Genomic DNA, 111,354 nt, shown 5'->3' with positions numbered 1-111,354 from the left:
TTCATCACCGGCTCGACGGCGAAGGCCACGCAGGACCTGGCGCCGTCCCGCACCATCGTGATCGCGGTGCTGGCGCTGGGCCTGGTCGCCGGGCTGGCGCTGACGGTCCCGCGCGTCCGCCGGGTGGTGGCCTCGCGGCTGCGGAGCATGTTCTCCGGCGTGGTGCCCCGCCTAGTGGACGTCCTGCAGTCCCCGACGAAGCTGTTCACCGGGATCGGCGGCAGCCTGCTGCTGACGCTGGCGTTCGTCCTGTGCCTGGACGCGTCGATCCGCTCGTTCGGCGGGTCGCTGCCCTGGACGACGGTGGTGCTGGTGTTCCTCACCGCGAACGCGGTCGGGTCCGCGGCGCCGACGCCGGGCGGTCTGGGGGCCGTCGAGGGCGCCCTCACCCTGGCGCTGACGATCTCCGGGCTGTCCGCGGAGACCGCGACGTCCGCGGTGCTGCTCTACCGGCTCTTCACGCTGTGGCTGCCCGTGCTGCCGGGCTGGGGGGCGTTCGCCTTCCTCCAGCGCAAGGAGGCGCTCTGAGCGTCAGCCGGTCCGGCGCGCGCGGCGCCGGTTGGCGAGCTCATCGTGGGGGTGCTCGATAGGGTCCGCGGCGGCGCGTTCGCCGGGGAGCTGCGCGAGGCTCCCCTCCACCTCCTGCCACACCCGGCCCAGCGCTATGCCGAACACGCCCTGCCCGCCCTGCAGCAGGTCGACGACCTCGTCAGCGGACGTGCACTCGTAGACGCTGACGCCGTCGCTCATCAACGTGATCTGCGCGAGGTCCTGGACGCCGCGGTCCCGCAGGTGGGTCACGGCCGTCCGGATCTGCTGCAGCGACACGCCCGTGTCCAGCAGCCGCTTCACGACCTTCAGCACGAGGATGTCGCGGAAGCTGTACAGCCGCTGGCTGCCCGATCCCTGCGCCGCGCGCACGCTCGGTTCCACGAGTTTCGTGCGCGCCCAGTAGTCGAGCTGCCGGTAGGTGATCCCCGCCGCGGCGCACGCCGTCGGGCCCCGGTAGCCGACATCCTCCGGCGGCGCGGACACCTGCGTGTCGAAGAGCAGCCCCTGCTCTCCGGCACGGCGGGACGCCACGTGCCTGTCGGGGGTCGCCTTGCCCTCGCCGCTGCTCACCGCCACGCGGACCTCCGGCTTCTATCATCCCGTGGCGGTTCGTCAAGGGGGTTTGACGAATTACACCACGGGTGTTCCACCAGCACGGTAGGTGCCGGTCAGGGTGTGGTCAACGTTCATCGTCGGCGCGTCGCATGCCCGGATGAACCGGCTTCACGTGGGCAAACTGCGCACCTCCGCCACCCACCGACTCCTACCCCGAAGCACGGCCCCCAAAAACCGCCAGGTCCAGGACGATGCGGCATTTATCACTGCCCTTCACCACACCTACCCACCCCGCACCAAGCCCCCGTCCGCCCCGCCCCACGAACCACCAAACAGTCACGCACAGTAATCGAGTCGCCTCTCAGGAAACCTCCCTGACCACCACAAACCCACCAGCTCCCCGTCCGACCACATTCCCCTCACCAACCCGCCCAACGCCCATCCCCCACAAGCAACACCCGCAGCACCCACGTGACCAACACCACACGACGCCACTCCCAGAACCGCAGCAGAAATTTCTCGGCAGCGAGCCCACCCCACACCCCCGCAGAAAGACCCCAGGGGCCCTCCCCGGCGCCGGACACAACGACGGAGTCTGACGAACGAGACCTACCCCCGCCACACCCCGCCCTAGTCATGGGCGAAGCCCGCAGCGGAGGTCCCGGGGGGCGCCTAGGTGGGCACAAACGACGAGGGGCGTGGGGAGCAAGCTTCGCTTGCGAGCGCGGATTGCCCAACCGGAGGGAGCTAGCCGGCTCGGCCGAAGTCCTCGGGGGAGATCGTGTCGAGGAACTCGCGGAACTTCTCGACCTCGTCCTCCTGCTCGTCGGGGATGGCGACGCCGGCCTCTTCGAGGACGTCCTCGCTGGCGAAGATCGTGGCGCCGGTGCGCAGGGCCAGGGCGATGGAGTCGGACGGGCGGGCGCTGACCTCGACGCCGTTGGAGAAGATCAGGTCGGCGAAGAAGATGCCCTCGCGCAGGGCGGTGATGTTGACGGTGCGGAGCTGGACGCTGAGGGCGTCCAGGACGTCGCGGAACAGGTCGTGGGTGAGCGGCCGCGCGGGCAGCACCCCCTGCTGGGCGAAGGCGATCGCCGTCGCCTCGACCGCCCCGATCCAGATGGGCAGGTAGCGATCGCCCTCCGTCTCCTTCAACAGGACGATCGGCTGATTGGAGGGCATCTCGACCCGGACGCCGACGACCTCCATCTGCTTCACTGCGGCTCCCTGCTGGTTCTCGCTGTCTCGATCACCACGTGCAGCGGATCGATTCCTGACCGAACCATGTAGCCAACGTACACCCAGGCCCGGACAGCTCGTCGCGCCGCGGGTGCGGGAAAATCCTCCGCGGCGCCCATGATCAGTGGTCGAGGCTTTCGCGCAGACCCGCGCTGACCAGGGCGGCGTGGAGCCGGACCGACAGCGCGGCGATCGCGTGGGCGGTCTCGGCGGCCTCCTCGTGGGCGCCGCGGCTGCGGCGGCGCAGCTGCGGCGTGACCATCTGCTCGATCAGGCCGACCTGGCGGTCGGCGGCGGCCTTCACGGCGCGCAGGTGCCGGACCTCGAAGCCGAACTCGCAGAGCTCGGCGGCGACCCGGCAGATGCCGAGGGCCTCGCCCTCGTAGTACGCGCCGGTGCGGTGGACGAGCCCGTACTCCTCCAGGCGGGCGAGGAGCGCCTCGTCGATGCCGGCGCCGTCGAGGAGCTGGCGGCGGGTGAGGCGGACGGCGGGGTCGGCCGCCGTGGTGTCGGCGGCCACGAGGGTGCGGGGGCGCCGGCCCGCGTCGCGGTCCCCGAGCGGCGGGACGTTCTCGCCGCGGTCGCTGGCCTCCAGATGCCGCCTGATCACGCGCAGCGGCATGTAGTGGTCGCGCTGCGCGGTCAGGACGAAGCGGAGCCGCTCCACGTCGGCGGAGCCGAACTTGCGGTAGCCGGCGGGGCTGCGCTCCGGCTCGACCAGGCCCTCGGACTCCAGGAACCTGATCTTGGAGATGGTGATGTCGGGGAACTCGGGCCGCAGCAGCCCGAGCACGTCCCCGATCGTCATCTGGGACCGGGCCGGCTCCGCGTTCAACGCCTCTCCCGTCAGCCGTGCGCCGGGTTGGTCAGGAACACCAGCCGGAACTTGCCGATCTGCACCTCGTCGCCGCCGGACAGGCCGGCCTGGTCGATCCGCTGCCGGTTGACGTAGGTGCCGTTGAGGCTGCCGACGTCGCGGACGGAGAAGGTGCCGCCCTGGCGGGCGAACTCGGCGTGCCGCCGGGACACGGTGACGTCGTCCAGGAAGATGTCGCTCTCGGGGTGCCGCCCCGCGGACGTGCGGTCCTTGTCGAGCAGGAAGCGGCTGCCCGCGTTCGGCCCGCGCTTGACGACGAGCAGCGCGGTGCCCGGGGGCAGCGCCTCCATCGCCATCTGGTCGGGGCCGGCCTGCTCCTCGGCACCGGTGTCGGTGTCCAGGGCCTCGAACCCGCCGATGGAGATCGTGGACGTGGACTCGCCGGGCGACTCGCGGTACGGCGGTGGCGCGGCCGGACTCCGGGTCAGCGGAGTGCCGCAGTTCGAGCAGAAGCGGGCATCATCCGGGTTGGCGTGACCGCACTGCGTGCAGTAGACGCTCGGCATCGATCGGCTCGGCCTCCTACCATCGGCGTGCCGCACGCGGACGCCCCGCCGCAGCGGGAGCCGCCTGCGCCACGCGCATCCTTCACCCAACCCATGCCGGGGACCCGCCCCCGACCACGGTCCAACTCACCGCCCCGCTCACGCGACGGTCGCCGCAACTTACGCGGCTATCACCCGAGGGGTCAACCGGGACGGTGAACCGACCGCACCAAACTACATTCGTCGATGATCGCAGGTCTACGCCGCCGCGCGGACCGCCGCCATCGCGACGCTTGAGCGGGCCGCCCGGTCCCCCCGTTCGTTCCCTCTAGGGAGACCGTACCGCGCCGACGGCCACTTTCGCGCGCGGGGTGATCAGGACGGTGGCTCCGGCCCCCTGCAGCGTCCGCACGAGGCCCCCCGGGATGTTGAGCGCGGTGGCCATCGTGTGGGGGTCGCCGATGGCCAGGAACCGGTAGGGGGCGGTGAGGAGCCGCCCGTCGACCTGGACGCCGCCCCGGTCGTCCAGGAAGTAGGTGTCGACCCCGACGCGGACGTCGTTGATCTGGACGACCTCGGCGCCGGCGTCGCGCAACTCCTGCAGCGCGTCCAGCAGGTTGACCGCCCTGACGCGGCCCGCCGGGTCCTGGATCAGCAGCTCGATGCCGGGCCCCTCGGCCGGGAGCGTCCCGGCGAGGATGCCGTAGGACGTCGCCCGCTCGCGGGCCTCCTCCAGCGCGGTCCCGCCCTCGGCGTCGCGCTCCAGCCGGGCCTTGGTGGCCTCCAGGTCGCCGAGGTCGGTCCGCAGCCGGTCGGACCGCTGACCCAGATCGGCCAGGATCTCGACGAGGTCGTCCTGCCGGGCGGTGGCGAAGGCCGTGTCCCGCCGCGTCGAGCGGACCTGCGCGACGACCGCGAAGCCGAGCACGAGGCACAGCAGCCCGGCGGCGAGGCGGCGGGCACGGGGCCGCAGCGGGCCGCGCGGGCCCCGCGGCGCCCGCTCTTCGCGGCGCTCGTCCCGGCGCTCGTCCGGGTGGTCGCCGGTCATGCGCCGAACAGCTTCCGCCGGATGCCGGCCGCGTTGGCGAAGATCCGGATGCCGAGCACGACCACGACGCCGGTGGACAGCTGCGAGCCGACGCCGAGCTGGTCGCCGAGGAGGACGATCAGCGCGGCGATGAGGGTGTTGCCGACGAAGGAGACCACGAAGACCCGCTCGTCGAAGATCCCCTCCAGCCGGGCCCGGACGCCGCCGACCATGGCGTCGAGCGCGGCCACGATCGCGATCGGCAGGTAGGGCTGCAGCCACAGCGGCACGTCCGGCTGCAGGACGAGGCCGAGCGCCACCCCGATGACGAGCCCGATCAGCGCGATCATCCCCGGGCCACCTCCTCCCCGCTCACTGGCCGTCCTCCGGGCGGGGGCCGGCGTACCGCGGCCGGACCGTGCCCGCCGCGGGCAGCCGCGCCGCGGCCGTGCCGCGGACGCCGTAGCGGATCCCGAACCGCGTGTGCAGCGCGGCGAGCCGCCGGTCGGCGGCCGAGCCCGCGAACGCGTCCCGCAGGCGGTCCGGGTCGCCCAGCGCCGTGACCTCGTAGGGGCCGGTCAGCGGCCGGTAGTCGACCAGGATCGCCTCGCCGGCCGTGCGGATCGCGGTGGTCGGCGCGAGCCGCCTGCCGTTGACGCCGATCGCGGCGGCGCCCGCCGCCCAGAGCCCGTTGACCAGCACCTGGAGGTCCTGATCATAGACCCGGCCGGCGTCGGCGGGGGGCCGCCGCGCACCGGGCGCGCCGGGGCCGGGGCGCGGGGCGTCGGCGAGCGTGACGACGATCCCGGCGCCGGCGGCGGGCAGCGCGGCCGCGGCGGCGCCGGCCCGGGCCAGCCGCCGCCGGACGCGGCGCCCCTCGTCGCTGCGGGCGAGCGCGGCGGCGCGGCGCCGCTCGGTGTCGGCCCGGACCCGGTCGAGGCGGCGCTGCAGGGCGTCGGTCTCGGCGGTGCGGGCGCGGATCTCCCCCACCAGCCGGGACCGCCGCTCGGCCGCGCCGGGCTCGCCGCGGCGCACCTGCGCGCCGGCGACGGCGACGAGCGTCCCGGCGAGGACGAGGACCAGCAGCACGCCCGCGCCGCGCAGCGGCCCCCGCCGGGGCGGGCGGGGGCCGCCGGCGGCGCGCCGGGCGGCGGCCTCGGCGTAGCCGTGGTCGAGGAGCTTTCCGGCGATGAGGTCGGCGAGGAGCGACATGGAGGCGTCGGGCCGCCGGCCGCCGGGGACGTCGCGTCGTGCGGTCACCGCCCCATCATGGCAAGGGTCGGCGGGCCGCGGCGGGCGGGTCAGGCGGCGGCGGGCCGGTAGAGGCCGATGTGGACGGCGAGCCCGGCGAGCGCCGAGCCCATCAGGTAGCGCTGGACGCGCCGCCAGCCGGGGCGGCGGGCGAGGAAGCCCGCGATGCCGCCGGCGCCGAGCACGATGAGGCCGTTCACGGTGATCGCGATGGTGATCTGGACGAGGCCGAGCAGCATGATCTGGAGGGCGATGTTCCCGCGCGCCGGGTCGGCGAACTGCGGCAGCAGCGACACGTACAGGATCGCGATCTTCGGGTTGAGCAGGTTGGTGACGAGGCCCATGGTGAACAGCCGGCGCGGCGGGTCGGCGGGCAGCTCGCGGGGCGCGAACACGGCCGTGCCGCCGGGCCGCACCGCCTGCCAGGCGAGCCAGAGCAGGTAGGCCGCCCCGCCGATCTTGATCGCGGTGTAGAGGGCGGGGACGAGCGTGAAGACGGCGGTGAGCCCGGCGGTGGCGGCGGCGACGTAGAGCACGAAGCCGGCGGCGACGCCGCCGAGCGAGACGAGCCCGGCGCGGCGGCCCTGCGTCACCGTCCGCGACACCAGGTAGATCATGTTCGGTCCCGGGGTCAGCACGAGCCCGAGGGCGAAGGCGGCGACGGCCGCGGCGGCGGTGAGCGAGATCATTGCACCGATATTAGATCCGGACATTTCTCAGTACAATATGGTGAATTGATCTCGGTGCAATGTTGGGGGGCAGCCGTGGAGGACTTCCGCCGGGTCGCCGACGAGGTGGCCGCCGACATCGCGGCGGGGCGGCTGCGGCCGGGCGACCGGCTGCCCCCGCAGCGGGCCTTCGCCCGGCGGCGCGGCATCGCGGCCTCCACGGCGGGCCGCGTGTACCGGGAGCTCGGGCGGCGCGGCCTCGTGGCCGGCGAGGTCGGGCGCGGCACGTTCGTGCGCGCCGCGGCGCGTCCGGCCGACCCCGCGCTGGCCGAGCCGGCGGGCGCCCGCGTCGATCTGGAGCTGAACTACCCGCTGGTCCCCGAGCAGGGCCCGCTGCTGGCGGCCGGGCTGGAGCGGCTGATGCGCCGGGACGTCCTGGACGAGGCGCTCGGCCCGGTGGGCGTCGCGGGGACCGCCGCCGCCCGGGAGGCCGCCGCCGCGCTGCTCGCGACGCCCGCGCTGGCGCCGGACCCGTCCCGCGTGCTGTTCGCGGGGAGCGGGCGGCAGGCGATCGCGGGGGCCGTGGCGGCGCTCGTCCCGCCCGGCGGGCGGCTGGCCGTGGAGGCGCTGACCTATCCGGTGGTGAAGGGAATCGCGGCCCGGCTCGGCGTCACGCTCGTCCCGGTCGCGGCCGACGAGCACGGGCTGCGGCCCGACGCGCTCGCCGCCGCGCACCGGGCGGCGCCGCTCGGCGCGCTCTACGTCCAGCCGACCCTGCACAACCCGTGCGGGACGACGATGCCCGCGGAGCGCCGCGCCGACCTCGCCGCCGTCCTGGAGCGGCTCGGGCTCCCGGCGGTCGAGGACCGCGTGTGGGCGTTCCTCGACGCGGACGAGTCGGAGCCGCTGGCGGCGCTGGCACCGGAGCGCACCGTGCCGGTCGACAGCCTGTCCAAGCGTCTCGCCCCGGGCGTGAGCGTCGGTTTCGCCGTGCCGCCCGCCCCGCTCGCCGGACGGGTCGCGGCGGCGCTGCGCTCGGGCGCGTGGGGGCCGGCGCGGTTCGCGCTGGAGGCGGCGACCGGCTGGATCACCGACGGGACGGTCGCGGCGGTGACCCGCGCCAAGCGCGCGGACGCCGCGGCCCGCGCCGCGCTCGCCGCCGAGCGCCTCGCGGGCGCCGCCCCCGCCGGGCCGCCCGCCTACTTCCGCTGGTGGGACCTGCCGCCGCGGTGGCGGGCGGAGACGTTCGTGGCGGCGGCCGCGCGGCGCGGGATCGCCGTCACCCCGGCCGCGGCCTTCGTCGTGGGGACGGGCGCGGCGCCCCGCGCGGTCCGCGTCGGCCTCGCGTCGCCGCCCCTGGACGCCCTGGCGCGCGCGCTGGACGTCCTGGCCGAGATCGCCGCCGGAAGCCCCGACGACATGCCTGTGGACTGACGCGCCCTAGGGACGCGCCGTCAGGAGCCCGCGCGTTCGACGACCGCGGCCCACTCCTCCAGGAGCGCCTGGGCGGCGTCGGCGTCGGGCCCCTCGGCCCACAGGTGGGTGACCGCCTCCGCCGGGTCGGGCAGGACGAGGACCCAGCGGCCGTCGTCCTCGACCACGCGGACGCCGTCGGTGGTGTCGATGGTGCGGTCGCCGGCGGCCTCCACGACGTGCCGCATCACGCTGCCCTTGGCCGCCCACGGGGTCGGGACGGAGCGGCGCAGCAGATGCGCGTCGGGGATGCGGCGGTCGATCTGGGAGAGCGTCAGCCGCGTCCGGGCGACGAGCCCGACGAGGCGGACGAACGCCGCGATCCCGTCGACGGTGCCGCTGAACTCGGGCATCAGGAACCCGCCCCGGCCGTCGCCCGCGAAGATCACGCTGGGCTGCGCGGCGGCCTTGGTGAGGACGTCCTGGGACGTGGACGTCCACTCGACCTGCACGCCGTGGAACCGGCAGACCTGCTCGGCGACCCGCGTCGTCGTCACCGGCAGCGCCACCTTGCCGCCGCGCCGCTCGGCCGCGACCAGGTCGAGCATCACCAGCAGGGCCCGGTCGTCGCCGACCAGCTCGCCGTTCTCGTCCACCAGGGAGATCCGCTCCCCCACCGGGTCGAACCGGACGCCGAACGCGGCCCGCGACGACGACACCAGCTCGCCGAGCCGCTCCAGGTCGCGCATCCGCTCGGCGAGCGTCTCGGTCGGGTTCGCCTCGTCCAGCCCGGCGTTGCGGGTGAGGACCTCCACGCCGACCTTGCCGAGCAGGTTCGGCAGCACGAGCGAGGCGACGCCGCCCGCGCAGTCCAGGACGATCTTCAGCCCGGCCTCGCGGACGCCGCGGATGTCGACGCGGCGCAGCAGGTCGCGGGTGTAGGTCTCCACGACGCGCGGCGGGTAGGTGAGCTCGGCGATCTCGCCGGGGAACGCCCGGCGGTACTCCTGGCGGCCGAAGACACGCTCCAGCTTGCGCTGCGCCGCCTGGGACAGGTCGGCGCCGCCCGCGTCGAGGAACAGGATGTCGACGCCCTGCGGGTCGCCGAGGGTGGTGCGGATGTAGATGCCGCCGACGGCGTCCTCGCGGCCGGTCTCGAACCGGGCGACGGTCAGCGGCGTCGCCTCCAGGTCGTTGACGTTGATGGCGCTGGCGGTCAGCGCGCTGTTGACGGCGCGCTTGAGGGTGCGGGCGGCGCGGGAGACGTCGCGTCCGGTGACGACCGTGGTGCCCTTCTTGAGGGTGGTCGCGTAGGCGCTGGCGAGCCGCACCGCCAGCTCGGGCGTGATCTCCACGTTGACGAGCCCGGACACGCCGCGCGGCCCGAACAGGTTGCGCTGGCCGCGCGACTCCCAGATCACGCTGGTGTTGACGACGGCGCCGGCCTCGATGGTCTTGAAGGGGTAGACCTTCACGCCGCTGGAGACGTACGCCTCGGCCTCGATGACGCACTCGTCCCCGATGACCGCGCCCTCCTCGACGCGGGCGCCGGCCATGATGTCGGTGTTCTTGCCGACGACGCAGCCGCGCAGGTTCGTGGACGGCGCGACGAACACGTTGTCGTGGACGACGGCCCGGTGCAGGAACGCGCCCTCCTTCACCACGACGTTGCTGCCGAGCACGGTGTACTCGCGCAGCTCGACGCCGGCCTCGACCTTGGCGTAGTCGCCGATGTAGAGCGGGCCCTTGAGGACGGCCTCGGCGTCCACCTCGGCGCCCTCGGCGACCCAGACGCCCGGGGACATCTCGAAGCCGTCCAGCTCGATCCCGACCTGGCCCGAGAGCATGTCGGCCTGGGCCTTGAGGTAGCTCTCGTGGGTGCCGACGTCCTCCCAGTAGCAGTCGGCCACGTACCCGAACAGCCGGGCGCCCTCGGCGAGGAGCTTGGGGAACACGTCGCCGGACCAGTCGACGGACTCCCCCTCGGCGACGTGTTCGAGGACCTCCGGCTCCATCACGTAGATGCCGGTGTTGACGGTGTCGGAGAACACCTGGCCCCAGGTGGGCTTCTCCAGGAACCGCTGCACGCGGCCCTCGTCGTCGACGATGATGATGCCGAATTCGAGGGGGTTGGGGACCCGCTTCAGGCCGATCGTGACGAGCGCGTCGTTCTCCTTGTGGAACCGCACCATGTCGGTGAGGTCGATGTCGGTGAGCGCGTCCCCGGAGATGACGAGGAACCGGTCGTCGCGCAGCGCCTCCTCGGCGTTCTTGACGCTGCCGGCGGTGCCGAGCGGGATCTCCTCCGTCGCGTAGCTCAGCGACATGCCGAGCTCCTCGCCGTCGCCGAAGTAGTTGCGGATCAGCGCGGCCAGGAACTGCACGGTGACGACGGTCTCGGTGAACCCGTGCCGCTTCAGCAGCCGGAGCACGTGCTCCATGATCGGCCGGTTGACGAGCGGAAGCAGCGGCTTGGGCTGGTTGGCGGTCATCGGACGCAGCCGCGTCCCCTCGCCTCCCGCCATCACGACGGCCTTCATCGGGGGGTCTCAGCTCCCTTCTGGTCGCCGGCCGCCGGTTCCGCCCCCGGCCCGGCCCCGTCCGGCCCGGGGCCCGGCCCCGGTTCCGCACCCGGGGACGGGGGCGCGGCGCGGCCGGCCAGCACCAGTTGCCGCGTCTGCGCCCAGTAGAGGACGGCGGCCCACCAGTACAGGCCCGTCCCCCAGATGGCGAAGGACCATCCGGCGACCTTCGCCGCCGTCCCCGCGCCGCCGTCGTGGTCGCCCAGCAGCAGCAGCGGGAACGCGTACAGCAGGCACATGGTGCCCGCCTTGCCGATGAAATGGACGGGCAGCGTGCCGCCGTACCCGAGCCGCCGGATGATCGGCGCGATCGGCAGGATCGCGAACTCCCGCGCGACCAGCACGATCACCAGCCAGAGCGGGATGATGTCGCGGATGGTCAGCCCGACGAGCGTGGCGAGGATGTAGAGCCGGTCGGCGGCCGGGTCGAGCACCATCCCGAGCTTGCTCGTCTGGTTCAGCGCCCGCGCCAGCTTGCCGTCCAGCCAGTCGGACAGGCCGGCGAACACCAGCACGCCGAGCGCCCACCAGTCCGCCTCGACGAGGACGAGCCACAGGAACAGCGGGACGCCCACCAGCCGCGCCATGCTGAGGACGTTGGGCACCGTGAATATCCGGTCCTGCGGGGCCTCTCGCACTGTGCTCACCGACGCGTTCGCCTCCCCTGGTCCCCTTGATCCTGACCCTACCGGTAAGGGGTTGAAAGCCCCCGATGGCGTCCGGCCCCTGAACCGAGGGTGCCCGCCGGCGGCACCGTTCCGGCACCGGCCGGCCGAGTCGGGAGGTTCCCGGCGGACGGGTCGAGCGGGGCGAAGCCCCCGCCGCGGCGCCCGCCCGGCCCGGCGCCGGTCACCGCGGGCTGACCGCGTCGGCCAGCGGAAGGACCGCCGTGACCACGAACCCGCCGCGCTCCCCCGGACCCGCGTCGAGCGTGCCGCCGACGCTGCGCGCCCGCTCGATCATCCCGAGGATCCCGAAGCCGTCCGGCGCGGCCCCGGAGGGCCCGCGGCCGTCGTCGGCGACCCGGACGAGGAGCCCGCCGGCGTCCCGCTCCAGGGTCACCGTGGCGCGCTTCGCGGCGGCGTGCTTGACAATGTTGGTCAGGGCCTCCTGGACGATCCGGTACGCGGCGACGCCGACCTCCGGCGGCAGCCCGGCCGCGAGGCCGCCGTCCGACAGCTCCACGTCGATCCCGCCGGCGCGCGCGGCCCGCACGAGGTCGGCGATGCCGTCCGGTCCGGGCAGCGCCCCGGACGAGCCGACGTCGGTGCCGCGCAGGACCTGCAGGGTGCCGCGCAGCTCGGTGCGGGCGTCGCGGCAGGTGGCCGCGATCGAGCCGAGCGCGTCGGCCAGCTCCGCCCGGTCGAGCGGCCGGTCGCCGCGCACGAGGTGGGCCGCCGCGCCCGCCTGCACGCCGATCAGCGTGATGCTGTGCGCGAGGAGGTCGTGCAGGTCGCGGGCGATCCGCAGCCGCTCCTCGGCGACCCGCCGCCGCGCCTCCTCCTCGCGGGTGCGCTCGGCCCGCTCGGCCCGCTCGGTGATGGTCGCGAGCCGCGCGCGGTGCACCCGCCACACCTGGACGGCGATCACCACCGACACCACGGCCTCGATGACCGCGACCTGCTCGCGGACCGAGCTGCCGCCCGCCCGCATCGCCATCCCGATCACGCACACGGCCAGCAGGAACGCCACGACGCTGAGGACGACCCGCACCCGGCGCCCGAGGACCGCGTAGGCGAACAGCGCGATCACCTCGGCGGGCACGAGCGCGTGGTGCTGGTACTGGGCCAGGTGGTAGGGCAGCACGAGCACGACCAGGGCCACCAGCCCCGGCGCCGGCCACCGCCTGATCACCGCGAGCGGCGCGTGCGCCGCGACCAGCAGCAGCGCGCCGACGGCGTCCAGCTCCCGGACGCCGGGCCACGCCACCGCGGCGGCGGCCGCGACCCCCGCCAGCACCGCCGCGAGCACGGCGTCCGAGACCGTCGCGTTCACCCGGGGCAGCGTCACCACCCGTCCATCTTCCCCGACCTCCGCGATCAGCGCACACCGCCCCTGGCGGGGGCTATGCGCCCGCTTCCCGGGCGAGGATCGGCTTGACGTCCAGGATCGGGGTGCCGTCCAGGGCCTCCAGGTCGCGGACGCGCACGCGGTCGCCCTCCACCTCCAGGATCTCCACGGGGTGGAGCCCGATCGGGTTGGGGCGGTCCGGGGACCGGGTGGCGAACACGCCGCGCATCGGGGTGGACGGGTCGTCGCGCGGGTGCACGCGCAGGACGTCGCGGGGCGACAGGTGCAGCCAGGTCAGCACGAAGACCCGGTCGCCCGGGCGGAGGCCGTCCAGCGCCGGGAGCACGGCCGGCTCGAAGACCAGCCACGCCTCGGGCGCGCCCTCGGTGCCCTGCTTGGGGGCCGACGCCCGGTCCGTCAGCGTGGACGAGACGCGGCCGACCGGGGTGAGCGCGAACTCCTGGTGAGAGTCGATCATGCCCCGATCCTCCCAGGCGTCGCGCGGGCGCGTTCTACCCCGGCCCGGCCGGTTGCGGCAACGGGGGCGGTCCGGGTTAGCGTCGGGGGCGACAGATCGCGGGGGTCCGGCGAACCGGGCTGAGATAGCGGCTGAGACGGCCGCTGACCGCATGAACCTGACCGGGTAATGCCGGCGTAGGGAGAGATCGAGTCGTCATGACACAACGTGTGGTTCCAGCCGCCCGCAAGACCTACCTGCAGGGCTCGCGCCCGGACGTGCGGGTCCCGATGCGGGAGGTGCCGCTCACCAACGGCGACGTCGTCGTCCTGTACGACACGTCCGGGCCGTACACCGATCCGGAGCAGCGGACGGACGTCCGCCGGGGCCTGCCCGCGCTGCGGGAGCCGTGGATCGCCGAGCGCGGCGACACCGCCCCGTACGAGGGGCGGGCGGTGCGGCCGGAGGACGACGGGCGGAAGGCGGCGCCCGTCCGGGAGGACGTCCTGCCGCGGCGGCCGCGGCGCGCGACCGGCGGCGCGGTGACGCAGCGCGCGTACGCGGCGCGCGGCGAGATCACGCCGGAGATGGAGTTCGCCGCCCTGCGGGAGGGGGTGCGGCCGGAGTTCGTCCGGGACGAGCTGGCGGCCGGGCGGGCGGTGCTGCCCGCGAACGTCAACCACCCGGAGGCCGAGCCGATGGTCATCGGCCGGAACTTCCTGGTGAAGGTGAACGCCAACATCGGCAACTCGGCGGTGGCGTCGTCGATCGAGGACGAGGTCGAGAAGATGACGTGGGCGACCCGGTGGGGCGCCGACACGGTCATGGACCTGTCGACCGGGCGGGACATCCACACCACGCGGGAGTGGATCCTGCGGAACTCGCCGGTCCCGGTCGGGACCGTCCCGCTGTACCAGGCGGTCGAGAAGGTCGGCGGAGACCCGGCGGAGCTGACCTGGGAGGTCTTCCGGGACACGGTGGTCGAGCAGGCCGAGCAGGGCGTCGACTACATGACCGTGCACGCCGGGGTGCTGCTGCGGTACGTGCCGCTGACGGCGCGCCGCAAGACCGGGATCGTGTCCCGAGGGGGCTCGATCATGGCGGCGTGGTGCCTGGCGCACCACGAGGAGAACTTCCTCTACACCCGCTTCCGCGAGCTGTGCGAGATCTTCGCCGCCTACGACGTCACCTGGTCGCTCGGGGACGGGCTGCGCCCCGGCTCCATCGCCGACGCCAACGACGAGGCGCAGTTCGCCGAGCTGCGCACCCAGGGCGAGCTGACGAGGATCGCGGCCGAGTACGGCAACCAGGTGATGAACGAGGGGCCGGGCCACGTCCCGATGCACAAGATCAAGGAGAACGTGGACCGGCAGCAGGAGTGGTGCGACGGCGCGCCGTTCTACACGCTCGGGCCGCTGACCACCGACATCGCGCCCGGCTACGACCACATCACCTCGGCGATCGGCGCCGCGATGATCGGCTGGCACGGCACGGCGATGCTCTGCTACGTCACCCCGAAGGAGCACCTCGGGCTGCCGGACCGCGAGGACGTCAAGGCCGGCGTCATCGCCTACAAGATCGCGGCGCACGCCGCCGACCTGGCCAAGGGGCATCCGGGCGCGCAGGCGTGGGACGACGCGCTGTCGGACGCGCGGTTCGACTTCCGCTGGGAGGACCAGTTCAACCTCTCGCTCGACCCGGACACCGCCCGCGCGTTCCACGACGCGACGCTGCCGGCGGCGCCGGCGAAGACCGCGCACTTCTGCTCGATGTGCGGCCCGCATTTCTGCTCGATGAAGATCACCCGGGACGTCCGGCGGTACGCCGACGAGCGCGGGCTGGACGGCGAGGCCGCGCTCGAAGCGGGACTGCGCGAGAAGGCGGCGGAGTTCCGGGCCGCCGGCGGGCGGGTGCAGCTGCCCCTGTCGCCCGGCCCGTCCTGATGTAAGCGCAGGTCGGCGCGGGCCCGGCGCGGACCGTTCCGCGGCGGGCCCGCGCATCCCGGCGGGGCCCGGGGTGCGCGGCGCGGCTAGTATCAAGGGACCGTTCCAAAGCCGCGGATCCCCCCGAATCGCCGCAGGCCCGTCCCCGCCGGGAAAGGACCGACCACTCACGTGACCAGCGACGACACGCCGAAGGCCCCCGCGCGCGCGATGCGCGCCGACGTGCGCCGCAACCGGGCGCGGCTGCTCGCCGCGGCCCGCGAGATCTTCCAGCGCGACGGGGCCGGGGCGTCCCTGGAGGCCGTCGCCCGGCAGGCCGGCGTCGGCATCGGGACGCTCTACCGCCACTTCCCCACCCGCCAGCACCTGCTGGAGGCGCTGCTCGCCGACGGCTACGCGGAACTGGCCGCGAAGGCCCGCGAGCTCCTGGCCGACCCCGCGCCCGGCGAGGCGCTGCTGACCTGGCTGCGCGCGTTCGCCGCGCAGGTGGCGGCGTACCAGGGGCTGGCCGCCGCGGCCGTCGCGTCGCTGCGGGACGAGGTGACGTTGCGGAACGAGATCGCACAGCGGGACGAGATCGCACAGCGGAACGAGAGCACGCTGCGGGACGAGCACTCGGAGCCGGTGCCCTCGCGGCGGGCGATGTGCGAGGCGGCAGAGGCGCTGTTCGCCCGCGCGCAGCGGGCCGGGGAGGCGCCACCGGAGGCGGTGTTCGCCGACGTCCTGTGGCTGACCGGCGCCATCGCGGCGGTCACCGAGCGGGAGCCGGAGGCCGCCGGGCGGCTGCTGTCGCTCGCCGCCGCCGGCATGGTGCCCGGCCGGACGTAGCCGCTTCGCCGGTCAGCTCGTCTCCGGGACGGGCAGGATCCGGCGCGGCCCGCGCGGAGCGCCGCTCCATCTGCGCCATTCGCGCGGGTAGCCGACCGACACCTCGATGTGCGGGATTCCGCCGGTCCAGATCGTCCGGGGGATGTGCAGGTGCCCGTACACGACGGACACGGCGCCGAACCTGGTGTGCCAGTCGGCGGTGCGCTCGGTGCCGCACCACTGCGCGAACTCCGGGTACCACAGGACGCGGGTGGGCTCGCGGACGAGCGGCCAGTGGTTGACGAGCACGGTCCGCGTCCCCGGTTCCAGGGCCGCGAGGCGCTGCTCGGTGTAGGCGATCCGCGCGTCGCACCAGGCGTCCCGCGTGGGGTGCGGGTCGGGGTGCAGGTAGACCTCGTCGGTGCACACGACGCCCGCCTCGTGGGCGATCTCGAGCGCCTCCTCCTTGGTGGACGCACCGTCCGGCCGGAACGTGTAGTCGTAGAAGAGGAACAGCGGCGCGATCGTCACGGGCCCGCCCTCGCCGTCCCAGACCGGGTACGGGTCCTCGGGGGTGAGCACGCCGAGGCCGCGGCACATGTCGACGATGCGCCGGTAGCGGGCCTCGCCGCGCAGCTGTACCGGGTCGTCCTTGACCGTCCACAGCTCGTGGTTGCCGGGGACCCAGAGCACGGCGGCGTACCGCTCGCGCAGCGTGCGGAGCGTCCACTCGACGTCGGCGAACCGCTCGGCGACGTCGCCGGCGACGATCAGCCAGTCGTCCGCGGACCCGGGCCGCAGCCCGTCGACGAACGCGCGGTTCTCGGGGAATCCCACATGCAGGTCGCTGATCGCGAAGACGCCGTCCATCCAGAGATCGTAGGCCCCGGGCGGGCGCCGCGCCGGGGCCCGCTCCCGCCGGCGAGGACGTGACGCCGGGGCCGCGGGGTGCTTGCATGGCGTGATCTCCGTCTCACGAGCCACCGAGGAGTCCGCATGCGACGACCGCTCACGGCCCTGCTCACCGGCGCGGCCGCCGCCGCCCTGCTGTGGTCCGTGCCGGGGGCGGCGGCCGCCCGCCCCGTCTCCGGGCCGTCCGCCCCCGGACCGCTGTACGCGCAGGTCGAGGACCGCGACACCCGCCTCCAGTTGCAGGTCCTCGGACGGCCGGACGGCAAGGACATGCTGTACCGCATCTCCGGCCACGTGTACGCCGACGTGCCGGGCGACGCCCTGGCGCCGCGCCTGCGGCACGGGACGCGGCTGTTCGGGTTCGAGGGCTACAACATCCGGCGCCTCTACCGCGAGCCCGGCACGAACAAGCTGTACCAGCTGAGCCGCGAGGTCGTCTTCTACACCGATCCGCAGGACCCGGCGAAGGTGCTGAGGGAATGGCGCAACCCGCTCGACGGGAGGACGTACCCGCTGGTGCCGGTGAACAACGACGACGTCGACTTCGGGCCGTTCCCCATCACGCCGCAGTTCCGGCTCGGCCCGCTCAAGGACGTCGGGCGCAACCTCGCCCAGGTCTCCGACATCCCGCCGCGCACCGACATCAAGGCCCTGACCGGCGACGACTTCGGCCTTCCCGGCGGCGTCTACACCGCCTGGGAGATGTTCGACTTCTACATCGGGAAGCGGGAGGCGGCGCGGCGGGCGCACGGCGTCCCGAAGGGGGCGATGGAGGTGGTGAACAGCTGGACGCGGTCCAGCCCGTTCGCCCCGTCGATGTGCGTCCCGGAGAAGGACGCCCGCGCCCGGCTCCTCTTCCACGCCCGGAGCTGGACCCTGGACTCGTGGGACGACCTGGAGCCCTGGCTCAAGGCCGAGGTCGAGCGCGACTACCCCCTCTATAAGAAGGCCCCTAACGCGCCAGCACCTTCGGAGACCTCGTGGACGTCCTTCTACCGCAAGCAACTCCAGAACGGCGCCCTCACATGGGCCGAATGGTGCGCGCGGAACGGCAGGTAAGAAACGGCGAAGCGGCCCGCGTCCCCTTCCGCAGGGGCGCGGGCCGCTTCCGCGTTCAGCTGCCTAAGGGTCAGTTGTTCTTGCCCCAGTAGTAGACGCCCAGGCTCATCGCGAGCACGCTCGCCCAGCTGAACACGGCGCGGACGGTGTTCCAGGCGGTCCAGCGGCCGGAGTAGTCCGACCAGAGCTTCGCCGCCTCGGCCATGTCCTTCGGGATCGCGGCGGCGTCCAGGTCGTTGTTCATCGGGATGTTCACGGCGAAGCTCGGGACGAGCGCGCCCACGAAGTAGACGCCCGCCGCGACGAAGAACAGGATCGCCGCCGACTTCTGGTCCAGCGTGAGCAGCAGCACGCCCGCCGCGGCGGCCAGCACCGGGACCAGCAGGAACATCGCCACGAACACCGGGTTCTGGATCTTCTGGTTGATGCCCTGCATCGCGTCGATCGCCGAGCCCGGCCGCGCCGCGTTCAGGCCGGGCATCACGCCGGTCGAGAAGCCGAAGAACGTCCCGGCCATGCCGGCCGCCATGATGAGGGAGAGCGTCACCGAGACGCCCGCGAGTGCGGATTTCATCGTCGTGCCACCTTCGGGTCAGAGGGTCCAGATGCCGCTGTCCGCGGTCTCCCGCGCGTAGTCGGCGAAGTCGCGGGGGGCGCGGCCGAGCGCCCGCCGGACGCCGTCCGCGGGACGGGCGTTGCGGCCGTCCAGGACGGTGGTGAACAGGTACGTGAGGAAGCCGATGACGTCGTCGGGCAGGCCGTGCTCCTTGAGGGCCGCCGCGTAGTCGTCCGCGCTCACCGGGACGAAGGCGATCTCCCGCCCGGCCGCGCGGCCGATCTCCGCGACGGCCTCGGCGAAGGTGAGCGCGCGGGGGCCGGTCACCTCGTAGACCTCGCCCGCGTGGCCGTCCCGGGTGAGCGCCGCGACGGCCACGTCCGCGATGTCGCCGGCGTCCACGAACGGCTCCGGCACCTCGCCCGCCGGGAGGACGACCTCGCCGGCGCGGACGGGGTCGAGGAGGTAGTCCTCGCTGAAGTTCTGCGCGAACCAGCTCGCCCGCACGACCGTCCACTCCAGGCCCGACGCCCGGACGATCCGCTCGCACTCGGCCGCCTCGGGCTCGCCCCGGCCGGACAGCAGGACCACCCGCCGTACGCCCGCCGCCACCGCCTGCGCCGTGAACGCGGCGATGGCCTCCGGCGCGCCGGGGGCCGCCAGGTCCGGGTAGTAGGACAGGTACACCTTCTCGACGTCCCGCAGCACGGGCGCCCAGGTCGCCTCGTCCGCCCAGTCGAAGGCGGGCGAGGCCGCCCGCGAGCCCATCCGGACCGGGACGTCCAGGGCCTCCAGCCGCTCCACCACGCGCCGGCCGGTCTTGCCGGTGCCGCCGAGGACGAGGGTCAGGCCGTTTTCGATCTCCGTGTTCGTCATGCCCTCAAGTCAACCGGCGGGTGCCTTCGGCCACCATCGTTGAGAAGCTCGCCCGCATACGCGAGCGTCTAGGCTGGCCGCCATGGACGCGCTCACCGACCTGCTCGACGGCCCGCGCGCCCGCGGCGCGTTCATGCTGCGGGCGACCCTCGACCCGCCCTGGTCGGTCCGCATCCAGGACGAGGCGCCGCTGACGCTGCTGTCCATGGTCAGGGACGACGCGTGGCTGATCCCCGACGAGGGCGAGCCGCAGCGCGTCGGCCCCGGCGACATGGTCGTCTTCCGGGGGCCCGACCACTACACGGTGAGCGACGACCCGGCCACCGAGCCGCAGATCGTCATCCACCCCGGGCAGCGCTGCACCACCCCCGACGGCACGAGCCTGTCGGAGGCCATGGACCTCGGCGTCCGCGCCTGGGGCAACGACCCGGCCGGGACGTCGGTGATGCTGATCGGCACCTACCAGATGCGCGGCGCCGTCACCGGGCGGCTGCTGTCCGCGCTGCCGCCGATCGCGGTGGTGCGCGGCGACACCTGGAAGTCGCCGCTCGTCGACGTGCTGGGCGAGGAGATCGGCCGGGACGAGCCCGGGCAGGAGATCGTCCTCGACCGGCTCCTCGACCTGCTGCTGATCGCGACGCTGCGGGCCTGGTTCTCCCGGCCGGACGCGCAGGCCCCCGGCTGGTACCGGGCTCACGGCGACCCCGTCGCCGGCCCCGCGCTGCGGCTGCTGCACGACGACCTGTCGCACCCGTGGACGGTCGCCGACCTCGCCGCCCGGGTCGGCGTGTCCCGGGCCGCGCTCGCGCAGCGGTTCGCGAAGCTGATCGGCGAGCCGCCGATGGCGTACCTGACCGGGATCCGGCTGGCGCAGGCCGCCGACCTGCTGCGGGAGAGCGACGCGACGCTGGACTCCATCGCGCGCCAGGTCGGCTACGGCACCGCGTTCGCGCTGAGCACCGCGTTCAAGCGCGAGCACGGCGTCAGCCCGCAGGAGTACCGCGCAGGCGCCGCCTGACCGCCCCGCCCCGCCGGCCGGCCGGGCGGGCGGGGCGGTCAGTGCTCCTTGCGCAGGGTGGGCTCGGCGCGGACGGGCGAGTCGTCGGCCGCGTCCGGGATGAACGGGACGACGAACGCGTACTCGGCCAGCACCGACTCCGGCACCTCCCCCGACTCGCCGAACGCGGCGATCTCCCCCCAGCACGGCGAGCCGAGCGAGCCGCTGCGGTGCCGCACCGACAGCCCGGCGCACAGGTTGGCGAACCGCAGCCGCTCGGCGAGCGGCAGCCCGGCGAGGGTGGCGAACACGAACCCGGCGGCGAACACGTCGCCGGCGCCGGTCGGGTCGAGGGCCTCCACCGGCAGCGCGCCGACCTCGGCCCGCTCGCCCGTCGCCGAGTCGATCGCGATGGCGCCGTCGCCGCCGCGCTTGACCACGACCACCGGGACCCGCTCGGCGAGCGCGGCGGCCGCGTCCGCCGGGGTGGCGGTGCGGGTGTAGGCCATCGCCTCGGCCGCGTTCGGCAGGAACACGTCGACGTGGGCGAGGCGGTCGAGGACTTCGGCGGGCCAGGCGCCGGTCTGGTCCCAGCCGAGGTCGCCGAAGACCAGCGCGCCCCGGGCGCGCATCCCGGCCGCCCACGGCGGCACCGGGCGGTCGACGTCGACGAAGCAGGCCCGCGCGTCCGGCGGCGGGCCGCCGAGGTCGTCCAGCGGGGCGGGGACGGGCTTGGCGAACGTCACCATGCTGCGGTCGGAGTCGTAGGCCATCGACACGGTGACGGGCGTCGACCAGCCCCGCACGCGGCGCGACAGCCCGAGGTCGACGCCCTCCTGCTCGGCGAGGGTCCGCCACAGGTAGGCGCCGAACATGTCGTCGCCGAACGGCGCCGCCAGCCCGACCCGCAGGCCGAGCCGGCTCATCGCGACCGCGATGTTGGCGACCCCGCCGGGCGCCGAGCCGAGCCCGTCGGTGACGATCTCGGTGCCCGGCGGCGGCAGCCCCGGCAGCCCGGTGAAGATCATGTCCATGAAGACCTGGCCGGACAGGAACACGTCCAGGCCGGGGCCGCCCCCGCCGGCGCGCAGCCGCTCCCCCGCCGGCTCCCGCTCCGCGCAGGGGTCGGCGAGGGACGGCTCGGGCGCCCGGCCCGGCGCGGTCTGCTGAGTCACCGCGGTCTGCTGAGTCACGAGGCCCCCCGTGGCGAGGCGTGGGCTTGGTCCCCCGGACCCTAGCCCCCGCCTCCGACATCGACTGCTACTCCGGAACGTACAACCGGATGTCGTCCACCTGCGCCTTCCCCTCGTAGAAGTTCATGTGCGGGTCGCCGATCATGAACCGGTCCGGGTAGGCGGACCCGGCGGGCCAGGTGCCCCGGTCGACGAGCGTGCCGCCCGGTCCCGTCCAGGTCCAGTCGGCGTCGAACCGGCCGTCGTACTCCTCCGGCCGCTGGTTGTAGTGCCAGATCGGCTCGCCGTCCTGGACGAACGCGCGGGTGTACCGGTAGGTGGCGCGGCCGACGTGCGCGAAGACGCCCGACATCTCCATCGTGTAGGCGCCGTCGCGGCGCTCGATCGCGAACGTGTAGGGCTCCTGCGGCAGCAGCTCGGGCTGGAGGTCGACGGTGGAGACGATCGCGCCGGCCTTGCGGTGCCCGCACTCGCTGTCCATCAGGTACTCGGTGCCGGGCATCGCCGCGTACCGGCGGTCGTCGGTCATGAAGATCGCGTTGACGCCGTTGCCCGTCCCGGCGGAGTAGGGCTCGTACTGGCCGGTGGCGGGGTTGCAGTACAGCAGCCCCTTCCCGGTGTACTTGTAGCGGTTGTAGCCGTCCATGGCCACCTTCCTGTGGCCGTGGACGAAGACGTTGTTGTGCGGGGCCACCTGCCGGTAGTCCATGATCGACATGTAGTAGAAGCCGTTGGAGTCGGTGCGGACGTCGGCCCACTCGCACTCCGGCCGGGAGAAGTCGCCGCCCGACGCCCACGGGAAGTTGGTCTTGCAGCCCTCGGGCGAGTAGCCGTTGATCCGCCCGTCCGGGTAGTCCCACAGGCCGTTGCGCTGCCCGCCGAAGTCCAGGCCGCGCAGCGTCATCTCGACGCGGTACTCGGCGGGCAGGTCGCGGGTGGAGCGGATGACGACGCCCGCCTGGTGCGCCGGCTCGTCGATGCGGGCGACGCCCTTGCCGGACGTGAGCGTCGGCGGCCGGTCCGGGCGCCCGTCGCCGTCGGCGTCCCGCGCGGCGAGCTCTGCGGTGAGCCAGCCGCGCCGGCCGAACGTGAACGACTGCCGGTAGGTCTTCATCTTCGCGAGCTGCTGCCGGAAGGCGGGGCCGCCGACGGTGTCGAAGTAGGCGCCATCGTTGTCGTACATGTCGACGTTGTAGGGGCTGGACGGGCCGTCGCCGTCGGGCCGCCACGGCGCCTTCGCGCTGTCCAGGTGCCGGTTGAACGGTTCGGCGGCGACCAGCCGCCACCCGTCGCGGGCGGCGGGCGGGCCGGTGCCGGGGCCGCCGGCGGCGTGCGCCGGCGCCGTGCAGAGGGCCGCGGGCAGGACCAGGGGCAGCGCCATCGCCAGGGCGCCGCGTGCGAGTTTCCTCATGGCGACGACCGTCGCACGGGCCGCCCGGCGGCGACCAGGGCAAACATCGCCAAAGTGGTATTGACCAGTCACCACAATCGGACATACGGTGTGCAACGACAGGAACAACGTCAAGAGGAGGTGAACGGCGTGCCATCCGCCGGTGAATCCCGCTCCGGGAGCACGAAACGGCAGGCGGTGCGCCGGGAACTGCTGGCGATGCTGGACGGCCTGGACGTGGGGGACGCCCTCCCGTCCGAGCGCCGGCTCGCCGCGGACCTCGGCGTCTCGCGGCCGACGCTGCGGCAGGCCATCGACGGCCTGGTCGCCGAGGGCCTCCTCGACCGGCGGCACGGGAGCGGCACCTACGTGGCCGAACCCCGGATCGCGGTGTCGCTGACCATGACCTCCTTCACCGAGGACATGATCAGGCGCGGGATGAAGCCGGGCGGGCGGGTCCTGTCGTTCCGCACCGAGACGGCGGGGGCGCGGATCGGCAGGCGGCTCGCCCTCTCCCCCGAGGAAGAGGTATTTACCATTCGCCGGCTCCGGCTGGCCGACGAGGCGCCCATGGCGATCGAGACCCTCTACATGCCGCGGTCGCTCATGCCCGGGCTGCGCAGGCACGACCTGGAGGGGCGGTCGTTCTACGACCTGCTGCGCGGCGCCGGCATCGTGATCGCCTCGGGCACCGAGACGATCGAGCCGACCGTCACCACCGCCGAGGAGGCCGCCGAGCTCGGAGTGCCGGTGCACATGCCGGCGTTCCTGTTCGAGCGGATCACCCGGGACGCCGACGGGCGGCCCCTGGAGTACGTGCGGTCCCTGTACCGCGGCGACCGCTACCGCCTGGAACTGGACCTGCGACCACCGAACCACTGACCAACCGGACGACCGTCCAGCGCGCTGACGGGGGCGACAGCGCACCACCACCCCCCGGGAAGTGAGGCGACTTCACCATGGACGTCATCAAGGACATCCTCACCTTCCTGGCCGACAACGTGTTCGGCCAGGTGCCCATCCTCATCGGTCTCATCACGCTGATCGGGCTGATCCTCCAGCGCAAGCGCTTCGAGGACGTCTTCGCGGGCGCGCTGCGCGCCACCATCGGCGTCGTCATCCTGTTCATCGGCGTGGAGGTGTTCACCGGCGGCCTGACGAGCTTCCAGACCGTCCTCGCCAGCGCGATGGACACCACGCCGCCGAAGGCAGACAACACCCTCGCCGACTTCCTCACCAAGCAGGGCGGCACGGTCGCGCTGGTCATCACGGTCGCGTTCCTCGTGCACGTGCTGGTCGTCCGGCTGTTCCCGGCGGCCCGCTACCTGTACCTGACCGGGCACCTGATGTTCTGGATCAGCACGGTGACGGTCGCCTCGCTGGTGACGATCGCGCCGGACGCCGACCAGCTCACGCTGGTGCTGTGCGGCGCCGGGTTCGTCGCCGCCTACTGGACGCTGCAGCCGCTGTGGATGCGGCCGCTGATGCGCCGCGTCATGCCCGACGACCGGTTCGGGTTCGCGCACACCAGCTCGCTCGCGTGCCTGATCACCGGGTACGCCGCACGGCCGCTCGGCAGCCGCGAGAAGCACGACACCGAGAAGCTGAAGCTGCCCCGCCAGCTGTCGTTCTTCAAGGACGTCAACGTCAGCACCGCGCTGATCATCACGGTGATCATGCTGGTGGGCGTCGCGCTCGCCGACGACGGCGTGGTGGCCAAGGCCGCCGCCGAGATGGACGAGAAGCTGTCCCCGTGGGTGTGGGCGGTCCTGGTCGGCCTCCGGTTCGCGGGCGGCATCGCGATCCTGCTGTTCGGCGTGCGGATGTTCCTCGGCGAGATCGTCCCGGCGTTCAAGGGGTTCAGCGACCGGGTCATCCCCGGCACCCGTCCCGCGCTGGACGCGCCGACCGTGTTCCCCGTCGCGCCGACCGCCGTCATGGTCGGGTTCGTCTCGTCCACCGTCGTGTTCCTGGTCTGCCTCGGCGTGTTCGCCGGCGCCGGCTGGTTCACCCTCGCCCCGCCCATGATCATGCTGTTCTTCGTGGGCGGCGCCGCCGCGCTGTTCGGCAACGTGGTGGCGGGCTGGCGCGGCGCGGTGCTGGGCGGTGTGATCTCCGGGCTCGTCCTCGCGGTCGGGCAGGCCGTCACCTGGGGCCTGTACGAGAAGACCGCGCCGGAGCTCGCCACCCTCGCCGACCCCGACTGGTACGCGATCGCGTGGCTGCTGAAGGCCGTGGAACCGGTCGCCGGCGGGAACGCGGTCTGGGCGGTGCCCGCCGTCGCGCTCGCCGCGATGGTCGCGTCCCTGCTGCTGCTCGGCCGGGCCGAGAAGCGGCGGGCCGGCGCCGCGGACGGGGACGCCGCGCCCGAGGACACGGCCCCGGCGCGGGCCTGACCGAACCGACTAGAGAGCCGATCGAGAGAGAAGGACCGAGATGGCACTGGACCGGCAACTGGAGATCCTCGCGGTCTGCGGCGTCGGCATGGGCTCCAGCCTGATGCTCAAGATGACCGCCGAGGACGCGCTGCGGTCGCTCGGCGTCGAGGCGCGGGTGGAGAACACCGACGTGTCCACGGCGCGCGGGATGTCGCCCGACGTGGTGATCGGCCAGGGCATGCACACGAGCGAGATCGCCGACCTCGCGCCCGTCGTGATCACCGTCAGCGACTTCCTCGACAAGGAGGGACTCGAAGCGCAGCTCAGGGAGCGCCTCACCGAGCAGGGATGGCTCTCATGACGGTCGTCACAGCCACGGACGGCGTCGAGGCGGCCGACTGGCGGGAGGCCGTCCGCAAGGCGGCCTCCGCGCTGGTCGACGCGGGCGCGGCGGGCGAGGGCTACCCGGACGCGTGCGTCCGCGTGGTGGAGGAGAACGGCCCGTACATCGTGCTGACCAAGGGCCTGGCGCTCGTCCACGCCCGCCCCGAGGAGGGCGGGCTGGCGGTCGGCGTCGGCGCGACCCGGCTGGCGTCGCCGGTCGAGTTCGGCCATCCTGACAACGACCCGGTCGACCTGCTGCTCGCCTTCTGCACGCCCGACCCCGACGCGCACGTCGGCGTCCTCGCCGGGCTGGCGCGCGCGCTGTCGGGCGGCCTGGCCGACCGGCTCCGCGCCGCGTCCGGCCAGGAGGACCTGGCCCGCATCCTGAAGGAGGCCGTGCCCGATGCCTGAAGCCACCCGGACGCAGCTCCCCGACCGGGTGCGGACCCTGCTGGACGACCTCGACGAGACGTCGGGCAAGGCGATCGACGCCGCGGCGGCGCTGCTCCTGGAGTCGGTCGAGGCCGACGGGATCGTGCACGTCGCCGGGGCGGGGCACTCCCTCGCCATGGTGTTCGAGACGTTCTACCGGGCGGGCGGCCTCGCCGCCGTCCGCCCGGTCTGGGACCCCGGCGTGTTCCCGCTCGACGACGCGCTGCGCAGCACCCGCGTCGAGCGGGAGGCCGGGGTGGGGCGCGCCGTGGCCGCCGCGGCGGCGCCCGCCCCGCCGGACGTGGCGGTGGTGTTCTCCACCAGCGGCCGCAACCCCTACCCCGTCGAGGTGGCTGCGGAGTGCCGGGCGCGGGGCGTGCCGGTCGTCGCGGTGACCTCGGCGCGGGCCGCGCGGGGCGCGGCGGCGCGGACGGCGACGGCGCTGGCCGACCACGCCGACATCGTGCTGGACACCTGCGTCCCGCCCGGCGACGTGCTGCATCCGGCGGCGGCGCCGCGCACCGCGGCGGCCTCCACGATCCTCGCCGCGTACGCGTGGGCGCGGGTGCTGGCCGCGCTGGACGACCTCGCGGCGGCGCGCGGCGCGGAGCTGCCCCGCTGGACGAGCGCGAACGTCCCCGGCGGCGACGAGGTGAACGCCGCGCTGCTCGCGCGCTACCGGCACCGCGTCCCCGAGCTGACGGGGGATGAACACCCGTAAACCTGGGCACTTCCTGCGGCGTTTCGCATATGGCCCGGCTCGCTCCCTATGACATGATGCGTGGCTACCATCGGACAGAACGAGGAGCGAGATGACGACACGACCGACCGAGGACGACCTTCTTGCGCTGTTCACTCGCGCGGACCTCGGCGGCGACCAGAAGCTCGACCTGATGGAGTTCACGCTCGTCCTGGACGAGCTGGGCCTCGCCTGGACGCGCGCCGAGACGCAGGACAGGTTCGAGCGGGCGGACGGCAACCTCGACGGGTTCATCTCCTACGAGGAGTTCCGCGCGATCATGAAGTCCCAGGGCTGGGCCGAGGGGCCGCTGCCGGGCGCCCGCGCCTGACCGGCGGCTGAACGGAACGGGGCCCGCCGGCATGTCCGGCGGGCCCCTTTGGCGTTCGCGGCGCGCGGGTCAGACGCGGCGGCCGCGCAGCTCCCGGTACCGGCGCACCAGCGCGGCCGTGGACGGGTCGGGCGCCTGCGCGGGCGGCTCGGCCGAGGTGAGCGCGGGCGCGAGGTCCATCGCCATGACCTTGCCGAGCTCGACGCCCCACTGGTCGAAGGAGTCGATGCCCCAGATCGTCCCCTCGACGAACACGATGTGCTCGTAGAGCGCGACGAGGGACCCGAGGGTCTTCGGGGTGAGCTTGGGCACCAGGATCGTGCTGGTCGGCCGGTTGCCCGGCATGACCTTGTGCGGGACGACCGCGGCGGGCGTCCCCTCGGCGGCGATCTCCTCGGCGGTCTTGCCGAACGCGAGCGCCGACGTCTGCGCCAGCATGTTCGCGGTCAGCAGGTCGTGCATGCCCGCGGGCCCGTCGACGGCGGGGTCCTCGAAGGGCTCGGCGAAGCCGATGAAGTCGGCGGGGACGAGCCGGGTGCCCTGGTGCAGCAGCTGGTAGAAGGCGTGCTGGCCGTTGGTGCCGGGCTCGCCCCAGAAGATCTCGCCGGTCTGCGCGACGACGGGCGCGCCGTCGGCCCGCACCGACTTGCCGTTGGACTCCATCGTGAGCTGCTGGAGGTAGGCGGGGAAGCGGGCCAGCCGCTGGCTGTAGGGCAGCACGGCGCGGGTCTGCGCGCCGAAGAAGTCGGTGTACCAGACGCCGAGCAGGCCCATCAGCACCGGCATGTTCGCCTCGAACGGCGCGGCGCGGAAGTGCTCGTCGATCTCGCGGAACCCGGCGAGCATCTCGCGGAACGCCTCGCCGCCGATCGCGATCATCAGGGACAGGCCGATGGCGCCGTCGAAGGAGTACCGGCCGCCGACCCAGTCCCAGAAGCCGAACATGTTGGCGGTGTCGATGCCGAACTCGGCGACCCGCTCGGCGTTGGTGGACACGGCGACGAAGTGCCGGGACACGGCCCCGGCGTCGCCGAGCCGGTCGACGAGCCACCGCCGCGCGACCTTGGCGTTGGTGAGGGTCTCCAGCGTCCCGAACGTCTTGGAGCTGATGACGAAGAGGGTCTGCTCGGGGTCGAGGCCCGCGAGCTTCCCGACGATGTCGGCGGGGTCGATGTTGGAGACGAACCGGCAGGAGACGCCCGCGTCGGCGAAGTCGTGCAGGGCCTCGTAGGCCATGGCGGGGCCGAGGTCGGAGCCGCCGATGCCGATGTTGACGACGGTCGTGATCCGCTTGCCGGTGAACCCGGTCCACTCACCGGAGCGGACGCGCCCGGCGAAGTCGGCCATCTTGTCCAGGACGGCGTGCACGTCGCCGGCGACGTCCTGGCCGTCCACGGTGAGGGCCTCGCCGGGCGGGAGCCGCAGCGCGGTGTGCAGGACGGCGCGGTCCTCGCTGACGTTGATGTGCTCCCCGGTGAACATCGCCTCGATCCGGGCGCGCAGCCCGGCCCGCTCGGCGAGCGCGACGAGCAGCCCCACCGTCTCGCTCGTGGCGCGGTGCTTGGAGTAGTCCAGGTGGAGGTCCCCCGCGGTCACCGTCATGCGGTCGACGCGCCCCGGATCGTCCGCGAACAGGTCGCGCAGGTGCCGCCCGGCGAGCGCGGCGTGGTGCTCGGCCAGCGCGGACCACTCGGGCGACTCGGTGATATCTGCCATTGCCTCTCTCATCTCCTCGCGGGGCGGGCGCCGATCCCCCTGGGCGCCGTCCCCACGGCGATCATAGGTCGACCGCGCGTGACCGTATCAGGGTCGTCCCCCGCCGCGCAGGGGACGGCCCCGGATGCCGGCGGGCGCCCCGCCGCCGAGTAGGGTCGCGCCACGGCGCCGGTCCCCCCACGAGGAGCACGATGAGCGACGGCATCACGCGGATGTTCGAGCTGGCCCCGCTCGGCGGGGACGCCTTCCTCGCCACCTCGCCGTCGGTGGGGCGGCCGCGGCTGTTCGGCGGGCAGGTCGCCGGGCAGAGCCTGCGCGCCGCGTGCCTGACCGCGGACGGCCGCCCGCCGCACTCCCTGCACGCCTACTTCATCCGCCCGGGGACGCCGGACGAGCCGCTGCGCTTCGACGTGGCCCGGACCCGCGACGGCCGCTCGTTCTCGACCCGGCACGTCACCGCGAGCCAGGGCGGCAAGCCGATCCTGGAGCTGATCGCCTCTTTCCACGCCCCGGAGGACGGGTTCGACTGGCAGCTCCCCGGGCCGCGGGGCGTGCCCGCGCCGGAGGGGCTGCCCGAGCCGGTGCTGCCGTCGTTCTTCAAGCACCCGGTCGGCTTCGACATCCGGGTGGTGGACCCGCCCGCCGACGGCGAGTTCCCGATGCCGCACCCGTTCTGGATCCGGGCGTCCGGCCCGGTCGGCGACGACCCGGCGCTGCACGCGTGCCTGATCGCCTACCTGTCGGACATGGCGGTGGTGAGCAGCGCCCGCGCGCCCGGTTCGCCGCGGCGGCTCGCCACGGCCGTCACCCTGGACCACGCGATGTGGTTCCACCGCCCGCCGCGGGTGGACCAGTGGCTGCTGTACTCGGTGGACCCGGTCACCAACCACGGCGCCCGCGGCCTCGCGCGGGGCACGCTCCACACCATGGACGGAACGCTCCTGGTCTCGGTGGCCCAGGAGGCGCTGCTGCGCCCGGAGTCCTGACCGGCGTCAGGCGTCGGCGGCGGCGAGGGCCGGGACGGGCTGCGCGGCGGGGGCCGGGGCGGGGGCGGCCGCGCGGGCGCGGCGCAGGCGGGCCAGGCCGTAGGCGGCGGCCAGCGCGGCGGCGAGGCTGACGGCCCCGGCGAGGACCAGCGCGGTGCGCGGGCCGAGGGTGTCGCAGAGCGCGCCGAGGGCCGGGCCGCCGAACGCGCCGGACGCGGCGCCGACCATGCCCTGCGCGGCGATCACGCGGCCGCGCAGCCCGCCGGGGCTGTCCAGCTGGACGCGGGTGGCGACGGTGGTGTCGAACACGACAGCGCAGGCCGCGATCGGCAGCATGGCGGCGCCGAACAGCAGCAGGTCCGGGGCGCCGCCGCTCAGCATCTGCCCGGTGCCGCACAGCGCCGCGGCGACCAGCAGCAGCCGGAGCGGGAGGCGGGTGCGGGAGGCGGCGTAGACGCCGCCGAGGACGGTGCCGACCGCGAACGCCACCGACAGGGCGCCGTACCCGGCGGCGCCCGCGCCGAGCGGCCCCTGGCTCATCGCGGCCATGGTGACCTGGTAGTTGCGGCCGAGGCTGCCGAGCACGAACGCCAGCCCGAACATGATCAGCAGCCGGGGCGAGGCGAGCACGTAGCGGAAGCCCGCGACGATGCCGCGCTCCCCCGGCCCGGCGGGCGGCAGCCGGTGCAGCTCGCCGCCGCGCATCAGGGCGATGGCCGCGAGGACGCCGAGGAAGCTCACCGCGTTCACCGCGAACGCGCCCGGCACCCCGGCGAGCGGGATCACGATCCCGGCGAGGCTCATCCCGAGGATGCGGCCGCCGGAGCTCAGCACCGAGCCGAGCGCGAGGCCGTTGGACAGGTCCTCCTGCCCGACCACCTCGGCGCCGAACCGGCCGAGCGCGGGCGAGGTCAGCGCGGTCGCGACGCCGGACACCAGCGTGATCGCGTACAGCCCGCCGGTGCCGCTCGGGTCCCCCGCCGCGATCACCGCGAGCAGGGCCGACAGCACCGCCTGGACCACCTGGCCCGCCGCCACGACGTACCGGGCGGGCAGCCGGTCGGCGATCACCCCGCCCCACGGCCCGATCAGCATCGTGGGCAGGGCCTGCAGGACGAGGCCGAGCCCGACGCTGGTCGCCGAGCCGGTGATCGACAGGATGAGCCAGTTCAGCGCCAGGACCTGCATCCACGTGCCGGTGATCGAGACGAAGTCCGCCACGGCCCACAGCCGGTAGTTGTGGTGGCGCAGCGAGCGCAGCATCACCGGGATAGCCAAGGTCTTCTCCCCCTAAAGGTCACACCAAGTGACCTTCAACGCCGGGTATGCGGGAGGCGTTCCAAACCTGCGAAGTGTGCGAGATACATCACGTTTCCGCAGGTGAGCGCAGGGAAGTCGGGCGTCCCGCCGGATCCCCCGGCGCGCCGGGGCTAGGCTCGCCTTCGGCCGCCGGCGGGCGGGAAGATCACGAACGGAGTGGGACCGGGTGAGCGAGCGGGCGTTCTGGGTGGGCACGTACACCGGCGAGGCGGGCGCCGGCGCCGGGATCTACCGGGTGGCGCGGCGCTCCGACGGGACGCTCCGGGCGCCGGAGCTCGCGGCCGGGGCGGTGAGCCCGTCCTACCTGGCGGCGCATCCCGGGAAGGGCGTCCTCTACGCCGTGCGCGAGGAGGACGAGGGCGGCGTCGCCGCGTACGCGGTCGGCGGCGGGCGGCTGCGGGAGATCGGCCGGCGGCCCGCGGGTGCGCTCCCGTGCCACCTGTCCGTGACGCCGGACGGCGGCCGCCTGGTCGCCGCCGACTACGGGTCCGGGACGGTCCGGGCCTACCCGCTGGCGGGCGACGGCGGCTTCGCCGGGGACGCCGCCGTGGCGGAGGGGCACGGCGCCGGGCCCCGCGCCGACCGGCAGGAGGGGCCGCACGCCCACATGTCCGCGCACGCCCCGGACGGGACCGTGCTCACGACCGACCTCGGCGCCGACCTCGTCCGCTCGTTCCGGATCGAGGGCGGCGCGCTGCGGCTCACCGGGGAGACGCCGCTGCCGGCCGGGTACGGGCCGCGGCACCTGGCCGTCCACCCGGGCGGGTACGTGCACGTGCTGACCGAGCTGGCCGCGGCCGTGCTCGTGCTGCGGCCGGTGGACGGGTACACGCGGCTGGAGGTGGTCGCGGAGTCGCCCGCGACGGCCGGTCCGGCGGGCGGCACGGCCCAGGGCGCGGCGATCAAGCTCGGGGACGGCGGCCGGTACGTCTACACCTCCATGCGGGGCACGGATGTGGTGACGGCGCACCGGGTGCTGGACGGCGGCGCGGCGCTCGCGCCGGTCGCGGACGTCCCGTCGGGCGGGCACTGGCCCCGCGACCTGCACGTGGACGGCGAGTGGATGCACGTGGCGAACGAGCGCGGCGGCACGATCTCGACCTTCCGCATCGGCGGCGACGGCGTCCCGGCGCCGGCCGGGGCGCCCCTCGGCGTCCCCTCGCCCGTATGCGTGATCCCCGCCTGACGGGCGTTTCCCGGGAGGCCCCACGGGCACGTGCCGGTCAATAGACCGGACGATCCAGGAGCATCCCGACATGACGACGATCGCGACGACCAACCCGGCGACGGGCGAGGTCGAGAAGACCTTCGAGGCGTTCACCGACGCGGAGGTCGACCGCCGCATCGCGCGCGCGGCGGAGACCTTCGCCTCGTACCGCAACACCCCGCTGGAGCGGCGCGCGGAGTGGATGAACGCGGCGGCGGACATCCTCGACCGGGAGTCCGAGCAGATCGGCGCCATGCTGACGACCGAGATGGGCAAGACGCTGAAGGCGGCCGGGGCGGAGGCGCAGAAGTGCGCGAAGGCGTGCCGGTACTACGCGGAGCACGCGGCGGAGTTCCTCGCCGACCGGCGGCCCGCCGCGCCGGGCGACGTCGGCGCGTCCGACGCCTACGTCCGCTACCAGCCGCTCGGCCCGGTACTGGCGGTCATGCCGTGGAACTTCCCGCTCTGGCAGGTGATCAGGTTCGCGGCGCCGGGCCTGATGGCGGGGAACGTGGGGCTGCTGAAGCACTCCTCGAACGTCCCGCAGACGGCGCTGTTCCTGGAGGACCTGTTCCGCCGCGCCGGGTTCCCCGAGGGCGCGTTCCAGACGCTGCTGATCGGCTCGGCGAAGGTCGAGCGGGTGCTGCGCGACCCGCGGGTGAAGGCCGCGACGCTGACCGGCAGCGAGCCCGCCGGCCGGTCGGTCGCCGCGATCGCCGGGGACGAGGTCAAGCCGAGCGTGCTGGAGCTCGGCGGCAGCGACCCGTTCCTGGTGATGCCGTCCGCCGACATCGAGGCCGCGGCGCGCACGGCGGCGGAGTCGCGGTGCCTCAACAACGGGCAGAGCTGCATCTCGGCGAAGCGGTTCATCGTCGACATCGGCTGCGCCGACGAGTTCGAGCGGCTGTTCGTGGAGCACATGCGCGCGCAGAAGGTCGGCGACCCGATGGACGACTCCACCGACGTCGGCCCGCTCGTCAGCGAGCAGGGCCGCGCCGACGTGGAGGAACTCGTCGCGGACGCGGTGGAGAAGGGCGCGACGGTGCTGTGCGGCGGGCGGCGGCCCGAGGGGCCGGGCTGGTTCTACCCGCCGACCGTGATCGGCGGGGTGACGCCCGAGATGCGGATGTACCACGAGGAGGTCTTCGGGCCGGTCGCGTCGCTGTTCCGGGTCCGCGGGGTGTCGGAGGCGGTGGAGGTCGCGAACGCGACGGGCTTCGGGCTCGGCTCGAACGCCTGGACCCGCGACGACACCGAGCGGGAGCGGTTCGTCCGCGAGCTGGACGCCGGGCAAGTGTTCGTCAACGGCAAGACGACGTCGTACCCGGAGCTGCCGTTCGGCGGGGTGAAGCGGTCCGGCTACGGCCGGGAGCTGTCGGCGGACGGCCTGCGCGCGTTCTGCAACGCCAAGACCGTCTGGGTCGGCTGACCCGGCGTCACAGCTCCACGTGCCGGCCCACGCCGGCCTCGCGGGCGCGTTCGACGATCACCGAGGCGGCGGCCGTGTCCTGCACGCCGATGCCGACGCTGTTGTAGAAGACGGTGTCGGCGGCGTCCTCCCGGCCGGGGGCCAGACCCGCGACGATGGGCCCGAGCGGCCGCACCTCCTCCGGGCTCAGGTGCCCGGCGCGGACGGCGGCCACGACGGGGCCGGCGTGGTCGAGCGCGGTCGGCACGTCGTCCACCACGACGGCCGCGGCGCGGGTGAGGACGGCGTCGTCGACCTCCGCCCGGTCCGGCGCGAACGACCCGACGCTCAGCACCGTGCAGCCGGGATCGAGCCACGCGCCGAGCACGACCGGCTCGGCGCTGGTGGTGGCGGTGACGACGATCTGCGCGCCCTCCACCGCCTCCCTCACGGACGCCGCCCGCTCGACCGGCGCGCCCAGCTCGTCCGCCAGCTCGGCGGCGACGGTGCAGGTGTCGGGATGGCGGCAGGCCACGGCCGTCCGGGCGATCGGGCGGACCGCCGCCATCGCGCGGACGTGCGCGCGGCCCTGGACGCCGCAGCCCGCCACCGCGAGCCGGGACGCGTCCGGCACCGCGAGGTGGTCGGCGGCCACCGCGCTCGCCGCCGCCGTCCGCAGCGTCGTGACGGCCTCGCCCTCGATGATCGCGACGGGCCGGCCGTCGACCGGGTCCTGCACGGTCACGAGCGCGGCGACGGTCGGCAGCCCGCGCGCCGCGTTGCCGGGGTGCACGCTGCCGAACTTGGCGACGGCGCCGGTGCCGGGCAGCCGGGACACGTAGCAGAACGCGACGTCGCCGTCCGGGCCGTCCAGCAGCAGGCGGGGCGCGAGCCGCGCCTCCCTGCGGCCGAGCGCGCCGAACGCGGCCCGCTGCGAGGCGATCGCCGCCGGGAGGTCGAAGACGGCGCGCACGTCGGCGGCGGACAGCAGCAGGACATCGGCCATGGGGTGATCTTCGCGAGCCCGCCGCCGCGCTGTCGAGGGCGGAAGGGCAAGCGGTTCTTATCGATCACTACATGAGATCGCATGCTCGGCCGACTCGACGGCCGTCCCGCGACGTTCCACGCTTTCAGCATCCCGCACCGCGAGCGACGGAGAGGCGCCGATGACCCCACTGACACCGCGGGACCGCCGCCGGTTCCGCCTGCTCGCCGCCGCCGGCGCCGGCCTGCTGCTGGCCCCGCTCGCCGCGGCGTGCGGGTCGGACGACCCCGGCGGGTCCGGGCCCATCAAGATCGGCGTCCCGGCTCCGCTGAGCGGGGACTCCGCCTCCGCCGGGCAGGACATCCTCGCCGCCGCCAAGGTCGCCGCGGCCGAGATCAACAAGGCCGGCGGGGTGGACGGCCGGACGATCGAGATCGTCGAGGCCGACGACCAGTGCAGCGCCCAGCAGGGCGCGCAGGCCGCGCAGAAGCTGCTGAACAGCGGGGTCGTCGCGGTCGCCGGCGGGTACTGCTCGGGCGCCGCGGTGCCGGCGATCCCGATCTACGGGCGGCGGAGCGTCCCGTTCGTGATGGACGCCTCCACCAACCCGTCCCTCACCGACTCCGGCAAGGGCAAGGTGTTCCGCACCTGCGGGCGCGACGACAACCAGGGCACCGTCGCCGCGAAGTTCATGACCGGCGAGCTGCGCGCGCGCCGGATCGCGCTGCTGCACGACAACACCACCTACGCCAAGGGCCTCGCGGACGCGGCGGCGAACTCGGTGAAGCAGCTCGGGGGGCAGGTCGTCTACGCGGACGCGCTGCAGCCCGGCCAGTCCGACTACAGCCCCGTCCTCACCAAGATCGCCTCGACGCGGCCGGACGTGCTGTACTTCACCGGCTACTTCGCCGAGGCGGGGCTGCTGATGAAGCAGCGCCGGCAGCTCGGGCTGAAGTTCACGCTGATGGGCGGGGACGCCACGACCGACTCGACCGTCCTGAAGACGGCGGGCCGGGCCTCCGCCGGCTACATCGCCACGACCGCGCCGCTGGCCAAGGACCTGCCCGCCGCCGGGAAGTTCGTGTCCGCCTACAAGGCCGCGAACGGCGCCGACCCCGGGCCGTTCTCGGTGTACGAGTACGACGCGGTCAAGGTCGTCGCGAAGGCCATCGACGACGCCGGGTCGACCAAGGGCGCGGACATCACCGCCGCCCTCCACAAGATCAAGGACTTCCCCGGCATCACCGGCCCCATCACCTTCGACGACAAGGGCGACCGGACCGACCCGCTCTACATCACCGTCCGCGTCGACGACGGCGCGTTCACCGCCTACAAGAAGCTCGACAAGAGCGGCGCCACCTGGGTGGACGCCAAGACCTCGTGACGAGACCCCTGCCATGAGCGAGTTCGTCCAGTACCTGGTGAACGGGCTGACGATCGGGGCGTTCCTCGCGCTGATCGCGCTCGGCTACTCGATGATCTACGGGGTGGTCCGGCTGATCAACTTCGCGCACGGCGACGTGTTCATGATCGGCGCGTTCGCCGGGTTCGGGACGCTGACCACGCTCGGGGTGACCGGCGGGATGGCGCTGCCCGCCGTGCTCGCCGCCGTCGCGGTCGGCGCACTGACCACGGGCGTCGTCGGCACCGGGATCGCCAGGGCCGCCTACGTCCCGCTGCTGTCGTCGCCGCGGCTGGCGCTGCTGATCTCCGCGATCGGGGTGTCGCTGGCGCTGGAGGAGGGCGTCAAGGTGCTGACCCACGCCCGGTTCAAGTCCTACCCGAACGCGCTGGACGGCGGGCAGATCCTCAGCGGCGCCGTCCGCGTCACCTACGGCCAGCTCGCCCTCGTCGTGCTGTCGGTCGTGCTGATGGCGGCGCTGTGGATGTTCGTCACGCGGACCGTGACCGGGACGGCGATGCGCGCACTCGCGATGGACCGCGACGCCGCCCGGCTCCAGGGCATCAACGTCGAGCGGCTGATCCTCGCCACGTTCTTCGTCGGCTCGCTGCTCGCCGGCGCGGCGGGCGTCATGTACGGGCTCTACTACGTGCAGATCAGCTTCGGGATGGGCTTCCTCATCGGGCTGCGCGCGTTCACCGCCGCCGTGCTCGGCGGCATCGGGAACCTGCCGGGGACGATGGTCGCGGGCGTGGCGATCGGGCTCGTCCAGTCGTTCTCCGCCGGGTACGTCTCGTCCCGCTGGACGGACGTCATCATCTTCGGCCTGCTCATCGCGGTGCTGGCGCTGAGACCGACCGGCCTGTTCGGCGAGCGCGTCGTGGAGCGCGCATGAGGCGGCGCGCGGGCGCGGAGGCGGCGGCCCGGTACGGCGGCTGGGCCCGGTACGGCGGCTGGCCGCTGCTGATCGTGCTGGCGCTCGCCGCCGGGCAGGTCCTTGACGACTACGCGCTGACCGTCGCCGGCACGATCCTCATCTACGCGATCCTCGGCCTCGGGATCAACATCGTCGTCGGGTACGCGGGGCTGCTCGACCTCGGGTTCGCGGCGTTCTTCGCGATCGGCGCCTACACGGCCGGGCTGCTGATGCTGAAGCTCGAATGGGACTTCTGGCTGACGCTGCCCGCCGCGATCGCCGCCGCCGCGATCGCCGGCGTGGTGATCGGGTATCCGACGCTGCGGCTGCGCAGCGACTACCTCGCGATCGTCACGCTCGGCTTCGGCGAGATCATCCGGATCACCGTGGTGAACCTGGAGGTCACCGGCGGCCCGAACGGGCTGACCGGCATCCCGCCGGTGGCGGTCGGCGGCCGGGAGATCGTCCTGCCGCAGGACTTCTTCTACCTGGCCCTCGCGTTCTTCGCCGTGGTGCTGGCCGCGACGGCGCTGCTGGCGCGGACGCGGCTGGCGTTCGCGTGGCGGGCGATCCGGGCCGACGACACCGCCGCCGAGGCGGTCGGCGTCCCGGCCCGGCGGGTGAAGCTGCTCGCCTACGTGCTCGGCGCCATGACCGGGGCCGTGGCGGGCCCGCTGAACGCCGCGCAGCTCGGCACCGTGGACCCGTCCAGCTTCACGTTCCTCACCTCGCTGATGATCCTGCTCGTGGTGATCATCGGCGGGATGGGCAGCCGGCCCGGTGTCATGGTCGGCGCGGTCGTGATCGTCGCGCTGCCGGAGGTGCTGCGGACCGTCCAGGAGTACCGGGGGCTGTTCTTCGCGCTGCTGCTCATCGTGATCGTGATCCTGCGCCCGCAGGGCGTGTGGCCGTACCGGCCGCGCCGGCTCCGGCTCCCGGCGGAGGCGGGCCCGGCGCCGGAGGCGCCGTCCGCCGCCGGGACGCTGCTGGAGGTGGACGGCCTGACCCGGGCGTTCGGCGGCGTCACGGCGGTGGAGGGGCTCGCGCTCCGCGCGGACGCCGGGCAGGTGGTGAGCGTGATCGGCCCGAACGGCGCGGGCAAGACGACGGCGTTCAACTGCATCACCGGGATGATCCGGCCGTCCGCCGGGTCCGTGGTGCTGGCCGGGCGGAGCGTGCGGGGCCTGGCCCCGCACCGGGTCGCCGCCGCCGGGCTCGCCCGCACGTTCCAGAGCATCCGGCTGTTCGAGGAGATGACGGTCGCGGAGAACGTCCTCATCGGCCGGTTCGCCCGCGACCGCGGCCTGCTGCACCCGCCGTCGCGCGCCGACCTGGAGGCGGTGCGGCGCTGCCTGGACTTCACCGGCCTGCTGGACGTCGCCGACCGCCCGGCGGGCGGGCTCCCCTACGGCGGCCGGCGCCGGCTGGAGATCGCGCGGGCCCTCGCCGCCGAGCCCCGCGTCCTGCTGCTGGACGAGCCCGCGGCGGGCGCGAACCCGACCGAGAAGCGGGCGCTGATGGAGCTGATCGCCCGCATCGGCGCGCTCGGCACGGCGGTGGTGCTGATCGAGCACGACGTCGCGCTGGTCATGTCGATCTCCGACCGGGTGACGGTGCTGGAGCACGGCCGGGCCATCGCCGCCGGACCGCCCGGCGAGATCCGCGCGGACCCCCGGGTCATCGCCGCCTACCTCGGCGTCCCGGACGACCCGGAGACCGACCTCGTCACGGAGGTGCTGCGATGACGCTCCTGCGGGTGAGCGGCCTGCACAGCCGGTACGGGGCGGTGGAGGCGCTGGCGGGCGTCTCGTTCGAGGTCGGCGAGGGCGAGATCGTCGCGCTGCTCGGCAGCAACGGCGCCGGGAAGACCACCGCGCTGCGGACGGTCACGGGCCTGCACCGGGCCCGGTCGGGGCGCGTCGAGTTCGGCGGGCGCGACGTCACCAGGCTCGCCGCGCACCGGATCGTCGCGGCCGGGCTCGGGCACGTCCCGGAGGGCCGGCGGGTGTTCCCGGCGCTGAACGTCGCGGAGAACCTGCTGCTCGGCGGCTACCTGCGGCGCCGCGACCGGGCGGCGGTCGCGGCCCGCCGCGAGGAGGTGTACGCGATGTTCCCGCGCCTCGGCGAGCGGCGCGGGCAGCTCGCCGGGCTGCTGTCGGGCGGCGAGCAGCAGATGCTCGCGATCGGCCGGGCGCTGATGCTGCGGCCCCGGCTGCTGGCGCTGGACGAGCCGACGATGGGGCTGGCGCCGCAGACGGCGCAGCAGGTGCTGCGGGTCGTCCGGGACATCCGCGACCAGGGCACCACGATCCTGATCGTGGAGCAGAACGCGCACCAGACGCTGCGGCTCGCCGACCGCGCCTACGTCCTGGAGACCGGCCGGATCGTGCTCGACGGCCCGGCCTCGACGCTGGCGCGGGACGACCGGGTGAAGGCCGCCTACCTCGGCGGCGACCCGGTCATCGAGCCGACCTGACGAGGGCCTCGGCCGCGTCCTCGATCGCCTGCTCCGACAGCAGGACGTGGGCCGCGGCGCCGCCCAGCGGGATGAAGCTGTCCTCGCTCGCGACCCTGGCCGCGCGCCCCTCGAACCCGGCGTCGGCGAGCGCCGCGAGGACGCCCTCGGAGACGCCGCCGGTGCGGCGCGTCTCGTCCGCGACCAGGACGGCTCCGGTGGCGCGCGCCTCGCGGAGCAGGTCCGCGACGGGCAGCGGGGCCAGCCACCGCAGGTCGAGCACCCGGCACGCCACGCCCCGGGCCGCGAGGCGCCGCGCGGCCCGCAGGCTCATCCGGACGCCGTTGGCGAACGTGGCGATGGTGAGGTCGCGGCCGTCCCCGTAGGTGCGGGCGCGGCCGAGCGGGACCGTCCCGCCGGCGGGGGCGAGCCAGCCGCCGTCGCCGTCCTCGTGCAGGTCGCGGACGTGGTAGAGCGCGATCGGCTCCAGCACCGCGCACACCCGGCCGTCCCGCTCGGCGGCGTCCGCGCAGGCGCGCAGCATCCCGGCGGCGTCGTCGGGCCGGGCGGGCGAGGCGATCACGAGGCCGGGGACGTCGCGGAGCGCGGCGACCGCGTTGTCGTTGTGGAAGTGGCCGCCGAACCCCTTCTGGTAGGCGTAGCCGGCGATCCGCACGACCATCGGGTTGCGGTACCGCCCGGACGAGAAGAACGGCAGCGTCGCCGCTTCGCCGCGGAGCTGGTCGGCGGCGTTGTGCAGGTAGGCGAGGTACTGGATCTCCGGGACCGGCAGCATCCCGGCGAGCCCGAAGCCGAGCGCGAGGCCGAGGACCGACTGCTCGTCGAGGATCGTGTCGAACACCCGGGCCGCTCCCGCCCGCTTCATGAGCCCGCGCGTGACGCCGTAGACGCCGCCTTTGCGCGCGACGTCCTCGCCGAAGACGACCAGGCCCGGCCGCTCGTCCAGCAGCGCGGCGAGCGTCCGGTTGATCGCCTGCGCCACCGTCACCGGCTCCCCCACCGCAGGCCGCTCACTCTGGGAGGGGCCGGCGGTTCGGAGCGGCGCCATCACTTCGGCGGCGGACGAGAGGCGGGGCGCGTCGGCGGCCTTCTCCGCCAAGGCCATGACCTCGGCGCGCTTGGCCTCGTAAAGGTCGATGATCCCGGCGGGCGTCGCCGCCCCCAGGTCGACGAGGAGCCGCGCGGTCGCCAGGAGGGGGTCGCGGTCGAGGTCGGCGGCCAGTTCGGCGGGCGTCCGGTAGGACGACTCGACGTCGGACCCGGCGTGGCCCATCAGCCGGACGGTGCGCAGGTGCAGGAACGCCGGACGGCGGTGCTCGCGCACGTACGCGGCGGCCTCGGCGGAGACGGCGAAGGCGTCGGCGAGGTCGCAGCCGTCGGCGTGGAAGTAGGCGAGGCCGGGGCGCGAGCCGTAGGCGGCGTGGATCCAGCCGGGAGCCGTGCGGACGCTGATGCCGAGGCCGTTGTCCTCGCAGACGAGGAGGAGCGGCAGCGGCAGCCCCTGGAACGCGCAGTTCACGGCCGCGTTGACGGCGCCCGCGGCGGTGGAGTGGTTGGCGGACGCGTCCCCGAAGCTGCACACGACGACGGCGTCGCGCGGCCACGGCGTCCCGAGGCCGAGGCGCGCGGCGCGTTCGACCGCGAATGCCAGGCCGAGCGCGCGCGGGAGGTGCGAGGCGATCGTGGACGTCTGCGGGATGACGTTCAGCGGGCGGCTGCCGAACACCTTGTGCCGTCCGCCGGCGATGGGCTCCTCGGCGGCGGCGACCATGCCGAGGAGCACGTCCCAGAGCGGAGTCTGGCCGGGGACCTGGCGTGCCCGCTCCAGGAAGAACGCGCCGGACCGGTAGTGCAGCAGCGCCGGGTCGCCGGGGCGGAGCGCGGCGGCGACGGCGGCGTTGCCCTCGTGGCCGGACGAGCCGATCGTGTAGAAGCCGCTGCCCCGCGCCTGGAGCCACCGGGCCGCCAGGTCCAGGTGGCGGCTGCCGAGCTGGGCGTCGAACAGCTCCAGGCACCGCGCGCCGCTCAGCGGGCCGGGCGCGGCGGGCGCCCCGGACGGCGCCAGGGACGCGGCCGCCTCCAGGAAGTGCGCGTCGGCGGGTTCGGGCATGCGTCGAGCATCGGCCCGGACGGCCCGCGATCCCAGGCCCGCGAGCCCGCGAAGCGGTTGGGACTTGGCCAAGGATCGCTTACCGCGCCCGCCCGGCGAGAGGCTCAGCCGGGCTTGGCCTCGCGGTAAGGAAGCCGCGCTCTGCCCGATCTTGGCGCGGCGCGGCGGCCCGTTCACGCTGGGACCGTGCTCTCCTCCGTCATCGGCGGCGCCCGGATCCCGGCGGGCCCGCGCGTGTACCGCTCCACCGACCCGTCCCGCACGTCCGAGACGGTCGCCGAGGTGTCCCTGGCGGACGCGGCCGACCTCGTGCGCGCCTGCCGCGCCGCCCGCGCCGCGCAGGACGCCTGGCGGGACGTGCCGCCGCCCGTCCGCGGGCAGGCCGTCGCCGCGCTCGGCCGGCTGGTCGAGGCCAACAAGGCGGCGCTGGCCCGCGTCGTCGTCCGCGAGGTCGGCAAGCCGTACGCCGAGGCCCTCGGCGAGGTCCAGGAGATCGCCGACACCTGCGCGTTCTTCCTCGGCGAGGGGCGGCGGCTGTACGGGCAGACCGTCCCGTCGGAGATGCCGGACAAGCAGCTGTTCACGTTCCGCGACCCGGTCGGCGTCGTCGCCGTGATAACGGCAGGGAACTTCCCGGTCGCGGTGCCGTCCTGGTACATCGTCCCGGCGCTGCTGTGCGGGAACACCGTCGTGTGGAAGCCCGCGGAGTACGCGGCGGCGTGCGCCGAGGCGTTCTCCGCGCTGCTCGCGCACGCCGGGCTCCCGGACGGCGTCCTCAACGTCGTGTACGCCGACGGCCCCGGGACGTTCGCCGGGCTGGAGCAGGCGCTGGGCGAGGGGCTCGTCGGCAAGGTCGGCTTCACCGGCTCCACGGAGGTCGGGTCGCGGATCGGGGAGCTGTGCGGGCGCCACCTCCAGACGCCGTGCCTGGAGCTCGGCGGCAAGAACCCGATGGTCGTCACCGAGGACGCGGACCTCCCGCTCGCCGTCGAGGGCGCGCTGTTCTCCGGGTTCGGGACGGCGGGGCAGCGGTGCACGTCCCTCGGCACGGCGATCGTCCACGAGTCGGTGCACGGCGAGTTCGTCCGGCTGCTGGACGCGGCGGTGCGGGCCGCGACCGTCGGCGACCCGGCGGGCGACGTGCTGTACGGGCCGCTGATCAGCGAGCGGTTCGCCGACGGGTTCGAGAAGACCCTCGGCTGGATCGGGCCACACCACACCCTGTACGGCTCGACCGGCACCGGGCGGATCACGGCGGCGAACCCGCGCGCGGGCTTCACCGGCGACGCAGCCGCCGGCCTGTACTACCACCCGGTGGTGGTGGACGGGGTCGGCCCCGGCGACGAGCTGTTCCTGAACGAGACCTTCGGCCCGATCGTCGGCGTGGCGTCCTACCGCACGCTCGACGAGGCGATCGAGCTGGCGAACGCGCCCGGCTACGGGCTGTCCGCGTCCATCTACACGACCGACCCGGCGAAGGTGTTCGCGTACCGGCGGCGGATCTCGGCCGGGATGGTGAGCGTCAACAACTCCACGTCCGGCGCCGAGGCGCACCTGCCGTTCGGCGGGAACGGGCGCTCGGGCAACGGCAGCCGCCAGTCCGGCGCCTGGGTGCTGGACCAGTTCACCCGCTGGCAGTCGATGAACTGGGACTACTCGGGACGGCTGCAGAAGGCGCAGATGGACGTCGTGGAGATCGAGCCCGACCTCGGGTTCCGGCTCTAGGGGCGCGCGTGGAGACCGAAGCGGAGGTCGTCGTCATCGGCGGCGGCGTGATGGGGACGAGCATCGCGTTCCACCTCGCCGAGGCGGGCGTCCGCGGTGTGGTGCTCGTGGAACGGGACGAGCTGGGCTCGGGTTCGACGTGCAAGGCGGCGGGCGGGGTGCGGGCGCAGTTCTCCGACGAGGTCAACGTCCGGCTCGGCGCGCGCAGCCTGGAGGCGTTCGCCCGGTTCGGCGAACGCCCCGGCCAGGAGATCGACCTGCACCGGGTCGGGTACCTGTTCCTGCTGTCGCGGCCGGAGGACGTCGCGTCGTTCGAGCGCGGCGTCGCCCTCCAGAACGGGCTGGGCGTGCCCAGCCGCATGATCCCGGTCGCGGAGGCCCGCCGGCTGTCCCCGCTGATCAGCGCGGACGGGCTGCTGGCCGCCGCGTTCTCCCCCGACGACGGGCACTGCACGCCCGAGTCGGTCGTGCTCGGCTACGCCACCGGCGCGCGGCGGCACGGCGCGGCGATCCGCACGCACTGCGAGGTCCTCGGCATCGAGGCGGACGGCGGCGAGGTCACGGCGGTCGAGACGTCGCGGGGCCGCATCGCGACGTCCGCGGTCGTCTGCGCGGCCGGGCCCTGGTCGGCGGCGGTCGGCGCGATGGCGGGCGTCGCGCTGCCGGTGGAGCCGCTGCGGCGGCAGATCGTGTTCACCGAGCCGATGCCCGGCCTGCCGCGCCCGGTGCCGATGACGATCGACTTCGCCACCTCGTTCTACTTCCACGCCGAGGGCGCGGGGCTGATGCTCGGGATGTCGGACCCGGAGGAGACGCCGGGGTTCCGGCTCGGCCGCTCCGACGCGTGGCTGCCCCGGCTCACCGCGGCGATCGGCGCCCGCGCGCCCCGGCTCCTCGACGTCGGGCTGACCGGCGGCTGGGCGGGCCTCTACGAGGTCACCCCCGACCACAACGCGCTCATCGGCGAGGACGAGCACGTGTCCCGGTTCCTGTACGCGACGGGCTTCTCCGGCCACGGGTTCCTCCAGGGGCCGGCGGTCGGCGAGGTCGTCCGCGACCTGTACCTCGGCCGCGCGCCCTTCACCGACGTCTCCCCCCTGCACGCCGCGCGGTTCGCCGGCGACGCCCTCCGCCCGGAGGCCAACCGTGTCTGACGTGCTCGCGCTGATGGACGAATGGGGCCCCGAACGCGTCGTGTGCGTGTCCGACACCCGCACCGGGATGCGGGGCGTCCTCGTCATCGACAACACCGCCCGCGGGATGGGCAAGGGCGGCATGCGGATGAGTCCGGCGGTGACGGTCGCCGAAATCGCGCGGCTGGCGCGCGTCATGACCTACAAGTGGGCGGGCGCCGACCTGTTCTTCGGCGGCGCGAAGGCCGGGATCATGGCCGACCCGGCGGCGCGCGACCGGGAGGCGGTGCTGCGGTCGTTCGTCCGCGCGCTGGCGCGGGAGATCCCGAGCCGGTACGTGGCGGGGCTCGACATGGGGCTCACCGAGCGGGACGCGGCGGTCGTCCAGGACGAGCTGGGCGACCGGGGCGCGGCCGTCGGCACCCCGCACGCCCTCGGCGGGATGCCCTACGACGAGCTCGGCGTCACCGGCTTCGGGGTCGCGGAGGCCGCCGACGCCGCCGCCCGGCACGCCGGGACGCCGCTGCGCGGCGCCCGCGCCGTGGTGCAGGGCTTCGGCGCCGTCGGGCACGCGGCGGCCAAGCGGCTGGACGAGCTGGGCGCGGCCGTCGTCGCGGTCTCGACGGTGCACGGCGCCCTGCACGACCCCGACGGCCTCGACGTCGGCCGGCTCCTGGCCCTGCGGGCGGAGGCGGGCGACGCGGCGGTGAAGGAGTACGGCGGCGGCCGGCTCCTGGACGTCGGCGCCGAGCTCCGCCTGCCCGCCGACGTCCTCGTCCCGGCCGCGCTGCAGGACGTCATCGACGCGCGCACCGCTGCGGACGTCCGGGCGAAGATCGTGGTGGAGGGCGCGAACCTGCCCACCGGCCCGGCCGCGCAGCGGGTCCTCGCCGCGCGCGGGATCACCGTCGTGCCCGACTTCGTGGCGAACGCGGGCGGCGTCGTCGCGGCCGGGTTCGCGATGGACGCCCGGTACTCGGCGTTCCGCCCCGACCCCGGCGCGGTGTTCGCGGCGGTGTCGGCGAAGATGCGGGAGAACACCGCGAAGGTGCTCGCCGCCGCGCACGCGCACGGCACGACCACGCACGAGGCGGCGGTCGCGCTCGCGCAGGAGCGGGTCCGGGCCGCGATGGAGCTCAAGGGCCGGTGGCCCCGCTGATCTCCGCCTCGACGGAGCGGGCGACCTCGGTGAGGCCGCGCATGGCGTCCTTGACCAGCGGGTTGGTGTTGCTGGAGCGGCGCAGCACCGTCACGTGCCGGCGCGGGGCGCGGCGGCTGAGCCGCAGCATCCGCAGCCCCGGCGCGGGCACGCACCCGAGCGCCGGGACGAGCGCGATGCCGAGGCCGCAGCCGACGAGCCCGCACACCACCGCGTAGTCGTTGCTGCGGAAGGCGATGTTGGGGGTGAACCCGGCGGTGCCGCACAGCCGCAGCAGCGCCCGCGCGCCGAAGCTGTCCGGTCGGCTCGCGATCCACGTCTCCGACCGCAGGTCCCGCAGCCGGACGGTCCGGCCGCCGGCGAGGGGGTGGTCGCCGGGCATGCACAGCACGAGGTTCTCGTCCATCACCGGGGTCTCCACGACCTGGTCGGGCCAGGTGCGCGGGAGCAGGTCGTACCGGTAGACGAGCTGGAGGTCGAGGTCGCCGTCGAGCAGTTCGGGCAGCAGCTCGTCCGGTTCGCCCTCCGACAGGGTGATCTCGATGCCGGGCCGGACGCGGGACAGCTCCGCCAGCACCCGCGGCAGGATGCGGGCGCTGGCGGTCGGGAAGCTGCCGAGCTGCAGCGCGCCGCGCTCGCCGCTGGCGACGGTGCGCAGCTCGCGCTCCAGCGTGGCGAGCGCCGACAGCACGTCGTTGCCCTTGCTGACCAGCAGGAACGCCGCGCTGGTCGGCCGGACGCTGCGGGCCCGGCGCTCGAACAGCACCAGGCCGCAGGCCCGCTCCAGCGCGGCGACCTGCTGGGACACGGCGGACGCGGTGTAGCCGAGGTTTCGGGCGGCGTCCGCGAAGGACCCGGTGCGGACGACCTCGCGCACCGTCTGGATGTGCAGGGGACTGATCATGGGCGCACCCCGTTCAGCTCCGTGTGAGCGTCGCCCCCGCCGACTCCTCCGGACCGTGTTATCCCCCTGGGGGGCGGCCCCCAGACCCCCGATGGTGACCGACCGCCGCCTTCCGCTCCGCCGGCGCTCCGTTCCAGGCGCCGGTCAGTCGTGTTTGGGCCTCTTGGCCACCAGTGTGAGCACGTCGTACTTGGCGACCGAGGCGCCCTCCTGGTTGGTGACGTCGGTGTCCCAGCGGACCTCGCCGTACTCTGCGCCCTCGCGCGGGCTGATCTGCTTGGCGGTGAGGGTGACGGTCAGCTCGTCGCCCGGTTTGACGGGGGTGAGGAAGCGCAGCCGCTCCAGGCCGTAGTTGGCGAGGACGGGGCCAGGCGCCGGCTCCACGAACAGCCCGGCCGCGAACGACACGACGAGGTAGCCGTGCGCGACCCGGCCGCCGAAGAACGGGTTCGCCTTCGCGGCCTCCTCGTCGGTGTGGGCGTAGAAGGTGTCGCCGGTGAACTCGGCGAAGTGCTCGACGTCGTCGAGGGTGACGGTGCGGGGGCCGCCGACGGCGGTGTCGCCGACGCGCAGGTCCTCCAGGTACTTGCGGAACGGGTGCTCGTCGGTGACGGTGCGGTCGGTGCCGGGGACCCAGCGCCCGGTGATCGAGGTGAGCATCGCCGGGCCGGACTGGAGCGCGGTGCGCCGCATGTGGTGCACGACCCCGCGGATCCCGCCCAGCTCCTCGCCGCCTCCGGCGCGGCCGGGGCCGCCGTGGACGAGCGGCGGCAGCGGCGACCCGTGCCCGGTGGACTCCTTCGCGTCCTCGGCGTTCAGCACGAGCAGCCGCCCGTGCCAGGGCGCGAGGCCGAGGACGACGTCCCGGGCGAACTCCGCGTCGGCGGTGACCACCGACCCGGCGAGGCTGCCGCGGCCGCGCGCCGCCAGCTCGACCGCCGCCTCGGCGCCCTCGTACGGCAGCAGGGTGCTGACCGGCCCGAACGCCTCCACCTCGTGCGGCTCGGCGCGGCCGGTGTCGTCGGCGCGCAGCAGCACCGGGGACAGGAACGCGCCGCGCTCGGCGTCGGCGCCGACGACGTCGACGTGCTCCGGGTCGCCGAAGACGGTGCGGCCGGCGTCCATGAGGGCCTTCAGGGACCGCCGCACCTCCTCGCGCTGGTCGAGGGTGGCGAGGGCGCCCATCCGCACGTCCGGGTCGGCCGGGTTCCCGACCGTGACCTTCGCGAGCCGGTCGCGGACGGCCTCGGCCACGTCGTCGATGAGCGCGGCGGGGACGAGCGCGCGCCGGATGGCCGTGCACTTCTGGCCCGCCTTCACCGTCATCTCGGTGACGAGCTGGTCGGCGAACAGGTCGAACTCCCGGGTGCCGGGCGCCGCGTCCGGTCCGAGGATCGAGCAGTTCAGCGAGTCGGCCTCGGCGGTGAACCGCACCGAGTTGCCGACGATCGCGGGGTGGGTGCGCAGCAGCCGCGCGGTGGCGGCCGACCCGGTGAACGCGACGAGGTCCTGCTCGGTGAGGTGGTCGAGGAGGTCGCGCGGGGCGCCGCAGACCAGCTGCACCGCGCCCTCCGGCAGGATGCCGGACTCCACGACCAGCTCGATCAGCCGGGCGGTCAGGTAGGCGGTCTGGCTCGCCGGCTTGACCAGGCTCGGCACCCCGGCGAGGAACGCCGGCGCGAGCTTCTCCAGCGGCCCCCACACCGGGAAGTTGAAGGCGTTGATCTGCACCGCGACGCCGCGCGACGGGGTGCACAGGTGCTGGCCGACGAACGTGCCGCCCTTGCCGAGCGGTTCGACGTCGCCCTCGATCAGCACCTTGTCGTTCGGCAGCTCGCGTTTGCCCCGGCTGGCGTAGGCGAACAGGACGCCGATGCCGCCGTCCACGTCGAACCTCGCGTCGTTCAAGGTGGCGCCCGTCCGGGCCGACAGCCCGTAAAGCTCCTCGCGGTGCTCGCGAAGATGGGACGCCAGCGCCTTCAGCAGGGCGGCGCGCTGGTGGAAGGTCAGCTCCCTCAGCACCGGGCCGCCGACCGCCCGCCCGTACTCCAGCGCGGCGCCCATGTCGACGCCCGCCGACGAGATCCGGGCGACCTCCTCGCCCGTGACGGCGTCGTGCAGCGGCGCCCCCTCGTCCTCCGGAGCACGCCATGAACCCGACACATAACTGCGCAGCACGACCACCGGGACCTCCTCGTCCATATCTCTGAGTCTTCTTGCCACCTACGAGCCTCGTTCACGCGTCGCAGAGATGACAGCCGAGAGCCGTTCCGTTTGTGTACTCGTGGGCGTTGTGAGGTGAATCAGAGGAACAATTCTTGTGGATCTGTTCCCCGGTTCACTACGCTGCCCCGCATGCTGCCGCACACCCGGATCACCGCCGAGCTGACCGCGCTGCGGGCCGCCGCCCGCGCCGGGATGATCGGTCCGATGCCGCCGCGCGCCCTCGCCGCGACGGCGCGCGCCATGCGCGCCTACGGGCCGCTCGGCGCCGCCACGGCGGTGCCCGCGCACCGCTTCCCCGGCCGGACCGGGCTGGTCGACGACCGCGGGAGCCTCACCTTCGGCGAGCTGGAGCAGCGCTGCAACGCCCTCGCGAACGCCCTGCTCGCGCGCGGCACCGGCCCGGGGAGCACGGTCGGCGTCCTGTGCCGCAACCACCGCGGCCTGCTGGAGGCGATGTCGGGGGCGGCGAAGACGGGTGCGTCCGTCCTGTTCCTCAACACCGACTTCGCCGCCCCGCAGCTCCGCGACGCGATGGCGCGCGAGGGCGTCACGGTCCTGCTGCACGACGACGAGTTCGCCCCGCTCGTGGACGGCCTGGACCTGCCGTGCTTCAGCGAGTCCGCCATGGAGGACCTCATCGGCGGCGCGGACGGGACGCCGCCGCCCGCCCCGTCCCGGCACGGCTCCATGGTCATCCTCACCAGCGGCACGTCGGGCCGGCCCAAGGGCGCCCCGCGCGCGCAGCCGCGGTCGCTGGCGCTGCCCGGCGGGATCCTGTCGAAGGTGCCGTTCCGCGCCGGGGAGTCGATGTTCGTCGGCCCGCCCCTGTTCCACGGGCTCGGCCTCACCTCGGCCCTCCTCGCGCTGGGGCTCGGGTCCACGCTGGTGCTGCGCCGCCGCTTCGACGCCGAGCAGGTGCTGGACGACCTGGAGGAGCACGGCTGCACCTCGTTCGTCGCCGTCCCGGTGATGCTCAGCCGCCTCCTGGCCGTGCCCGGCCTGCAGACCCGCGACCTGTCCCGGCTCAAGGTGATCATGACGGGCGGGGCGCGGCTGGACGCCGGGCTCGGCGGCCGCGTGCTCGCCGCGTTCGGGCCGTCCCTCTACAACTTCTACGGCTCCACCGAGGCGTCCTGCATCACGATCGCCACCCCCGGCGACCTGGCCGCCGCGCCCGGCTGCGTCGGGCGCCCGCCCGCCGGCACGCGGGTCGCGGTCCTCGGCGCCGACGGCCGGCCCGTCCCGCCGGGCGCCGTCGGCCGGATCTTCGTCGACACCCCCGCCCGGTTCGGCGGCTACACCGGGGGCGGCGGCAAGGAGGAGGTCGGCGGGCTGATGGCCGTCGGCGACCTCGGGCACGTCGACGCCGCCGGCCGGCTGCACGTCGACGGCCGCGCCGACGACATGATCGTGTCGGGCGGCGAGAACGTCCACCCCGGCGAGGTCGAGGACCTGCTCGCCGCGCACCCCGGCGTCGACGAGGCCGCGGTCGTCGGCGTCCCCGACGCCGAGTTCGGGCAGCGGCTGCGCGCCTACGTGGTGGCCCGCGGCCTCACCGAGGACGACCTCAGGGCCCACGTCGCCGCGAACCTCGCCCGCCACAAGGTCCCGCGCGAGGTGGTGTTCCTGGACGCCCTCCCCCGCAACCCGGCGGGCAAGGTCGTCAAGCGGGCCCTGGGATAATCGCCACCATGACTTATACGGCCGACGGCGGACGATACGAGCGGATCCCCTACCGGCGGTGCGGGCGCAGCGGTCTGCGGCTCCCCGCCATCTCGCTGGGGCTGTGGCACAACTTCGGCGACGACCGCCCCCTGGACGTCCAGCGGGCCATCCTGCGGCGCGCCTTCGACCTCGGCGTGACGCACTTCGACCTGGCGAACAACTATGGGCCGCCGTACGGGTCCGCCGAGACCAACTTCGGCCGGATCCTGCGCGAGGACCTCGCGCCGTACCGGGACGAGATCATCATCTCGACGAAGGCCGGCTACGACATGTGGCCCGGCCCCTACGGCGAGTGGGGGTCGCGCAAGTACCTGCTCGCGAGCCTCGACCAGTCGCTGCGCCGGATGGGCGTCGACTACGTGGACATCTTCTACAGCCACCGGTTCGACCCGGAGACGCCGCTGGAGGAGACGATGGGGGCGCTGGACCGGGCCGTCCGGTCCGGGAAGGCGCTGTACGCGGGCATCTCGTCCTACTCCCCCGAGCGCACGGCCGAGGCCGCCGCGATCCTGCGGGAGATGGGCACGCCGCTGCTGATCCACCAGCCGTCCTACTCGATGCTCAACCGCTGGATCGAGGGCGGGCTGCTCGACACGCTCGGCCGCGAGGGCGTCGGCTGCATCGCGTTCTCGCCGCTCGCGCAGGGCATGCTGACCGACAAGTACCTCGACGGGATCCCGGAGGGGTCGCGGGCCAGCCGGGGCACCTCGTTCGACGCCGGGCTGCTCAGCGAGGAGAACCTGCGGCACGTCCGGACGCTGAACGAGATCGCGCAGGGCCGCGGGCAGTCCCTCGCCCAGCTGGCGCTGGCCTGGTCGCTGCGGGACGGGCGGGTCACCTCCGCGCTGATCGGCGCGAGCAGCGTCCGGCAGCTGGAGGAGAACCTCGCCGCCCTGGACCGGCTCGACTTCACCGCGGACGAGCTGGCCGCGATCGACCGGGACGCCGTCGAGGCGGGCATCAACATCTGGGCGCAGTCCAGCGCCCACTGAACGGCGCCCACTGGGCAGGGGCGGCGATCACGGTCCGGGCGCATCGACGCGCCCGGACCGGGCACGACCAGCCCATGGAAGAGATGATGCTGCGGAGCACCGCGTTCAACGACCACACGCTCATGCCGTCGGAGTACTCGCACGATAGGGGGGACGTCTCGCCCCCGCTGGAGTGGTCGGAGCCGCCCGAGGAGGTCGTGGAGCTCGCGCTCGCCTGCGAGGACCCGGACGCGCCCGCCGGCACGTTCGCGCACTGGCTGCTCGCCGGGATCGACCCGGTGACGACCGGCCTGGAGGCCGGGGAGCGGCCTGTCGGAGCCGTCGCCGGCCGCAACGACTACGGCACCGCCGGGTACGGCGGCCCGAAGCCCCCGGCCGGCGACGACCCGCACCGGTACTTCTTCCGGCTCTACGGGCTGTCGGAGCCGTCCGGGCTCCGCGCGGGGTTCACCGCGGAGGACCTGCGGGACGCCCTGCAGGAGAAGGTCGTGGCGGCGGGGACGCTCGTCGGCACGTTCGTGCGGTGACGCCGTGGGCACCCCCGAACGGCGGGACCCCGGGGAGGAGCCCGAGGAGGAGCCCGGCCGGGACGAGTACGAGCCGTACGGCCCCGAATGGCGCGGGCCCGGGTCGCACGGGCCCTACCCGCACGAGCAGCCGCGCGGCAGCGAGCCGCTGAACGCGCGCAGCCCGCTGCGGCTGCGGGCGATCCTGTCCGGCATCGCGCTGGTCATCGCGGTCGCCGCCGCGATCCTGTTCGCGCTCGGGGCGCAGGCCGACGGCGACGGGGACTGGGCCGCCGCCGGGATCTGCGCGGCCGTCGCCGTCATCGCCGCGATCGACCTCGTGGTGATCGCCCGGCGCGCCCGGTCCTGACCGGCGCCCGGCCCGCTCCGGCGCGGTCAGTGCCCGTGCTCGGCGGCCTCCGGGTGGGCGAGCAGCCAGCCGATCCGCTCCCGGCTCTCCTCGTCGGTCGGCGTGTAGGCGACCAGCCGCGCACCGGGCGCGGCGCTGAGCTCCATGGCGGTGGTGCGGGTCCTGATCTCCCCGGCGACGGCGCGGTGCCGGAACACCTTCAGGGCCGAGTGCGCCAGGGCGACGTCGTGGGAGGCCCACAGCCGCGCGAACTCCGGGCTGACCCCCTGCAGCCGCCGGACCAGCTCCTTCCAGCCGGGCTCGTCGAGGTGGCGGCTGTAGCGGTGCCGGAACGTCGCGACCAGCCCGGGCGCCGTCTCCGCCACGTTCGCGACCGGGTTGCAGCACGGCGGCAGCGTGAACGACAGCCACATCGTGTTCCGCTCGCACGGCCGCGCGGTCACGACGGCCGGGAAGATCGCCGCGTAGGCGTCGTTCCAGGCGAGGATGTCGCAGCGGCCGTTGGCGACCGAGGCGGGCATGGGCGACAGGGCGTCCAGGATCGCCTGGACGTCCTCGGGCAGGGCGTCGGCGTCCTCCTCCGCCCCGGCCTCGGGGACGTCGGCGAGCCGGTACAGGTGCTCGCGCTCCGCGCCGTCGAGGCGCAGCGTGCGGGCCACCGCGTCCAGCACCTGCGTGCTCGCGTTGATGGGGCGGCCCTGCTCCAGCCACGTGTACCAGGTCACGCCGACCCCGGCGAGCTGCGCGACCTCCTCGCGGCGCAGGCCGGGGGTGCGGCGCCGGGGGCCGGGCGGCATGCCCACGTCCTCCGGCGTGATTCGCGCCCGCCGGCTGCGCAGGAACGCCGCCAGCTCGGTGCGTCGGCGCGGCCGCGCCCGGCCGCGTGCGGGGGCGGCGGGCCCGCGGGCCGTCGTCTCCGTGCTCGTCATCGTCACGTCCCCCAGACTGCCTCCGGCGCGCGGCCCGTTCCAGGTGCTGTCAGTACCAGTATCGGCAGGCTCTCGTTACCGGTACCGGCACGGGCCCACGCTTGCACACATGACACAGACAACCGATCTGCGGGGAGTTGTTCCCGAACGGGGGTCGCGGACCGGATCCGGCGGCGCGCTGCTCGCCGTCATCCTGCTCGGCCAGTTCATGGGGATCCTCGACGCGAGCATCGTCAACGTCGCTCTCCCGACGATGCGCACGGAACTGCACGCCTCCGGGGCGGGGCTTCAGCTCGTCGTCGCCGGGTTCATCGTCTCCTACGCCGTCCTCCTCATCACCGGCGCGCGGGTCGGCGCGCTCGGCGGCCACCGCCGCATGTTCCAGCTCGGCCTCGCCGGGTTCACGGCCGCGTCGCTGGCGTGCGGGCTGGCGCCGTCCACCGGGTGGCTCGTGGCGTTCCGGTTCCTGCAGGGCGCCACCGCCGCGCTGCTGACGCCGCAGGTGATGTCGATGATCCAGCGGAACTTCAGCGGCGCCGCGCGGGCCCGCGCGCTCGGCTACTACTCCGCCGTGATCGCGGGCGGCGTCGTGGTCGGGCAGGCGGCCGGGGGCCTGCTGGTCAGCGCCGACCTGTTCGGCACCGGCTGGCGGGGCGTCTTCCTGGTCAACGTGCCGATCGGGGTGGCGCTGCTGCTCGCCGGGCCGCGCGTGCTGCCCCGCGACGAGGCGCGGCCCGGCGGCGCGGGGACGCGCGGGCAATTGGACCTGCCGGGGCTGGTGACCCTCGCCGCCGCGGTGCTGCTGTTCGTCGTCCCGCTGATCATGGGCCACGAGCTGGGCTGGCCGGTGTGGGGCTGGGCGTCGCTGGCCGCGAGCCCGGTGCTGCTGGCCGCGTTCGTCGCGGTCGAGCGCCGCACGGGCGCGGCCGGCGGCCGGCCGCTGATCCCGGCGCGGGTGCTGCGCGCGCCGCTGCTCGTGCCGGCCTGCGTCGCGATCATGTTCGGGCCGGGCAGCTGGGCGGCGTTCCTGTTCACCACGACCCTGCACCTGCAAGGGGACCTGCGGATGTCGCCGCTGGAGTCGGGGCTGGCGTTCGTCCCGTGCGTGACGGCGTTCGCGCTCGTCGGGCTCAACTGGCGGCGGCTGCCGCCGCGCTGGCACCGCCGGGTGATCCCGGCCGGATTCGCGGTCGCGGCGGCGGGCTACCTGTGCGTCGGCCCGCTGGCGGGCGGCGGCGCGGGCTACGAGGCGCTCACCGTCGTCATCGGGTTCGGCCTCGGCGTGATGCCGATCATCATGACGACCGCGCTCCAGCACGTCCCGGCGGAGGACGCCTCCGACGCCAGCGGGCTGCTGCTCACCCTGATGCAGCTGGCGCAGGTGATCGGCATCGCCACGGCCGGCACGCTGTTCCTCGGCCTGGCGGAGTCGAGCGGCTCCACCCGGCACGCCGAGTACGGCACCGGATGGGCGCTCGCCGCCGCGACCCTCGCGGGCGCCGTGTGCGCGCTGTCGCTGGCCCGCGCCCGGGCCGCCGCGCGCGCCTGACCGCCGCTCAGTACCCGGCGAGCCGCGCCCGGGCGGCCTCGACGGCGGGCGGCACGGGGCGGCGGGCGCGGGCGACGGAGGGCAGCACGCGGGCGGCGGCGGCGAGGCCGGCCCGCCCGTCCCGGCTGGCGAGCGCGGACGCGGCCGTCCGGGCGACCGTGCGGAGCGGGCGGCGCAGCCACGCGGTGAGCAGCCGGTTGCGGACCTCCCGGCGGCGCCGCGCGGCCGGGTCGCGGCCCGTCCGGGACGGGTGGTGGTGCACGACGAGCTCGGGCACGTAGGCGAGGCCCCACCCGGCGGTGGCGAGGTCGAGCGCGAGCAGCTCCTCCTCCCCCGCGAAGTGCAGGACGTCGGAGAAGCCGCCGGCGTCGAGGAACGCGTCCCGGCGCACGACCGCCGAGCAGGCGAGGAAGCCGAGGACGGCCGGGCCGGGGAGCCCCGCCGGGCGGCCGAGCGGCGCCTCGGCCATCTGCGCGGAGACCGGTTCGAGCCGCTGCTGCGGCCCGACGAGGACGCGGGCGGCCAGCAGCGCCGTGCGCGGGTGCGCGTCGAGGATCTCCACGGCCCGCTCCAGCGCGCCCGGCGCCCACCAGGAGTCGTCGTCGGCGAAGGCGACGTAGCGGGTGCCGGCGCGCTCGGCGCCGGCGTTGCGAGCGGCGGCGCCCCGGTTGCGGGGCAGCCGCAGGACGGTGGCGCCGGCCTCCCGGGCGACGGCGGCGGTGCCGTCGGCGGAGGCGTTGTCGGCCACGATGACCGGCGCGGTGTGGTGGCGGAGGCTGCGGCGCAGCTCGGCGGCGCGGTCGCGGGTCGCCACCACGATCGTGACATCGGGCATGGGTGCTCCCTTCAGCTCACGTAGCGGCGGGCCGTGGACTCGCGCTGGGACGTCTCCAGGCTGCGCAGCCGGTCCTCGACGTCCGGCGGCAGCGTCCGGCGCTCGCGGGCCACCCAGCCGAGCCCGGCGGCGGCCTCGGCGAGCGCCCGGGCGGTGACGCGGTCGCGCGGCAGCGTGCGCAGCAGCCGGGCGGTGCGGCGGGCGGCGGCCGGGAGCGGCCGCCGCAGCCAGGTGAACCACAGCGTGTTGCGGATGCCGTGCCTGCGCCGCAGGTGCGGCTCGCGGAGCGGGGACGGCTCGTGGTGGACGACGACGTCCTCGGCGTAGCACAGCTGCCAGCCGAGGGCCATGAGGTCGGCGCTGAGCAGTTCCTCCTCGCCGCCGAGCCACAGCCGCGCGGAGAACCCGCCGGCCTCCCGGAACGCCTCGGTCCGCAGCATCGAGGCGCCGGCCAGGAACGAGCCGAGGGCGGGCCCGGGCAGCCACGCCGGACCGGGGACGGGCGAGTGCCGCAGCTCGGGCACGATCGGGTCCTCGCGCCCGCCGGGCTCCACCAGGATCCGCCCGGTCACGACCGCGAGGCGCCGGTGCGCGTCGAGCAGGTCGGCGGCGCGGGACGGCGCGTCCGGGTCCCACCAGGTGTCGTCGTCGGCGAACGCGATGTAGGGGGTGCGGACGTGGTCGGCCGCGAGGTTGCGGCCGACGGCGCCGAGATTGCCTGGTGCCCGCAGGAGCGCGACCCGGGGGAACTCCGCCGCGACGGCGTCGGCCGTCCCGTCCCGGGAGTCGTTGTCCACCACGATGACCGGCGCGTCCTCGGTGATCCTCCGCGTGCGCGCGAGCATGGCGAGCAGCGACTGCCGCCGGTCCCGGGTGATGACGACGACGGTGAATCGCATGAACCGCCAAGTACCCGGCCTCTCCCCCTCTATGTGCACGGAATACGTCCCTAGCTGGCACTTCGACCACCAGCGACTTTCCTGACTTCAGCGTTTAGGTCCCCTGTTATCGGCTATGCCGAATCACCTATAGGGGATTCGCTCTCCGGCGATGCGGCCAGAGACCGCCCAGAGCCGATGTCTATGACGACGTCATCGGCACCTCACCGAATGATGCGCCGAAACGGGGCTCATATGCGCGTGCTCGGAATCAACGCGATCTTCCACGACCCGGCCGCCGCACTGGTGGCGGACGGCAGGATCGTCGCGGCGGCGGAGGAGGAGCGCTTCAGCCGCCGCAAGCACGGGAAGCGGCCCGTGCCGTTCTCCGGCTGGGAGCTGCCGGAGCAGGCCGCCCGCTGGTGCCTGGCGGAGGCCGGGCTGGAACCCGGCGACCTCGACGCCGTCGCCTACTCCTACGACCCGTCCCTGGTCGAACCCGGCCTCGGCGGGCACGACGAGCAGTGGGAGCGGCTGCGCACCCTGTACGCGCGGCGCGCCCCGAACTTCCTCGCGACGGCGCTGCCCGGGCTCGACCCCGGCATCGTCCGGTTCGTCCCCCACCACGTCGCGCACGCCGCGTCCGCCGCGCTCGCCGCGCCGGCGCCCGGCGACGGCGACGTGCTGGTCCTGGACGGCCGGGGCGAGTCGCACTCGCACCTGGCCGGCACCTACCGGGACGGCGTCCTGACGCCGCTGCACGCGCAGCGGCTCCCCCACTCGCTCGGCCTGATGTACGAGGACCTCACCGAGCACCTCGGCTTCCTGCGCTCCAGCGACGAGTACAAGGTCATGGCACTGGCGTCCTACGGCGAGCCGCGCTTCCTGGACGAGCTGCGCGAGCACGTCCGCGCGACCGGCGACGGCGGCTTCGAGGTCGCCGCGATCGACTGGGGCTCGCTCGCCAAGGCGCGCACGGCCGGCGGCGAGTGGACCCGCGACCACGCCGACCTCGCCGCGAGCGTCCAGGCCCGCCTCGAGGAGGTGCTGCTCGACCTCGCGGCGTGGCTGCACGGCGAGACCGGCTCCCGGCGGCTGATGCTCGCCGGCGGCGTCGCGCTCAACTGCGTCGCCAACTCCCGCCTCGCCGGCGCCGGCCCCTACGACGACCTCTGGGTGCAGCCCGCGGCGGGCGACGCCGGCACGGCGCTCGGCGCCGCGCTGCACGTGGCCCAGGGCGCCGGAGACCCGCTCACCGGCATGCCGGGCGCCGACCTCGGCCGACGGTGGAGCGACCGGGAGATCGCCGCGCGCCTCGACACCGCGAAGATCGCCTACGAGCGGCCCGCGGACCTCGCCGCCACGGTCGCCGAGGCCCTCGCCCGCAACGAGATCGTGGCCTGGTTCCAGGGCCGCTCGGAGTTCGGGCCGCGCGCGCTCGGGCACCGGTCGCTGCTCGCCCACCCCGGCCACGCCGGGAACGTGGAGCGGCTCAACGACGTCAAGGGTCGCGAGCAGTTCCGGCCGATCGCGCCGATGGTCGCGCTGGAGGACGCCCCCGAGGTCTTCCAGGGCCCGCTCCCGAGCCCGTACATGCTGTTCGTCCACGGCGTCCGGCCGGAATGGCGGGAGCGGATCCCCGCGGTCGTGCACGTGGACGGCACCGCCCGCGTCCAGACGGTCTCGGCCGACGCCGAGCCGCTCGTGGCGCGCCTCCTCGCGGAGTTCCGCCGCCGGACCGGGCTGCCCGTGCTCGTCAACACCAGCCTGAACACCGCCGGGCGCCCGATGGTCGACGACCCGCGCGACGCGCTGGAGTGCTTCGGCTCCGCGCCGGTCGACCTGCTCGCCATCGGGCCGTTCACGGTGCGCCGCCGGGAGGTGCGCGGTTGATGGACTACACCGTCGTCGTCCCCACCGTCGGACGGGAGAGCCTGCGCGGCACGCTGCGGGCGCTGCTCGCCGCGCTGGACGGCGGCCCGGAGCGGGGCCCGCACGAGATCATCGTCGTGGACGACCGGCCCGCGCCCGGCGCGCCGCTGCCGCTGCCCGCCGAGCCCGGCCCGCCGGTGCGGGTGCTGCGCTCGGGGGGCCGCGGGCCCGCCGCCGCCCGCAACGCCGGCTGGCGCGCCGCCGCGACCGAGTGGGTGGCGTTCCTGGACGACGACGTCGTGCCCGCGCCGGACTGGCCCGCCCGGCTGGCCGCCGACCTCGCGGACCTGCCGCCCTCGGTCGGCGGGTCGCAGGGCCGGGTCACCGTGCCGGCCCCGGACGGCCGGGCCCCGACCGACTGGGAGCGCGGTACCGCCGGGCTCGCCAGTGCCGACTGGATCACCGCCGACATGGCCTACCGGCGCGGCGTCCTCGCCGAGCTGGGCGGCTTCGACGAGCGCTTCCGCCGCGCCTACCGCGAGGACGCGGACCTGGCGCTGCGCGCGCTGGACGCCGGGCACGGGCTCGTCCTCGGCGACCGGCGCGTGACCCACCCCGTCCGGCCGGCCGGGTTCTGGGCGTCGGTGCGGGCGCAGGCCGGGAACGCCGACGACGTCCTGATGTGGCGGGTGCACGGGCCCGGCTGGCGCGCCCGCGCCGGCGAGGGCCGGGGCCTGCTCGGCCGGCACGCGCTCACCACCGCCGCCGGGCTGCTCGCGCTCGCGGCGCTGCCCGCCGCGGCGGCCCGCGACCGGCGCGGCGCGGCCGTCGCAGCCGCGGCGGCCGGCACCTGGGCCGTGCTGACCGCGCGGTTCGCCTATGAGCGGATCAAACCGGGCCCCAAGACTCCCGGAGAGGTGGCGACGATGCTCGTCACGAGCGCCGCCATCCCGCCCGCGGCCGTCCTGCACCGCGTCCGCGGGCTGGCCGTCCACCGGCGGGCGCGGAGCTGGGGCGGCCCCCGGGCCGTGCTGTTCGACCGCGACGACACCCTGATCCGGGACGTCCCGTACAACGGGGACCCCGAGCGGGTCGAGCCGGTGCCGGGCGCGCGCCGCGCCCTGGACCGGCTCCGCGACCACGGCGTCCGGATCGGCGTCGTGTCCAACCAGTCCGGCGTCGCCAAGGGGCTCATCGGCGCCGGGGACGTGCGGCGCGTCAACGCCCGCGTCGAGGAGCTGCTCGGCCGGATCGACGTGTGGGAGTTCTGCCCGCACGACGACGGCGACGGCTGCAAGTGCCGCAAGCCCGAGCCCGGCATGATCGAGCGCGCCGCGGAGCGGCTCGGGATGCTGCCGTCCGACTGCGCCGTCATCGGCGACGTCGGCGGCGACGTCGAGGCCGCCGCGGCCGCGGGGGCGCGCGGCATCCTCGTCCCGACCCGGCGGACCCGGCCGGCCGAGATCGCGCGGGCGCCGGAGACGGCGCCGACGCTGGCCGCCGCCGTCGAACTGGTCCTCGGCGGAAGGCGGCGCCGATGAGGGTCCTCGTGGCACGCCAGGACAACCTCGGCGACGTGCTGCTCGCCGGGCCCGCCGTGCGGGCGGTCGCCGCCCGCGCCGACGAGGTCGTGCTGCTGTGCGGCCCGCGCGGCCGCGCCGCCGCCGACATGCTGCCCGGCGTCGACCGCGTCATCGAATGGTGCGCCCCCTGGATCGACCCCGACCGGGTGCCGGTGAAACGGGCGGAGATCGACCGGATCGTCCGGGAGCTGCGCGGCTTCGACCGGGCGCTGGTCCTCACCTCCTTCCACCAGTCGCCGCTGCCGCTGGCGCTGCTGCTGCGGCTCGCCGGGACGCCCTGGATCGGCGGCATCAGCGAGGACTACCCGGGGTCGCTGCTGGACCTGCGGCACCGGCCCGACACCGACGTCCCCGAGCCGCTGCGGATGCTGGCGCTCGCCGAGGACGCCGGGTTCCCGTCCCCGGCCGACACCCGGCTGCGGGTCCGCGGGCCGCTGCCCGACACCGACCACCTCACCGGCGGCCCCGGCTACGTGGTGGTGCACCCCGGCACGTCCGTGCCCGCGCGCGCCTGGCCGCCGAAGCGCTGCGCCGAGGCGGTGCGGCTGCTGCGCGCCTCCGGCCGCCGGGTCGTCGTCACCGGCCACGGCGACGAGAAGGAGCTGACCGCGCTCGTCGCCGGCGAGGACGGCCTGGACCTCGGCGGCCGCACGTCGCTGCCGGAACTGGCGTCGGTGCTCGCGGGCGCGTGCGCCGTCGTCGCCGGCAACACCGGCCCCGCGCATCTCGCGGCGGCCGTCGGGACGCCGGTCGTGTCGCTTTTCGCGCCGACCGTGCCCGCCGCCCGGTGGGCGCCGTTCGGGGTCCCGCTGGCGCTGCTCGGCGACCAGCGGGCGCCGTGCAGGGACAGCCGCGCCCGCGAATGCCCGGTCGACGGGCACCCCTGCCTGTCGACCGTCACCGCCGACGAGGTCGCCGCCGCCGTGGAGGTCGTCGCGACCGTGGAGGAGGCGCCCGCCCGATGAGAGTCCTGATGTGGCACGTGCACGGCTCGTGGGCGACGTCGTTCGTGCACGGACCGCAGACCACGCTCGTCCCCGTCCTCCCCGGCCGCGGGCCGGACGGCCGGGGGCGGCCCGACACCTTCACCTGGCCCGACCGGGCGGTGGAGGTGACGCCCGAGCGGCTCCGCCACGAGGACGTCGACGCCGTCGTGCTGCAGCGCCCCCACGAGCTGCGACTGGCGGAGGAATGGCTCGGCCGGCGCCCCGGACGCGACGTCCCCGCCGTCTACGTCGAGCACGACACCCCGCGCCGGACGCCCTCCGACGCGGGGCTCCCCGAGGAGGTCGTGCCCGACAGCCGGCACTTCCTGCACGACCGCGCCGACATCCCCGTCGTGCACGTCACCCACTTCAACCGGCTGTTCTGGAACTGCGGCCGGGCCCCGGTCCTGGTCATCGAGCACGGCGTCGTCGACCCCGGCTACCGGTACACCGCCGACATGCCCCGCGCCGGCGTCGTCATCAACGACCCGCTGCGCCGCGGCCGCGTCGCGGGCACCGACCTGCTGCCCGAGCTCGCGGCGGCCGTCCCCCTCGACCTGTTCGGCATGAACGTCGCCGGCGCCCCCGAGCGCCTCGGCATCCCCCCGGAGTCGCTGTGGACCTTCGAGGACCTGCCGCAGGCGAGGATGCACGCGGAGCTCGCCCGCCGGCGCGTCTACGTCCACCCCTACCGGTGGACCTCGCTCGGCCTCGCCCTCATCGAGGCCATGATGCTCGGCCTGCCGGTGGTGGCGCTCGCCACCACCGAGGCGGTCGAGGCGGTGCCGCCCGAGGCCGGGGTGCTGTCCACGCGGGTCGCCGCCCTTGCGGACGCCGCGCGGACCCTGGCCGCCGACCCGCCGCGCGCCCGCCAGATGGGCAAGGAGGCGCGGGCCCACGCCGCCGAGAGGTACGGCCTGGCGCGCTTCCTGCGCGACTGGCGGCGAACTCTCCAGGAGGTAACGCGATGAGAATAGCCATGATCTCCGAGCACGCCAGCCCGCTCGCCGCCGACGGCGGCCTCGGCGGGGCGGACGGCGGCGGGCAGAACGTGTTCGTCGCGGAACTGGCGGCCGAGCTCGGCCGCCAGGGGCACTACGTCACCGTCTACACGCGGCGCGACGCCCCCGCCCCGCCGGACCGGGTGCGGCTCGCGCCCGGCGTCGCCGTCGAGCACGTCCCGGCGGGGCCGCCCGAGCGCATCGCCAAGGACGAGCTGCTGCCGTGGATGCGCGACTTCGGGACGTACCTGGAGCGGCGCTGGGCCGCCGACCCGCCCGACGTCGCGCACGCCCACTTCTGGATGAGCGGCCTCGCCGCGGTGCAGGCCGCGCAGGCGCCGGGGGCGCGGCGCGTGCCGGTCGTGCAGACCTACCACGCGCTCGGCGCCGTCAAGCGCCGCCACCAGGGCGCCGCGGACACCAGCCCCGCCTCCCGCGTCCGGCTGGAGCGCGCGGTCGGGCGCGCCGCCGAGGCCGTCATCGCCACCTGCTCCGACGAGGTCGCCGAGCTGGCCGCGATGGGCGTGCCCCGCGACCGGGTCCGGGTGGTGCCGTGCGGGGTCGACCTGGGTCTGTTCACCCCCGGCGGCCCCGGCGGCGACGACGCCGGCCCGCACCGCGTCGTGGTGCTGTCCCGGCTCGTCGAGCGCAAGGGCGTCGACACGGCCATCCGCGCGCTCGCCCACCTGCCCCGAACCGTGCTGGCCGTCGCCGGCGGGCCGCCCCGCGGCGGCCTGGACGGCGACCCCGAGGTGCGGCGGCTGCGGAGCGTCGCGCGGGACGCCGGCGTCGCCGACCGGGTGGAGTTCCTCGGCCGGCTCGGCCGCGCGGAGGTGCCGCCGCTGCTGCGGTCGGCGGACCTGGTGGCCGCGCTCCCCTGGTACGAGCCGTTCGGGATGGTGCCGCTGGAGGCGATGGCCTGCGGCGTCCCCGTGGTGGCGAGCGCCGTCGGCGGGCACCTCGACACGGTCGTGGACGGCGTCACCGGCACGCTCGTCCCGCCGCGCGACCCGGAGGCGGCGGCCGCCGCGGTCCGGGCGCTGCTGGACGACCCGGCCCGGCGCGCCGCGATGGGCTTCGCGGCGGGCGACCGGGCCCGCGCCCGCTACTCCTGGGCGCGCGTCGCCGCCGACACCGCCGAGGTGTACCGGCACGCCGCCGCGCTGACGGAGGTGGCCGCGTGACCGCGCAGCCGGGGTTCGGGACGCGCACCTCCACCGTCCACGACCGGCGGCTGGAGGCGCTCGCCGAGGCGGCGCTGCTGTTCCGCGACCAGGTGCCCGTCCTCGAAGGGTGGGGGCGCCGCCTCGCCCGCGTGCTGGGCGGCGGCGGGCGGCTGCTGGCCTGCGGCAACGGCGGCAGCGCCGCCGAGGCGCAGCACCTGACCGCCGAGCTCGTCGGCCGGTTCGAGAACGAGCGGTGCCCGCTGTCGGCGATCCCGCTGCACGGCGACACCTCCTCGGTCACCGCGATCGGCAACGACTACGGCCCGGTGAACGTCTTCGAGCGGCAGGTGCAGGCGCACGGCCGGCCCGGCGACGTGCTGGTATGCCTGTCGACCAGCGGCCGCAGCCCCAACGTGATCGCGGCGGCGCACCGCGCCCGGCGGCTCGGCATGGCGGCGTGGGCGGTCACCGGGCCCGGCCCGAACCCGCTCGCGGCGGCGTGCGACGACGCGGTCACCGTGGAGGCCGGGACCACCTCGACCGTCCAGGAGATCCACCTCGCGGCGGTGCACTTGCTCTGCGGGGTGGTGGACGAGGCGCTCGGAGTGAGCCGTGCCTGAGCGGAGGGAGACGCCATGACCGCGCCGCTCGTGGTGGTCGGCGACGTCCTGCTCGACATCGACATCGTCGGCACCAGCAGCCGGCTGTGCCCGGACGCGCCCGTCCCCGTCGTGGAGGGCGCCGAGGAGCTGCCCCGCCCCGGCGGCGCGGGCCTCGCCGCGCTGCTCGCGGCCGCGGCCGGGCGGGAGGTGGTGCTCGTCACCGCGCTCGCCGACGACGAGCCGGGGCGGCGGCTGCGCGCGATGCTGGAGCGGCACCTGGAGGTCGCCGCGTTCCACCTGCACGGCGGGACGCCCTGCAAGCTGCGCATCCGTTCCGGAGGGCAGTCGGTGGCGCGCCTGGACGCCGGGGAAGGGCAGGCCCTGGACGGGCCCGTCGGTCCGCGCGTCACCGACGCGATCGCGGGGGCCGGCGCCGTGCTGGTCTCCGACTACGGCCGCGGCGTGACCCGGCACCGCGCCGTCCGCTCGCTGCTCGGCGCGCTGCCGGCGGGCGTCCCGGTCGTCTGGGACCCGCACCCGCGCGGGGAGCCGCCGGTCCCCGGCGTCGTCCGGCTGCTCACCCCGAACGAGCAGGAGGCCGCGCGGCTGGCCGCCGCGGACGGCGCCGACATCACCGGGTTCGGGCTGTCGGCGGCCGGCCGGCGCGGCCGCCACCTCGGCCGCGCCTGGGGCATCGAGGGCGTCGCCGTCACGCTCGGCGCGGAGGGCGCGCTGCTGTGCGACGGGTCCGAGGCGCCGCCGTTCCTCGCGCCCGCCCGGCCGGCGCGGGGCGACTCGTGCGGCGCGGGCGACAGCTTCGCCGCCGGGGCGGTCGGCGCGCTCGCCGACGGCGCGGCGCTCACCGCCGCCGTCACCGAGGGCGTCAACCGGGCGTCGGAGTTCGTCCGGGCCGGGGCCGCGGCGGCCCTGTCGGCGCAGCTCGCCGAGACCGGCACCGCCCGGCTCGTGCCCGAGCGCGGCGAGGACGCCTGGGACATCGTCGAGCGGACGCGGCGCGCGGGCGGGACGGTGGTGGCGACCGGCGGCTGCTTCGACCTGCTGCACGCCGGGCACGTCAGCCTGCTCCAGCAGGCGCGGCGGCTCGGCGACTGCCTGATCGTCTGCGTCAACTCCGATGCGTCCGTCCGGCGCCGCAAGGGGCCGTCGCGGCCGGTGACGCCGGCCGCCGACCGGGTCCGGGTGCTGGAGGCGCTCAGCGACGTCGACGCCGCGGTGGTGTTCGACGACGACACCCCGGCGCCGCTGCTGGAGCGGCTGCGCCCCGACGTGTGGGTGAAGGGCGCCGACTACGCCGGGACCACGCTGCCCGAGGCCGAGACGGTCCGGGCCCACAACGGGGAGATCGTCCTGCTGCCCCTGCTGGAAGGGCGCTCCACCACGCGCCTGCTGTCCACCAAGAAGGGAACCGCGTCATGAACGTCCTCATCACCGGTGGCTCCTCCGGACTCGGCGCGGCCGTCGCGCGCAGGGTCGCCGACGGCGGCGGACGCCCCCTGATCCTCGACCGGCACCCGCCGAAGGACGACTTCGGCTTCGAGCACATGCAGGCCGACCTCGCCGACCGGCGGTGCGCCGAGCGCGCCGTGCACGGGCTGGCGCGCGCCGCCGGCGGGCTGAACGCCGTCGTGACCGCCGCCGGCATCGACGCGTGCGGCGGGCTGTGCGAGGTCCCCGCCGAGGACTGGGAGCGGGTCGTGCAGGTGAACCTGCTCGGCACCGCCGCCGTCGTCCGCGCCGCGCTCCCCTACCTGGAGAACGAGCCGCACGGGCGGATCGTCACGGTCGCGTCCACGCTCGGGTTCCGGGCGCTGGGCGACGCCACCGCGTACTGCGCGTCCAAGTTCGGGGTCGTCGGGTTCACCCGGGCGCTCGCCGCCGAGATGGCCGGGCGGGTCGGCGTCACGATGATCGTGCCGGGCGGGATGGACACCGCGTTCTTCGACGGCCGCCCCGCCCAGTACCGGCCGGGCGCGGACGCCAAGCTGAACCGGCCCGAGAACGTCGCGGAGGCGATCGCGTTCGCGCTCGCGCAGCCGGCCGGGTGCGAGGTGCGGGAGCTCGTCGTCTGCCCCTCGGAAGAGCCGTCGTGGCCGTGACGCCCAGCCGCGCGCTGGTGCTGCGCGCCCTCGGGCTCGGCGACCTGCTCACCGCCGTGCCCGCGCTGCGGGCGCTGCGGCGCGGGCTGCCGGACGCCCGGATCGCGCTCGCCGCGCCGGCGGCGCTCGGCCCGCTGGCCCGCGCGACCGGCGCGGTCGACGACGTCCTCCCGGCGGACGGCCTGGACGCCCCGCTCCGCGCCGCCGGCCCGGTGGACGTCGCCGTCAACCTGCACGGGTCGGGGCCGCAGAGCCACCGGCTCCTCGCGGCCTTGAAGCCCGGCCGGCTGCTGGCGTTCGCCTGCCCGGCCGCGCCGCACGACGACGGGCCGGCGTGGGACTCCGCCGAGCACGAGGTGGCGCGCTGGTGCCGGCTCACAGCCTGGTACGGGTTCGGCGCCGATCCGCGCGACCTGGACCTGCCGGCCCCGGACGCGGCGTCGCCCGCGCCGGGCGCCGCCGTCGTCCACCCCGGCGCCGCGTTCGCGGCGCGCCGCTGGCCCGCCGAGCGGTTCGCGGCGGTCGCGGCGGCGCTGCGGGACCGCGGCGAGCGCGTCGTCGTCACCGGCGGGCCCGGCGAGACGGCGCTCGCGCGCCGGGTGGCCGCGCTCGCCGGGCTGGACCCGGCCGCCGACCTGTCCGGCCGCACGTCCCTGCCGGAGCTGGCCGCGCTCGTCGCGGGCGCCCGGCTGGTGGTGTGCGGCGACACCGGCGTCGCGCACCTCGCGACCGCCTTCCGCACGCCGTCGGTGCTGCTGTTCGGCCCGACGCCGCCCGGCCGGTGGGGGCCGCCCGACCGCGCCGAGCACCGCGTCCTGTGGGCGGGCCGCCGCGGCGACCCGCACGGGCGCGAGCCCTGCCCGGGGCTGCTGGAGATCTCCGCGGACCAGGCCGTCGAGGCCGCGGGGGCGGTGCTCGCCCGCGCGGGCCGGTGAGCACGCCGACCGATCAGCACGTCAACGGATGAGCACGTCAACGGATGAGGAGGCAATGATGAGACATCCACGCGCCGTCGTCACCGGGGGGTCCGGCTTCCTCGGCTCGCACCTGTGCGAGGCGCTCCTCGCCGAGGGGATCTCGGTGGTGTGCATGGACAACCTGCTCACCGGGACCTTCCGCAACATCGCGCACCTCGCCCGCCGGCGGGACTTCCGGTTCCTGAAACGCGACCTCACCGAGCCGGTGCGGGTCCCCGGCGAGGTCGGCTACGTCTTCCACCTCGCCTCGGCCGCCTCGCCGGCCGACTACCTGCGGTTCCCGATCCAGACTCTGGAGGTCGGCAGCCAGGGCACCCGCAACGCGCTGGACCTCGCCGAGGCCAAGGGCGCCCGGTTCGTCCTCGCCTCCACCTCGGAGGTGTACGGGGACCCGCTGGTGCACCCGCAGCCCGAGACGTACTGGGGCAACGTGAACCCGGTCGGCCCGCGCAGCGTGTACGACGAGGCCAAGCGGTTCGGCGAGGCGCTGACCTCGGCGTTCCGGCACGCCCGCGGCCTCGACGCCGCGATCGTGCGGATCTTCAACACCTACGGGCCGCGGATGCGCCCCGACGACGGCCGCGCCGTCCCGACGTTCCTGCGGCAGGCGCTGACCGGCGAGGACCTCACCGTCACCGGGGACGGCTCGCAGACCCGCTCGATCTGCCATGTGGACGACACCGTCCGCGGCATCCTCGCCCTCGCGCTGTCCGGCCACCCGGGGCCGGTGAACATCGGCAGCCCGTACGAGGTGTCGATGGCCGACCTCGCCCGGCACGTCATCGACCTCACGGGCTCGGCGTCCCGGATCCGGTTCATCGACCGGCCGCAGGACGACCCGCGCGTCCGGCGCCCCGACACGGCCCTCGCGGAGAAGGAGCTCGGCTGGCATCCGAAGATCACGGTCGAGGAGGGGCTGCGCGGCACCATCGAGTGGTTCGGCCGGGAACTGCTCATCGCCCGCCCCGCCTGACCGGCCGCGCGCGAGACGGCCGCGGGGGAGCCGGCTCCCCCGCGGCCGTCTCGCGGGCCGGGGCCGGCGTTCAGCCGTTGTGGCCGGCCGCCACCAGGTCCCGGAGGTCCGCGGGGAGGCTGTGCCGCACCTTCTCCGCCACCGCCCCCTCGGTCGCCTCGTCGGTCACCTCCAGCACGACGCGGGCCAGGTAGGCCGAGCGTGGCTCGTCGGCGCCGGAGCGGACCGCGATCCGCTCGATGAAGTCGTGCCGGTCGAACCGCTCGCCGCTTCCCGCGCCGCCGTAGACCTCCGTCCGGCGCAGATGCTCGCCGATCTCGTGCGGCAGCTGCGCCGCGAGGTTGTCGGCGAGGCCCTCGGGTATCCGTTCGCCGAGGGTCTCCAGGACGGCCCGTGTCGCCCGCTCGGCCTCGCCGTGCCCGGAGAGGTGGGCGCGGTGCTGGACCTGTCCGATGAACTCCTCATGCCGCATGGCGGACGCTCCTTCCTGCGTCTGAAATGCAGAAACTGCCCGAAATATCCGGTCCTTAACGCGCGCCGAGGACGTCCAGCAGCTCGCCGATCATGCTCCCGTCCGCCGGGACCGCCGCCGCCCGCCCGGCCCCCTCCGGCGACAGCGCCCAGGCCCACCACCGGTCCAGCTCCGCCGCGTCCAGCAGCGGCTCCGCCGCCCCGCCCGGCCCGGCCGCCGGCTCGGGGATCGTGAGCACCGCGGGCCATGACCAGGCCCGTGCCTGCGCGGTCACCTTCGCGCCGCCCGCGACCGGGTCCACGGCCACCGCGGGGACCCCGTTCTTCAGCGCCAGGACGAGGCCGTGCAGCCGGGTCGTCACCACCAGGTCGAGCCTGCGCAGCACCGACTCGAACTCGGCGGCCGTGCCGAACATGCGCCAGTCGCGCGGATCGAGGCGCGTGTCCAGCGGCAGCCGCGCGCACTCGCGCGCGGCGAGCCAGCCCGCGAGCTCCCGGTCGACGCGGCCGTGCAGCCGCCGCGGCCCGTACTCCCGCTGGCCCGGCGCGAGGACGACCCCGACGACGGGCACCGACGGGCTCTCCGGCAGCGCCGCCAGGTCGTGCCGCGGCGCCGCCGCCGGCGTGTCGCGCGGCAGGACGGCGTCGAACCCGGTGACCGCGGGGTCGTCCGGATCGACGACCGAGACGCCGACGGTGACGCGGACGCAGCGCGCGAAGCGGCGGTGCAGCTCCTCGACCTGCCGCCCGCGCAGCGGCCCGCAGGCGAACACCACATGCGTGTAGGCGGCGGGATCGGCCTGGTCGAGGCCGAGGCCGCCCGGACGGAAGACGGGGCTCCACGCCAGATCGCACTCCACGCCGGCCGCGGCCAGCCCCTGCCGCACCGCCTCCATCGCCAGCACGTCGCCCGCCGTGGCCTCACCGTGCAGGAAGCTCGGCCACCCGGCCACGAGGACCCGCATCCGCCGCCCTGAGCTCGCCATGGCGACCTGCTACCCGGAGCGCTCCCGCCCATGCCCGGCACGGCCGCGACCATGCCCCGCGCGGCATGCCGTACTGCCCTCCGCGTGACACTTCAGACACCTTCCGGTTTACGGTCACGGCCCGCGGGGCAGAGTCACGTCGCGGCCCACTCGTCGGCTCGGAGCCAAGTGCCCCGAACTGCGAGCCTGGGCCGCACCAGCGTTCTCCCCCGATTCCGCCCCGGCGAACTCGTCCGCCGGGGCGGATTCACGTCCCGGGGAGCGCCTGCGCGACGACCATGCCGCAGTAGGCGGCGCCGAGGCCCGCGGCGATGCTGGCCGCCGCGTTGAGCAGCGCGTAGGAGCGGGCTCCGGTCTCGGCCAGCCGCAGCGTCTCGTAGCCGAACGTCGAGTACGTGCTCAGGGCGCCGCAGAAACCCGTCCCGGCGAACGCCATCACACCGCCGTCCACTGGGAGTGCCGCGAGCAGGCCGAGGATGAACGACCCCGCCACGTTGACGGTGAACGTCCCCCAGGGGAACACCGAGTCGTGCCGGGCCTGCACCGCCCGGTCGGTCAGGTAGCGCAGCGGGGCGCCGGCCGCGGCGCCCAGCGCGATCAGCAGGAGCGTCACGCGGCGTCCTCCGGTGCCCGGCGGCGGGTGAGCGCCCTCGTCAGCCGCACTCCCGCGAGGACGGCGGCGAGCGCGGCGGCCAGCGTCAGCGCGAGGTAGGCCAGCCCGACGCGCGGCGCGCCGTGCTCCACCGCCCGCTGGACGTCGACGGCGTAGGTCGAGAACGTGGTGAAGCCGCCGAGCACCCCCACCCCGAGGAACGGCCGGACCAGCGGATGCGCCGGACGCACCTCGGTGATCAGCACCATCAGCACGCCGATCAGCAGGCAGCCCGAGACGTTGACCCAGAAGACCCCCCACGGGAACTCCCCCGGCCCGCTCGGGAACGCGGTGCTCAGCCCGTGCCGGGCCAGCGCGCCGAGCACGCCGCCCGCCGAGATCGCGCCGAGCGTCGCCCACGGCGCCCGGGGCAGTTCGGCCCGCTGCCGCGGGTCGTGCAGATCGACATCGGGGTTCACGGGAGGGGAGGGCATGGCGTGCTCCTACCAGTAGCGACAGCGTTCACCGGTAGGGACCGTCGGCGGTCGTGCTCCGCGGTTCGCCCGGACCGGGCACGGCGGGCCCCACCGCCGTCTCCCCGGTACGCCGCCCGGGGCCTCCCCATCCTAGCGGCGATCAGGGTTCGAGACGGTCGGCGCGTGCGGCGCCGACCGCCGGACCGCTCCCCGCGCCGCGCGACTCGATGAGGGTCTTGAAGCGGCGCAGGTCGCCCCGCACCCGGTGCGTCAGCGCGCCGGTCCGGTCGCCGGCCCTCCCCGCGAGGCCCTCGGGGTCGAGCTCCAGCTGCGCGGTGACGCGGGTGGTGGTCTCGTCCAGGCGGTGGAACGTCACCACGCCGGCGAGCGTCGGGCCGTTCCGGGTCGTCCAGCGCAGGGTCGTGTCGCCGAGCCGGCGGATCTCCTCCACGCCGTCCATGAAGCGGGGGAACGCCTGGAACCGCGTCCACTGGTCGTAGGCGGTGCGGATCGGGACGGTGACGATGACCGACTCGGTGATCGTGCTCACGGCTCCACCTCCTGCCTCACCGCCCGGTTACCCGCGTGGGGTGCGTCTATCCCCGCGGCCCCCGCGGATCCGTGTGATCGCATTTCTGGCGGGTAGGGGGACGGCACCGAGCGACAGCCTCCGCCCTCGCCGGCCGCGTCCGCAAAGGAGAGCACCGCATGACGTCGGCGCAGTCCACCCGGTTCAACGACGGCCAGACCGAGATCCTGCTCGCGGAGATGAACCGGCTGGCGGAGGACGACCCGCACAGGGAGCGGCTGCGGGCGCGCATCGTCGACATGCACGCCCCGCTCGTCCGCGGCGTGGCGCGCCGGTACGCCAACCGGGGCGAGCCGCTCGACGACCTCCAGCAGGTCGCCTACCTGGGGCTGGTGAAGGCCATCAACCGGTTCGACCCCGGGATCGGCGACCGCTTCGTCACCTACGCCTACCCGGTGGTGACCGGGGAGGTGAAGCGCCACTTCCGCGACAAGACGTGGGGCATCCGGGTGTCGCGCCGCATCCAGGAGCTGCGGCCGGTCCTGCAGCGCAGCGTGCAGGAGTTCACCCGCGAGCACGGCCGCTCCCCCACCACCGCCGAGATCGCCGAGCTCATGGGCATCGACCAGGAGGAGACCGTCGAGGTCATCATCGCCTGCGACGCCTACCGCCCGCTGTCGCTGGAGGCGCCGGCGGACGGGTCGCCGAGCGGCGAGAACGGCACGGTCGGCGAGTACCTCGGCTCCGACGACCCGGCGCTGGAGGCCTTCATCGACGGCCACGCCCTCGGCCCGCTCATCGACGACCTCCCCGAGCGGGAGCGCACGATCCTGCTGCTGCGGTTCTTCGGCAACAAGACCCAGACGCAGATCGCCGAGCAGATCGGGCTGTCGCAGATGCACGTCTCCCGGCTGCTGCGCGCCACCCTCGACCGGCTGCGGATGGGCCTGCTGGCCGAGGGGTGAGCGCCCCCCGGCCGCTCCGTCACGGTCTGGGCGTCAGAGTTCGGGCGTCACGGCTTGGGCAGGGTGCACGCCTTGCTCAGCACGACGTCGTTGCCGGCGCCGAGGCAGCGCGCGAGCCCGTACGTCTGCTGCCCGTAGTGGGTGCCGTGGCGGACGGTGATCTCGCCGTCGCGGGCGACCTCGCACGGGTTGTTGAGGGTGCAGCGCTCGCCGTCGTCGTTGCCGGTGTTGTTGACGCCGACGACCTGGCCGGTCCTGGTGCTGATGATCGGAGAGCCCGACGTGCCGTGGATCGTCTCGCACTGCGGCGTGTAGCGGAGGGAGTCCCGCCACGTCCAGCCGGCCTCGCGCAGGCGGTACACGGTGGCGTCGATCCGGCAGCCGTAGATCTTCCGCCAGTAGCCGGACACGACCCGGATCTCCGTGCCGTCGTGCGGCCTGGCCGTGGACAGGCGCAGCGCGGACACGCCGTACCTGCTCTTGATCGCGGCGTAGGTGGTGTCCAGCCGGTAGACGGTCACGTCGGTGTCGGTCATCGTGGCGTACTCGACCCTGGTCGCGGTGAGGGTGCCGAGGTCGCCGCGGCCCGTCCGGTCGAGGAGGCGGAACGTGCGGGACGAGGGCTGGTCCACGACGACCTCGCCGGCCTTCGGCATCCCCGACTCCAGGCAGTGGCCGTTGGTCAGGACGAGCGCGGCGTCGGTGTCGCGGGACCGCGGCCCCCGCACCAGCGACCCCGAGCAGTTGCTGAGCGCGACGATGCCGGTGAAGTCGACCTCCGCCCGGCCCTGCTGCGCGGCGGGCTGGAGCGGGGCCGGGAGCGGCACCGGGAGCGGCTCGGGAGCGGCCTGCGCGGCACTGGCGGTGAGCGTCGCGGCGCCCGCGGCGGCGGCGAGAACGGCTGCGGCGAGGCGTCTGGGCATGCGGGGTCCTCTCGGCGGGCCGGAGCGCGCTCCGGTCGGTGACGGCGCTGTCACCGACCGGATGCTAGATCATCGGCGGCCCGTTGAGAAGGACCCCGGGGGGCGTCTTTCAGTCCACGTCCACCCAGCCGTAGGTCCGCTCGACGGCCTTCTTCCAGCCGGCGTAGCCGCTCTCGCGCTGATCCTCGTCCCAGGTGGGGTTCCAGCGCTTGTCCTCGTTCCAGTTCTGGCGGAGTTCGTCGGTGGTGTGCCAGAAGCCGACGGCGAGGCCGGCGGCGTAGGCGGCGCCGAGGGCGGTGGTCTCGGCGACGACGGGCCGCGAGACCGGGACGCCGAGGATGTCGGCCTGCAGTTGCATGCACAGCTCGTTGGCGGTGACGCCGCCGTCCACCTTCAGGACGTCCAGGGTGACCCCCGAATCCTGGCGCATCGCCTCCACCACGTCCCGGGACTGGTAGCAGATCGATTCCAGGGTGGCGCGGGCCAGGTGGGCGTTGGTGTTGAAGCGCGACAGGCCGACGATGGCGCCGCGCGCATCGGAGCGCCAGTAAGGGGCGAACAGGCCCGAAAAGGCGGGGACGAAGTAGACACCGCCGTTGTCGTCGACCTGCCGGGCCAGCGACTCGCTCTGCGCGGCCCCGGAGATGATGCCGAGCTGGTCGCGCAGCCACTGCACGGCCGACCCCGTCACCGCGATCGACCCCTCAAGCGCGTACACGGTCGGCTGGTCGCCGAACTTGTAGCAGACGGTCGTGAGCATCCCCGCCTTGGACCGGACGAGCTCCTCACCGGTGTTGAGCAGCAGGAAGTTGCCGGTGCCGTAGGTGTTCTTGGCCTCGCCGACCGCGAAGCACACCTGCCCTACCGTCGCGGCCTGCTGGTCGCCGAGGATGCCGGTCAGCGGGACCTCGCCGCCGAGCGGGCCGTCCGCACGGCTCATCCCGTACGGCTCCGGAGCGGACGACGGCTTGATCTCCGGCAGCATCGAGCGGGGGATGCCGAAGAACGACAGCAGCTCGTCGTCCCAGTCGAGGGTCTCCAGGTCCATCAGCATGGTGCGGCTGGCGTTGGTCGGGTCGGTGACATGCACGCCGCCGTTCACCCCGCCGGTCAGGTTCCACAGCACCCACGTGTCGATGTTGCCGAAGACCGCGTCGCCCGCCTCGGCCGCCTCCCGCACCCCGTCGACGTTCTCCAGGATCCACTGGATCTTGCCGCCGGAGAAGTACGTCGCCGGCGGCAGCCCGGCGCGGTGCCGGATCGTCTGCCCCCGCCCGTCGCGCTCCAGCGCCGACGCGATGCGGTCGGTGCGGGTGTCCTGCCAGACGATCGCGTTGTAGTACGGGCGGCCGGTGCGCCGGTTCCACACCACGGTCGTCTCGCGCTGGTTGGTGATGCCGAACGCGGCCAGGTCGGTGTGGCCCAGGTTCGCCTTGTTCAGCGTGGTCTGGACGACGGCGCGGGTCCGCTCCCAGATCTCGGTCGGGTTGTGCTCCACCCAGCCCGCCCGCGGCAGGATCTGCTCGTGCTCCAGCTGGTGGCGGGCGATCTCGTTCCCGCCGTGATCGAAGATCATGAAGCGGGTGCTCGTCGTGCCCTGGTCGAGCGCTCCGACGAAGTCGGCCATGTACTCTGCCCTTTCTGCCGGCGGGGCGGGTCCCCGTCAGGATTCGTCCTCGTTCAGGCGCGGCTCGAGCGTCTCGGTCACCTCCTGCTCGGGCGGGATGTTGCGCCCGATGAGCAGGACGTAGAGCGCGGCGCCGAGGAGTCCGCCGATCAGCGGCGCCGCGATGGGCACCCAGAAGTAGAAGTCTCCGTACTGGTCCCGCCACGCGCTCCCGTATCCGGTGATGTACTGCGCGAGTCGCGGACCGAGGTCGCGGGCGGGGTTGATCGCGTACCCGGCGGCGGACCCGAACGCCATCCCGATCGCGACCACGACGAACCCGATGATGAGCGGCGCCATGTTCGCCAGCGGCGGCGAGTTGCGCGGGTCGACGAGCGCGAGGACGAGGAAGAGCAGGATCGCCGTGCCGATGATCTGGTCGCGGAAGGCGCCCCAGGTGTGGATCGGCAGGGACCCGTTGCCCGGCATCGTGGAGAACACGAACTGCGTCTTGGCCGTCAGCCCGGGGTCGAACGCGTGCAGGATCTCGGTGTAGTTCCACCGGACGATCAGCGCGGCGACGAAGGCGCCGAGCACCTGCGCGAAGCAGTACGGCAGCACCTTGCGCCATGGGAAGCCCCAGAAGGCCGCGAAGGCGACGGTCACCGCCGGGTTGATGTGGCCCCCGCTGATCCGCGCGCACACGTAGACGCCCAGCGTCACCCCGAAGCCCCACGCCCAGGTGATGGCGTCATGCCCGCCGAGGCTCTGCGGGGCCCCGAGCCCGCTCCCCGCGACGACCTGCGCGACGACGCCGACGCCGAACAGGATCAGGATCATCGTGCCCGCGAACTCCGCGATCATCTCCCGGGCGAGCTCGGGAATCGGCCATCGCGACATCTCTCCTCCAGGACCTGTGGCGTAGGGCACGACCACCACGGACGCGGGCGCGCCCGGCCGGACGGGCCGGCGGCTCCCCCCATGGCGATGCCGGCGCGCCGCGCCGTTCCGCGCACCACGCTTATGATCGTGATGGCGGAATGCTTCCCAGCGTGAGCGTCCCTACACGGTCAGTGACCGCGAAATGCCTCCGCCAGCCACCAGGAGGGGCGGTCGCGGGTGACCTTGGCGTCCACGACCATCGGCCGGTCCCGCGGGCCGGCCAGCCAGTCCGCCACGGCGGCCAGGTCGTCGCGGCACCGGACGGTCGCCGCCGCGCAGCCGAAGCCGCGGCCGATGGCGGCGATGTCCGCCGGCGGGAACGTGACGGTGTCCAGCGGGTGCCCGCCGGGACCGAAGTGGTGCACCTCCGCGCCGTACGCCTCGTCGTCGTAGACGACCACGAGCAGGTCCAGGCCGAGCCGGACGGCGGTCTCCAGCTCCGCGACCGACATCAGCGCGCCGCCGTCGCCGAGGGCGGCGACGGTGAGCCGGTCGGGGCGGGCCACGGCGGCGCCGACCGCCGTGGCGAGGCCGAGCCCGACCGACTGGAACGCCTGGGTGAACACCAGCCCGTCGGCGTCGGGGACGTCCAGGAACATCGCCGGGTAGCCCATGAAGTTGCCCGAGTCGACGGCGACGGTCCGCTCGCGGGGCAGCATCGCGTCGAGCGCGATCGTCAGCGTCCGGGGGTCGATGCGGGGCCGGCCGTCGTCCTCGCCGTCCGGGTCCTCCTCGTACGGGACGTCCTGCCAGCGGCCCTCGCGGGCGAGCCGCTCCCGCACCTCGGGTGTGCGGTAGCCGGTGGCGCGGTGGCCGCCCGCCGCCAGCTCGGCGAGCACGGCCCGCGCCGTCTCGGCGGCGTCGCCGATCAGCCCGAGGTCGACCGGGCGGTGCGCACCGAGCGCGCGGGCGTCGACGTCGACCTGCACGACCGTCGCGTCCGGGGCGATGAGCGCGCCGTGCCGCGTCGTCCACATGGTGAGCGAGCAGCCCCAGCCGACGACCAGGTCGGCGCCGCGGATCAGCTCCGCGGCGGCCGGGGTGGCGAACCCGCCGCTGACGTCCAGCGCGAACGGGTCGCCGGCGAACAGGCCGCGCGCGACGGCCGACGTCGCGGGCAGCGCGCCGCAGCGGGCGGCCAGCTCGGCGAGCGGCTCGCGGGCGCCGGCCAGCCGGGCGCCGCGCCCCGCGATGAACACGGGCCGGCGCGCCGCGCGCAGCGCGTCGGCGAGCCGGGCGACCGCCGCCGGCGGCGGCACCGGCAGCGGCGGCACCTGGGCGGGCCGCGGCCGGTACCCGGCGGGCAGCGCGCCGGACCGGCCCCCCGCCTCGTCCGGGAGTTCGGCGCCCTGCACGTCCAGCGGCAGGCCGAGCAGCACGGTGCGGCGCTCGGCGACCGCCGTCCGGCAGGCGCGCGCCACGTCCTCGAGCGCGGTCCGCGGCGAGTGGACCCGCTCGGGCACCGCCCCGACGGCCGCGGCGATCGCCGCCTGGTCGACCCGGAAGTTGGAGCGGACCGCGGCGGCGGCCACCTCGCCCGCGACGACCAGCAGCGGCGTGCGGCTCTTGGCGGCCTCGGCCATGCCGGTGACCGCGTTGGTGAGGCCGGGCCCCTGGTGGACGCTGACCACGCCGAGGCCGCCGCTCACCCGCGCGTACGCGTCCGCCATCGTCACCGCGCCGCCCTCGTGCCGGGCGGCGACGTACCGGGCGCCGTGCGCGGCCATCGCGTTGGTGACGTGGAAGTTGCCGCTGCCGGCGACGCCGAAGACGGTGCGGGCGCCGAGCCGCGCGAGGGCCTCCCCCACGGCCGCCGCGACGATCATCGCTCGATCAGCGCGAGGACGCGGGCGGGGCTGCCGGAGCCGCCCTCGATCGGCAGCGGCGCGGCGACGAGCACGGCCCCGCGGGCCGGCAGCCGGGCGAGGTTCTGCAGCTGGGTGAGGCCGTACTTGCCCGCGCCGAGGAAGTAGGAGTGGCACGGGAACGGCGGGTCGAACCCGTGGGCGGCGCCCGCGTCGGTGCCGACGGTCTCGGTGCCGAGGCCGATGACGGGGGTCTCCTCGGCGAGCCACCGGGCGCACTCGGCGGAGATCCCCGGCGTGTGCGGGCCGTTCTCGTCGGCGTTGAGGAAGGCGCCCTGGTCGCCGGACCGCGCGTCCCAGCCGGTCCGGTACAGCAGCCAGCCGCCGTCGGGGAGCGGGCCGTTCGCCTGCTCCCACTCGCGGACGTGCTCGATCTCCAGCAGGAAGTCGGGGTCGGCGGCCGCGCGCTCGGACACGTCCAGCACGACGGCCGGGGCGACCAGCCGCGCGGGCGGGACCTGCGCGACGTCCTCGCCGTCGCGCCCGGTGGCCCAGTGCACGGGCGCGTCGAAGTGCGTGCCGACGTGCTCGCCGGTCTCGATGTCGTTCCAGTACCAGGCGGGGCCGCGGTCGTCGTAGCGGCTGATCTCCTTGAGCCGGAACGGCACGGTGTTGGCGAACGGCTCGGGCAGCTGGAGGATCGGCGTCCGCTCCGACAGCGGGGCGGTCAGGTCGACGATCTCCACCGAGCCGTCGGCGACGGCGGCGAGCAACTGGGCGAGCAGGGGCATCCGGTCCTCCGGCGGCACGGGTGGCTGAGGGGGTGCGCGAGGTCCCCCGAACGTACCGCAGATGGACCCGCCCGGAGGGCCCGCCCGCCCAGGTCGCGGCGGTCCTTCCGCGGTCAGCCGTCCGCGAGCCAGGGGTACCGGGCGGTGTCGGCGCCGGCGTAGTCGGGGTCCAGGTAGATGAACACGCGCTGGATCAGCCAGTCGCGGATCTCGAACACGTCGCACCACCGGCCGGCGCCCCACTCCGGGACGCCCGCCCGCCACGGCCCGTCCCGGTGCTCCCCGTGGCTGGTGCCCTCGCACACCAGCGTGTCGCCGCCGGAGAAGACCCAGTTGAACGACGCGTAGTGGTGCCGGATCGCCTTGATCGTCGCGCCCACGTCGCCGAACAGCCGGCCGATCTCGTCCTTGCCGGTGGCGAGGCCCCACTTCGGGAAGTACACCTGCGCGTCGCCCGCGAACAGGTCGAGCAGCGGCGCGCCGTCGGAGGTGACGCCGCCGTTGTCGAACCCCTTGAGGTACTCCAGCGCCACCGACTTGCGCTGCTCGTCCGTCATGGTCTGCCTGCTGAGCGCCAATGCCATCACCGTCCGCGTCGCCGGGGCCGCCCAGGCGACGGTAACCCGGCGCCGCGCCCGGGTTCGAGCGTCTGGAACAAAGAGGACGGCGGCACGGGTTAGGGTTACCTAAGTACCGCGGATCATCGGAGGACGCATGGCGACGGAACCGGCACGCGAACCGGCACGCAGGGGACGCACGCTCCACCGGGGGACGGTGGTGCGCACCGAGCGCCTCACCCCGCACATGATCCGGGTGGTCCTCGGCGGCGCCGGGCTCGCGGAGTTCGCCGCCGGCGAGTTCACCGACCACTACGTGAAGCTGCTGTTCCCGCGTCCGGGCGTCGCCTACCCCGAGCCGTTCGACATGGAGCGGGTGCGCGCCGAGCTGCCGCGCGACCAGTGGCCCGCGACCCGCACCTACACCGTCCGCGCGTGGGACGAGCGGGCGCGCGAGCTGACGATCGACTTCGTCCACCACGGCGACAAGGGCCTCGCCGGCCCGTGGGCGGCGGCCGCCCGTCCCGGCGACGAGATCATGTTCAACGGCCCCGGCGGCGCCTACGCGCCCCGCCCGGCCGCCGACTGGCACCTGCTCGCCGGCGACGAGAGCGCGCTGCCCGCGATCGCCGCGGCCCTCGAACGCCTCCCGGCCGGCGCCCCCGCCCGCGCCTTCGTCGAGGTCGCGGGCCCGGAGGAGGAGCAGCCCCTGCGCGGCTCGGCGGACACCGAGATCGTCTGGCTGCACCGCGGCGCCGGCGAGGTCGGCGCGCTGCTGGTCGAGGCCGTCCAGAAGCTCGACTTCCCGGACGGCGAGGTGCACGCCTTCGTGCACGGCGAGGCCGGCTTCGTCAAGGCCCTGCGCCGCCACCTGCGGGTCGAGCGGGGGCTGCCCCTCGACGCGCTGTCCATCTCCGGCTACTGGCGCCGCGGCCGCGACGAGGACGGCTGGCAGTCGAGCAAGCGCGACTGGAACCGCCAGGTCGAGCAGGAGGAGGCCGCGGCCCTCGGCTGACCCGCCGGCCGGCCCGGCCGCGCGTCAGGCGGTGGCCGGGGCCTGGTCGTCGAGGCCGTCGAGGTCCTCGGGGCCGTCGTCGTCGGCGAAGCCCGGCAGCCAGTGCTCGGCCTCGGCGCGGAAGGCGCCCTCGGCCTCCAGCTGGCACAGGACGCCGCCGCAGCCCGACAGGGCGCGGCTGACGGCCAGGTACTGCGGCGGCAGCCGGAACGCGCGGGCGAGCGCGCCCGGCCGCATGTCGGAGGCGAGCCCGAGGCCCCGGGCGGTCTGCTCGCGCAGCCACTCGCGGGAGTAGCGGAAGCGCTCCACGGCGAACGGCGCGGCGTGCGGGGCGACGAGGTCGGCGATCTCCTCCGGGTCGACCTCCGCGTCGGGGACGAGGAAGCCCTCGTCGCACAGGGCGTCGACGATCTCGTCGGGGTCGCCGAGGGTGCCGATGCGCAGCAGCCGGCCGATCGACCACTGCAGCTCGGCGGGGACGCGGGCGGCGCCGCCGAAGTCCAGCACGCCGAGGCGGCCGTCGTCCAGCAGCCGGAAGTTGCCCGGGTGCGGGTCGATGTGGATCATCTCGCAGCGGGCCGGGCCGGACAGCAGGAAGCGGAACAGCAGCAGGCCGGCGCGGTCGCGGCGGTCCTGGTCGCCCTCGGCGATGACCTTGGCGAGCGGGGTGCCGTCCAGCCACTCGGTGACCAGCACGTTCCCGGCCTGCGCGACGACGGCGGGGACGGCGAAGTCGGGGTCGCCGGCGTAGGCGTCGTGGAAGGCGGTCTGGGCGCGGGCCTCGTCGGCGTAGTCGAGCTCCTTCTCCAGGCGGCGCTTCAGGTCGGCGACGACCGGCTTGACCTCGACGCCGGGGAACAGCGGGGTGAAGAGCCGGCTGAGGCGGGAGATCTGGTTGAAGTCGCTCATCAGGGCCTGCGCGGCGCCCGGGTACTGCACCTTGACCGCGACCGTGCGGCCGTCGTGCCAGACGGCCTTGTGGACCTGCCCGATGGACGCGGCGGCGGCCGGGCGGTCGTCGAACTCGGCGAACAGGTCGCGCCAGTCCTCGCCGAGGCCCTCGGCGAGGACCTGGTGCGTGGTGGCGGCGGGCATCGGCGGCGCCGCCTCCTGGAGGCGGGTGAGGCTGGCGCGGAACGGGCCGGCGATCTCCTCGGGCAGCCCCGCCTCGAAGATCGACAGCAGCTGGCCGACCTTCATCGCGCCGCCCTTCAGCTCGCCGAGCACGGCGAACAGCTGCTCGGCGGTGCGGCGCTGGACCTCCAGCGCGACGGCCTCGGCGGGGCGGCCGAAGGTCCGCTTGCCGAACCCGAGGGCGGTGCGCCCGGCGAAGCCCAGCGGGAGGGTCGCCAGCTTGGCGGTGCGCGTCACCGCGCGGCGGGGGATGTCACTCACGGCCCGGCCGTCCTTTTTCGACGATGCGTCCAATGCCTTAGCCTCTCATGGCGAACGAAGGCCACAAAGTGGTCAATCGCCGTCCATTGTTCAGCGTTCGGCGGGGCCCGGAGATTCCCGGCCACCGGCCCCGGGCACGCGGTCGCCGTCCCCGGGCGCGCAGGGGCGCAGCAGCAGCTCGACGACCTCCAGGGCCCGCTCGATCTCCGGCTGGTTCCCGCCCAGGTAGTGGGCGTACATGAACGAGTCGGCGACCCGGACGATCGCCTGCGCGAGCGTGCGGGTGGGCAGCGGGACCCGCAGCGCGCCGCGGTCGATCTCCGCCTGCAGCTCGCACGCCAGCAGCTCGGCCGCGCGGTCCTCGATGGTGCCGGGCATGGTGGCCAGCCGGATGAACAGCCGCGGCTCGCGCTCGGTGAACGCCTTCAGCGGCGCCGCGTCCACGACCGCGCGCATGAAGCGCTCCAGGAGGGCGAGGATCCGCGGCGCGCCCGCGCCGCCGACACCGCGCGCCGCGACGCGGTAGGTGCGCTCGGTCATCTCCGCGAGGACCGCGCCGAGGAGCTGCTCGCGGCCGCCGACCCACCGGTACAGGGTCGCGCGCCCGACGCCCAGCTCCGCCGCCAGCGCCGACATGTCGATCGGCTCGCCCCGCAGGTAGTGCGCGGACGCGGCGGCGAGCGCGGCGGACGGCCCGGCCGCGGGCCGGGCGGGCGCGCCGGAGGGAACGGGGCTGCCGCTCATCCGCACAGCATGGCACAGCGGCGCCGGCGGGCCCGGCCCGGACTCCTCGCGATCGCGCGACTACCACACGTGATCAAAGGGTAGTCAGCTCAGTGTGAAGGTCAAACATGGGGGTGCCGGACGCAAGGGCCGGCTGCTGATCATCGGTGGGGCGGAGAACCGGACCTGCGGGGCCGGGCCGCTGGAGACGTTCGTCGAGCTGTCCGGGGCCGAGGACGCGCGGATCGTGGTCGTGACGACGGCGACGGAGGTGCCCGAGGAGGTCGCGGAGGAGTACACGGCGGTGTTCGGGCGGCTCGGCGTGTCGTCGGTCCGGGAGCTGCGGCTGCTCGGCCGCGCCGCGGCCGACGACGCGGCGACGCTGCGGGCGCTCGACAACGCGACGGGCGTGCTGTTCAGCGGCGGCGACCAGTCGCGGATCCGGACCCTGGTGGGGTCCCGGACCAACGAGCTGCTGAAGCGGCGGCTCGACCAGGAGGGCCTGGTCATCGCCGGGACGAGCGCGGGCGCGACCGCGATGGGGCATTGGATGATCTTGGGCGGGCACGGCCACGAGGTCGCCGCGTCCAGTGTGAAGGTCGGGCCGGGCCTCGCGCTGCTCGACCACGTGCTGATCGACATGCATTTCAACGAGCGCGGGCGGCTGCCGAGGCTGATGAGCGGCATAGCGCTCGACACCCGGCTGCTCGGCGTCGGCATCGACGAGGACACGGCGATCGTCGTTGGCGACGGCCAGTTCGAGGTGGTCGGGACCGGGGTGGTGACGGTCGTGGACGCCGGGCAGTCCACCATCGCCTACGCCGCCTCCGACGACGAGCCGATGGCGATGTTCGACGTGTCGCTGCACCTGCTGCCCGCCGGCTGCACGTTCCAGATGAACGACAAGCTGCCCGCGATCGGCAACATGCGCGGCCCGGACGAGGAGGACTGAGCCGTGCGGCTCGATCATGTGCGCCGCCTGAGCGGCCCGAACACCTACCTGTCCCGCCCGGTCGCGATCGCGCGGCTGGACCTGCAGAGCCTGACCGGCCATGAGACGACCGACCATCCCGGCTTCGCCGAGCGGCTCGTCGCGGCGCTGCCGGGCCTCGCCGGGCACCACTGCTCGGCGGGCCGCCCCGGCGGGCTGCTGGCCGCGATGGCGCGCGGCACCTATTTCGGCCATGTGACCGAGCACGTCACCCTGGAGCTGTCCGGGCTCATCGGCCGCGAGGTGTTCTTCGGCCGCACCGTCCTCGCGGGCGGGCCGGGCGAGTACGAGGTGATCCTGGAGTGCCCGCGGGACGAGCCCGCCTCCAGCACCGTGGTGGAACGGCTGATCATGCTGGCCGTGCGGGCGGTGACGGGTGCGCTGGAGGGGCAGGTGCCGGACCTGTCCGGCGACCTCGCCGAGGTCGCCGCCGCGCACGAGGCCGAGCGCCTCGGGGTGAGCACGGCGGCGCTGGCCCGGGCGGCGCGCGAGCGGGGCGTGCCGGTCCGCCGCGTCGGCGGCCTCAACCTGCTGCGGCTCGGGTACGGGCGGTACCGGCGGACGGTGTGGGCGGCGATGACGGACGCGACCTCCGCGATCGGGATGGAGGTCGCGGGCGACAAGCGGCTCGCGCACCGCGTCCTCGCCGACGCGGGCGTGCCCGTCCCGGAGGGGCGGGTCGCGGCGTCGCCGGCGGAGGCCCTGGCGGCGCTGCGCGACATCGGCGGGCCGGTGGTCGTCAAGCCGCTCGCCGGGCACCAGGGCGAGAACGTCCACATCGAGTTGACCGAGCCGCCGGAGGTGGTGGCCGCGTTCGCGTCCGCCGCCGGGGAGGCCGGCGAGGTGCTCGTCGAGTCCTACATCCCGGGCAAGGACTACCGGGTCCTGGTGGTCGGCGGCCGGGTGGTGGCGGCGGCCGAGCTGACCGCCGCCCATCTGACCGGCGACGGGGAGAGCGCGATCGCGGCGCTGGTGGAGCGGGTCAACGCCGACCCGGCCCGCGGCGAGGGCCACGACCGGCCGCTGACGCGGCTGGCGCTCGGCCCGACGGAGCTGGCGCTGCTGGCGCGGCAGGGCCACGGCCCGGACTCGGTGCCCGGCGACGGGGAGCGGGTGTGGCTGCGCCGCAACGCGAACCTGTCCACCGGCGGCACCAGCCGCGACGTGACCGCCGAGGTCCACGCGGACGTCGCCGCGATGTGCGTGCGGGCCGCCGCGGCCGTCGGCATGGACGTGTGCGGCATCGACCTGCGACTGCCCGACATCGCCTCCCCGGTGCCCGCCGAGCGCGGCGCCGCCGGGATCCTGGAGGTCAACGCCGCGCCGGGGCTGCGCATGCACCTGGCGCCGCACGAGGGGGCGGGGCGGGACGTCGCCGGCGACGTCATCGACCTGATGTACCCGGCGGGCACGCCGTCGCGGATTCCGATCGTGTCGGTGACCGGCACCAACGGCAAGACGACGACCGTCCGGATGATCGCGCACATGCTGGAGCTGGACGGCCGGCGGACCGGCATGACCAGCACCGAGGGCGTGCACGTGGGCGGGCGGCCGGTCCACCTGTCGGACGCGTCCGGGCCCCGCTCGGCGGAGATGGTGCTCGGCGACCGGTCGGTGGAGGCGGCGGTGCTGGAGACCGCGCGCGGCGGCATCGTCAGGCGCGGCCTCGGCTACGACCGCGCCGACGTCGCGGTCGTCACCAACGTGACCCGCGACCACCTCGGCGTGGACGACACCGAGTCCGTGGCCGACCTGCTCGACATCAAGGCGCTGGTCGCCGAGGAGGTCCGGCGCGGCGGGCACGTGGTGCTGAACGCCGAGGACGAGCCGTCGGCGAGCCTGGCGGAGCGGCCCTCGGTGCGGCGCCGCGACCCGGTGCTGCGGTTCTTCGCGCTGTCGCCGGACGCGCCCGTCCTCACCGCGCACCTGCGCGGCGGCGGCCTCGGCTACTACCTGGCGGACGGCTGGCTGACCGAGGCGCGCGGCGACCGCCGGACCCGGATCCTGCCGGCCGCGGAGGTGGCGGGCGCGTTCGGCGGGCACGCCGCGCACGTGCTGGCGAACGCGCTGGCCGCGGCGGCCGCCGCCCGCGCCCTCGGCGTCGCGGTGGACGTGGTGGCGCGCGCCCTGCGCTCGTTCGACCCGCACACCCGCAACCCCGGCCGGGGCTGCGTGTACCTGGTCGGGGAGAACCCGGTGCTGGTCGACTACGCGCACAACCCGGCGGCGGTCGCCGCGATGGGCGCGTTCGTGGAGCGGCGCTGGGGCGCCGGGGGCGTCGCCGCGGTCACGCTGCCGGGCGACCGGTCCGACGAGCTCGTCGGCGAGACGGCGCGGGCCCTCGCGGCGTCGTTCGGCCGCGTCGTCGTCTACGAGGACGAGGACCTGCGGGGCCGCCGCTCCGGCGAGATGACCCGGCTGATCGTGCAGGGGCTGCGGGAGGCGCGCCCGGACGTCCTGCACCATCCGGCGGGCGACCTGAAGGGGGCGCTGGCGTCCGCGCTGGACCTCGCCGAGCCGGGCGAGCCCGTGCTGCTGCTGTACGAGAAGCTGCAGCCGGTGACCGAGCTGCTGGAGACGCTGGACGCGGAGCCGGAGGGGGATCCGGGGCGGGCGGCGGAGCCGGCGGGCTAGCCGGGCGCCGCGGCCCGTCCGGCGGCGGGCGGGCGCAGGACCAGGACGCTGACCGCCAGCAGGGCGAGCACCACGATGCCGTCCAGCCAGTAGTGGTTGGCGGTGCCGACCACGACCGCGACCGTCACGGCGGGGTGCAGCAGCCACAGCCAGCGCCAGCGCGTCCGGGACGTGACGATGAGGCCGAGCGCGATGACGGCGGCCCACCCGATGTGCAGGGACGGCATGGCCGCGTACTGGTTGGCGACGGTGTCGGTCTGCGGCGGCCCGTACACGGCCGGGCCGAACCGCGCCGCGGTGTCGATGAGCCCGGTGGCGGGCAGCATCCGCGGCGGGGCCAGCGGGACGAGCAGGTGCAGGACGAGCGCGACGCCGGTCAGCGCGACCATGACCCGGCGGACCCACCGGTAGTGCACGGGCCGCCGCAGGTAGATCCAGAGCAGGAAGGCGATCGCCGCCGGGAAGTGCACGTAGGCGTAGTAGCAGTTGGCCGCGTGCACGAGGAGCTGGCTGTTCAGCAGGCCGTCCTGGACGCCGGTCTCACTGGGCAGGCGCAGCAGGCGCTCCAGGTGCCACACGTCGCGGGCGTTGGCGAACGCCTCCCCGACCCGCCCGCTCGCCAGCAGCCGGCCGAGCTTGTAGACCGTGAACAGCACCACGATCAGAACCAGCTCGCGGACGGCGTGGGGCCGGCCGCCGGGGCGCTCCCGGCCGGGCCGTCCCGCGGCGGGCGCGTTCCGGCGTCCCGGCCGGCGCAGCCGCGCCAGGGCGCCCGCCGGCCGGGCGGGTCGGTCGAGGAGGCTCACATCGCTGTCCTTCTGTGGGGGGACGGGCCGGCTCAGCTCCGCGAGGCCGCGGGTTCCCGCTCGCGGGGGCGCTCGCCGGGCTCGTCGAGCAGATGCCGAAGCCTCTCACCTTCGACGTCCACGTTGGGCAGGGCACGCGCGAGCCACCGGGGCAGCCACCAGGCGGCGCGGCCGGACAGCGCCATCACCGCGGGGACGAGCGTCATGCGGACCACGAAGGCGTCGAAGGCGACGCCGGCCGCGAGCGCGAACCCCATCATCTTGATCATCGACTCGGAGGAGGCGACGAACCCGGCGAACACCGCGATCATGATGACGGCGGCGGCGCCGACGACGCGGGCGCCGTGCCGGAACCCGGTGACGACGGCCTCGGTGGGCGCGGCGCCGTGCACGTGCTCCTCGCGCATCCGGGTGACGAGGAAGACCTGGTAGTCCATGGCGAGGCCGAACACCACCCCGATCAGGAAGATCGGCATCATGCTCATGATGGGGCCGGTCTCGGCGACGCCGAGCAGGCCGGCGAGCCAGCCCCACTGGAACACGGCGACGACCGCGCCGAAGGTGGCGGCGACGGTGAGCAGGAACCCGAGCGTCGCCTTCAGCGGCACGAGCAGCGACCGGAACACCAGGAGCAGCAGGATGAACGCGAGCCCGACGACGACGGCGAGGTAGGGCGCGAGCGCCTGGCCGAGCTTGGCGGACACGTCGATCGCCATCGCGGTCTGCCCGGTCACCATGGCCCGGACGCCGGCGGCCTCGCCGCCGTCGCGGATGTCGGCGACGAGCTCCTCGGTCCGCGCGGTGCTGGGCCCGCTCTTGGGGACCACGCTGAGGACGGCGGTGTCCCCGGCCGCGTTCGCGACCGGCGGGGTCACCGCGGCGACGTCCGCCATGCGGCCGACCTCCCCGGCGAACCGCTGCGCGGCGGCCTGCGCCCGGCCCGCGTCCTCCTGCACGACGACCATCAGCGGGCCGTTGGAGCCGGGGCCGAAACCGTCGGCGATCAGGTCGTAGGCCTTGCGCTGGGTGGTGTCGGGCGCGGAGACCTCGTCGCCGGGCAGCCCGAGCCGCAGGTCCAGGGCGGGCGCGGCGATGACGCCGAGGCCGGCGACGGCGGCGAGCAGCACCGGCAGCGGGCGGCGGACGACGAACCGGGCCCACCGCTCACCGGCGGGGGCGCGGCCCCGCCCGGAGCGGTGGGCGTGGCGGCCGCCGCGCAGGCCGGGGAGCCGGCCGCCGAGCACCCGGCGGCCGGCGAGCCCGAGCAGCGCGGGCAGCAGGCTGAGCGCGATGAGGACGGCGACGACCACGGCGAACGCGGCGGCGAGGCCCATCTCGGTGAGCAGCGGGATGCCGACGACGGCGAGCCCGGCGAGGGCGATGACGACGGTCAGGCCGGCGAACACGACCGCGGATCCGGCGGTGCCGACGGCCCGGCCGGCGGCCTCCTCCCCGGACCGCCCCTCCTCCAGTTCGTGCCGGTAGCGGGAGACGATGAACAGGGCGTAGTCGATGGCGACCGCGAGGCCGAGCATCAGCGCGAGCGTCGAGGTCATGGAGCTCATCTCGAACAGCCCGGTGGCCGCGGTGATCGCCGCCATCGCGATGCCGACGCCGAGGAGCGCGTTCAGCAGCGGCAGCCCGGCGGCGACCAGCGACCCGAACGTGATGACCAGCACGACCGCGGCGACCGCGACGCCGATCACCTCGGCGGCGCTCTGCGCGGGCATGCCCTCGGTGGCGGTGCCGCCCATCTCGACCTGGAGCCCGGCGGCGCGGCCGGGGCCGGCGGCCGCGGCGAGCGCGTCCCGCGCCCCGTCGGTCACCTCGATCGGCGACACCTTGTAGGTGACCTGCGCGTAGGCGATCCGGCCGTCCTTCGACACGGCCCCGGCCTGGTACGGGTCGACCACGGAGGCGACCTGCGGGGCGGTCTTCAGCCGGCCGACGACCTGCTCGACGGCGGCCTTGCCGGACGGCTCGGTGACCGTCGACCCGGCGGGCGCGGCGAAGACGACCCGGGCGGTGGCCCCGTCCGCGGACGCCTGCGGCATCTTCCTCTCGAGCAGGTCGATCGCCTGCTGCGACTCGGTGCCGGGGATCGAGAAGTCGTTGGACGTCGGTCCCTTCAGCGCGGCGGCGCCCACGCCGGCGAGGACGAGGAGCGCCGCCCAGATCAGCACCACGAGGCCGCGCCGGCGGAACGAGAACCGGCCCAGCCGGTACAGCAGCGTGGCCAAGGCATCCCCCAGACGGTCGCGAAACGCGGACGGCTCGTCCGCGACCCGTCCACGCTAAACCGAACTTGCCCAGGCGGCAAAATTTCAGGCACTGCCAATTCGCGTGATGTGCATCTCACTGCGCGCCAGGGCGCCGGACGGCTCCGTCGAAGGGGGGCGGCCCGCCCCTAGAAGATGGGGAGGCCGGTGTAGTTCTCCGCCAGGGACGTCTTGGCCGCCTCCGACGACGCCACATAGTCCAGGTGGGAGCGCTGGAGCCGCCGCTCGAAGTCGGTCGCCGCCGGGTCGACGTGCAGCAGCGTCGTCATCCAGTAGGAGAAGTGCTCGGCCCGCCAGACCCGCCGCAGGCACGTGTCGGAGTAGCCGTCCAGCAGCGTCTCCGACCCCGAGGCGTACCGCTCGGTCAGGGCCCGCGCCAGCACGATCACGTCCGAGACGGCGAGGTTGAGGCCCTTCGCGCCGGTCGGCGGGACGATGTGCCCGGCGTCGCCGGCGAGGAACAGCCGGTCGTGGCGCAGCGGCTCGGCCACGAAGCTGCGCATCGGCGTGACCGACTTGTCGGTGATCGGGCCCTCGTGCAGCTTCCAGCCGTCGTCGGTGGCGAACCGCGTCGCCAGCTCGTCCCAGATCCGGGCGTCGGACCAGGCGGCGAGGTCCTCGTCCGGGCTCACCTGCAGGTACAGCCGGCTGACCTGCGGCGAGCGCAGGCTGTGCAGCGCGAAGCCGCGGTCGTGGTTGGCGTAGATCAGCTCCTCGGTGGACGGCGGGACGTCGGCGAGGATGCCGAGCCAGGCGAACGGGTACTCGCGCGAGAACGTCCGCAGGCCCGGCACCGCGGGGCGGCTGACGCCGTGGAACCCGTCGCAGCCCGCGATGTAGTCGCAGTCCAGGGTGTGCGTCTCGCCGCCGCTGCGGAACGTCACGCTCGGCGCGGACGCGTCCAGGCCCACGACCTCGGTCTCGAACCGCACGTCGCCGCCGTCCGCCAGCCGCCGGGCCACCAGGTCCTTGACGATCTCGGTCTGCGCGTAGACGGTGACCGTCCGGCCGGTCAGGTCGGTCAGCGGGACGCGGTGCCCGGCGCCGCCGAACCGCAGCTCCAGCCCGTGGTGGACGAGCCCCTCCCGGTGGAGCCGGTCGCCGACGCCGGTCTCGCGCAGCACGTCCGTCGTGCCCTGCTCCAGCATCCCGGCGCGCTGCCGGTGCTCCACGTAGTCGCGGTCCCGGCTCTCCAGCACCACGGACTCGATCCCCCGCAGATGGAGCAGGTGCGACAGCAGCAGTCCGGCGGGGCCGCCGCCGATGATCGCGACCTGGGTACGCATCGAGCCTCCTCGTCGTCGGTTACCCGGCGATGCTGGCGTGCATCGCCGCTGGTTCAGGCTCCGGTCTTCCGCTCAACGGAAAACAGGTCGGGATCGCCGCCCCAGTGCGCGGCCACATCCCGGGACAGGGCCCGCGCCGCCGTCGTCAGCGGCGGCAGCAGCCGCCGCAGGTCGGCGCTGCGCGTGGCCGACACCAGCGACAGCGCCGCCACCACCCCGCCCGCCGCGTCTCGCACCGGCGCGCCGACCGACGAGGCGCCGAGCGTCATCTCGTCCCGGGTGAGCGCGTAGCCGGAGCGGCGGACCTGCTCCAGGGCGCGCCGCAGGTCGTCGGCGGCGGTGATGGACCGCGCCGCGTGCCGGGCCAGCTCCCCGGCGAGGACCTTCTCCCGGACCTCCGCCGGCGCGTAGGCCAGCAGCACCTTGCCCACGCCCGTGGTGTGCAGCGGCAGCATCGCGCCGACCTGCGTGACCACCGGCACCGAGCGGGTGCCGCGCAGCCGCTCGACGATCAGCACGCGGTCGTCGCGGAGCACGCCGAGCTGCACGTTGTCGTGGGTGGCCTCGTACAGGTCCTCCATGTGCGGCAGCGCCAGCTCGCGCAGCCCCGTGACGGCCGGGGCCTGGCTGCCGATGCGCCACAGCCGGGTGCCGATGCGGTACGTCCCGTCCGGGACCCGCTCCAGGAACCCGCCGCCGACCAGCTCCCCCACGAGCCGGTGCCCGGTCGCGAGCGGCAGCCCGGAGCGGCGGCAGATCTCGCTCAGGTTGAGCCGGACGCCGCCCTGGGCGAAGGCGTTCAGGATCGCCATCACCTTGCCGGCCACGCTCACCGGCCGCGCGCGCTCCGCGCCGTCCCCCGCCACCTGCCACCTCCCGCGCGGCCCGCTCCCCGGGCCGGCCGCCCGGAACCCGCCCGTCACTCCCCTTCGTCGAGGACCCGCTGGGCGACGGCGAAGGCCGAGTTCGCCGCCGGTACCCCACAATAGATCGCCGTCTGCAGGAGCACCTCTTTGATCTCCTCGGGCGTCAGCCCGTTGCGGACGGCGGCGCGGACGTGCATGGCCAGCTCGTCCAGATGGCCGCCGGCGACCATGGCGGTGAGCGTGATGCAGCTGCGGGTCTTGCGGTCCAGGCCGGGGCGGCTCCAGATCTCCCCCCAGGCATAGCGGGTGATCATGTCCTGGAAGTCGGCGGTGAAGGCGTTCTTGCGGGCCTCGGCGCGGTCGACGTGCGCGTCCCCGAGCACCTCGCGGCGCGTCCGCATGCCCTGCGCGTGCCGGTCCTCGTCGGTCATCCGCTCCGCGCTCATCCTTCGTTTCCCTTCCATGTGCGCTCCAGGTGCGCGGTGATCTCCTCGGTGACCGCGGCCGGGCGTTCGACGTTCGCCAGGTGGCCGGCGCCCTCCACGACGGCGAGCCGGGCGCCGGGGATGCCCGCGGCCAGCCGGTCGGCGTGGCCGGCGGGCGGGGTGGGGCCGTCCTGCGCGCCCGCGATCACCAGGGTCGGCGCGGAGACCGCGCCGAGCCGCGCCGTGGCGTCGAACCCGGCGAGGGCGTCGCAGCAGGCGGCGTAGCCCTCGGGGTCGGTCGCGCGGAGCATCGCCACGTAGGGCTCCGCGCCGGTGAAGCCGGGGGTGAACCAGCGGCCGGCCGCCGAGTCGGCCACGGGGCCGACCCCGTCGCGGCGGACGAGCGCGGCCCGCTCCCGCCACGGCCCCGGCTCGCCGAAGCGCGGGGACGTGCAGCACAGGACCAGGCTCGCGACGCGGTCGGGGGCGCGCAGCGCGAGCGCGGTGCCGACCGCGCCGCCCAGCGACACCCCGGCGTAGGCGGCCCGCTCGGCGCCGAGCGCGTCCAGGAGGGCCAGGACCCCGCCGACCAGGTCGTCGACGGTGAACGGGCCGTCCGGGACCGGGGCGCCGCCGTGGCCGGGCAGGTCGTAGCGCAGCACCCGCCAGGCGCGGGTGAGCGCCGGCAGCTGCGGGAGCCACAGGTCCGTGGTGGTGCCGAGGGACGGGCCGAGGACGACGAGCGGCGCGTCCTCCGGGCCGTCCAGGCGGTACTGGGGGACGGTCACGGGCGGCTCCTCCGGTAGGCGTCGAGGGCCCGGCCGACGAGCGCGGCGGCGTTCCCGGTGCCGGGGTCGCGGCCGAGCACGCCGATCAGGTCGTCCAGGCCGGCGCGCATCCGCTCGGGGGACACCTCCAGGCCGTCCAGCAGTTCGGCGGCGGTCTCGGCGGCGCCGCCGGTCAGGCGCAGGCACTCGCGCAGCGGCTGCCACTCGGCGTGCCACTCCCCCGCCGGCCGCTCGTGCGGCGCGGCCTGCGCGGCGAGGACGACCTGCGCCTGCGCCGGCACCTGCAGCGCGGCCGAGCGGACCAGGGCCGACAGGGCGGGGTTGCGCTTGTGCGGCATCGAGGACGAGCCGCCCCGCCCGGCGCCCGCCGCCTCGGCGGCCTCGCCGACCTCGCTCTGCGACAGCAGCCACACGTCGGTGGCGATCTTGCCGAGGGCGCCCGCGGCGACCGCCAGCGCCGCCGCGAGCCCGGCGACCGGCGCCCGGCGGGTGTGCCACGGCAGCGCCGGGCACGCGAGCCCGGTCTCCGCGGCGTAGGCGGCGACCAGGTCGAAGGCCCGGTCGCCGAAGGCGTCGAGCGTCCCGGCGGGGCCGCCGAGCTGCACGGGCAGCGGCACGGCGGCCAGCCCCTCGCGGGCCTCCAGGCAGCCCAGCAGCCAGTTCGCGGCCTTGGCGCCGAACGTGGTCGGCAGCGCCTGCCGGCCGAGGGTGCGGGCCGCCATCGGGGTGTCGCGGTACCGCGCCGCGAGCCCGGCCAGGGCGTCCAGCGCCCGGTCGAGGTCGGCGAGGAGGACGCGCCGGGCCCGGGCCGCGACGAGCATCGCGCCGGTGTCGGCGATGTCCTGGCTGGTGGCGCCCTTGTGCACGTGCTCGCCGGCGGGCCCGGCGAGGGCGCGCAGGTCGGCGACCAGCGGCACCACGGGGTTGCCGGAGCCGCGCGCCCGGCGGGCGATCGCGACGAGGTCGAAGCGGCCCGGGTCGGCGGCCGCGGCGATCGCCTCGGCGGCCGCCGCGGGGACGATGCCGAGGCGGGCCTGCGCGCGGGCCAGCGCCGCCTCGGCGTCCAGCATCGCGGTCAGGTAGGCGAGGTCGCTCGTCGCGGCCTCCGCCGCCGTCCCGGCCCGGACGGGGGACAGCAGCCCCGCGTCCGGCGCCGCGCCCGCGCCCCGCTCGTACCCGTGGTCACCGGAGGGCCCGTGCTCGTCAGAAGGCAAGGAAGACCGTCTCCCCTTCCCCTTGCAGCCGGACGTCGAAGCGGTACTCCCGCTCGCCCTCGCGCGCGGCGACCAGCGTGCCGCGCCGCTCCGCCGGGACCTGCGCGAGCAGCGGGTCGGTGGCGCGGGCGGCCTCGTCCTCGGGGAAGTACAGCCGGGTGAAGACGGGCTTCAGCAGGCCGCGGGCGAACACGAGCACGGCGATGTAGGGGGCGCCGCCGCCGGCCGCGCCGGGCTTGAGGGTGCTGAACCAGTAGCCGCCGGCGGCGTCGGTGCCGCAGCGGCCGAAGCCGGAGAACCCGTGCCCGGCCCGGACCAGCCCGCCGGGGCCGCGCGGCACCGCGCCGTCGGCGTCCGGCTGCCAGATCTCCAGCAGCGCGTCCGGCACCGGCTCGCCGGCGCCGTCGAGCACCCGGCCGCGCACCGTGATCGCGTCCGGCCGCCACGGCGGCACGACCTCCGGGCCGCCCGCGTACGGCAGTGCGTAGCCGAAGAACGGCCCGACGGTCTGGGACGGAGTGGTGAGGGGCGGTGTGCTCATCAGACCTCCATCGGGGTGTCGCCGAGGACGATGTCCCACTGGTAGCCGAGCGCCCATTCGGGCGTGGTGGTGTCCAGGTCGAACCGGGAGACCAGCTTCTCCCGGTCCCGCTCGTCCGGGATCGACTGGAAGATCGGGTCGTAGGCGAACAGCGGGTCGCCGGGGAAGTACATCTGGGTGACGAGCCGCTGGGTGAACGCCGTCCCGAACACCGAGAAGTGGATGTGCGCGGGCCGCCAGGCGTTGTGGTGGTTGCCCCAGGGGTAGGCGCCCGGCTTGATCGTGACGAACCGGTAGCGGCCGTCGCCGTCGGTGAGGCAGCGCCCGGCGCCGGTGAAGTTCGGGTCGAGCGGCGCCGGGTGGATGTCGCCGAGGTGGTTGTAGCGGCCGGCGGCGTTCGCCTGCCAGATCTCCACGAGCGCGTTGCGCACCGGTCGCCCGGCGCCGTCCAGCACCCGGCCGGTCACGACGATCCGCTGGCCCTGCGGCTCGCCGGCGTGCTGGACGGTGAGGTCCTCGTCCAGCCGGCCGAGCTCCTGGTGGCCGAAGACCGGCGAGGTCAGCTCGACGCTGTCCGGGCCGAGCTTCGGCATGATCAGTTCCTGTGCCGGGGCGCGGAGCACGGTGCTCTTGTAGCCCGGGTACAGGTAGGGCGGGTGGGTCGTGCGCCCCTCCCCGCCTCCGCCGGTCCCTGCGCGGTCCATAGACCTCCCCTTCCCACGTCGCGGACACCGTGCACCCACCCTGGCAGCCCGCGCCGGGTGCGCCGGAACGGGGTTTCCGCCCAATGGAAACGGGGGCGGCCGCTCAGAGGCGCTCGGCCAGCCCGAACAGCGGGAACAGGCTCGTGTCGAAGAACACCGAGGCGTGCGCGACGCCGTGCTCGGTGACGCTCAGCACCTGCAGCTGGTAGGCGCGGTGGACGCCGTCGTCGGCGCGCTTGTAGAGGCCGAACGCGGGCTGCCCGTTCGCGGCGGCCGGCACCATCCGCAGGTCGCCGGGGCCGGGCGCGCACTGGGCGGCGATGAGCCGGACCACGTTCTCGGCGCCGACGAACCACTCGGGGAACGGCGGCATCTCCCAGACGACGTCCTTCTTGAACAGCTCGATGAGCCCGGCGATGTCGGCGTCCTCGAACGCCTTGGCGTACCGCTCCAGCAGGTCGCGCTGGGCGGGGTCGGTCGGCTCGACCAGCTCGTCGCGCATCGGCGCGTCCTGCTCCAGCTGGGATCGCGCCCGCTGCAGTGCGCTGTTGACCGCCGCCGTGGAGGTGCCGAGCAGCTCGGCGACCTCGGCCGCCCGCCACTTCAGCACGTCCCGCAGGATCAGCACGACCCGCTGCTTGGCGGGCAGGTGCTGCAGCGCCGCGACGAACGCCAGCCGGGTGCTCTCGCGGGCCGCGACGATCGTGGCGGGGTCGGCGGCGTCCGCGCCGAGGACCGTGTCGGGCGCGGGCTCCAGCCACGGCACCTCGGGCGAGGCGACCACGGGCCGCTCCGGCTCCTCGCTCGGCGCGCCGAGGCCCGACGGCATGGGCCGCTTGCCGCGCTGGTCGATCGCGGTGAGGCACACGTTGGTGGCGATCCGGTACAGCCACGTCCGCAGCGACGACCGGCCCTCGAAGTCGCCGTAGGACCGCCAGGCCCGCAGGTAGGTCTCCTGGACGAGGTCCTCGGCGTCGTGGATGGACCCCAGCATCCGGTAGCAGTGCGCGAGCAGCTCCCGCCGGTACGGGTCGGCGAGCTGCTGGAAGTCGCGGTCTGACTGGATCGTGGTGTTCGCCATGGTGATGGTCACCTTCGCGTTCGGCGGCATCGCTCGGACGGCGCGGCCGGACGGCCCCGTCTCCGGCGACCGTAGGCGACCCCACCGACAGAACGCGTGCAACGCCTTCATCCTACGCACGGTCCCGCGGCCGGACCGGGCGCCGCGCGGGTCCGCCGGCTACGCCTCCCGGTGCGGTTCGAGCACCGTGATGCCGGGGCCGGCGGGCGCGGTGAGGGCCGCGGGCCCGTCGCCGAGCGACAGGACGCGGGCGACGAGGAGGTCGGGGCGCAGCGCGCCGGCGCGCACCAGCTCCAGCATCGGGCCGTAGGCGTGCGCGGGCATCCCGTGGCTGCCGGCGATCTCCAGCTCCCAGGCGATGACCCGGTCCATCGGGAGGTCGGCGCGGCCCGCGCCGGGCGGCAGCAGCCCGACCTGGACGTGCCGGCCGCGGCGGCGCAGCGAGGCGACGGAGGCGCGGGCGGTGGCGGGGCTGCCGAGGGCGTCCAGGGACAGGTGCGCGCCGCCGCCGCTGGCGTCGCGGACGGCCGCGGCGACGTCGTCGTGCCCGGAGGCGTCGACGACGGCGGCGGCGCCGCAGCGGCGCGCCAGTTCCAGCGCGCGCGGCGAGACGTCGACGGCGACGACGCGGGCGCCCGCCGCCGCGGCGATCATGACGGCGGACAGGCCGAGGCCGCCGCAGCCGTGCACCGCGACCCACCGGCCGGGGGCGGCGCCGCCCTGCGCGGTGACGGCCCGGAACGCGGTGGCGAACCGGCAGCCGAGCGAGGCGGCGGTGGTGAAGGGCATCCCCTCGGGCAGCCGCACGAGGTTGACGTCGGCGTCGTGGACGGCGACGTACTGGGCGAACGACCCCCAGTGGGTGAAGCCCGGCTGGGTCTGCTCCTCGCAGACCTGCTGGTCCCCCGCCGCGCAGGCGGGGCAGCGGCCGCACGCGCACACGAACGGGGCGGTCACCCGGTCGCCGGGCCGGTGGAGGGCGACCCCGGCGCCGACCTCCTCGACCGTGCCGGCCAGCTCGTGGCCGGGGACGTGCGGGAAGGACCGGATGTCGGGGTCGTGGCCCTGCCAGCCGTGCCAGTCGCTGCGGCAGGCGCCGGTGGCCTCGACCCGGATCACCGCGCCGCCGGCGGGCACCGGCGGGTCGGGCAGGTCCCGGACGTCCGGCGGCGCCCGGAACGCGTCGTAGGCGACGGCTCGCACCCCGCGGCCCGCTAGAACTCGAAGCCGCCGGGGCGGCCGTTGCGGTCGGCGATCAGCCCGGCGAGCGCGGCGATGGCGATCTCCGCGGGGGTCTTCGAGCCGATGTTGAGGCCGATGGGGCGGTGCACCCGGGCGATCTCGCTCGCGGGGACGCCGAGCTCGGTGAGCGCCGGGATGTGCGGGGCGGGGTGCCGGGGGTTGCCCATGACGCCGACCCACCGGACGGGCTGCGTCAGCACGTCGCGCAGCACGGGCCCGAGCTCGGGGCGGTGGTGGTCGGTGACGACCACGTCGGCGGTGCCGTCGAGCGGCGGCAGGTCGGCGGCGCCCTCGCGGTCCTTGTCGGGGTCGACGAGGAAGGTGCGGTAGCCGAGGTCGGCGCCGTAGCGCAGCAGGTGGTCGGCGACGGGGCCGGCGAACACCGCGACCAGCGTCCGCTCCTGCGCGGCGGGCGGGACCTCGCCGTGCGCGACGGCGCAGGACGGGTCGTTCTCGTGCGGTGCTCCCATACCCGAAGTGTGCCGCGCGCGGCGGCGGCCGGTCCAGCGGCCACGCCTTCCAACGGAAAACACCGTTTCCGCAACGTGGCACTCCCCGCACCGGAGGGGGTATGCCTAAACTGCTGGCACTCGGCGCACAGGAGGGATCGTGATCGCGAGACCGGAGGGCGGTCCCCGCATCGTGGTGGGGGTGGACGACTCCGCGGGCGCCCGCTGCGCGCTCTCCTGGGCGATCGGCGCGGCGCGGCTGCGCCGGCTGCCGCTGCTCATCGCGCACGCGGCGCCGCTGCCGCCGCACGTGTCGGCGGCCGGGCAGCTCGGCTGCGGCATCACCGAGGCGCTGCGCGCCTCCGGCGCCGAGCTGATCGCGCGGCTGCTCACCGAGGTGTCCGGCGGACCGCCGGCCGGGGTGGAGCTGACCGCGCTCGCGCTGGTCGGCGAGCCGGGCGCCGCGCTGGTGCGGCTGGCGGGCGACGACGACATCCTGGTCGTCGGGCACGGGACGCGCGGCCCGTTCTCGCGGCTGCTGCGGCCGTCGGTGCGGCTGCACTGCGCCCGGCGGGCCCGCGCGACGCTGGTGTGCGTCCGGCAGCCCTCGTTCGAGACGCTGCTGGAGGGCCTGGTCGTGCCGGACGAGTCGCCCGAGCACGTCCCCGGCTCGCGTTTCCGCAGGCTGGGACGGCGGCTGCGGCTACCGCTCTGAGCGGGCGCCGCGCTGTCCGCCGTTCCCGCCCCCGGCCCGGCGCATAGGCTTGCCGCATGCGCAAGTACGTCATCATCGGCGCCATCGGCAGCGGCAAGGGGACGCAGTCGGGACTGCTCGCGCGGGATCTGGACATCGTGCACATCAGCGTCGGGGACATCTTCCGCTGGCACGTCAAGAACCACACCAAGCTGGGCGCGCAGGTGCGGCGGACGATGGCGGCGGGCGAACTGGTCGGCGACGACCTCGCCGAGAGCGTCGTCCGGCAGCGGCTCGAGCAGCACGACTGGAACTACGGGTTCGTCGTCGACGGGTTCCCGCGCAGCCGGCGGCAGACCGAGTTCTTCCTGGAGAGCTACGACATCGACGGCGTGATCCACCTCGACCTGCCGGACGCGGAGGTCCGCCGCCGGGTGCTCGGCCGCCGGCTGTGCGCGCGGTGCGGGATGGACTACAACCTGATCGCCGACCGCCCGACGCAGGAGGGCCGCTGCGACGTGTGCGGCGGCGAGCTGGTGACCCGCGAGGACGACACGCCGGAGGCGCTCGCCGAGCGGCTGCGCGACCACCACGCCAAGACCGACCCGATCCTGGAGCTGTTCGGCCGCAAGGAGTACGTGGTCACCGTGGACGCGCGGCCGGGCATCGACGAGGTGCAGCGGACGCTGCGCGCAAAGCTCGGGCTTCCGGCGCCCCGGTGACGCCGCCGGTTCCGGCCCTGCCGGCGTCCCCCGTGGTGGAGCTGGCCGACGACCGGGCCGCGCGGCGCGGCGTGCGGCTGTTCCTGAAGCGCGACGACCTCGTCCATCCCGAGCTGCCCGGCAACAAGTGGCGCAAGCTCCGGCACAACATCGGACCGGCCCGCGCGAGCGGGACGCTGCTGACGTTCGGCGGCGCCTACTCCAACCACATCCGGGCCGCCGCCGCGGCGGGGCGCATCTTCGGGTTCGCGACGATCGGGGTGATCAGGGGCGAGGAGCATCTGCCGCTGAACGACTCGCTGGCGTACGCCGAGCGGATGGGCATGCGCCTCGCCTACCTGGACCGCGCCGCCTACCGCCGCAAGCACGACCCGGAGGTCGTCGGCGCCCTGCGCGAGCGGTGGGGCGACTTCTACCTGCTGCCGGAGGGCGGCAGCAATGCCCTGGCGCTCAAGGGGTGCGCGGAACTGGGCGCCGAGGTGCCGGGCTTCGACGTGGTGTGCTGCCCCTGCGGGACGGGCGGGACGCTCGCCGGCCTCGCCGCCGGCCTGGCCCCGGGCCAGCGGGCCCTCGGTTTCTCGGTGCTGAAGGGCGACTTCATGGCCGGCGAGGTCGAGCGGCTCCAGCGCGAGGCGTACGGGGAGCGGCGGGGGGACTGGCGCGTCGAGGGCGGCTTCCACTTCGGCGGCTACGCCAGGCGGACCCCGGACCTGGACGCGTTCATCGCCGGTTTCGCCGCCCGGCACGGCGTCGTCCTCGACCGCGTCTACACGGCGAAGATGATGTTCGGCGTGCTGGCGCTGGCCGAGCGCGGCGCCTTCCCGCCGGGGGCGCGCGTACTGGCCGTGATCACCGGCTGACGGCTGTGATCACCGGCTGACGGCCGGGCGGCCCCGGCGCGGGGCCGCCCGGCCCGGTGTCACGCCGGGGGCAGGTCGACCAGCTCCGCCAGGGCGGCGCGGTGGTGGTCGGGCGTCCCGAGGGCGATCGAGTCGGCCTTGGCGCGCTTCAGGTACAGGTGCGCGGGGTGCTCCCAGGTGAAGCCGATGCCGCCGTGCATCTGCACGCACTCCTCCGCCGCCTTGAGGGCGACGGCCGAGCAGTGCGCCTGCGCCACGGCCACCGCGATCGGCGCGTCCCCGTCCCCGGCCGCGACGCAGGACGCCGCGTGCCGCGCCACGGCCCGCGCCTGGGTGATGGACGTCCACAGGTCGGCGAGGCGGTGCTTGAGGCCCTGGTAGGACCCGACCGGGCGGCCGAACTGGTAACGCGTCTTGACGTAGGCGACGGTGTCGTCCAGGCAGCGCTCGGCGAGCCCGAGCTGCTCGGACGCCAGCATCGCCGCACCGGTCAGCAGGGCCGCCCGGACCGCGTCCATGCCGTCCGCGACGCGCCGGGCGGGCGCGCCGGAGAAGGCGACGTCGGCGAGGCGCCGGGTCATGTCGAGGGAGGTGACGGCGGTGCGGCGGGCGTCGGCGGCGTCCACGGCGTACAGGCCGCCGGAGGCCGGGACGAGCAGGACGTCGGCGGCCATGCCGTCGGCGACGCTGGTGACCTCGCCGGTCAGCGTCCCGTCCGCCGCCCGCACGGTGGCGGCGGCGGCGCCGGGCGGGGTGCTGAACGGGACGGCCAGGACCGCGATCCGCTCCCCCGCGGCCAGCTCGGCGAGCAGGTCCCGCTCGCCGGCGGCCAGCAGCGCGGCGGTCGCGACCACGGCGCTGGTCAGGAACGGGACGGGCGCGGCGGACCGGCCCAGCTCCTCCATGACCACCGCCGTCTCGCGCCAGGTGGCGCCGGCGCCGCCGAGGTCCTCGGGGACGGGCAGCCCGGCGCAGCCGAGCTGCCCGGCGACGGCCCGCCACAGCTCAGCGTCGTAGGGCGCGTCCTTCTCGACGCCGGCGAGGACGGACGTCCAGGGCGCCTTGTCGTCGAGCAGCCCGCGGACGCCCGCGCGCAGGTCGGTCTCGATCTCGGAGTACAGCAGGTCGCTCATTTGGGCAGGTCCTTCCACGCCACGTCCTTGTCGACGCGGATCTCGCCGGGCAGGCCGAGGACGCGCTCGGCGATGATGTTGCGCAGGATCTCCGAGGTGCCGCCCTCGATGGAGTTGCCCTTGGCGCGCAGGTAGCGGTAGCCGGGCGAGCGGCGGGTGAAGTCGACCTCGGTGGGGCGGCGCATCGTCCAGTCGTCGTAGCGCAGGCCGTCCTCGCCGAGCAGTTCCAGCTCCAGCCCGGAGACCTCCTGGTTGAGCTTGGCGAAGGCGAGCTTGGCGCCCGAGCCCTCGGGGCCGGGCTGCCCGGCGGTGAGCTGCTGGCGCAGCCGCTCCCCGGTGAGCCGGGCGGCCTCGGTCTCCACCCAGGCGCGCAGCAGCGCGTCGTGCAGGCCGGGGGTGCGCAGCTCGGGGCGGTCCCGCCAGAGCGCGGCGACCACGCCGATCATGCCGCCCTCGCGCGGCGCGGCGTTCCCGCCGATCGCGACCCGCTCGTTCATCAGCGTGGTGGTGGACACCTGCCAGCCCTGCCCGACCTCGCCGAGCCGGTGCGCGTCGGGGATCCGCACGCCGGTGAGGAAAACCTCGTTGAACTCGGCCTCGCCGGTGATCTGGCGCAGCGGGCGGACCTCGACGCCGGGCGCGGTCATGTCGCACACGAAGTAGGTCATGCCGCGGTGCTTGGGGACGTCGGGGTCGGTGCGGGTCACGAGGATCGCCCACCGCGCCTCGTGCGCCATGGACGTCCAGACCTTCTGCCCGTCGACGGTCCAGGCGTCGCCGTCGCGGACGGCGCGGGTGGCGAGCGCGGCGAGGTCGGAGCCGGCGCCGGGCTCGCTGAACAGCTGGCACCACAGCTCCTCGCCGGTCCACAGCGGGCGCAGGAAGCGGCGCTTCTGCTCCTCGGTGCCGAACGCGAGGATGGTCGGCGCGGCCATGCCGAGGCCGATGCCGTTGCGCTCGGGGTGGTTGGTCGGCGCGCCGGCCCTGGCGAACGCCCGGTCGACGGCGGGCTGCAGGTGCCGCGGGGCGCCGAGCCCGCCGAGCCCCTCGGGGTAGTGCACCCAGGCGAGCCCGGCGTCGAACCGGGCGCGCAGGAACTCCAGGGGCTCGGTGGCCGAGGGGTCGTGGGCGGCGACGAACTCGCCGACCCGGCGGCTCAGCTCGTCGGCGTCGGGCGGTGCTGTGCTCACAGGGCGGACCTCCGCGCGGGGCGGCGGGCGGCGGCCGGGCCGCCCGCGAACGGACATACCAACCGGTCGGTATGGCCCGTCCAGCCTAGGAACCGCCGGACCCGCGAGTCAACCGGGCGGCCCGGCGGGACGCCGGTCAGGCGCCCGCCGCCAGGCCGAGCCCCGAGTGGTCGTGGTAGTCGCGGGACTCCACGATGTGCCCGTCGCGGACCCGCATGACCACGATGTTCGGCAGCAGGAACTCCCGCCCCGTCGCGGTGTTGCGCCCCGCGTACTCGAACTCCGCGATGATCACCTCGGGATCGGCGGTCTGGTGGACGGTGACGTTGCGCGCCGCCATCTCCAGTGGCAGCGTCTCCAGCCGGGCGAAGTGCTCGCGCAGCGCCGCGCGGCCCTCCAGGCGCGCGGCGGGGTGGGCGAACGGCTGCACGACCACCGCGTCCTCCGCGTAGAGGCGCGGCAGGTCGCCGGGGCGCCGCGCGATGATCCCGTCGAGCAGCCGCTGGAAGACGGCCCGGGGGGTGGCGAACTCGGACATGGCTGACTCCCCTACAATCGGAGTTTCTACTCCGTATGCAAAATATGGAGTCAAGACTCCACTTGTCAACGGAAGGCGCCGATGACCTCTCCCGCGTCCGGCAGGCCGCTGCGCGCCGACGCCCTGCGCAACCGCGCCAAGGTCCTCGCGGCGGCCGAGGAGGTCTTCGCCGCCCGGGGCACCTCGGCGTCCACCGAGGAGGTCGCGCGGCGGGCGGGCGTCGGGATCGGCACGGTGTTCCGGCACTTCCCCACCAAGGAGTCGCTGCTGGAGGCCGTGCTGGTCGCGCTGCTGGAGCGGCTCGCCGGCGAGGCCGAGGAGCTGCGCTCGGCCGCCGACCCGGGCGCGGCGTTCTTCGGGTTCCTGTCCCGGGTGGTCGCGCAGGCGGCGGCGAAGCAGGCCGTCACCGAGGCGCTGGCCGAGGCGGGCGTCGACGCCCGGGCCGCCACCGGCCGCGCGGGCCCCGGCCTGCGGGCGGCGCTCGCCGTCCTCCTCGAACGCGCGCAGGAGGCGGGGGCCGTCCGGTCCGACGCCGACCTGGAGGTGGTCATGGCGCTGCTGGTCGGCATGTCCTACGCGGCCGGGCACGCCGGGGCCCGCGAGGACGTCCTGCGGATCGCCTTCGACGGGCTGCGCCCGCGCGCGGCCGCGGAACGGGCCGCGCGCGGGTAGGGCGGCCGCCCGTCAGGCGGCCAGCTCCGCCGGCAGGTCGTCGCGGTGCAGCACGGTCAGCGAGGTGACGGCGCGGGTCAGCACGACGTACAGCCGGGCGAGGCCGCGCTCCTCCGCGGCGGCGATCGCGGCGGGCTCGGCGACGATCACGTGGTCGTACTCCAGGCCCTTGGCGAGGGTCGCGGGGATGACCAGCAGCCGGTCGGAGCCGTCGGACTCCGGGCCGAGCACGGCGTGCTCCAGCCCGGCCGCCGCCAGCTCGGCCGCGTGCGCGGCGACGGCGGCGTCCGGGACGATCAGGCCGACCGAGCCGGGGCGGGCGAGGGCCGCGCGGACGGCCCCGGCGGCGGCCGGGACCACGTCGGCGACGCGGCGCACCTCCAGGGCGCCCGCGCCGGGCCGCAGCGAGCGCGGCCGCTCCAGGCCGGGCGCGACGTGCGGGAGCAGCCGGGCGGCGTAGTCCAGGACGGTCCCCGGGACGCGGAACCCGAGGGTCAGCTCGGTGACCTCCCCGTCCTGCCCGAGGTGGCCGAGCACCTCCTTCCAGGAGCGGGCCGACCAGGCGGTGGTGCCCTGGGCGAGGTCGCCGAGCACGGTCGCCGAGCCCGTCCCGCAGCGCAGGCCCAGCGCCCGCAGCTGCATCGCCGACAGGTCCTGCGCCTCGTCCACGACGAGGTGGCCGAGCGAGGGCGTCCGGTCGATGAGGTCGCCCAGCTCGTCGAGGAGGGCCCGGTCGGCGGCGGTCCACTTGGCCGACCGGTGCGAGCGCGGCGCCTTCGGCCACAGGAGCGCGGCCTGCTCGTCCTCGTCCAGGACGCCCTTGGCTGCCCGCGCGAGGAACTCGCCGTCCGACAGCAGCCTGTGCAGGACCTGCTCGGCGGTGACCTTCGGCCACACCGCGTCGAGCACCTCCCGGACCGGCCGGCTCCGGGCGACCTGGTCCTGGACGCGGTCGTCGGGCGCCTCGCCGCGCTGCTCCATCAGCACCAGCACCCGGTGCGCGAGCCGCTGCGCGAACGCGGCGCGGCCCGCGCCGTACCGGGTGGTGCCGCGCAGCCCCGCCGCGATCTCCCGGACCTCGTGGTCGGCGAGCCGGAAGCGGACCGAGCCGCGGGTGACGACGAGGCCCTCCGCGGGCTTGCGGACGTGCAGCCACAGGGCCCTGCGCAGGACGTCCGCCATCCGGGCGTCGCCCTTGCCGGCCGACACCGCCGCCGGCTCCTCCCCCAGCGGCGCCCCGAGCAGGTCGTCGATCGTGGCCTGCTCGACCCGGACCTCGCCGAGCGCGGGCAGCACCGCCGAGATGTAGCCGAGGAACGCCCGGTTCGGGCCGACGATGAGGACGCCGGACCGCGACAGCCGCTCCCGGTGCGTGAACAGCAGGTAGGCGGCGCGGTGCAGGCCGACGGCGGTCTTGCCGGTGCCGGGCGCGCCCTGCACGCAGACCGTGCGGGGCAGGTCGGCGCGGACGATCACGTCCTGCTCGGGCTGGATGGTGGCGACGATGTCGCGCATCGGCCCGGTGCGGGGCCGCTCGATCTCCTCGGTGAGGATCCGGGACGGCCCGGCGCCGGCCCCGCCGTCCAGGGGCTCGTCCTCGAAGGCGGTCAGCTCCCCGGCCTGGAACCCGAACCGGCGCCGCAGCCGCCAGCCCATCGGGTCGGCGGGGCCGGCCTGGTAGAAGGCGCGCGAGACGGGGGCGCGCCAGTCCAGCACGAGGGGGCGGCCCTCGGCGCCGTCGTGGACGTGCCGCCGCCCCACGTAGATGACCTCGGGCAGTTCGGGGTCGCCCGCGGCGGCGCGGTCCATCCGGCCGAAGAACAGGGGCGTGCCGGGGTGGTCGGCGAGCGCGGCGACCCGCTGGTCGAGCATCGCCTCCAGGATCTGCCGGCTCACCCAGTCGGCGGCCACGTCGGCGGACAGGCTCGCGGCGTGCTCGCGCATCCGGCGCAGCGCGGCGCGCGACTCGGCCAGGTGGGCGCGTTCGGCGGTGAGTATCTCCGTTTCGTCGGATCCGGCGGGTTCGGCGGGCATGCGGGCAGACCTCCGGCGGTGCGAGGGGCGTACAGGGGAAACCCACAACCTTACCGGCCGCCGGGACGGCCCGGTCGGCTCCTTCGCGCGCTCCACCGACGGCCGGATCCGGCGGCGGCGGCGCTTCGCCTTGCCCGGCCGGGCGTGCGTGTGTGACGTTGGGCGCCATGGTGACTTCGACGGGACGGGTGACGTTGACGGGGCGGTCCGCGCTGGTCACGGGAGCCTCGTCCGGCATCGGCGCGGTCGTCGCGGAGGCGCTCGCCGCCGCCGGCGCCCGCGTCGGCCTGGTGGCGCGGCGCAAGGACAGGCTCGAGCAGGTCCTCGCGCGCTGCCGCGAGCACTCCCCCGACTCGGCGATGTGGACCGCCGACCTCGCCGACCTCGACGGGATCGCCGACCTGGCGGCCGCCGCCGAGCGCGAACTCGGCGGCGTGGACGTCCTGGTCAACAACGCGGGGATGCCGAAGCGCCGCCGCGTCCAGGACCTCGCGCCCGCCGAGGCCGAGGACGTGATGCGGCTGAACTACGCCTCCCCGGTGCGGCTCACGCTGGCGCTGCTGCCGGGCATGATCGCGCGGGGGCGCGGGCACCTGGTGGCGATCGGGTCGGTCGCGGCGCGGCTCGGGCCGCCGCACGAGGGCGCGTACGGGGCGTCCAAGGCGGCGCTGACCGCGTTCTGGGAGAGCATGGCGGTCGACCTCGACGGCACGGGCGTGCAGGTCCACGTGGTCCAGCCCGCGCTCATCGCCGGGACCGAGCTGTTCACGCTGCCCGGCAACGAGCCGCCGCTGAGCGACGTGTCCGACGCGCTGCCGCCGGAGCGGGTCGCCGACGCCGTCCTGGCCGCGCTGGAGACCGGGAAGTTCGAGCAGTACGTGCCGGACTGGTTCGACGAGATGGCGTCCGGCAAGGCCGCCGATGTCGACGCGTTCGTCGCGGGCGTCAAGGAGTGGACGCGCGACCGGCTGGAGCCGCCGCTGCCCTGACCGGAGGCCGTTGCCGCCGCCCGCGCGCGTCAGTAGGGTGTGGATCCCCCAGTGACCCACATCACAGTGAGCCGAGGTGCGGATGGGCATGACCGCTCCAGCGGGGCTCCGGGTCCGCGACGTCACGGTGCGGTTCGGCGCGGTGACGGCCGTGGACGGCGCCGGGCTCACCGCGCCGCCCGGCGCGGTCACCGGCCTGATCGGCCCGGACGGCGCGGGCAAGACGACGCTGTGCGAGGTGATCGCCGGGCTGCGCCGCCCCGCCGCGGGCACCGTCCACCTCGGTGACGCCGACCTGACCGGCAGCGCCGCACGCGAGCGGGCCCGGCGCGGCATCGCCCGCGCGGCCCCCCGGCCCGGGCCGGCCGGCTCCCGCACCGTGCGCGAGGCGGTGCGGGCCGCGGCCGCGCGGCACGCGCTGACCGCGGAGGTCGCCGGCCGGACGGCGCGCGACCGGTGGCGGCGCCGCCTGGACGCCCGCCGCGACGCGGGGCCCCGCGCCGACGAGGTCCTCGCCCGCGTCGGCATCGCCGAGCACGCCGACCGGCGCGCGCGGGAGGCCCCGCCCGGCGTCGCGCTGCTGGCCGACCTGGCGCGGGCCCTGACCGCCGAACCGGCGGTGCTGCTGCTGGACGAGCCGTGGGACGGCCTGCCGGTGCGGTACGCGCGCGCCCTGGAGGTGCTGCTGCGCGACCTGGCCGCCGAGGGTCTCGCGGTGCTGGTGGCCGGGCGGGAGCTGGAGCCGGTGCTGGGCGTCTGCGACGTCGTGCACGTCCTGGACGGCGGCCGCGTGATCACGGCGGGCGCGCCCGCCGAGGTCCGCGCCGACCCGCGGGTGCGGGACGCCTACCGCGCCGGCCGGCCGGTCACCATGTGTCGATCCACGGCCGGGGACGGTCCTCCGCGGGCGGCGCTCCGGCGAGCACCGCGGTGATCCAGCGGCGGGTGTCGGCGGGGTCGATGACGTCGTCCAGCTCGAACACCGTGGCCGCGTGCAGCGCCCTGCCGTACTCGTAGGCGGCGGCGACCATCTGCTCGAACAGGGCCTTCGGGTCCTCGGCGGCCTCCAGCTCCTTGCGGAACCCGAGCCGGACGGCGCCCTCCAGCCCCATGCCGCCGATCTCGCCGGTCGGCCAGGCGACGGTCGCGAGCGGCGCCTTGAACCCGCCGCCCGCCATGGCCTGCGCGCCGAGCCCGTAGCCCTTGCGGAGCACGACCGTGACGACCGGGACGCGGAGGTTGGCGCCGATGACGAACAGCCGGCCGAAGTGCCGGACGGTCGCGGTGCGCTCGGCGTCCGGGCCGACCATGAAGCCGGGGGTGTCGCAGAGCGACACCACGGGCAGGCCGTGCGCGTCGCACAGCTGCAGGAACCGGGCGGCCTTGTCGGCGGCGTCGCGGTCGATGGCGCCGCCGAGGTGGGCGGGGTTGCTGGCGATGAGGCCCATCGGGCGGCCCTCGATCCGCACCAGCGCGGTGATGATCCCGACGCCGAACGCGCGGCGCAGCTCCAGCACCGACCCGGTGTCGGCGAGGTGCTCGACGGCGCGGCGGACGTCGTAGGCGCGCATCCGGTTCTCGGGGACGAGGTGCCGCAGCACGCGCTGGTCGCCGCACTCCCACTCCGCGCGCGGCCCCAGGAAGTACGACAGGTAGCGGCGGGCGGCGGCGACCGCCTCGGCCTCGTCCTCCACGACGATGTCGACGACCCCGTTGGGCTCCTGGTCGGTGATCGGGCCGATCTCCTCGGGCGCGAACACGCCGAGGCCGCCGCCCTCGATCATCGCGGGGCCGCCCATGCCGATGTTGGCGTCGCGGGTGGCGATGATGGCGTCGCAGCAGCCGAGCAGGGCCGCGTTCCCGGCGAAGCAGCGGCCGGACGCGATCCCCACGGACGGGACGACGCCGCTGAGCCGCCCCATCGCGTGGAAGGTCGTCACGTCCAGGCCGGACACGGTGGAGGTGTCGGTGTCACCGGGCCGTCCCCCGCCCCCCTCGGCGAACAGCACCAGCGGGAGGCGGCGGCGGTGGGCGATGTCGAGCATCCGGTCGGTCTTGCGGTGGTTCTGGTAGCCCTGCGTCCCGGCCAGGACCATGTAGTCGTAGGACATGACGACGGCCTGGGCGCCGTCCACGTCGCCGATGCCGCACACCATGCCGTCGGCCGGGGTGCGCTCGATGAGCTCGTCCAGGGAGCGGCGCTGCCGCTGCGCGGCGATCGCGAGGGCGCCGTACTCGACGAACGTGCCGGGGTCGCACAGGTCGGCGATGTTCTCGCGGGCGGTGCGGTGGCCGCGCGCGTGCCGCTTGGCGACGGCCTCGGGCCGCGCGGCGTCGAGGCCGATCTCGTGCCGGCGCAGCGTCTCGGCGAGGTCGGCGCGGATCGCGTCGAGGTCGGCCCCGTCCTCCTCGGCGGCGTGGTCGCCGCCGACGTCGGCGGGTTCGGTGAACAGCAGCGGCGCGCCCTCGGCGACGGTGTCCCCGGGGGCGGCGGCCAGCATCCGGACCACGCCCGCCTCGCCCGCGCGGACGACGTGCTCCATCTTCATCGCCTCGATGATCACCACCGGCGCCCCGGCCCGCACGAGGTCGCCCTCGGCCGCCTCGACGCTCACGACCGTGCCCTGCATGGGCGCGGCGACGGCGACCGTTCCGGGCGGCGCGTCCGGCACGGCGGCGGCCTCCGGCTCGGCGGCGTGCGCGGCGGTCTCGGGGTAGTAGCGGCGGTGCTCGCTCTCCAGCAGCTCGGCCAGGTGGCCGCCGATGAAGGAGGTGTCCGCCCGGCCGGCGGTGAACTCGGGGTGCCGCAGGACGCCCTGGAGCAGCGGGATGCTCGTGGCCACGCCCGCGACCTCGAACTCGCCGAGCGCCCCGTGCGCCCGCGCGGCCGCGGACGGCAGGTCCTCCGCGCGGGCGATCACCTTGGCGAGCAGCGGGTCGTAGCGCAGGCTGGTGCGGTACCCGGCGTAGCCGCAGGTGTCGACGCGGACGCCGGGCCCGGACGGCGGCGCGAACGCGGTGAGCGTCCCGGCGCGGGGGTGCGGCGCGCCGTCCGCGCCGATCGTCTCGGTGTTGACCCGCACCTGGACGGCGCAGCCGGACGCCGCCGGCGGCGCGGCCAGGCCCACGCCCGCGAGGTCCTCCCCCAGCGCGAGCCGGAGCTGGGCCTTCACCAGGTCGACGCCGGTGATCTCCTCGGTGACGGTGTGCTCGACCTGCAGCCGCGGGTTGGCCTCCAGGAACCAGAACTCCGCGCCCGCGACGAGGAACTCGAACGTGCCGAGGCCCTCGTAGCGGACGCGGGCGGCCATCCGCACCGCCGCGTCCAGCAGCGCGTCCCGCGTCGCGGCGGGCAGCGCGGGCGCGGGCGCGACCTCGATCAGCTTCTGGTGGCGCCGCTGGACGCTGCAGTCGCGCTCCCACAGGTGGGTGACGGCGCCCGTCCCGTCCCCGGCGACCTGGACCTCGATGTGGCGGGCGCGCGGCACGTACTTCTCCGCGTACAGGTCGCCGGAGCCGAACGAGGCGAGCGACTCCGACCGGCACCGCTCGTACGCGGCGGCCATCTCGTCCGGGTCCTCGACGACGCGCATGCCGCGCCCGCCGCCGCCCGCGAGCGCCTTCAGCATCACCGGCCCGTGCTCGCGCGCGAACGCCTCGGCGCCCGCGAGGTCCACGGCGCCGCCGGTGCCCGGTGCCACGGGCACGCCCGCCGCGCGGGCCAGGTCCCGCGCCCGCGCCTTGTCGCCGAACAGCTCCAGCAGTTCGGGCCGCGGGCCGACGAACGCGAGCCCGGCGGCGGCGCAGCCCGCGGCGAAGGCGGCGTTCTCGCTGAGGAAGCCGTAGCCGGGGTGGACGGCGGCGGCCCCGGCGTCCTTGGCGGCGGCGATGAGCGCGTCCGCGTCGAGGTAGCCGGCGACGCCCTCGCCGGGCAGCTCCCGCGCCTCGTCGGCGCGCCGGGTGTGCGCCGAGGCCGCGTCGTCGCGGGTGCGGACGGCGACGGTCCGCAGGCCCAGCTCGGCCGCGGCCCGCACGACCCGCAGCGCGATCTCTCCCCGGTTGGCCACAAGGATCCCGCCCACCCGGCCTCCTCACCTCGCCTGAGCCGATCGGCCCTCACTCTAGAGAGCGGCCCGCGAGGCGGTGCGCCCGGAGGTCCCGGGGCCCCTGGACGTCCCGGGGCCCGTGGAGGTCCCGGTGCGCGCGGATGATCTCGGCGTAGCGGTGCCCGCTGTCCTTGACGGCGCGCCGCTGGGTGGCGAAGTCGACGTGGACGAGCCCGAACCGCTGCGCGTACCCGTAGGCCCACTCGAAGTTGTCCAGCAGCGACCAGGCGAAGTAGCCGTCCAGCGGGACGCCGGCGCGGATCGCGGACGCGCACGCCGCCAGGTGCGCCTCCAGGTAGGCGGTCCGCTCGGTGTCGTGGACGGCGCCGTCCGGGGTCACCGTGTCGGTGTACGCGGAGCCGTTCTCGGTGACCATGACGCTGCGGGGCGCGTACTCGCGGGTGACGCGCAGCAGGATCTTCTCCAGCCGGTCGGGGTGGATCTCCCAGTCCATGCCGGTGCGGGGCGTCCCGGCCGGGGTGATCTGCCGGGTGTGCGGGACGGGCCCGTCCGGGTCGGCGACGTTCACCGACCGGCGGTAGTAGTTGACGCCGAGCCAGTCCAGCGGCGCGGCGATCGCCGCGAGGTCGCCGCCGCGCACCGGCGGCTCCACCCCGTACACCTCGATCATGTCGGCGGGCAGGCCGCGGCCGTGCACCGGGTCGAGCCACCACCGGTTGTGGTGGCCGTCCTCGCGCCGCGCCGCGGCGACGTCCTCCTCCCGGTCACTGCCGGGCTCGCAGTCGGTGAGCAGGTTGACGATGCCGACGCGGGCGCCGGGCGCGGCGGCGCGGACGGCCTGCACGCCGAGGCCGTGGGCGAGCAGCAGGTGGTACGAGGCGGGCACGGCCGCGCGGACGTCGGCGACGCCGGGCGCCATCACGCCCTGCAGGTGCCCGAGCCACGCGGCGCAGATCGGCTCGTTCAGCGTCGCCCACGACGCGACGCGGTCGCCGAGCGCCGCCGCGACGACGGCCGCGTACTCGGCGAACCGCTCGGCGGTGTCGCGGGACGGCCAGCCGCCGCGGTCCTGGAGCGCCTGCGGCAGGTCCCAGTGGTAGAGGGTGGCGTGCGGCTCGATGCCCGCCTCCAGCAGCGCGTCCACGAGCCTGTCGTAGAACGCGAGCCCGGCCGGGTTGACCGGGCCGCCGCCGGCGGGCAGCACCCGCGGCCACGCCACTGAGAACCGGTAGGCGCCGAGGCCGAGCGCCCTCATCAGCGCGACGTCCTCGGCCCAGCGGTGGTAGTGGTCGCAGGCGGTGTCGCCGGTCTCGCCGCGGGCGACCGCGCCCGGGACGCGGCAGAACGCGTCCCAGATGGAGGGGGCGCGGCCGTCCTCGGCGACGGCTCCCTCGACCTGGTAGGCGGACGTCGCCGCCCCCCAGGCGAAGCCGGGTCCGAACGCGGTCAGGTCGTCGATGGGCACGGGTCTCCCTCGGGTGTCGTCGAGACGGGTCATTTCACGGAGCTCATTTCACGGAGCTCAT

104 protein-coding genes and 1 riboswitch (1 of these 105 cut by a window edge) are annotated in these 111,354 nt (G+C 75.2%); of the genes, 47 read left to right on the top strand and 57 right to left on the bottom strand.

The window, feature by feature from the left end:
* Positions 1-528: the end of a lysylphosphatidylglycerol synthase transmembrane domain-containing protein gene (locus ACGFI1_RS34935; RefSeq protein WP_386865989.1), read on the top strand. Its footprint begins 1,977 nt before the window's first position; 528 of the gene's 2,505 nt are visible here — the last part of the coding sequence; its start codon lies off the left edge, out of view; its stop codon occupies positions 526-528.
* 3 nt (positions 529-531) lie between these two features.
* Here the strand turns inward: ACGFI1_RS34935 and ACGFI1_RS34930 are convergent, their stop codons facing one another.
* The 8 genes from ACGFI1_RS34930 to ACGFI1_RS34895 all read right to left on the bottom strand — a co-directional run bounded on the left by ACGFI1_RS34930 (position 532) and on the right by ACGFI1_RS34895 (position 6,675).
* Positions 532-1,128: a MerR family transcriptional regulator gene (locus ACGFI1_RS34930; RefSeq protein ID WP_089326825.1), complete on the bottom strand. Its 597-nt coding sequence runs from the start codon at positions 1,126-1,128 to the stop codon at positions 532-534.
* A 726-nt stretch (positions 1,129-1,854) separates the two neighbouring features.
* The gene (locus ACGFI1_RS34925) at positions 1,855-2,325 is read right to left on the bottom strand and encodes a bifunctional nuclease family protein (protein ID WP_067468341.1); all 471 of its coding nucleotides are present in this window, start codon (positions 2,323-2,325) and stop codon (positions 1,855-1,857) included.
* A gap of 142 nt (positions 2,326-2,467) precedes the next feature.
* Entirely contained in the window at positions 2,468-3,181 is a 714-nt protein-coding gene (ftsR, locus tag ACGFI1_RS34920) for a transcriptional regulator FtsR (protein WP_392791542.1), read from the bottom strand.
* An 11-nt stretch (positions 3,182-3,192) separates the two neighbouring features.
* Positions 3,193-3,729 (bottom strand): FHA domain-containing protein, encoded by a 537-nt coding sequence (locus tag ACGFI1_RS34915; RefSeq protein ID WP_089326827.1) that lies wholly within the window; start codon positions 3,727-3,729, stop codon positions 3,193-3,195.
* 307 nt (positions 3,730-4,036) lie between these two features.
* The gene (locus ACGFI1_RS34910; protein WP_301177803.1) at positions 4,037-4,756 is read right to left on the bottom strand and encodes a DUF881 domain-containing protein; all 720 of its coding nucleotides are present in this window, start codon (positions 4,754-4,756) and stop codon (positions 4,037-4,039) included.
* Complete coding sequence (locus ACGFI1_RS34905) at positions 4,753-5,085, bottom strand: small basic family protein (RefSeq protein ID WP_301177802.1); 333 nt, start codon at positions 5,083-5,085, stop codon at positions 4,753-4,755. Before ACGFI1_RS34905 ends, ACGFI1_RS34910 begins: the two co-directional genes overlap by 4 nt.
* Before the next feature lie 22 nt (positions 5,086-5,107).
* Positions 5,108-5,995, bottom strand: a complete 888-nt coding sequence (locus ACGFI1_RS34900; protein WP_386865996.1) for a DUF881 domain-containing protein — start codon at positions 5,993-5,995, stop codon at positions 5,108-5,110.
* A gap of 41 nt (positions 5,996-6,036) precedes the next feature.
* A complete protein-coding gene (locus tag ACGFI1_RS34895; protein ID WP_138636863.1) occupies positions 6,037-6,675 on the bottom strand; it encodes a LysE family translocator in 639 nt (212 codons plus the stop codon).
* 75 nt (positions 6,676-6,750) lie between these two features.
* Here ACGFI1_RS34895 and ACGFI1_RS34890 point away from each other — a divergent pair, with 75 nt between their 5' ends.
* A complete protein-coding gene (locus ACGFI1_RS34890) occupies positions 6,751-8,088 on the top strand; it encodes an aminotransferase-like domain-containing protein (protein ID WP_387067080.1) in 1,338 nt (445 codons plus the stop codon).
* A 20-nt stretch (positions 8,089-8,108) separates the two neighbouring features.
* Here the strand turns inward: ACGFI1_RS34890 and ACGFI1_RS34885 are convergent, their stop codons facing one another.
* The 4 genes from ACGFI1_RS34885 to tsaA form a co-directional block, all read right to left on the bottom strand.
* Positions 8,109-10,607, bottom strand: coding sequence for a mannose-1-phosphate guanyltransferase (locus ACGFI1_RS34885; protein ID WP_138636865.1), 2,499 nt, complete (start codon positions 10,605-10,607; stop codon positions 8,109-8,111).
* Positions 10,604-11,296 carry a CDP-alcohol phosphatidyltransferase family protein gene (locus ACGFI1_RS34880; RefSeq protein ID WP_386866004.1) on the bottom strand — a complete coding sequence of 231 codons (693 nt, stop codon included), beginning with the start codon at positions 11,294-11,296 and terminating at the stop codon, positions 10,604-10,606. Before ACGFI1_RS34880 ends, ACGFI1_RS34885 begins: the two co-directional genes overlap by 4 nt.
* 202 nt (positions 11,297-11,498) lie before the next feature.
* Positions 11,499-12,662, bottom strand: coding sequence for a sensor histidine kinase (locus ACGFI1_RS34875; RefSeq protein ID WP_392791538.1), 1,164 nt, complete (start codon positions 12,660-12,662; stop codon positions 11,499-11,501).
* Positions 12,663-12,714: 52 nt separating this feature from the next.
* The gene (gene tsaA / locus ACGFI1_RS34870; RefSeq protein ID WP_386866008.1) at positions 12,715-13,137 is read right to left on the bottom strand and encodes a tRNA (N6-threonylcarbamoyladenosine(37)-N6)-methyltransferase TrmO; all 423 of its coding nucleotides are present in this window, start codon (positions 13,135-13,137) and stop codon (positions 12,715-12,717) included.
* Positions 13,138-13,225: 88 nt separating this feature from the next.
* Positions 13,226-13,339: riboswitch (TPP riboswitch) on the top strand.
* On the opposite strand from tsaA, the gene thiC reads away from it, so the two are divergent.
* Together thiC and ACGFI1_RS34860 are read left to right on the top strand one after the other, a co-directional pair.
* A complete protein-coding gene (thiC, locus tag ACGFI1_RS34865; protein WP_392791535.1) occupies positions 13,335-15,059 on the top strand; it encodes a phosphomethylpyrimidine synthase ThiC in 1,725 nt (574 codons plus the stop codon). Its footprint overlaps the riboswitch before it by 5 nt.
* A 171-nt stretch (positions 15,060-15,230) precedes the next feature.
* Positions 15,231-15,887 carry a TetR/AcrR family transcriptional regulator gene (locus ACGFI1_RS34860; RefSeq protein ID WP_392791532.1) on the top strand — a complete coding sequence of 219 codons (657 nt, stop codon included), beginning with the start codon at positions 15,231-15,233 and terminating at the stop codon, positions 15,885-15,887.
* 12 nt (positions 15,888-15,899) lie between these two features.
* Here the strand turns inward: ACGFI1_RS34860 and ACGFI1_RS34855 are convergent, their stop codons facing one another.
* Positions 15,900-16,736 carry a metallophosphoesterase family protein gene (locus ACGFI1_RS34855; RefSeq protein WP_392791529.1) on the bottom strand — a complete coding sequence of 279 codons (837 nt, stop codon included), beginning with the start codon at positions 16,734-16,736 and terminating at the stop codon, positions 15,900-15,902.
* Positions 16,737-16,862: 126 nt separating this feature from the next.
* Here ACGFI1_RS34855 and ACGFI1_RS34850 point away from each other — a divergent pair, with 126 nt between their 5' ends.
* Positions 16,863-17,837, top strand: a complete 975-nt coding sequence (locus ACGFI1_RS34850; protein WP_392791526.1) for a DUF1838 family protein — start codon at positions 16,863-16,865, stop codon at positions 17,835-17,837.
* Positions 17,838-17,907: 70 nt separating this feature from the next.
* Here the strand turns inward: ACGFI1_RS34850 and ACGFI1_RS34845 are convergent, their stop codons facing one another.
* Both ACGFI1_RS34845 and ACGFI1_RS34840 read right to left on the bottom strand, forming a co-directional pair.
* The gene (locus ACGFI1_RS34845; protein WP_138636870.1) at positions 17,908-18,411 is read right to left on the bottom strand and encodes an anthrone oxygenase family protein; all 504 of its coding nucleotides are present in this window, start codon (positions 18,409-18,411) and stop codon (positions 17,908-17,910) included.
* Positions 18,412-18,429: 18 nt separating this feature from the next.
* Positions 18,430-19,269: an NAD(P)H-binding protein gene (locus tag ACGFI1_RS34840; protein WP_392791524.1), complete on the bottom strand. Its 840-nt coding sequence runs from the start codon at positions 19,267-19,269 to the stop codon at positions 18,430-18,432.
* A gap of 82 nt (positions 19,270-19,351) precedes the next feature.
* Between ACGFI1_RS34840 and ACGFI1_RS34835 the strand changes: the two genes are divergently transcribed.
* A complete protein-coding gene (locus ACGFI1_RS34835) occupies positions 19,352-20,287 on the top strand; it encodes an AraC family transcriptional regulator (RefSeq protein WP_387067100.1) in 936 nt (311 codons plus the stop codon).
* Positions 20,288-20,325: 38 nt separating this feature from the next.
* Here the strand turns inward: ACGFI1_RS34835 and ACGFI1_RS34830 are convergent, their stop codons facing one another.
* Together ACGFI1_RS34830 and ACGFI1_RS34825 are read right to left on the bottom strand one after the other, a co-directional pair.
* The gene (locus tag ACGFI1_RS34830; protein ID WP_392791522.1) at positions 20,326-21,459 is read right to left on the bottom strand and encodes a carbohydrate kinase family protein; all 1,134 of its coding nucleotides are present in this window, start codon (positions 21,457-21,459) and stop codon (positions 20,326-20,328) included.
* A 67-nt stretch (positions 21,460-21,526) separates the two neighbouring features.
* A complete protein-coding gene (locus ACGFI1_RS34825) occupies positions 21,527-22,870 on the bottom strand; it encodes a hypothetical protein (RefSeq protein WP_387067103.1) in 1,344 nt (447 codons plus the stop codon).
* A 129-nt stretch (positions 22,871-22,999) separates the two neighbouring features.
* Between ACGFI1_RS34825 and ACGFI1_RS34820 the strand changes: the two genes are divergently transcribed.
* From ACGFI1_RS34820 to ACGFI1_RS34795, 6 genes are all read left to right on the top strand, one after another.
* Complete coding sequence (locus tag ACGFI1_RS34820) at positions 23,000-23,731, top strand: GntR family transcriptional regulator (protein ID WP_240807653.1); 732 nt, start codon at positions 23,000-23,002, stop codon at positions 23,729-23,731.
* A 77-nt stretch (positions 23,732-23,808) separates the two neighbouring features.
* Complete coding sequence (locus ACGFI1_RS34815) at positions 23,809-25,245, top strand: PTS ascorbate transporter subunit IIC (RefSeq protein WP_138636874.1); 1,437 nt, start codon at positions 23,809-23,811, stop codon at positions 25,243-25,245.
* Between the two features lie 40 nt (positions 25,246-25,285).
* Positions 25,286-25,588: a PTS sugar transporter subunit IIB gene (locus ACGFI1_RS34810; protein ID WP_138636875.1), complete on the top strand. Its 303-nt coding sequence runs from the start codon at positions 25,286-25,288 to the stop codon at positions 25,586-25,588.
* A complete protein-coding gene (locus ACGFI1_RS34805; protein ID WP_387067106.1) occupies positions 25,585-26,022 on the top strand; it encodes a PTS sugar transporter subunit IIA in 438 nt (145 codons plus the stop codon). The genes ACGFI1_RS34810 and ACGFI1_RS34805 overlap by 4 nt, the downstream gene beginning before the upstream one ends.
* Complete coding sequence (locus ACGFI1_RS34800; protein WP_386866027.1) at positions 26,015-26,764, top strand: sugar isomerase domain-containing protein; 750 nt, start codon at positions 26,015-26,017, stop codon at positions 26,762-26,764. The genes ACGFI1_RS34805 and ACGFI1_RS34800 overlap by 8 nt, the downstream gene beginning before the upstream one ends.
* 91 nt (positions 26,765-26,855) lie before the next feature.
* Positions 26,856-27,113: an EF-hand domain-containing protein gene (locus tag ACGFI1_RS34795; protein ID WP_138636878.1), complete on the top strand. Its 258-nt coding sequence runs from the start codon at positions 26,856-26,858 to the stop codon at positions 27,111-27,113.
* A 69-nt stretch (positions 27,114-27,182) separates the two neighbouring features.
* Here the strand turns inward: ACGFI1_RS34795 and pgi are convergent, their stop codons facing one another.
* The gene (gene pgi / locus ACGFI1_RS34790; protein ID WP_387067109.1) at positions 27,183-28,829 is read right to left on the bottom strand and encodes a glucose-6-phosphate isomerase; all 1,647 of its coding nucleotides are present in this window, start codon (positions 28,827-28,829) and stop codon (positions 27,183-27,185) included.
* Between the two features lie 191 nt (positions 28,830-29,020).
* Between pgi and ACGFI1_RS34785 the strand changes: the two genes are divergently transcribed.
* Positions 29,021-29,815: an acyl-CoA thioesterase gene (locus ACGFI1_RS34785; RefSeq protein ID WP_387067112.1), complete on the top strand. Its 795-nt coding sequence runs from the start codon at positions 29,021-29,023 to the stop codon at positions 29,813-29,815.
* 6 nt (positions 29,816-29,821) lie between these two features.
* Here the strand turns inward: ACGFI1_RS34785 and ACGFI1_RS34780 are convergent, their stop codons facing one another.
* Positions 29,822-31,093: an MFS transporter gene (locus tag ACGFI1_RS34780; RefSeq protein ID WP_392791519.1), complete on the bottom strand. Its 1,272-nt coding sequence runs from the start codon at positions 31,091-31,093 to the stop codon at positions 29,822-29,824.
* A 208-nt stretch (positions 31,094-31,301) separates the two neighbouring features.
* Here ACGFI1_RS34780 and ACGFI1_RS34775 point away from each other — a divergent pair, with 208 nt between their 5' ends.
* The gene (locus ACGFI1_RS34775) at positions 31,302-32,321 is read left to right on the top strand and encodes a lactonase family protein (protein ID WP_392791516.1); all 1,020 of its coding nucleotides are present in this window, start codon (positions 31,302-31,304) and stop codon (positions 32,319-32,321) included.
* Between the two features lie 70 nt (positions 32,322-32,391).
* Positions 32,392-33,771, top strand: a complete 1,380-nt coding sequence (locus ACGFI1_RS34770; protein WP_392791514.1) for an NADP-dependent succinic semialdehyde dehydrogenase — start codon at positions 32,392-32,394, stop codon at positions 33,769-33,771.
* Positions 33,772-33,778: 7 nt separating this feature from the next.
* Here the strand turns inward: ACGFI1_RS34770 and ACGFI1_RS34765 are convergent, their stop codons facing one another.
* Positions 33,779-34,756: an ornithine cyclodeaminase family protein gene (locus ACGFI1_RS34765; RefSeq protein WP_392791511.1), complete on the bottom strand. Its 978-nt coding sequence runs from the start codon at positions 34,754-34,756 to the stop codon at positions 33,779-33,781.
* A gap of 160 nt (positions 34,757-34,916) precedes the next feature.
* Here ACGFI1_RS34765 and ACGFI1_RS34760 point away from each other — a divergent pair, with 160 nt between their 5' ends.
* The 4 genes from ACGFI1_RS34760 to ACGFI1_RS34745 are packed head-to-tail and all read left to right on the top strand — an operon-like array spanning position 34,917 to position 39,529.
* Complete coding sequence (locus tag ACGFI1_RS34760; protein ID WP_386866041.1) at positions 34,917-36,119, top strand: branched-chain amino acid ABC transporter substrate-binding protein; 1,203 nt, start codon at positions 34,917-34,919, stop codon at positions 36,117-36,119.
* Between the two features lie 13 nt (positions 36,120-36,132).
* Positions 36,133-37,032, top strand: a complete 900-nt coding sequence (locus ACGFI1_RS34755) for a branched-chain amino acid ABC transporter permease (protein WP_392738267.1) — start codon at positions 36,133-36,135, stop codon at positions 37,030-37,032.
* On the top strand, positions 37,029-38,798 hold the full coding sequence (locus tag ACGFI1_RS34750) for a branched-chain amino acid ABC transporter ATP-binding protein/permease (protein ID WP_392791506.1): 1,770 nt from the start codon (positions 37,029-37,031) through the stop codon (positions 38,796-38,798). The genes ACGFI1_RS34755 and ACGFI1_RS34750 overlap by 4 nt, the downstream gene beginning before the upstream one ends.
* A complete protein-coding gene (locus ACGFI1_RS34745) occupies positions 38,795-39,529 on the top strand; it encodes an ABC transporter ATP-binding protein (protein ID WP_138637052.1) in 735 nt (244 codons plus the stop codon). The genes ACGFI1_RS34750 and ACGFI1_RS34745 overlap by 4 nt, the downstream gene beginning before the upstream one ends.
* On the opposite strand, the gene ACGFI1_RS34740 is transcribed toward ACGFI1_RS34745, so the two are convergent.
* Positions 39,513-41,639, bottom strand: coding sequence for a thiamine pyrophosphate-dependent enzyme (locus ACGFI1_RS34740; RefSeq protein ID WP_392791503.1), 2,127 nt, complete (start codon positions 41,637-41,639; stop codon positions 39,513-39,515). The two genes, ACGFI1_RS34745 and ACGFI1_RS34740, sit on opposite strands and share 17 nt — an antisense overlap.
* 186 nt (positions 41,640-41,825) lie before the next feature.
* Here ACGFI1_RS34740 and ACGFI1_RS34735 point away from each other — a divergent pair, with 186 nt between their 5' ends.
* Genes ACGFI1_RS34735 through ACGFI1_RS34725 form a run of 3 tightly spaced genes read left to right on the top strand, consistent with a single transcriptional unit; the run spans position 41,826 to position 45,656 of the window.
* Complete coding sequence (locus ACGFI1_RS34735) at positions 41,826-43,364, top strand: aldehyde dehydrogenase family protein (RefSeq protein WP_392791501.1); 1,539 nt, start codon at positions 41,826-41,828, stop codon at positions 43,362-43,364.
* An 8-nt stretch (positions 43,365-43,372) separates the two neighbouring features.
* Positions 43,373-44,518 (top strand): NAD(P)/FAD-dependent oxidoreductase, encoded by a 1,146-nt coding sequence (locus ACGFI1_RS34730; protein ID WP_392738258.1) that lies wholly within the window; start codon positions 43,373-43,375, stop codon positions 44,516-44,518.
* Positions 44,511-45,656 carry a Glu/Leu/Phe/Val family dehydrogenase gene (locus tag ACGFI1_RS34725; RefSeq protein ID WP_392791499.1) on the top strand — a complete coding sequence of 382 codons (1,146 nt, stop codon included), beginning with the start codon at positions 44,511-44,513 and terminating at the stop codon, positions 45,654-45,656. Before ACGFI1_RS34730 ends, ACGFI1_RS34725 begins: the two co-directional genes overlap by 8 nt.
* On the opposite strand, the gene ACGFI1_RS34720 is transcribed toward ACGFI1_RS34725, so the two are convergent.
* Positions 45,634-46,560, bottom strand: coding sequence for a LysR family transcriptional regulator (locus ACGFI1_RS34720; protein ID WP_138637057.1), 927 nt, complete (start codon positions 46,558-46,560; stop codon positions 45,634-45,636). The genes ACGFI1_RS34725 and ACGFI1_RS34720 overlap by 23 nt on opposite strands.
* Positions 46,561-46,704: 144 nt before the next feature.
* Complete coding sequence (paaZ, locus tag ACGFI1_RS34715) at positions 46,705-48,762, bottom strand: phenylacetic acid degradation bifunctional protein PaaZ (RefSeq protein ID WP_364553028.1); 2,058 nt, start codon at positions 48,760-48,762, stop codon at positions 46,705-46,707.
* Positions 48,763-48,915: 153 nt separating this feature from the next.
* Here paaZ and ACGFI1_RS34710 point away from each other — a divergent pair, with 153 nt between their 5' ends.
* The 4 genes from ACGFI1_RS34710 to ACGFI1_RS34695 all read left to right on the top strand — a co-directional run bounded on the left by ACGFI1_RS34710 (position 48,916) and on the right by ACGFI1_RS34695 (position 52,379).
* A complete protein-coding gene (locus ACGFI1_RS34710) occupies positions 48,916-50,469 on the top strand; it encodes an AMP-binding protein (RefSeq protein ID WP_392791495.1) in 1,554 nt (517 codons plus the stop codon).
* 8 nt (positions 50,470-50,477) lie between these two features.
* On the top strand, positions 50,478-51,503 hold the full coding sequence (gene mgrA, locus ACGFI1_RS34705; protein ID WP_387067139.1) for an L-glyceraldehyde 3-phosphate reductase: 1,026 nt from the start codon (positions 50,478-50,480) through the stop codon (positions 51,501-51,503).
* 74 nt (positions 51,504-51,577) lie between these two features.
* Positions 51,578-52,030, top strand: coding sequence for a YbhB/YbcL family Raf kinase inhibitor-like protein (locus ACGFI1_RS34700; protein ID WP_392791493.1), 453 nt, complete (start codon positions 51,578-51,580; stop codon positions 52,028-52,030).
* A gap of 4 nt (positions 52,031-52,034) precedes the next feature.
* Entirely contained in the window at positions 52,035-52,379 is a 345-nt protein-coding gene (locus tag ACGFI1_RS34695) for a DUF6343 family protein (RefSeq protein ID WP_392791491.1), read from the top strand.
* A gap of 26 nt (positions 52,380-52,405) precedes the next feature.
* On the opposite strand, the gene ACGFI1_RS34690 is transcribed toward ACGFI1_RS34695, so the two are convergent.
* Positions 52,406-53,308 carry a helix-turn-helix transcriptional regulator gene (locus tag ACGFI1_RS34690; protein ID WP_138637061.1) on the bottom strand — a complete coding sequence of 301 codons (903 nt, stop codon included), beginning with the start codon at positions 53,306-53,308 and terminating at the stop codon, positions 52,406-52,408.
* 109 nt (positions 53,309-53,417) lie between these two features.
* Between ACGFI1_RS34690 and ACGFI1_RS34685 the strand changes: the two genes are divergently transcribed.
* Positions 53,418-54,857 (top strand): MFS transporter, encoded by a 1,440-nt coding sequence (locus ACGFI1_RS34685; protein ID WP_392791488.1) that lies wholly within the window; start codon positions 53,418-53,420, stop codon positions 54,855-54,857.
* A gap of 7 nt (positions 54,858-54,864) precedes the next feature.
* Here ACGFI1_RS34685 and ACGFI1_RS34680 read toward each other — a convergent pair whose 3' ends face one another.
* Entirely contained in the window at positions 54,865-55,692 is an 828-nt protein-coding gene (locus tag ACGFI1_RS34680; RefSeq protein WP_386866064.1) for a glycosyltransferase family 2 protein, read from the bottom strand.
* A gap of 11 nt (positions 55,693-55,703) precedes the next feature.
* The gene (locus ACGFI1_RS34675) at positions 55,704-56,591 is read right to left on the bottom strand and encodes a glycosyltransferase family 2 protein (RefSeq protein WP_392738233.1); all 888 of its coding nucleotides are present in this window, start codon (positions 56,589-56,591) and stop codon (positions 55,704-55,706) included.
* Between the two features lie 234 nt (positions 56,592-56,825).
* Between ACGFI1_RS34675 and ACGFI1_RS34670 the strand changes: the two genes are divergently transcribed.
* Genes ACGFI1_RS34670 through ACGFI1_RS34625 form a run of 10 tightly spaced genes read left to right on the top strand, consistent with a single transcriptional unit; the run spans position 56,826 to position 67,847 of the window.
* Entirely contained in the window at positions 56,826-58,463 is a 1,638-nt protein-coding gene (locus ACGFI1_RS34670; RefSeq protein ID WP_392791486.1) for a carbamoyltransferase family protein, read from the top strand.
* Positions 58,463-59,983: an HAD-IIIA family hydrolase gene (locus ACGFI1_RS34665; RefSeq protein ID WP_392791484.1), complete on the top strand. Its 1,521-nt coding sequence runs from the start codon at positions 58,463-58,465 to the stop codon at positions 59,981-59,983. Before ACGFI1_RS34670 ends, ACGFI1_RS34665 begins: the two co-directional genes overlap by 1 nt.
* The gene (locus tag ACGFI1_RS34660; RefSeq protein ID WP_138639042.1) at positions 59,980-60,990 is read left to right on the top strand and encodes a glycosyltransferase family 9 protein; all 1,011 of its coding nucleotides are present in this window, start codon (positions 59,980-59,982) and stop codon (positions 60,988-60,990) included. The genes ACGFI1_RS34665 and ACGFI1_RS34660 overlap by 4 nt, the downstream gene beginning before the upstream one ends.
* Complete coding sequence (locus ACGFI1_RS34655) at positions 60,987-61,982, top strand: glycosyltransferase family 4 protein (RefSeq protein WP_364554746.1); 996 nt, start codon at positions 60,987-60,989, stop codon at positions 61,980-61,982. The genes ACGFI1_RS34660 and ACGFI1_RS34655 overlap by 4 nt, the downstream gene beginning before the upstream one ends.
* Positions 61,979-63,196 (top strand): glycosyltransferase, encoded by a 1,218-nt coding sequence (locus tag ACGFI1_RS34650; protein ID WP_392791482.1) that lies wholly within the window; start codon positions 61,979-61,981, stop codon positions 63,194-63,196. Before ACGFI1_RS34655 ends, ACGFI1_RS34650 begins: the two co-directional genes overlap by 4 nt.
* Before the next feature lie 50 nt (positions 63,197-63,246).
* Entirely contained in the window at positions 63,247-63,798 is a 552-nt protein-coding gene (locus tag ACGFI1_RS34645; RefSeq protein ID WP_392738415.1) for a D-sedoheptulose-7-phosphate isomerase, read from the top strand.
* 15 nt (positions 63,799-63,813) lie between these two features.
* Positions 63,814-65,217 (top strand): PfkB family carbohydrate kinase, encoded by a 1,404-nt coding sequence (locus ACGFI1_RS34640; RefSeq protein ID WP_138639045.1) that lies wholly within the window; start codon positions 63,814-63,816, stop codon positions 65,215-65,217.
* A complete protein-coding gene (locus tag ACGFI1_RS34635; RefSeq protein ID WP_392738219.1) occupies positions 65,214-65,897 on the top strand; it encodes an SDR family oxidoreductase in 684 nt (227 codons plus the stop codon). The genes ACGFI1_RS34640 and ACGFI1_RS34635 overlap by 4 nt, the downstream gene beginning before the upstream one ends.
* Complete coding sequence (locus ACGFI1_RS34630) at positions 65,888-66,832, top strand: glycosyltransferase family 9 protein (protein WP_392791479.1); 945 nt, start codon at positions 65,888-65,890, stop codon at positions 66,830-66,832. The genes ACGFI1_RS34635 and ACGFI1_RS34630 overlap by 10 nt, the downstream gene beginning before the upstream one ends.
* Positions 66,833-66,890: 58 nt before the next feature.
* Positions 66,891-67,847, top strand: coding sequence for a UDP-glucuronic acid decarboxylase family protein (locus tag ACGFI1_RS34625; RefSeq protein WP_386866077.1), 957 nt, complete (start codon positions 66,891-66,893; stop codon positions 67,845-67,847).
* Positions 67,848-67,917: 70 nt separating this feature from the next.
* Here ACGFI1_RS34625 and ACGFI1_RS34620 read toward each other — a convergent pair whose 3' ends face one another.
* From ACGFI1_RS34620 to ACGFI1_RS34600, 5 genes are all read right to left on the bottom strand, one after another.
* On the bottom strand, positions 67,918-68,319 hold the full coding sequence (locus ACGFI1_RS34620) for a DUF2267 domain-containing protein (protein WP_386866079.1): 402 nt from the start codon (positions 68,317-68,319) through the stop codon (positions 67,918-67,920).
* Between the two features lie 55 nt (positions 68,320-68,374).
* On the bottom strand, positions 68,375-69,304 hold the full coding sequence (locus ACGFI1_RS34615) for a polysaccharide pyruvyl transferase family protein (protein WP_392791477.1): 930 nt from the start codon (positions 69,302-69,304) through the stop codon (positions 68,375-68,377).
* A gap of 247 nt (positions 69,305-69,551) precedes the next feature.
* The gene (crcB, locus tag ACGFI1_RS34610; protein ID WP_138639049.1) at positions 69,552-69,917 is read right to left on the bottom strand and encodes a fluoride efflux transporter CrcB; all 366 of its coding nucleotides are present in this window, start codon (positions 69,915-69,917) and stop codon (positions 69,552-69,554) included.
* A complete protein-coding gene (locus ACGFI1_RS34605; protein WP_392791475.1) occupies positions 69,914-70,390 on the bottom strand; it encodes a fluoride efflux transporter FluC in 477 nt (158 codons plus the stop codon). The genes crcB and ACGFI1_RS34605 overlap by 4 nt, the downstream gene beginning before the upstream one ends.
* Before the next feature lie 142 nt (positions 70,391-70,532).
* Positions 70,533-70,922, bottom strand: a complete 390-nt coding sequence (locus ACGFI1_RS34600) for an SRPBCC family protein (protein ID WP_392791472.1) — start codon at positions 70,920-70,922, stop codon at positions 70,533-70,535.
* A gap of 158 nt (positions 70,923-71,080) precedes the next feature.
* Between ACGFI1_RS34600 and ACGFI1_RS34595 the strand changes: the two genes are divergently transcribed.
* A complete protein-coding gene (locus ACGFI1_RS34595) occupies positions 71,081-71,866 on the top strand; it encodes a SigB/SigF/SigG family RNA polymerase sigma factor (RefSeq protein ID WP_138641348.1) in 786 nt (261 codons plus the stop codon).
* Between the two features lie 47 nt (positions 71,867-71,913).
* On the opposite strand, the gene ACGFI1_RS34590 is transcribed toward ACGFI1_RS34595, so the two are convergent.
* The 6 genes from ACGFI1_RS34590 to ACGFI1_RS34565 form a co-directional block, all read right to left on the bottom strand.
* The gene (locus tag ACGFI1_RS34590) at positions 71,914-72,789 is read right to left on the bottom strand and encodes a S1 family peptidase (RefSeq protein WP_392791469.1); all 876 of its coding nucleotides are present in this window, start codon (positions 72,787-72,789) and stop codon (positions 71,914-71,916) included.
* 109 nt (positions 72,790-72,898) lie between these two features.
* The gene (glpK, locus tag ACGFI1_RS34585; RefSeq protein ID WP_387067156.1) at positions 72,899-74,416 is read right to left on the bottom strand and encodes a glycerol kinase GlpK; all 1,518 of its coding nucleotides are present in this window, start codon (positions 74,414-74,416) and stop codon (positions 72,899-72,901) included.
* A gap of 36 nt (positions 74,417-74,452) precedes the next feature.
* Positions 74,453-75,295: an MIP/aquaporin family protein gene (locus ACGFI1_RS34580; RefSeq protein WP_386866090.1), complete on the bottom strand. Its 843-nt coding sequence runs from the start codon at positions 75,293-75,295 to the stop codon at positions 74,453-74,455.
* A gap of 170 nt (positions 75,296-75,465) precedes the next feature.
* Positions 75,466-77,163, bottom strand: coding sequence for a thiamine pyrophosphate-binding protein (locus ACGFI1_RS34575; protein WP_386866092.1), 1,698 nt, complete (start codon positions 77,161-77,163; stop codon positions 75,466-75,468).
* Positions 77,160-77,933 carry a cyclase family protein gene (locus ACGFI1_RS34570; RefSeq protein WP_392738195.1) on the bottom strand — a complete coding sequence of 258 codons (774 nt, stop codon included), beginning with the start codon at positions 77,931-77,933 and terminating at the stop codon, positions 77,160-77,162. The genes ACGFI1_RS34575 and ACGFI1_RS34570 overlap by 4 nt, the downstream gene beginning before the upstream one ends.
* Positions 77,934-78,046: 113 nt before the next feature.
* A complete protein-coding gene (locus ACGFI1_RS34565) occupies positions 78,047-78,490 on the bottom strand; it encodes a nuclear transport factor 2 family protein (RefSeq protein WP_386866096.1) in 444 nt (147 codons plus the stop codon).
* 157 nt (positions 78,491-78,647) lie between these two features.
* Here ACGFI1_RS34565 and ACGFI1_RS34560 point away from each other — a divergent pair, with 157 nt between their 5' ends.
* Complete coding sequence (locus ACGFI1_RS34560; RefSeq protein WP_392791465.1) at positions 78,648-79,505, top strand: siderophore-interacting protein; 858 nt, start codon at positions 78,648-78,650, stop codon at positions 79,503-79,505.
* A 24-nt stretch (positions 79,506-79,529) separates the two neighbouring features.
* Here the strand turns inward: ACGFI1_RS34560 and ACGFI1_RS34555 are convergent, their stop codons facing one another.
* The gene (locus ACGFI1_RS34555; RefSeq protein ID WP_387067161.1) at positions 79,530-80,900 is read right to left on the bottom strand and encodes an ABC1 kinase family protein; all 1,371 of its coding nucleotides are present in this window, start codon (positions 80,898-80,900) and stop codon (positions 79,530-79,532) included.
* A 90-nt stretch (positions 80,901-80,990) separates the two neighbouring features.
* Positions 80,991-81,644, bottom strand: coding sequence for a QsdR family transcriptional regulator (locus ACGFI1_RS34550; protein ID WP_392791463.1), 654 nt, complete (start codon positions 81,642-81,644; stop codon positions 80,991-80,993).
* A gap of 94 nt (positions 81,645-81,738) precedes the next feature.
* Here ACGFI1_RS34550 and ACGFI1_RS34545 point away from each other — a divergent pair, with 94 nt between their 5' ends.
* Entirely contained in the window at positions 81,739-82,575 is an 837-nt protein-coding gene (locus ACGFI1_RS34545) for a cyanophycinase (protein ID WP_386866103.1), read from the top strand.
* A 3-nt stretch (positions 82,576-82,578) separates the two neighbouring features.
* Positions 82,579-85,248 (top strand): cyanophycin synthetase, encoded by a 2,670-nt coding sequence (gene cphA, locus ACGFI1_RS34540; RefSeq protein WP_392791460.1) that lies wholly within the window; start codon positions 82,579-82,581, stop codon positions 85,246-85,248.
* Here cphA and ACGFI1_RS34535 read toward each other — a convergent pair.
* From ACGFI1_RS34535 to ACGFI1_RS34480, 12 genes are all read right to left on the bottom strand, one after another.
* Positions 85,245-86,054, bottom strand: a complete 810-nt coding sequence (locus ACGFI1_RS34535) for a phosphatase PAP2 family protein (RefSeq protein WP_392791457.1) — start codon at positions 86,052-86,054, stop codon at positions 85,245-85,247. The two genes, cphA and ACGFI1_RS34535, sit on opposite strands and share 4 nt — an antisense overlap.
* 32 nt (positions 86,055-86,086) lie before the next feature.
* Positions 86,087-88,294 (bottom strand): MMPL family transporter, encoded by a 2,208-nt coding sequence (locus tag ACGFI1_RS34530; RefSeq protein ID WP_392791455.1) that lies wholly within the window; start codon positions 88,292-88,294, stop codon positions 86,087-86,089.
* Between the two features lie 167 nt (positions 88,295-88,461).
* The gene (locus tag ACGFI1_RS34525; RefSeq protein WP_392791452.1) at positions 88,462-89,619 is read right to left on the bottom strand and encodes a 4-hydroxybenzoate 3-monooxygenase; all 1,158 of its coding nucleotides are present in this window, start codon (positions 89,617-89,619) and stop codon (positions 88,462-88,464) included.
* Positions 89,620-89,672: 53 nt separating this feature from the next.
* On the bottom strand, positions 89,673-90,485 hold the full coding sequence (locus ACGFI1_RS34520; RefSeq protein WP_364554185.1) for an IclR family transcriptional regulator: 813 nt from the start codon (positions 90,483-90,485) through the stop codon (positions 89,673-89,675).
* Positions 90,486-90,538: 53 nt separating this feature from the next.
* Positions 90,539-90,931, bottom strand: a complete 393-nt coding sequence (pcaC, locus tag ACGFI1_RS34515; protein WP_171068839.1) for a 4-carboxymuconolactone decarboxylase — start codon at positions 90,929-90,931, stop codon at positions 90,539-90,541.
* Positions 90,928-91,698, bottom strand: coding sequence for a 3-oxoadipate enol-lactonase (gene pcaD / locus ACGFI1_RS34510; protein ID WP_392791447.1), 771 nt, complete (start codon positions 91,696-91,698; stop codon positions 90,928-90,930). The genes pcaC and pcaD overlap by 4 nt, the downstream gene beginning before the upstream one ends.
* Positions 91,695-92,912 (bottom strand): 3-carboxy-cis,cis-muconate cycloisomerase, encoded by a 1,218-nt coding sequence (gene pcaB / locus ACGFI1_RS34505; protein WP_392791445.1) that lies wholly within the window; start codon positions 92,910-92,912, stop codon positions 91,695-91,697. The genes pcaD and pcaB overlap by 4 nt, the downstream gene beginning before the upstream one ends.
* Entirely contained in the window at positions 92,902-93,453 is a 552-nt protein-coding gene (pcaG, locus tag ACGFI1_RS34500) for a protocatechuate 3,4-dioxygenase subunit alpha (protein WP_392791442.1), read from the bottom strand. Before pcaG ends, pcaB begins: the two co-directional genes overlap by 11 nt.
* Entirely contained in the window at positions 93,453-94,157 is a 705-nt protein-coding gene (gene pcaH, locus ACGFI1_RS34495; protein ID WP_386866121.1) for a protocatechuate 3,4-dioxygenase subunit beta, read from the bottom strand. The genes pcaG and pcaH overlap by 1 nt, the downstream gene beginning before the upstream one ends.
* Positions 94,158-94,260: 103 nt before the next feature.
* Positions 94,261-95,238, bottom strand: a complete 978-nt coding sequence (locus ACGFI1_RS34490; RefSeq protein ID WP_138634041.1) for a sigma-70 family RNA polymerase sigma factor — start codon at positions 95,236-95,238, stop codon at positions 94,261-94,263.
* A 159-nt stretch (positions 95,239-95,397) separates the two neighbouring features.
* Entirely contained in the window at positions 95,398-96,441 is a 1,044-nt protein-coding gene (locus tag ACGFI1_RS34485; RefSeq protein ID WP_392791439.1) for a zinc-dependent alcohol dehydrogenase family protein, read from the bottom strand.
* An 11-nt stretch (positions 96,442-96,452) separates the two neighbouring features.
* The gene (locus tag ACGFI1_RS34480) at positions 96,453-96,950 is read right to left on the bottom strand and encodes an XdhC family protein (RefSeq protein WP_392791437.1); all 498 of its coding nucleotides are present in this window, start codon (positions 96,948-96,950) and stop codon (positions 96,453-96,455) included.
* A gap of 139 nt (positions 96,951-97,089) precedes the next feature.
* Here ACGFI1_RS34480 and ACGFI1_RS34475 point away from each other — a divergent pair, with 139 nt between their 5' ends.
* Genes ACGFI1_RS34475 through ACGFI1_RS34465 form a run of 3 tightly spaced genes read left to right on the top strand, consistent with a single transcriptional unit; the run spans position 97,090 to position 99,205 of the window.
* Positions 97,090-97,644 (top strand): universal stress protein, encoded by a 555-nt coding sequence (locus tag ACGFI1_RS34475; RefSeq protein WP_138633996.1) that lies wholly within the window; start codon positions 97,090-97,092, stop codon positions 97,642-97,644.
* A gap of 56 nt (positions 97,645-97,700) precedes the next feature.
* Positions 97,701-98,345, top strand: a complete 645-nt coding sequence (locus tag ACGFI1_RS34470) for an adenylate kinase family protein (RefSeq protein WP_386866127.1) — start codon at positions 97,701-97,703, stop codon at positions 98,343-98,345.
* On the top strand, positions 98,342-99,205 hold the full coding sequence (locus tag ACGFI1_RS34465) for a 1-aminocyclopropane-1-carboxylate deaminase/D-cysteine desulfhydrase (RefSeq protein WP_392791434.1): 864 nt from the start codon (positions 98,342-98,344) through the stop codon (positions 99,203-99,205). Before ACGFI1_RS34470 ends, ACGFI1_RS34465 begins: the two co-directional genes overlap by 4 nt.
* 59 nt (positions 99,206-99,264) lie before the next feature.
* On the opposite strand, the gene ACGFI1_RS34460 is transcribed toward ACGFI1_RS34465, so the two are convergent.
* The 3 genes from ACGFI1_RS34460 to ACGFI1_RS34450 form a co-directional block, all read right to left on the bottom strand.
* Positions 99,265-100,338, bottom strand: coding sequence for an acyl-CoA dehydrogenase family protein (locus ACGFI1_RS34460; protein WP_392791431.1), 1,074 nt, complete (start codon positions 100,336-100,338; stop codon positions 99,265-99,267).
* Positions 100,335-101,528, bottom strand: a complete 1,194-nt coding sequence (locus tag ACGFI1_RS34455) for an acyl-CoA dehydrogenase family protein (RefSeq protein ID WP_392791429.1) — start codon at positions 101,526-101,528, stop codon at positions 100,335-100,337. The genes ACGFI1_RS34460 and ACGFI1_RS34455 overlap by 4 nt, the downstream gene beginning before the upstream one ends.
* 136 nt (positions 101,529-101,664) lie before the next feature.
* Positions 101,665-102,066 carry a nuclear transport factor 2 family protein gene (locus ACGFI1_RS34450; protein WP_138633981.1) on the bottom strand — a complete coding sequence of 134 codons (402 nt, stop codon included), beginning with the start codon at positions 102,064-102,066 and terminating at the stop codon, positions 101,665-101,667.
* 81 nt (positions 102,067-102,147) lie between these two features.
* Between ACGFI1_RS34450 and ACGFI1_RS34445 the strand changes: the two genes are divergently transcribed.
* Positions 102,148-102,738 carry a TetR/AcrR family transcriptional regulator gene (locus ACGFI1_RS34445; protein ID WP_138633978.1) on the top strand — a complete coding sequence of 197 codons (591 nt, stop codon included), beginning with the start codon at positions 102,148-102,150 and terminating at the stop codon, positions 102,736-102,738.
* A 12-nt stretch (positions 102,739-102,750) separates the two neighbouring features.
* On the opposite strand, the gene ACGFI1_RS34440 is transcribed toward ACGFI1_RS34445, so the two are convergent.
* Positions 102,751-104,772 carry a HelD family protein gene (locus ACGFI1_RS34440; RefSeq protein WP_392791427.1) on the bottom strand — a complete coding sequence of 674 codons (2,022 nt, stop codon included), beginning with the start codon at positions 104,770-104,772 and terminating at the stop codon, positions 102,751-102,753.
* Positions 104,773-104,939: 167 nt separating this feature from the next.
* Here ACGFI1_RS34440 and ACGFI1_RS34435 point away from each other — a divergent pair, with 167 nt between their 5' ends.
* Positions 104,940-105,761 carry an SDR family NAD(P)-dependent oxidoreductase gene (locus tag ACGFI1_RS34435; RefSeq protein WP_392791424.1) on the top strand — a complete coding sequence of 274 codons (822 nt, stop codon included), beginning with the start codon at positions 104,940-104,942 and terminating at the stop codon, positions 105,759-105,761.
* An 88-nt stretch (positions 105,762-105,849) separates the two neighbouring features.
* Positions 105,850-106,695, top strand: coding sequence for an ATP-binding cassette domain-containing protein (locus ACGFI1_RS34430; protein WP_392791421.1), 846 nt, complete (start codon positions 105,850-105,852; stop codon positions 106,693-106,695).
* Here the strand turns inward: ACGFI1_RS34430 and ACGFI1_RS34425 are convergent.
* Together ACGFI1_RS34425 and ACGFI1_RS34420 are read right to left on the bottom strand one after the other, a co-directional pair.
* Positions 106,628-109,843 (bottom strand): acetyl-CoA carboxylase family protein, encoded by a 3,216-nt coding sequence (locus tag ACGFI1_RS34425; RefSeq protein WP_392791418.1) that lies wholly within the window; start codon positions 109,841-109,843, stop codon positions 106,628-106,630. The two genes, ACGFI1_RS34430 and ACGFI1_RS34425, sit on opposite strands and share 68 nt — an antisense overlap.
* Positions 109,844-109,877: 34 nt before the next feature.
* Positions 109,878-111,293 carry a GH1 family beta-glucosidase gene (locus tag ACGFI1_RS34420; protein WP_392791414.1) on the bottom strand — a complete coding sequence of 472 codons (1,416 nt, stop codon included), beginning with the start codon at positions 111,291-111,293 and terminating at the stop codon, positions 109,878-109,880.
* Positions 111,294-111,354 lie beyond the last annotated feature (61 nt).

Source organism: Actinomadura geliboluensis (assembly GCF_043197915.1).
Classification (GTDB): domain Bacteria; phylum Actinomycetota; class Actinomycetes; order Streptosporangiales; family Streptosporangiaceae; genus Spirillospora; species Spirillospora geliboluensis.
Note: the sequence above shows the minus strand (reverse complement) of the source record. Positions and strands in the feature narration are given on the sequence as shown.

What these genes read in the sequence shown, in the direction of transcription:
- ACGFI1_RS34740 (WP_392791503.1), bottom strand. Translation starts at nt 41,639, where the DNA reads ATGCCCGAACCCGCCGACGCGCACTTCCTGGAGGCGGCCGCGTCCCTG.
- ACGFI1_RS34765 (WP_392791511.1), bottom strand. Translation starts at nt 34,756, where the DNA reads ATGGCCGATGTCCTGCTGCTGTCCGCCGCCGACGTGCGCGCCGTCTTC.
- ACGFI1_RS34915 (WP_089326827.1), bottom strand. Translation starts at nt 3,729, where the DNA reads ATGCCGAGCGTCTACTGCACGCAGTGCGGTCACGCCAACCCGGATGAT.
- ACGFI1_RS34805 (WP_387067106.1), top strand. Translation starts at nt 25,585, where the DNA reads ATGACGGTCGTCACAGCCACGGACGGCGTCGAGGCGGCCGACTGGCGG.
- ACGFI1_RS34745 (WP_138637052.1), top strand. Translation starts at nt 38,795, where the DNA reads ATGACGCTCCTGCGGGTGAGCGGCCTGCACAGCCGGTACGGGGCGGTG.
- ACGFI1_RS34430 (WP_392791421.1), top strand. Translation starts at nt 105,850, where the DNA reads ATGACCGCTCCAGCGGGGCTCCGGGTCCGCGACGTCACGGTGCGGTTC.
- ACGFI1_RS34565 (WP_386866096.1), bottom strand. Translation starts at nt 78,490, where the DNA reads ATGACGGACGAGCAGCGCAAGTCGGTGGCGCTGGAGTACCTCAAGGGG.
- ACGFI1_RS34595 (WP_138641348.1), top strand. Translation starts at nt 71,081, where the DNA reads ATGACGTCGGCGCAGTCCACCCGGTTCAACGACGGCCAGACCGAGATC.
- ACGFI1_RS34905 (WP_301177802.1), bottom strand. Translation starts at nt 5,085, where the DNA reads ATGATCGCGCTGATCGGGCTCGTCATCGGGGTGGCGCTCGGCCTCGTC.
- ACGFI1_RS34590 (WP_392791469.1), bottom strand. Translation starts at nt 72,789, where the DNA reads ATGCCCAGACGCCTCGCCGCAGCCGTTCTCGCCGCCGCCGCGGGCGCC.
- ACGFI1_RS34795 (WP_138636878.1), top strand. Translation starts at nt 26,856, where the DNA reads ATGACGACACGACCGACCGAGGACGACCTTCTTGCGCTGTTCACTCGC.
- ACGFI1_RS34785 (WP_387067112.1), top strand. Translation starts at nt 29,021, where the DNA reads ATGAGCGACGGCATCACGCGGATGTTCGAGCTGGCCCCGCTCGGCGGG.
- ACGFI1_RS34550 (WP_392791463.1), bottom strand. Translation starts at nt 81,644, where the DNA reads ATGAGCGGCAGCCCCGTTCCCTCCGGCGCGCCCGCCCGGCCCGCGGCC.
- tsaA (WP_386866008.1), bottom strand. Translation starts at nt 13,137, where the DNA reads ATGATCGACTCTCACCAGGAGTTCGCGCTCACCCCGGTCGGCCGCGTC.
- ACGFI1_RS34720 (WP_138637057.1), bottom strand. Translation starts at nt 46,560, where the DNA reads ATGATCAGTCCCCTGCACATCCAGACGGTGCGCGAGGTCGTCCGCACC.
- ACGFI1_RS34460 (WP_392791431.1), bottom strand. Translation starts at nt 100,338, where the DNA reads ATGAGCGACCTGCTGTACTCCGAGATCGAGACCGACCTGCGCGCGGGC.
- ACGFI1_RS34760 (WP_386866041.1), top strand. Translation starts at nt 34,917, where the DNA reads ATGACCCCACTGACACCGCGGGACCGCCGCCGGTTCCGCCTGCTCGCC.
- ACGFI1_RS34580 (WP_386866090.1), bottom strand. Translation starts at nt 75,295, where the DNA reads ATGTCGCGATGGCCGATTCCCGAGCTCGCCCGGGAGATGATCGCGGAG.
- ACGFI1_RS34850 (WP_392791526.1), top strand. Translation starts at nt 16,863, where the DNA reads ATGCGACGACCGCTCACGGCCCTGCTCACCGGCGCGGCCGCCGCCGCC.
- ACGFI1_RS34525 (WP_392791452.1), bottom strand. Translation starts at nt 89,619, where the DNA reads ATGCGTACCCAGGTCGCGATCATCGGCGGCGGCCCCGCCGGACTGCTG.
- ACGFI1_RS34675 (WP_392738233.1), bottom strand. Translation starts at nt 56,591, where the DNA reads ATGCGATTCACCGTCGTCGTCATCACCCGGGACCGGCGGCAGTCGCTG.
- ACGFI1_RS34570 (WP_392738195.1), bottom strand. Translation starts at nt 77,933, where the DNA reads ATGCCCCTGCTCGCCCAGTTGCTCGCCGCCGTCGCCGACGGCTCGGTG.
- ACGFI1_RS34605 (WP_392791475.1), bottom strand. Translation starts at nt 70,390, where the DNA reads ATGCCCTCCCCTCCCGTGAACCCCGATGTCGATCTGCACGACCCGCGG.
- ACGFI1_RS34660 (WP_138639042.1), top strand. Translation starts at nt 59,980, where the DNA reads ATGAGGGTCCTCGTGGCACGCCAGGACAACCTCGGCGACGTGCTGCTC.
- ACGFI1_RS34625 (WP_386866077.1), top strand. Translation starts at nt 66,891, where the DNA reads ATGAGACATCCACGCGCCGTCGTCACCGGGGGGTCCGGCTTCCTCGGC.
- ACGFI1_RS34670 (WP_392791486.1), top strand. Translation starts at nt 56,826, where the DNA reads ATGCGCGTGCTCGGAATCAACGCGATCTTCCACGACCCGGCCGCCGCA.
- mgrA (WP_387067139.1), top strand. Translation starts at nt 50,478, where the DNA reads ATGACTTATACGGCCGACGGCGGACGATACGAGCGGATCCCCTACCGG.
- ACGFI1_RS34480 (WP_392791437.1), bottom strand. Translation starts at nt 96,950, where the DNA reads ATGGGAGCACCGCACGAGAACGACCCGTCCTGCGCCGTCGCGCACGGC.
- ACGFI1_RS34825 (WP_387067103.1), bottom strand. Translation starts at nt 22,870, where the DNA reads ATGAGGAAACTCGCACGCGGCGCCCTGGCGATGGCGCTGCCCCTGGTC.
- pcaH (WP_386866121.1), bottom strand. Translation starts at nt 94,157, where the DNA reads ATGGACCGCGCAGGGACCGGCGGAGGCGGGGAGGGGCGCACGACCCAC.
- ACGFI1_RS34445 (WP_138633978.1), top strand. Translation starts at nt 102,148, where the DNA reads ATGACCTCTCCCGCGTCCGGCAGGCCGCTGCGCGCCGACGCCCTGCGC.
- ACGFI1_RS34710 (WP_392791495.1), top strand. Translation starts at nt 48,916, where the DNA reads ATGCTGCCGCACACCCGGATCACCGCCGAGCTGACCGCGCTGCGGGCC.
- pcaG (WP_392791442.1), bottom strand. Translation starts at nt 93,453, where the DNA reads ATGAGCACACCGCCCCTCACCACTCCGTCCCAGACCGTCGGGCCGTTC.
- ACGFI1_RS34895 (WP_138636863.1), bottom strand. Translation starts at nt 6,675, where the DNA reads ATGATCTCGCTCACCGCCGCCGCGGCCGTCGCCGCCTTCGCCCTCGGG.
- ACGFI1_RS34885 (WP_138636865.1), bottom strand. Translation starts at nt 10,607, where the DNA reads ATGAAGGCCGTCGTGATGGCGGGAGGCGAGGGGACGCGGCTGCGTCCG.
- ACGFI1_RS34615 (WP_392791477.1), bottom strand. Translation starts at nt 69,304, where the DNA reads ATGGCGAGCTCAGGGCGGCGGATGCGGGTCCTCGTGGCCGGGTGGCCG.
- ACGFI1_RS34700 (WP_392791493.1), top strand. Translation starts at nt 51,578, where the DNA reads ATGGAAGAGATGATGCTGCGGAGCACCGCGTTCAACGACCACACGCTC.
- ACGFI1_RS34490 (WP_138634041.1), bottom strand. Translation starts at nt 95,238, where the DNA reads ATGGCGAACACCACGATCCAGTCAGACCGCGACTTCCAGCAGCTCGCC.
- ACGFI1_RS34450 (WP_138633981.1), bottom strand. Translation starts at nt 102,066, where the DNA reads ATGTCCGAGTTCGCCACCCCCCGGGCCGTCTTCCAGCGGCTGCTCGAC.
- pcaC (WP_171068839.1), bottom strand. Translation starts at nt 90,931, where the DNA reads ATGAGCGCGGAGCGGATGACCGACGAGGACCGGCACGCGCAGGGCATG.
- ACGFI1_RS34640 (WP_138639045.1), top strand. Translation starts at nt 63,814, where the DNA reads ATGACCGCGCCGCTCGTGGTGGTCGGCGACGTCCTGCTCGACATCGAC.
- ACGFI1_RS34845 (WP_138636870.1), bottom strand. Translation starts at nt 18,411, where the DNA reads ATGAAATCCGCACTCGCGGGCGTCTCGGTGACGCTCTCCCTCATCATG.
- ACGFI1_RS34655 (WP_364554746.1), top strand. Translation starts at nt 60,987, where the DNA reads ATGAGAGTCCTGATGTGGCACGTGCACGGCTCGTGGGCGACGTCGTTC.
- ACGFI1_RS34635 (WP_392738219.1), top strand. Translation starts at nt 65,214, where the DNA reads ATGAACGTCCTCATCACCGGTGGCTCCTCCGGACTCGGCGCGGCCGTC.
- ACGFI1_RS34755 (WP_392738267.1), top strand. Translation starts at nt 36,133, where the DNA reads ATGAGCGAGTTCGTCCAGTACCTGGTGAACGGGCTGACGATCGGGGCG.
- ACGFI1_RS34840 (WP_392791524.1), bottom strand. Translation starts at nt 19,269, where the DNA reads ATGACGAACACGGAGATCGAAAACGGCCTGACCCTCGTCCTCGGCGGC.
- ACGFI1_RS34835 (WP_387067100.1), top strand. Translation starts at nt 19,352, where the DNA reads ATGGACGCGCTCACCGACCTGCTCGACGGCCCGCGCGCCCGCGGCGCG.
- paaZ (WP_364553028.1), bottom strand. Translation starts at nt 48,762, where the DNA reads ATGGACGAGGAGGTCCCGGTGGTCGTGCTGCGCAGTTATGTGTCGGGT.
- ACGFI1_RS34665 (WP_392791484.1), top strand. Translation starts at nt 58,463, where the DNA reads ATGGACTACACCGTCGTCGTCCCCACCGTCGGACGGGAGAGCCTGCGC.
- ACGFI1_RS34560 (WP_392791465.1), top strand. Translation starts at nt 78,648, where the DNA reads ATGGCGACGGAACCGGCACGCGAACCGGCACGCAGGGGACGCACGCTC.
- ACGFI1_RS34620 (WP_386866079.1), bottom strand. Translation starts at nt 68,319, where the DNA reads ATGCGGCATGAGGAGTTCATCGGACAGGTCCAGCACCGCGCCCACCTC.
- ACGFI1_RS34440 (WP_392791427.1), bottom strand. Translation starts at nt 104,772, where the DNA reads ATGCCCGCCGAACCCGCCGGATCCGACGAAACGGAGATACTCACCGCC.
- ACGFI1_RS34855 (WP_392791529.1), bottom strand. Translation starts at nt 16,736, where the DNA reads ATGGACGGCGTCTTCGCGATCAGCGACCTGCATGTGGGATTCCCCGAG.
- ACGFI1_RS34750 (WP_392791506.1), top strand. Translation starts at nt 37,029, where the DNA reads ATGAGGCGGCGCGCGGGCGCGGAGGCGGCGGCCCGGTACGGCGGCTGG.
- ACGFI1_RS34815 (WP_138636874.1), top strand. Translation starts at nt 23,809, where the DNA reads ATGGACGTCATCAAGGACATCCTCACCTTCCTGGCCGACAACGTGTTC.
- ACGFI1_RS34650 (WP_392791482.1), top strand. Translation starts at nt 61,979, where the DNA reads ATGAGAATAGCCATGATCTCCGAGCACGCCAGCCCGCTCGCCGCCGAC.
- ACGFI1_RS34575 (WP_386866092.1), bottom strand. Translation starts at nt 77,163, where the DNA reads ATGATCGTCGCGGCGGCCGTGGGGGAGGCCCTCGCGCGGCTCGGCGCC.
- pgi (WP_387067109.1), bottom strand. Translation starts at nt 28,829, where the DNA reads ATGGCAGATATCACCGAGTCGCCCGAGTGGTCCGCGCTGGCCGAGCAC.
- glpK (WP_387067156.1), bottom strand. Translation starts at nt 74,416, where the DNA reads ATGGCCGACTTCGTCGGAGCGCTCGACCAGGGCACGACGAGCACCCGC.
- ACGFI1_RS34770 (WP_392791514.1), top strand. Translation starts at nt 32,392, where the DNA reads ATGACGACGATCGCGACGACCAACCCGGCGACGGGCGAGGTCGAGAAG.
- ACGFI1_RS34435 (WP_392791424.1), top strand. Translation starts at nt 104,940, where the DNA reads ATGGTGACTTCGACGGGACGGGTGACGTTGACGGGGCGGTCCGCGCTG.
- ACGFI1_RS34685 (WP_392791488.1), top strand. Translation starts at nt 53,418, where the DNA reads ATGACACAGACAACCGATCTGCGGGGAGTTGTTCCCGAACGGGGGTCG.
- ACGFI1_RS34470 (WP_386866127.1), top strand. Translation starts at nt 97,701, where the DNA reads ATGCGCAAGTACGTCATCATCGGCGCCATCGGCAGCGGCAAGGGGACG.
- ACGFI1_RS34680 (WP_386866064.1), bottom strand. Translation starts at nt 55,692, where the DNA reads ATGCCCGATGTCACGATCGTGGTGGCGACCCGCGACCGCGCCGCCGAG.
- ACGFI1_RS34690 (WP_138637061.1), bottom strand. Translation starts at nt 53,308, where the DNA reads ATGACGAGCACGGAGACGACGGCCCGCGGGCCCGCCGCCCCCGCACGC.
- ACGFI1_RS34800 (WP_386866027.1), top strand. Translation starts at nt 26,015, where the DNA reads ATGCCTGAAGCCACCCGGACGCAGCTCCCCGACCGGGTGCGGACCCTG.
- thiC (WP_392791535.1), top strand. Translation starts at nt 13,335, where the DNA reads ATGACACAACGTGTGGTTCCAGCCGCCCGCAAGACCTACCTGCAGGGC.
- ACGFI1_RS34910 (WP_301177803.1), bottom strand. Translation starts at nt 4,756, where the DNA reads ATGACCGGCGACCACCCGGACGAGCGCCGGGACGAGCGCCGCGAAGAG.
- ACGFI1_RS34810 (WP_138636875.1), top strand. Translation starts at nt 25,286, where the DNA reads ATGGCACTGGACCGGCAACTGGAGATCCTCGCGGTCTGCGGCGTCGGC.